Raw genomic sequence first — 115,343 nt, forward strand, 5'->3', positions numbered from 1 at the left:
GCTGAGGTGATTGATAACACCACTTCAAGAGGTAGAACAATTCGTTTTTTATATGATGGAGATCATGATGCATTAATGAATGCCATTCATGAATTGGGTGAAACTCCACTTCCAGACGAAATTCGATTCAAAAGAAAAGCTACAGAAGAAGATAGAGATCGTTTTCAAACGATTTATGCGGAACATGTTGGTGCAGTTGCTGCTCCTACGGCAGGTTTACACTTCTCTAAAATCATTATGAAACGTTTAGAGTTAAATGGAGCACAATTTACTCCTATCACTCTTCACGTTGGCTTAGGTACATTTAGACAAGTGGATGTAGAGGATTTGACAAAGCATAAAACTGATTCAGAGCATTTCATCATTGATAATTCAACTTGCGATTATGTCAATCAAGCCATTGACAATAAAAAACATGTTTTAGCCATTGGTACTACGGTAATGAAAGCCTTGGAATCATCAGTTTCAGCGAGTGGTCATTTAAAACCAATCAATAGTTGGACCGACAAATTCATTTTCCCTCCTTACGAATTTAAAATCCCAACGGCTCTATTAACCAATTTCCATTTACCAGAGTCGATTTTGTTAATGATGACTTCTGCTTTTGGAGGACATGAATTAATTCAAGAGGCGTATAAGCAAGCAATCAAAGAAAAATATCGTTTCTTTAGTTATGGAGACGTAATGTTGATCATCTAAATTTAATAAAAGGTTTGTTTTGAAGAAATATGCGATAATTGTAGCGGGTGGTACCGGTCAAAGAATGAATAGCACCATTCCCAAGCAATTTTTGACGCTTCAAGGCAAACCTATTTTATTTTATACCTTACAAAAATTCATCAAAGCGATTCCTGATATTCAATTGATTTTGGTTTTACCCAAAGATCAAATTGAAACATGGAAAACCATTTGTTCTAATCACTCAAATTTTGATGGACAAATACCGCATACCATTGTAGAAGGCGGTACAACTAGATTTCATTCTAGTAAAAATGGAATTGATTCTATATTTGAAAATGATGAAAGTATTGTCGGAATACATGATGGAGTGAGGCCATTTGTTTCGGAAAAAGCGATACAAAATGCTTACCAAAAGTCAGAAATTGATTCTAATGCAGTTCTTGCTGTATCTTCCAAAGATTCGATTCGAAAATGGAACTCAACAAGTAATTCATTTGAAGCAGTAGATCGAAATGAGATCAAAATCATACAAACACCGCAAGTATTTCGTTTGAGTAGTTTGAAAAAAGCATTTAATCAAGAATTTTCGGACTTGTTTACTGATGATGCTAGTGTGGTAGAAAAGACGGGAGAAAAGATCAATTTAATTGAAGGAAATTACGAAAATATCAAAATCACAACGCCTGAGGATTTACTTTTCGCAGAAAGTCTTTTGAGAAATTAACATGAATTATGAATAATTTTTGGAATTGGATTAGCCAAAGTATTTTAAAATATAAAGTCGCTATTTTGATAATTGTTTTAACAATTTCAATTGGCTTAGGATTTATTGCAAGCAAAATTCAGTTGAGTTATGAATTAGCCAAAATTTTACCAAAAACAGACGAACGTTTTCAATTATACGAATCGTTCAAAAAGAAATACGGTGAGGATGGCAGTATCATGGTTATCGGTTTAGACAATCCTCAGTTATTCAGTCCAAAAGAATTTGATGCTTGGAGAAATTTAAGCGAAGCGATCAAAGCCAAAGAAGGAATAAAAAATACCATTTCTGTCAATAATATCCCCGATATTTATCTCGATACATTAGAGAAAAAGTTTAAATCAAGACCTCTCTTTCAAAAAGAAAAAAAATCCACACAAGAAAACCTTGATTCTTTAAAAATCAAATTAGGTCGATTACCTGTGTATTCAGGACTATTGTACACGTCTGATTTAAAGGTACATTTGATGCTAATTTCCTTGGATCAAAAAACCATTAACAATAAAAATAGAATCAAGTTAGTTCGTGAAATAAAGCAGTTGGGAGATCAATATGCCCTAAAAACAGGCCATGAAGTTCATTATTCAGGAATGCCTTTTATTCGAACTGAACTGACAGCGCAAGTAACCAATGAATTATTTATTTTCCTTGGATTAGCCATTTTAGTCACATCATTGATTCTACTTTACTTCTTCAGATCTTTCAAGGTGGTTTTTTTCGCATTAATCATCATTATTATTGGGATTATTGCCTCATTGGCAACAATCGTATTATTTGGCTTCAAAATCACCTTGTTATCTGGATTAATTCCTCCTCTGATTGTTGTCATAGGAGTTCCCAATGTCATCTTTCTTTTGAACAAATACCATGAAACTTATATAGCTTCAGGAGATAAGGAATTTTCATTAAGAGAAAGTGCATCCAAAGTAGGTAGAACTCTGTTTTTGGCTAATTTAACGACATCCATCGGCTTTGGCGTATTCGCTTTTACTGGATCTGCTTTATTGGTTGAATTTGGGGTTGTTGCATCTTTGAATGTAATGCTCACATTTTTGGTTTCACTTCTTCTGATTCCTATCTTTTTTAGTTATTTAAATCCTCCGCAACAAAAGGATTTAGCACATTTTGAATCAAAGCGTGTCAACAAAATTTTGACCAAAATTGAAATTTGGGTATTTGCTCATCGAAAAGCTATCTACTCATTCGTGTTATTGCTTTTGGTCATTTCCATTTACGGTATAAGCCGAATTAAAGCCATTGGATTTATTGTAGATGATTTACCTCAGGAAAATGCCATTTATAAAGATCTAAAATTTATAGAAAAACACTTTCATGGAGTAATGCCCTTTGAAATTTCAGTTGATGCCTATCAGAAAGGAAAAGCATTAAGTCCTGAAATTTTATCAAAAATCAAACGAACTGAAAAACTAATTGAGAATTACCCAGAGTTTACCACAGGGCTTTCCTTGTTAACGGCAACAAAGTATTTGTATCAAGTTTATCGTGGTGGTGATCCCAAATATTTCAAGCTTCCTGGAATAGATGAATTAGGTAAACTAAAGGATTTTCAAAGTAGTTTAAACGGGAAAAATAATTTATTTGCTGGATTTATAGATGCAGATAAAAGATTTACTAGAATTAGTTTTCAGATGCAAGATGCTGGAACAGTTCGAACGAGACAACTATTTGATGAAATTCAACCTAAAATTGATTCCATTTTCAGAACAGATCCTGAAACGGGTGAGGTTTTGAAAGCTGGTGCACCAGGGACATATAAAGCAGAAGTGACAGGCAATTCTGTTATTTATGCCTTTCAAACGGAGTATTTACAAACCAATTTAATTGAAAGCACCATTACCGCCATCGGACTAATTTGTATTTTAATGGCTCTATTATTTAGAAGTTGGAAAATGGTTTTAATTTCAACACTTCCGAGTTTAATTCCCTTAATCATTACAGCAGGATTAATGGGCTATTTCAACATTGCCTTAAAACCGAGTACCATTTTAATTTTTTCAATCGCCTTTGGTATTTCCAGTGATGGTACCATTTATTTCCTTACTAGGTACAAAGAAGAATGGTTAAAAAATGATTTTAACATTCAAAAAGCTGTTCAAATTACCATTCAAAAAACAGGGGTATCCATGTTTTACACAGCATTAATCTTATTTTTTGGATTCTTTATTTTCACCGCCTCGACTTTTAAAGGGACACAAGCATTGGGCGTATTAGTATCCGTAACTTTGTTAATGGCCATGATTTGTAATTTAATTTTATTACCTGCTTTTTTAATGGCATTGAATAAAAAGGAAGCAAAACAAATCTTAGAAGACTAATGAATATGGATGATGAAAAATCGGAATCAATATATACCATATCATTTTGGTTATTGTGTTTAAGCAATTTCTTATTCTCAGCTAGCTTCTCCATGATTATTCCTGAGCTACCAGATTATTTGGCTAGTTTAGGTGGTAAAGAATACATCGGATACACGATTGCTTTGTTTACTCTGACGGCAGGATTAAGTAGACCATTTTCAGGCAAATTAACAGATCACATTGGTCGAGTGCCCATTATGGCATTTGGTTCGATCGTTTGTTTCATTATTGGAGGCTTATATCCATTGATTCACACAGTTCAAGGTTTTTTATTTCTGAGATTAATTCATGGTATGTCTACAGGTACAAAACCTACAGCCACTGCAGCTTATGTAGCAGATATCATACCAGAAAATAGAAGAGGCGAAGCTCAAGGAAGTTTAGGAATCTTTACTGCTACGGGTATGTCGATTGGGCCAGCTATAGGTAGTTTTTTAGCGGCAAAGTTTGGATTGGATATGATGTTTTGGATATCCTCACTTTTTGCATTAGCCTCTATTGCAATTTTAATGAGATTAAAGGAAACGCTTCCCAAATCGATGAAGAGCAAATTTTCACTTAAGCTCTTTAAAATTGGTTGGTCTGATGTATTTGAACCCAAAGTGCTACCTGTTTTTTGGATCATGTTATTAATTTCTTTTGCTTCAGGAGTGGTAGTAACACTTTTACCAGATACCTCTAAAAATATTGGTTGGACCAACAAAGGCCTATATTTCACTATTTACACTATTGCTTCCATCGGAGTTAGATTTTTCTTTTCCAAATTATCTGATAACATTGGTAGAATTCCAGTAATTCAATATTCCAGCTTATTGCTTGCTATTTCCATGTTTATTTTGGTTTTACAACCGAATACATATACGCTTGTCATATCTGCTATTCTATTTGGTATAGCTTGGGGATTCAACACTCCTACCCTTGCAGCGTGGACCAATGATTTAGGACACTCAAACCACATGGGAAGAGCAATGGCTACAATGTACATCGCTTTAGAAATGGGAATTGGCTTAGGTGCTTATATTGCGGGATTTATTTATCAAGGTAAATCAAGCAATATTCCTGTACCTTTTTTCATTTCAGGAATGTTAGCTTTATTTGCATTTATTCTATTAGCAAGTAGAAGAAATAATTGGACACAAAATGGAATTTAAAGAATACTTAACAAGTAAAAAAATTGATGCCTTGTCTTTTGAACAAAACGATGAACAGCTGTTTCTTGTTTGGAAAAAAGAGTTTGAATTAATGCATGCATCAAGTTTTACTGATCAGAAAAAATTTCAAATTAATCGAATCCGAAGAAAATATCAGCTGATTAATCCGCTTTAATTGTTATTTCAAAGGCCAAATACTTGACTATATTTAATATTTCATATAAATATTTAAATATTACATTCAATTGATTCTGAGAAATATACAAATTAGAGAAATTTGCAATTCCAAAATTTAATCAGATGCAATCAAGTGAATTAGAAAAATTGTTTCCCAATGCCAATGATATTCCAAAGGAATATGATTTAATAAAACCGATCGAGCAAAAGGAATATTTAGTCAATGGAGAATTACGTCAATGGTCAGGAAAGACTCAAGATGTTTGGTCTCCCATTTATGTAAGAACAGAAAAAGGCTTGGAGCAAAAGCGAATTGGTTCCTACCCTATTACTGACGCAACCGATGCCATGGAAGTGTTGTACGCAGGTGTAAAAGCTTATTCCAACGGTAGAGGTGAATGGCCTTCTATGAGTGTTTCTCAACGCATTGAATGTGTAGAGAAATTTACTCAAAAGATGATTCAAAAAAGAGATGAAGTCGTAAAATTATTAATGTGGGAAATTGGTAAATCATTGACCGACTCGCAAAAAGAATTTGACCGTACAGTTCAATACATTTATGATACGATTGGTGCTTTAAAAGATATCGATCGTACATCTTCTACTTTTGTGATAGAGGAAGGTATTATTGGTCAAATTAGAAGATCTCCATTGGGAGTAGTACTGTGTATGGGACCATTCAATTATCCATTGAATGAAACTTTTACCACTCTAATTCCAGCATTGATCATGGGTAATACGGTATTATTCAAACCACCGAAACACGGTACCTTATTACATTACCCTTTATTAGAAGCATTCCGCGATTCATTCCCAGCTGGTGTCATCAATACATTGTATGGACGAGGAAATAACATTATTCCACAATTGATGGAATCGGGAAAAATAGACGTTTTGACTTTAATTGGTTCTTCCAAAGTGGCAGATAAATTAAAGAAAATGCACCCTAAAGTAAATAGACTAAGAGCTATTTTGGGATTGGACGCTAAAAATGCAGCAATCATTACTGAAAGTGCGCAATTAGATGTGGCTATCAATGAATGTTTATTAGGTTCATTATCTTTCAATGGGCAAAGATGTACGGCAATTAAAATCATATTTGTACATAAAAGTTTAGCCGATGCGTTCAACAAAGGATTAGCTGAAAAAATTGAAGCGCTTAAATTAGGAATGGTATGGGAATCTGGTGTACAAATCACTCCATTACCAGAACCAAACAAACCTGCCTATTTAAAAGAGTTGATTGAAGATGCCAAATTACACGGTGCTTCGGTAATCAATAAACATGGCGGAGAGAACTTTAAATCTATTTTCTTCCCTGCTTTATTATACCCTGTAAATAATAAAATGAAAGTTTGGTCGGAAGAACAATTTGGACCTGTAGTCCCAGTGGTACCTTTTGAAGATATTTCAACTCCAATTGATTATATCCATGAATCATCCCATGGACAACAAGTGGCCATTTTCGGAACCGATGTGAATCAAATTTCTGAATTAATAGACGAAACGGTGAACCAAGTTTCTAGGGTAAATATTAATGCTCAATGTCAAAGAGGCCCAGACTCCTTCCCTTTCACTGGAAGAAAAGATTCTGCCGAAGGAACTTTGAGTGTTACGGCAGCCTTGAGATCTTTCTCCATTCGTACGGTAGTAGCAACAAAAGCCAATCAATTAAATAAGGATATTGTAAATCAAATTGTTGAAAATCAACAATCTAATTTCTTATCTACGCGATTTATATTGTAAAGGTTTATTTTAGGAATGTAGAATTAAGAATGTAGAATTAAGAATGTGATTTAATTTTACATTCTTAATTCTACATTTTACATTTCGAATGCCAGCCAAAAAGCCTATTTTTGTAGCTTAATAAAACCATTCGAAATATATCATGAAATCCATCATCAGATCCATCATTCTATTAAGTATTGTCAGTGCCTGTACCACTTTGAATCCATTTACTGGACAAAAAACTTTAGGAGTAAGTAATCAAGAATTATTTCCCATGACTTTCCAAGAGTATGATAAATTCTTGACGGAAGCGAAAGTGATAAAGAATACCAAAGAAGCTAAATCAATTGATAAAGTAAGAGAAAAATTAGTGGTAGCAGCTCAATTGTGGTTAAGCAAACATGGTTATCCAGATTATTTAAAAGATTATAAATGGGAAAGTAAATTGGTTGAAGATAAAGCCGCCAATGCTTGGTGTATGCCAGGAGGAAAAATTGTGTTTTACACAGGTATTTTACCGATTTGTCAAACCGAAGCTGGAATTGCTACTGTAATGGGGCATGAAATTGCGCACGCATTAGCCAATCATGGAGGCCAAAGAATGAAAGCGAGTACTTTCCAACAATATGGAGCAATGGCCCTTGGATTAGCAACTGCCAATAAAGACACAACGACTCAAAAAACTTGGCAACAATACTATGGCATAGGAACCAATATTGGAATCATGTTGCCTTTCAGCAGAAGCCACGAATCTGAAGCAGATAAAATCGGATTAACCCTCATGTCAGTTGCTGGATACCAACCCGAAGAAGCCATATCTTTTTGGGAAAGAATGGATAAATTAAGCGATGGCAGTCAAGCACCACCAGAATTTTTAAGCACCCACCCTTCTCATGAAACAAGAATCAGTGCCATTAAAGCTTTAATTCCTCAGGCAAAAGAGGAAGCAAAGAAATTGGGAGTTGGTTTGAAGTAAGAGAGGTAAGAGGTAAGAGGTAAGAGGTAAAAGCCTCTTTTCTCTTTTCTCTTTTCTCTTTTCTCTTTTCTCTTTTCTCTTTTCCTATTTATTTCAAAGCTAATCGCTGACTTTTTACCGTTGAATCTGTAATGTATTCATCGTAAGTCATTAATTTATCTAAGTTAGATTTAGCGCCTAATTCAATAACTCTGTTCGCTACGGTATTGGTTAATTGATGATCATGGCAGGTAAATAACATGGTGCCATTAAATTCAATCATACCATTATTTAAAGCAGTAATAGATTCCAAATCCAAGTGATTGGTAGGTTCGTCAAATAATAAGACATTGGCTCCTGAAAGCATCATTCTTGAAAACATACAACGTTGTTTTTCTCCTCCTGAAATCACAGTACATTTTTTCAACGCTTCGTCACCTGAGAATAACATTCTACCTAAAAATCCACGGATGAAACTTTCGTCCTTTTCCGTAGAATATTGTCTCAACCAATCCACTAAATTCAATGAATCATCTTTGAAATAACTAGCATTGTCATTAGGTAAATAAGTTTGAGTAGTCGTAACTCCCCATTTATATTCACCAGAATTAGCTTGTCTTTCACCCATTAAAATATCAAATAATGCTGTTATCGCTAAAGAGTCTTTGGCAAGAAAAGCTACTTTGTCACCTTTATTGATGGTAAAAGATAAATTTGAAAATAGAACAACCCCTTCTTCAGTGGTAGTAGATAAATTTTCAACACTTAATAATTGATCACCTGCTTCTCTTTCTGGCTTAAAATTAATGAATGGATATTTTCTTGAAGAAGGTTTGATATCATCCACCTGTAATTTATCCAACATTTTTTGACGAGAAGTCGCTTGCTTCGACTTCGCAACGTTGGCAGAGAAACGGCGGATAAATTCTTCTAATTCTTTTCGTTTTTCATCCGTCTTTTTGCTTTGGTCTGCTCTTTGTCTAGCAGCTAATTGAGATGACTCATACCAAAAAGTATAGGTACCACCATACAATTGAATTTTACCAAAATCTAAATCTGCAATGTGCGTACACACATTATCCAAGAAATGTCTATCGTGAGAAACAACAATTACGGTATTTTTAAAATTCTGTAAATATCCTTCTAACCAAAGAATAGAATCGATATCCAAGTTATTGGTTGGCTCATCCAATAATAATATATCTGGATTTCCGAATAAGGCTTGTGCCAAAAGCACTTTTACTTTTTCGGAACCATTTAAATCCTTCAATAAGGTATAATGACTTTCTTCTTTTATTCCTAAACCACTTAATAAGGTGGCTGCTTCTGATTCTGCTTCCCAACCATTTAATTCAGCAAACTCTGCCTCCAAATCAGCTGCTTTGTTACCATCCTCTTCTGTAAAATCTTCCTTCATATAGATGGCATCCTTTTCCAACATCAAATCATATAGGCGTTTATTACCCATAATAACCGTTTGCAAGACAGGAAACTCTTCAAATTCAAAGTGATTTTGCTTCAGGATAGACATCCTTTCACCTGGATTCATAGAAACAGATCCCGTTTGAGATTCAATTTCCCCAGATAATATCTTTAAAAAAGTGGACTTCCCTGCACCGTTTGCACCAATTAAACCGTAGCAATTACCTTCAGTAAATTTGATATTTACTTCTTCGAATAAAACCCTTTTCCCAAAGCGTAAGGAAACATTTGAAACCTGCAACATATTTGTCTATGATAAATGAAGGTGCAAAATTACTCATTTTGAAGCTAGAAAAAAATCATAAATTATATTCCATTCCCATATTTTTTTTGCAATTTCATACTTTGTTGAAAATATAATTTCATTTTGCAAGAAAATTTATCCTCATTTGAACAGTCAAAAAAGCATCATTTGTTCTTTAAAGCAACAAATGAAGGGATTTGTTATTCTAAAAAAAGTACAAAATGGCAAGATGAGGTTTTAGAAAATCAAGCTTTGTTAAATTGGGATAAAATTGATCAATTCGACCAATTTTTAGCAGAAAATGAAATAAACAAACAATTTGTTTTTGATATCACGATTGAAATAATCAATTCTTCCTTTCTATTATTACCAAATGAATTCAATTCGCCGCTTTATCAATTGAGTTTTTTAGAAAAAGCATTGGGTTCAAAAGAAACAATTGGTAAGGAATTGCATGAGCAAATCTGCAGTAAAGAAGAATCAATTTTGCTTTTTTTAGTAAAAAGTGATTGGAAAGACATTTTTTCATTTAAATTCCCTTTAGCAAAAATCCACTATGAGCATATTTTTGCTAATCTAATAAATTCACACAATCGGTTTTTGCGAAGTCAATTGAATATTTATTTAATGAATCAGTGGGCATTTATCATTTGTCGAAAAAATGGCAAATTACAAATCGCTAATGCATTTGAATACCATTCAAGCATTGAATTGGCATTTTATATACATTCTATTAGAGAATCTTTTGAACTTGTTTGGAATAACGATTTAATTCAAATTGCAGGCCCTGAAGCAAATAATATCTCTCTCGTTGAGTCTTTACAAGCCTTAAAGATTCCAATTTCCATAAAATGAAAACAAAAAAAACGGCCTTTTTCCCAGGTTCCTTTGATCCTTTCACGAAAGGACATGAAGATATTGTTTTAAGAGCTTTGGCTCTATTTGATGAAATTATCATTGGTATTGGTCAAAACTCTAGCAAAGCAAGGTATTTCCCTTTAGACAAAATGGAAAAGTACATCGCAAAAACGTTTGAAGGAAAGCCTGTAAAAGTAGTAACCTATCAAAATTTAACAGCAACTGTAGCAAAAGAGGTAGGTGCAAAATTTATTATCAGAGGATTAAGAAATACCACAGATTTTGAATATGAAAACTCTATTTCACAAGTAAATAGACATATCAATGGTGAATTAGAAACTGTTTTTTTGATTACATCGCCCCATTTAGCGCCAATCAGCTCTACTATTATCCGCGACTTACATCGTTATGGAACGAGTATTGATGAATATTTACCTTATCAATTAGAAGACTAAAGCAATTCAAAATTTTGAATGACATGACGAATAGAACTGTAAGTATTCGTTAAGCATTTGTTCATTTCCTTTTTTGACAACCATTCCACTTTTTCAATACCTTCCTCTTTTTGTGGAATTAATCGTTCTGTGGAATTTGTAGACATCAAATACCATTTGGTTTTCTTAAGAATTCTTTGGTCCTTTTGAGAATAAGTATGATAAGTGGTACAAAGTTTATGTTTTAATTCTGCTCTAACATTACATTCTTCTTCCACTTCTCTAACCGCGGCCTTTTTAAATTTTTCAAATTTCTCCAATTTGCCTTTGGGCAAGTCCCATTTGCCAAAACGGTAAATCCAAAGTAATTTATTTTCGTTGTTAAGAACTACTCCACCAGCCGCTTCAATGACTGTGTAGAGTGAACATATTTTATTTTTAAATTCTTTGATGTCCTTTACTAAAATATATAGAGAATTAAAATTGAGCGATTTTTTGGAATGTAAATGATTAAACAATTTCTCTAATTGATCTAAACTTAAATTAATCAAACAAGTGTGTCCTTTAAAATTCTCTAGTTTAAGTGTCTCCAAACGAGCATCCACAATTAAATCAAAATCCTCATCATGTACTAAAGGTTTTTTCTTAGAAACACTAATAATTCGAATCGGGCGATCGTCAATAAATAATACCATTCGGGATTTTTTCAATAAATTAGGCAAAAATAGAATTAATTACTGAAAGATAATTCGAATAGACTATTTTTGTAAGGATTATTCAACAAATACATCAAAATGGAAAACATTACAATCTCACAAGAAGTAGCCAATCATTTATTAAACATCAAAGCCATCCAATTAAGACCTGATGAACCTTTCAAATGGGCTTCTGGATGGAACTCCCCTATTTATTGCGACAATCGCATCTCATTGTCCTTTCCAGAAGTTAGAACTTACATCAAAAATTGTTTATCTGCCGCTGTCAAAGCTTATTATCCGCAAGTAGATTGTATTGCAGGCGTTGCAACAGCGGGAATTGCGCAAGGCGCGTTAGTAGCCGATTATCTAGACTTACCTTTTTGCTATGTACGACCTGAACCAAAAAAACATGGTATGGGAAATCAAATTGAAGGTAAAGTTACCAAAGGCCAAAAAGTAGTTTTAATTGAGGATTTAATCAGTACTGGAGGTAGTAGTTTAAAAGCCGCAGAAGCGCTTATTAATGAAGGAATTGAAGTTTTAGGTATGGTTGCCATCTTTTCTTATGGATTTGAAATTGCAGATCAAAATTTTAAAAATGCCGGTATTCCATTTTATACCTTATCGAATTATGATTCTTTGATTGAAGAGGCTGTCAAATTAAATTATGTGACAGAATCTCAATTAGTTACCTTACAGGATTGGAGAGTAAATCCATCTGAATGGAGAAAATAAATTAATTCAGTTTATATCGGTGACCTGGAATAGCTTTTATTACACCTTGAAATTCCAAATTCAACATGATAAAAGCTATTTCAGACACAGATTTTTGAACTTTCCATGCCAATTCATCCAAAGGGAGTTCGCCATTTTGACGCAATTGAGATAAAATTGTCGATTCTAATTCCGTAAAACGATCATAATTAAATTCCATTAATTTAGTTTGATTCGCAGAAGTAGTTTGACTCCAATTTAAATGTTGAGCTAAACTTTCCCAATTGGTATAAATATTTGCTTGATGTTTGGCAATAAGTTGATTACAGCCCTCTGAAAATGTTTTATCTAAATTTCCTGGGACAGCAAAAACTTCTCTGTGATAATTATTGGCATATTCGGCAGTGATAAGCGCTCCGCCTTTTTTAGCTGCCTCTACCACAATAGTAGCATCAGTCATTCCTGCAATAATTCGATTCCGAAGCGGAAAATACCTTGAATCCGGTTTTTCATGAATGGGATGCTCGGAAATCAATGCACCCAAATCCATAATTTTATCAATGTATTTCTTGTGTTCATAAGGATAAATAAAATCAAAGCCACCTGCCAAAACAGCAATATTGGGAATATTATTTTCGATACAATATTGATGCATACTAATATCAATTCCATAAGCTAAACCACTGACAAAGACCACATTTTGAACTTTTGATTGCAGAACTAATTCCTTGGTAACTTTTTTTCCATATTCTGTAGCTTTACGTGTACCAACCACAGCTAGCATTTTAGCATGATTTAATTCATTGACTCCTTTGGAATATAATAACAATGGAGAATCATATAAATACTTTAAACGACTAGGATAAGAATCATCTAAATAGAAATTCACATCAACTCCATTTTTCTGACAATTTAGATAAATCTCTTCGGCAAGAATTCGATAAGATTTATGATGAATTTCTTGACTGATTGTTCTAGAAATATTCGGTATTTTCTCTAAATATTTTGCATTGGATTGAAAAATTGCTTCTGCAGAACCAACATAGGAGATTAATCTACGAGCACGAATATCACCCAATTGAGGAATTAAAGTAAGTGCTATTTGTAAAATTTTGTTTTGATCAGTGGGAGGCATTATATTGAATTTATTGCCCCAAGGTATTAAATTATTCCCCTAAATCATTGCGAATAACTTGTAAAAAATCACGAATTTCAGTTAGTTGATAAATTAAGCTATTATTTTCATTTTTAGGTACACCTTTGTTGTTAATTGCTAATTTTGCACCTTCAATGGTTAATCCTTTTTTATCGATTAAATCCACTAACACCTGTATTTTCTCAATATCAGAAGGAGTATATTTTCGAATACCACTGGATCTTCTTTTAGGCACTAAATGAGGGAATTGCGTTTCCCAATACCTGATTTTAGAAGTTTTGATTCCAAATAAATTGGCAACTTCAGAAATTAAATAATATTGCTTGTCGAATTCCATACCAAAGAATTAAAATAATGAAAGCTCCAAAATCAAGAATTCAGATAAAATACACTAATTTTGTACTCCATTTGCTTAAAAACAAATAGGAATAATCAAATTTACCCATTTTTTTCAAACTTTACCCAATGACCTCACCGGAGATCCGCCAGAAGTTTTTAGATTTTTTTAAATCAAAAGGACACCTTATCGTACCTTCAGCACCATTAGTGGCTAAGAATGACCCTACCCTATTATTTAATAATTCAGGTATGGCTCAATTTAAAGACTTTTTCTTAGGAAATGGGACTCCACCTTCTAATAGAATAGCAGATACTCAAAAGTGCTTAAGGGTTTCTGGAAAACACAATGATCTTGAAGATGTAGGATTTGACACCTATCATCATACAATGTTCGAAATGTTAGGTAACTGGTCATTTGGGGATTATTTCAAAAAAGAGGCATTAACCTGGTCTTGGGAGTTATTAACCGAAGTTTTTCAATTACCCAAGGATCGAATTTATGTGTCTGTTTTTGAAGGTAATGAACAAGATGGTGTACCATTTGATCAAGAAGCCTTTGACATTTGGAAAAATATAGTTGGTGAAGACCGAATTATTTTTGGAAATAAAAAGGATAATTTCTGGGAAATGGGTGAAACTGGGCCTTGTGGGCCTTGTTCAGAAATACATATTGATTTAAGAAATCAGGATGAAGTTGATAAAATTCCTGGAAAATCATTGGTAAATGCCGACCACCCTCAAGTGGTAGAAATTTGGAACAATGTGTTTATGCAGTTTGAAAGAATGGCGGATGGCTCTTTGGTTCCATTGCCTTCCAAACACGTAGATACGGGAATGGGCTTTGAGCGTCTTTGCATGGCGATTCAAGGCAAACAATCGAATTATGATACCGATGTTTTTCAAGGAACTATTCAATTCATCGCTGAAAAATGTGGTAAAAAATACGGAGAAGAAAAATGGGCTGATATTTCTTTGCGAGTAATTGCGGATCATATCCGTGCTATTGCTTTTTGCATTGCAGATAGTCAATTACCTTCAAATGCCAAAGCTGGATACGTTATTCGTAGAATTTTACGCCGTGCTGTTAGGTACGGATATACCTATTTAGGCTTCAAAGAGCCCTTTTTACATAGCATTGTACCACTTTTAGCACAACAATTCAAAGGTGTTTTTGATGAATTAATTTCACAAGAAGCTTTTGTAGCAAAGGTTATTTATGAAGAAGAGATTTCCTTTTTAAGAACGCTTTCTACTGGTCTAATTCGTTTGGACAAATTAATGGAAGCGAGTAAAGCAAAAAACCAAAGCATTCTTTCTGGAGATGATGTGTTCGAATTAAACGATACGTATGGGTTCCCTGTTGATTTAACTGCTCTAATTGCTCGAGAAAATGGAATGGATATTGATGAGCCTGGATTTAACAAAGCTTTATTGGAGCAAAAAACACGTTCCAGAAAAGACGCAGGTGCAAGTGCGGAAGATTGGGTAATTGTACGTGAAAGCGATGAAGTGAAGTTTGTAGGTTATGATGAAAATCAAACGATTACTCAAATTACCAAATATCAAAAAGTTCAAAACAAGGCTGGAATTCAATACAAAGTTATTTTAGAAACTACTCCTTTTTATGCTGAATCTGGTGGACAAGTGGGTGATACAGGTACATTGTACTTCAAAAAATCAGGAATAAGTATTCAAATTTTGGATACCAAAAAAGAAAATGATTTAATCGTTCATTGGGTTTCTGATTCGAAAATTGAGCAAGTAGCCAATGAAGATGAAATTATTGCTCAAATAGACTCATTGAGGAGAAGAGCCATTACTCATAATCACAGCTCTACTCACTTAATGCAAGCTGCTTTACAAGAGGTATTAGGTTCTCATGTGGCGCAAAAAGGTAGTTTAGTAAATGAAGAAATATTACGTTTCGATTTCTCGCACTTCCAAAAAGTAAGTAATGAAGAAATCAAGCAAATTGAAGAAATTGTTAACCGAAAAATTGCAGCCAATATTCCATTGTTAGAGGAAAGAAATGTACCTATCGCTCAAGCAAAGGAAAAAGGGGCTATGGCCTTATTCGGCGAAAAATATGGCGATTTTGTTCGAGTAATTACCTTTGATAAAGAATTTTCTGTGGAATTATGTGGAGGAACGCACGTGCCTTCTACGGGTGAAATTGGCTTGTTTAAAATCATCTCAGAAAGCTCTGTTGCAACAGGTGTTCGAAGAATTGAGGCAATTACATCTCAAAAAGCCTATCAATTGTTGAGCGAGCAAGAAGCGCTTTTGGATCAAATCAATGAATTATTGAAATCACCAAAAGATATCATTAAAGCTCTATCTAGCATAATTGAAAACAATTCAACTTTACAAAAAAACATTCAGCAGTATCAATTAAAAGAAATTGGCCTATTAAAAACGGATTTATTAACTAAAATCGGTTCTCAAAATGGAGTCAACTTTTTAATTGAAAATGTTACAGTTCCAACGGCGGATGCTTTGAAAAATTTGGCATTTGAAATACAATCCTCTCAAGAAGATATTTTCTGTTTATTAACTTCGGAAATCGAAGGAAAAGCAAGTTTGGCTTTGGCAATTTCGAAATCTTTGGTTGACAATAAAGGATTCAATGCTGGACAAATCATTCGTGATTTAGCGAAAGAAGTACAAGGTGGCGGAGGTGGACAAGCATTTTTGGCAACCGCAGGTGGTCAAAATCCAGCAGGTATACCCAAAGTATTAGAGTTGGCTAAAAACTATTTATAAATGAAGCCTGAAATTCCTTTCATTAGCTTTGAACAGCTATATCCGCAATTGGATGAATGGGGAATTTCAGGTCAAGCATTTGTTTGCTTGATTGATTTTAAAGGCGAAAATGCTTGGGCAGGAAATTTAGTTGTTGCTGAACATTTGGGAATTAAATTTGCATTTGATCATTCACTACCAAAAAAGAAATCCGCAAATTATTCCTTTGATAAACATCCCATTGATTTTGAAAGTTACCAAAACAAATTTTTACAGGTTCAAAAGGAACTAAAAAGAGGCAATTCATTTTTGGTCAATTTAACTGCGGAAACTCCTATTTCTTGCAATTTGACCTTAGAACAAATATTTGAACACGCGGACGCCAATTACAAACTGCATATTCCTGAAACTTTAGTCGTTTTTTCTCCTGAATGTTTCATCAAAATAGATGAAAATCATCAAATTAGTTCATTTCCGATGAAAGGAACTAAAACGGTGACAGATACATCTAAAGAAGAACTCATAGCAGATGAGAAAGAACAAGCAGAACATGCCACAATCGTAGATTTGATTCGAAATGATTTAAGCAAAGTTGCCTTTCCCGTTAAAGTTGAAAAATACAAATACATTGATTCGATAAAAACCCACGAAGGAAATTTGCATCAAATGTCTTCTGCTATTCAAGGTGAAGTTTTACCCGAATTGAAAGGGAAAATTGGAAGTATTTTGAAGCAATTATTGCCAGCTGGTTCCATCAGCGGTGCACCTAAAGATCAAACTTTAAAAATCATTGAAGAAATAGAGAATTATGACCGTGGTTTTTACACTGGCATTTTAGGGTATTTTGATGGGAAAAAATTTGATTCAGGAGTACTAATCCGATTTATCGAAAAAAAAGGAGAGCAATTAATCTTTAAAAGTGGCGGTGGTATAACTGTATTTTCGGAGGCTGAAAAAGAATACAAAGAATTAATTCAAAAAGTTTATTTACCTTTTTAATATGTTTTCATTTCTAGAAACAGTCTTTATTGAAAATGGCCAAGCGCAACATTTGGATTATCACCAAATGAGGATGAATGAGGTATTTCAGGATTTTTATACGAATGAACCTATTTTGCAAATTGAAGAATACCTTAAAAGTATGAGTTTACCTGCAATTGGCAAATTTAGAGCAAGAATTGTTTATGAATCTCATTGGATAAAATCGGAAATTATTCCTTATCATGAAAAAAACATACTACGTTTAAAAACGATCGAATTAGGCGAATATGACTATACCTATAAATGGGAAGATCGAAGTTATTTTACAGAAGTTTTGATCCAAAATAAGGAAGTTGATGAGCTTGTTTTCACACAAAACGGCTTAGTCAAAGATTGCACCATCGCTAATTTGGCATTTTTAAAGGATTCCATTTGGTACACTCCCAAACATCCGATGTTAAATGGAACTACACGAAGACGCTTGATTGATGAAAATAAAATCCAAGAAATTGATATTTTCGAAGAAGATATAGCCTCTTATTCGCATATTTGCTTGATTAACGTATTTAGACCTTTGAGTAAAGAAAAATCGCTATTAGTTTCAGAGGCATTTTTGTAAATTTGAGTCTTACAAAAATGAATCCAAGCAAGAGTCCCTCCTTTTTATTGCATCAAAAATTCCCTTTTGAACCCACTCCTTCTCAGGTGGAGTTATTCAAAAAGTTAAATGATTTTATCATTAACACAAATGAATTTGATCCTTTGACTTTTATCATCAAAGGATATGCAGGAACTGGTAAAACAACCGTCATTTCGACCTTGATAAAAATACTTCCTAGCTTTGGATATAAAACACAATTATTAGCTCCCACTGGTAGAGCTGCCAAAGTGATGGCGAATTATGCCAAAAAGAAAGCATTTACGATTCACAAAAAAATTTATCGGCAAGTAAATAATCCCCATACGGGAAATTTGGCCTTTCAGCGAATGAATAATTATGCAACAAACACCATTTTTATTGTGGATGAAGCATCAATGATTACAGATGAAGCCGATTTTGGACAAAATAGTTTGCTGACAGATTTGATTGAATATGTATTCACAAACCCTGAAAATGGTCATACGGGAAATAAAATTATTTTTGTGGGTGATACAGCTCAATTACCACCTGTGGGTAAAACATTGTCGCCAGCCCTTTCTAAAGATTATATCAGCTCCGAATTTCATATCGAAGTTAAAGACCATGAATTAACGGATGTCATGCGTCAAGATCTTAATTCAGGAATTTTATATAATGCCACTTTAATTAGAAATTTACTTCTGGCACATTCGACAGAAATCAAATTTAATACCAAATCTTTCAAAGACTTTTTCAAAATGACAGGAGAAAAAGTGGAGGATGGAATGCAATATGCGTATAGAAAATTTGGTAAAGAAGATACTATACTATTAACGAGATCAAATAAAAGTACCGTAATTTTCAATGAATTTGTACGTAGAAATATTCTATACCAAGAAGATGAAATTTCGTCGGGAGATTTATTAATGATTGTCCGAAATAATTATCATTGGCTAGAGGAAGATTCTCCAGCTGGATTTTTAGCAAATGGAGACTTTGTGGAGGTAATGAAAATCAAAAAAGAGGAAGAAATCCATGGACACCGATTTATGCAAGTTACATTGCGTCTTTGCGACTACGAGGATCATCCTCCGATTGAAGCTAAGATATTGCTTGAGACTTTACATTCAGGAGAATCTGCTTTGAACAAGGAATCCAATAAAAAACTTTATGATTCAGTTTGTGAGGACTACCAACATATCCCTAAGAAAAAAGATCGAATGGAGGCCATTAAAAAAGACCCCTATTTGAATGCTTTGCAAGTTAAATTTGCTTATGCTTTAACTTGTCATAAATCGCAAGGAGGGCAGTGGAAAGCTGTTTTTGTAGATCAAGGATATTTAAAAGAAGAACAAATTGACCAAGAATATCTCAGATGGTTATATACTGCCATAACTCGTGCTACGCATGAATTATTTTTAGTCAATTTTCACGAACGATTTTTCTAATTATAATTTGGTACTACCAATGGTGTCGTTGAGTTTACCCCATCTTTGTTCAAGGTTATCCACCAAATCCACGAGCAAATGTTTTAAATTATCTAGTCGCTCCTCACCTAAAATTGTACTTACCTCTTGATCTAAATTTAGCCTTGATTGGTTTAAAACCTCCAAAAACTTAATTCCCTCCTCGGTTTTAGACACTAAAATAGCTCTTGAATCAGACGGATGCTTGCTGGTATTGATGAAATCTTTGGCGACCAATTCTTTGATAAGTACACTAACAGCTTGTTTGGACATTTCAATACATTTCACAACTTCAGAAACGGAGACAGGTTCTTCTTTTAAGTTCATCATCACCATAACATGGCCTATTTTGATATTTTCATAACCTTTCGATTTCAAAAACTCTGAATTTAGGTGTTTGATGAAACGATATGATCGAACTAAGAGTCGCGCAAGAATATATTTGGGATCAGTGCTTTTCAAAAAAATCTAAGTTTTGTGCAAAATTAAACAAAAAATAATAATTTTAGTCAACTTACTTGACAATATTTAAAAAGCTTTGTTACTTTGCACAACAAAAATTGAATCTATGTCGAAGCAGAAAAAACACTTACCCAAAATCATTTTAGGATTGATACTTATTATTGGTATCATTTATGGATTTAAAAAATATCAATATGTAAGCACTCACGAGGATACGGATAATGCTCAAATTGAAGCATACTTTGTGCCTGTTTTACCTAGAATTTCAGGGTATGTAAAAAGTGTTAATGTGAACGACTACGATGTAGTAAAAAAAGGCCAAGTACTTGTTGAAATAGATGTTGAAGAAGGAAAGTTAGCTTTAGAAGAATTAGAAGCGGATTTAGAACAAGCGAAAACAGAAGTAGAAAATGCAAAAGCGAACCTTTCCAGTTTTGAAAAAGGCATTCAAGCCCAAAAATCACAGGTAAATATCGCAAAGCAGCAAAAAGAAAAAACGCAGCGAGATCTAATTCATTATTCAGAACTAGAAAAAGAAAAAGCCATTACTCATCAGCAATATTTTGAGAATAAGGACTTAGCTGAATTGGCAGAAATAAAATTACAAGGTGCTATTGCTGAATTAAACAGCAGTCAATCTAAACAAGCTATTCTTTTGGCTGGATTACATCGAGCAGAAGCTTTAATTCAGATTAAAAAGGTAAAAATTGCACAACAAAAATTGAAATTAAGTTATGCCAATATTGTCGCTCCACAGAATGGAAAAATAGGCAAAAAAGCCGTTGAACCTGGACAATTCATCCAAGTTTCACAACCTTTGATGACTTTAGTAGATGATTCAAAATATTGGGTAGTTGCTAATTTTAAAGAAACTCAAGTTGGTAATTTAAAAATGGGAGGATACGTTGAACTTAAAATAGATGCATATCCAACAGAAAAATTAGAAGGAAAAATAGTTTCCATTTCTGAATCAACAGGTGCCAAGACCTCTTTACTACCTCCTGATAATTCTTCTGGGAACTTTGTCAAAGTTTCTCAAAGAGTTCCTGTCAAAATAGAAATTCAGAATTACGATAAAGTCAAACATTTATTGAAAGCAGGATTATCTCTTGAAGTTTCAGCATCCATAAAATAATACAAATGGCTCGTCCACAAGGATTTGCAAAATTTATTATCGTAATAACAACCATTACAGCCGCTGTCATGGAGTTGTTAGACACTACGATTGTCAATGTTGCATTGAATCAAATTTCTGGGGCACTGGGTGCAACCATTGAGGATATCGCTTGGGTGATTACAAGTTATGCCATTGCTAACGTAATAATTATTCCAATGACAGGCTTCCTGGGTGAATACTTTGGAAGAAAAAATTACTATTTAGGTTCCATGATTTTATTTGGCATTGCCTCTTATTTCTGCGGAACAAGTGAATCATTATGGGAATTGGTCTTTTGGCGATTCATTCAAGGAATCGGTGGTGGAGCATTATTATCCACTTCACAAGCCATACTATTCGATGCTTTCGAACCAGAGGAACGTCCAATGGCATCAGGTTTCTTTGGTATGGGAATTATTCTTGGACCTTCTTTAGGACCCGTATTGGGAGGTTATTTAATTGATAATTTTAAATGGTCTGATATTTTCTATGTCAATATTCCAATTTGTATTATTGCAAGTATTCTGACGATTGTTTACATAGAAAAAAAACCTGGTGAAGGAAGTAGCAGAAAGTCCATTAAAATAGATTATCCAGGAATATTACTACTCACCTTGGCGGTTGGAACATTACAATATGTTTTGGAAAAAGGTGAAGGTGAAGGTTGGTTTGATTCAAGAACAATTACTCTAAGTGCCATTGGATTTGTCATTGGAACAGCATTGTTTATTTGGAGGGAATTAACCACAGAACATCCCGTAGTAAATCTGAAAATATTTGGGAATCAAACCTTTACGATGAGTTCCATCTTCACTCTCGTTGGAGGTTTCGGATTATTTACTTCTGTATTTGTTTATCCCATTATGGTACAACGAATAAATGGTCTTACCCCTACTGAAACGGGTTTATCTTTGATGTATCCCACATTTTTAGGTGTATTGCTGTTTCCCTTGATTGGAAAATATCTTTCCAAAGGAGGAAAACCTTTACCATTTATGGCATCAGGCATAGTGATTTATATCATTTTTGGCTTTGTGGGTGGACAATCGACTTCCGATATGGGGAGATGGGATTTCTTTCCGATGCAGATGCTGCGAGTGATTGGGGTTGCATTTTTACAGATGCCCTTGATTAACCAAGCTGTAGCAGGTTTAAAACCTAATGAATTTGCTTCAGGAATTTCATTAACCAACATGATTAGACAATTGGGAGGCGCCTTTGGCATTGCCGTAGCCAATAATTATGCTACCCAAAGAGCAGCACAGCATAGAAATGATTTATTAGCAAATATCCAAACTGAAAACCCTTTGTTTCAAATGCGATGGAATGGAATAAGTCAAACCATTTTACAAAAAACTGGCGATGCATACCAAGCAAGCGCTGCAGCATTCAAAACCATTGATTTAGCTGTAACCAAGCAAGCTTATTATTTAGCTTATTTGGATACGTTCCGATTGGTTTCCATCATATTCATCTTAATATTTCCGTTTTTATTTTTAATCAAAACACCGAAAAAGAGTCAAGCAGAAATAGACAAAATAAATAAAGCGGCCGAAGAGGCACATTAATTATGACAAAATTTAAATTATTCATTTTATTAGCATTTGTATCTATTCAAGCAAATGCTCAGGAAAACAAAGAGTTATCATCTTTGATTCAAGGAATTTTACAATACTCTCCCAATTTGAAAAGTCAAAAAAACTTGTTGAAAATTGGCGAATACAAAACACAAATTCAAGAATCCTATGGAAAACCAAGTCTAGGAGCAGAAATTGGAGTGACCCGAGTGGATCCGGTTTCCAAAGCCAGTTTTGCATCACCAACTGGAACATCTGTTTTACAATTTCAACCCAATATGAATTATAATTCTCAATTTGTGGCAAGTCATACCTTGTATGATTGGGGAAAGAATGCTTTGGCAATTGAAAAAACAAGATTAGAAAGTAATCTAACCAAAGCTCAAATTGAACAACAAGAATTTAATTTAGGCTATCAAATTGCCAATCTATACTACCAAATTCAATACCTAAATAAAGTGTTGGAAGTTCAAAAATCGCAACATAGCCGCTTGGAAAATCAATATAATATCATTGTTAATCAAGTAAAATTAGGCGCGGCTTTGGAATATGATCAAATTAGCCAACAAGTTAGAGTTCAAAATCAACAGATAAAAATCATTGAGATTGAAAGTCAAATTAAACAATTAACCGATTATTTAAGTACACTTTTAGGACAAAATGCCTCGCAATACCTAAAAACAAGCACTTCTTTTAATCAATCAAATTTGGATGCCAAGCAAATGCAAATCAGTTCTAATTTAGAAATGGAACAATTGAGTGCTCAAGAAGCGATTGCAAAGAAAGAAATTGAATTGGCCCAAAGTGCTAATTTACCCTCTGTTTCTGGAATTGCGACTTTAGGAATCAGAAATGGTTATGTACCAAGAATCAATGGAGAAACCCCAAATTTTTCAGATGATTTCAAAGTCAACTCGATGGTTGGTTTGAAGTTAAATATCCCAATTTATTCTGGAAAAAGAGGTGCAACGCAAACAAATATCGCTAAAATTCAGCAAGAAAGAATACAATTGCAATTACAGGATACACAAGAAAAATTAAACAATGCATTTGAGCAAGCAAAGAGTAATCTTCAAACCAATGTTCAAAAATACGAGAGTCAAAAAAAGGTCGTAGAGCAATCAAAATATGCCTTAAAATTAGCTGAAAAGAAATACAAAGAGGGTTTTATCCGTAAAATTGAATTAGATCAAGTTCAAAATACGTTGGAGGAATCTGAATTAATATTTACTCAATATGGCTATTTGATAAAACTGAATCAATTAGAGTTATCAAAAATTCAAGGTTTGAAAATTTGGTAATTATCAAAGAAAAAGGCAATTGAAAAAATCAATTGCCTTTTATTAAAACAGGAAAACATTAATAAATTATAAATTAAACTCTAAGGCTAATTTGGGGTCTAACAATTGACCATTTTCGATGGTCAAACCACTTTTCAAAGCACTATTATTTTCACAAGCCGATTTCCAACCTTCATTGGCAATCAATTTAACATAGGGAAGAGTGGCTTGAGTTAATGCAGCAGTAGAAGTTTCTGGAACAGCACCAGGCATATTTGCCACACAATAGTGTAAGATATTATCTACAAAAAATACAGGATCTTGGTGAGTCGTTGGACGACAAGTTTCAATGCATCCTCCTTGGTCTACCGCCACATCTACAAGCACAGTACCTGGCGACATCTTTTTCAAATCTTCTTTTTTAATTAAATGTGGAGCTTTTGCACCATGTAACAATACTGCACCTATGATTAAATCCGTATGAGGAAAATGTTCTTGTATGGCAAACTGGGTAGAAAATTGTGTTGTTACATTGGCAGGCAATGTGTCGTTTAGGTATCTTAATCTTGTCAAATTTGTATCTAATATTGTTACATTTGCACCCAAACCCGCTGCCATTTTAGCGGCTTGTGTACCTACGACTCCCCCACCTAAAATTAAAACATTGGCAGGACGAACACCTGGTACACCTCCTAACATTTTCCCTTTACCACCTTGCGGCTTTGCTAAATAGAAAGCACCTACCTGAATTGCCATTCTACCAGCCACTTCAGACATAGGTGTAAGTAATGGCAAAGAATGATCAGGCAATTCAACTGTCTCATAAGCAATACATACAGCTTTAGATTGAATCATTGCTTGAGTTAATTCTTTTGAGGCGGCAAAATGAAAATAGGTAAATAAAATTTGACCAGGGCGTATCAAAGGAAATTCGGAGGCTAAAGGCTCTTTCACTTTGACAATCATATCAGCAATCTGATACACTTCTTTTGGATTGGGTAAAATAGTCGCACCAACAGATTGATAAATAGCATCTGGAAAGCCCGAACCTAAACCTGCATTTTGTTCAACAAATACTTGATGACCCTGTTTAATCAAAGAATCAACTCCCGCGGGAGTCATACCTACCCGAAATTCTAGGTTTTTAATTTCTTTTGGAATTCCAATTTTCATGATATTAGAAGTTTGATTGATGAGTGTAAAAAAAGAACGACCACCGAAAAAATTCGCTGGCCGTTACCTTTGATGAAGTATAATACTTTGCAAATATACCATATTGCAATAAAATATAGTGCAATTTGGTTAAAAATAAGAAATAAACACAAACATAATTATAATCGACAGTAATATTTTCTGTAAATTGGCATTTAAATACTGATTTACAGAAAATATTTTTGACATGAAATTGAATTTAGACACGTTAGATTATAAGATTTTAAAGATTATACAATCGAATAGTCAGATCACATTAAAGGAAATTGCATCAAAGGTTAATCTTTCATTAAGTCCAACGCACGACAGAATACGCAATATGGAGAATGAAGGCTACATATTAGGGCAAGTTGCTTTATTGAATAGGAAAAAATTGAATTTAGGACTTTTGGTACATTGCCAAGTTACTTTGGAGAAACAAAACCGAAAGAATTTCAAAGAATTTGAGGAGGCGATTAGAGATTTTCCTGAAGTGATTTCTTGTCATTTGGTTTCAGGGAACTTTGATTATTATTTAAATGTTGTTAGTGCTGATGTAGAAAGTTATAATAAGTTTTATCAAGAAAAATTAGCGGTATTACCATCTGTAGCACACATTAATAGTTTATTTGTGATGGATGAAATTAAACAGACTACGGAATTACCGATATAAAGTATGAATTATAAGTTATGAGTTATGAATAATGGATTTTGAAATGTAATTTTGAGAATGATTTTGAAATATAAGTTGAAAAAAAATCTTCATTCATAATTCATACATCATAATTAATTTGGGGTCGACCGGTTTTGACAGCTTAAGTAGATCGGTTGTAAGCACGTCGGGAGTTGTAGGCATTTCCTGTTTAAAAAACCTTCGAAACACAACTGGCAATACTTCGTATGCCATGGCTGCTTAGTCTGATAGACTAACCAAGTGCCATCGTTCAGCCTCTTCCAAACTCTGCCGAGGAGGGCATCTGAGCGTCGACATGCAGAGTCGACAAGTAGAATTTCTCTAACTACTTGTTAGTATCCAGAGGATAAGTTAAAAATGTGGTTGGTTGCTGACCTGTTTTTGATCGAAAATTAAGAGCAAATAAACGTGTAGAAAGCTGCTGGTTTCTAGGTTTGGACGAGGGTTCGAATCCCTCCGACTCCACAAAACCCCAAGATTTACTTCTTGGGGTTTTTCATTTTTAAATGAAATACGGAATCATCATAGCATAATTCAATGTTTTATTTATCTTTGAAGATTATCAAAACAATTAATTATGAAAAACACTTACGTTAAGAGCTCTCCATTTATTAAAGGAGCATCCTTGTTATTAGTAACAATTTTGTTAGCTAATTATTCATCCAATGCCCAGCAAAAATATGGCCCAAAACCAGTTGAAGGTCGTTGGGATATCACCATCAATGCAGGTACAAAAAAATCACCTTCTTGGTTAGAAATTAGTCATTCAGGTTTAAAAACTTTCGTTGGACACTTTGTTGGCGATGGTGGAAGTGCTAGACCCATCTCTAAAATCAACGTAACAGATAATAAAATCTCCTTCTCTATTCCTCCACAATGGGAGGCTTCTGAAACTGATTTACAAGTTGAAGGTACTCTTTCAGGGGATCAAATCACTGGAACCATGACGACTCCAAGAGGTCAAACTTATACTTGGGTCGGTGTGCGTGCTCCTAAATTAATTTCATTGAATGAACCTACTTGGGGAAAAGCCATCAAAATATTTAATGGAAAAGATTTAACGGGTTGGGAAGCTATGGGATCTACCAATCAGTGGATTGTCAAGGACGGTGTTTTGACTAGCCCAAAGTCTGGTTCAAACATTCGTACTACAGATACCTTCAAGGACTTTAAATTACACATAGAATTCCGTTATCCAGAAGATAGCAACAGTGGTGTGTATTTACGTGGCCGTTATGAGGTGCAAGTTTCAGATAGTTACGGAATGGAGCCTTTGAAAGATCAGTTAGGCGCTTTGTATGGATTTATTAAACCAATAGTTAATCCAGCTAAAAAAGCAGGTGAATGGCAAAGTTATGATATTACCTTGGTAGGTCGTTTGGTAACTGTAGTTTGTAATGGTATTACCATCATCAACAAACAAGAAATTCCAGGCATTACAGGTGGAGCTATCGACAGTAATGAAGGAGAAGCAGGTCCTATCATGATTCAAGGTGATCATGGTCCTGTTGAATATAGAAATATTGTGTTAACTCCAGGGAAATAGTTTTTTTTAGGTAATAGTTAAAAGGTAATAGGTAAAAGAGTAGAAGGCGCGTTTACCTTTTACCTTTTACCTATTACCTATTACCTTTTATCTATTACCTACTTCGTTCATCCTAACCGTCTCCACTCCTGCCAATAAAAAACAACCTAATCCAAAATCTTCAAAATCAGGTACTGAATCGTAAGTAACGGGTTGTGAATCTTTAGGTTCTTTTCCTGTACCTTGTACATAGCCTAAAAATCCATTTTGATGTACGGTTGGTAATAGAGCTGCCCAAGTAGTGTTGATTAAATTCTTATACTTTTTGGCAGGTAAAAGGCCATGATTAACGCCCCAGGCTAAACCATATACAAAAAGTGCTGTACCTGTAACTTCTGGACCACCAAAATTCGACTCATCTTTTAAACTAACATTCCAAAAACCATCTGCTCTCTGTAAAGGTAAAATGGCTTTAGTCATAGCTAAATAATCTTCTACATACTCTTGCCTGTGAGGAGCATTTTTTGGCATGGTTTCTAAAGTTCTAACCAATGCAGCATACACCCAGCCATTTCCACGTGCCCAATAACAATTTTGTCCATTAGGTTCTTTATAGGGTGGCACAAAGGCTTTATCTCTCCACCATAAGGCTTCTGCCCTATTGTATAATCCATTTTGCCCATGTTTATTTTTGGTATATGCATATAAATCATACATTTTTTCATAGTACTTCGGTTCATTAAACATCGTACCCAAGCGCGAAAACACAGGCATTCCCATTTGCAAACAATCTACCCAAGACCAATCATCTGCTTTTTCCGTCAAAAGCATATTGTCTATATTTTCTTTGATAGGCTTAATTCTTGCGGAATCTTTATTCATCAAAAACAAATCTATATAAACTTGACCACAAGCTTGATTGTCAGCATTTCGAGTTTTTATCGCTCCATCTCTCAATCCCCAATGATGATATTCACCCCAATCGACCATGTATTTTAAATCTTCCGCTTTCGGGTCTATTTTATATAATTCCATCAAACCTTCATAAAATACCGCACGTGTCCAAATATTGGAAGGTCTGATACGATCAGGTCTTGGTATCATTTTACCCACTTCTGGCCATTTTTGTTGAAAATAAGATTTTGCTAAATGCATTTTTTGCAAAGCAGCATTTTTGTCAAATTGGGCGAATAACATGTTTGGAAATAACATAACCAAAACACATTTTATCAATACATTTTTCATAGTTAAGCTAAATAAAACATAGGATCTAAATCGACAGAAACAGGGGAATTATCTGGATTACCTAACATAATATCTTTCATATAGGCCCACCAATTTTTCATTACTTCCTTTTCAGGTAAGCTATCCAAAAGTGATAAATCTTCCGATTCTAAATAAGCAAACAAAATAGAAGTTTCTCGATCGAGAAAAATGGAATAATTACAAATGCCAACCTCTTTTAATAGTTGAGAAAGTTCAGGCCAAATATCATCGTGCCTGCGAAGATATTCGACTTCATTTCCCGGAATCAAAAACATTTTAAACGCTTTCCTTTGCATAAGTTTAAATTTATTACAAAAGAAAGTTTGGGCTATATTCTACTATTATACTGATTGAATTTGTTTTTCAAATGCTTCTAATTGCTGGTCATCAAAATTTAGATGTGTCACAAAACGAATAAATCCAATACCAAATGGAGCGCATTTAATTCCTTGTTGAGCTAATTTTTGTACTTGCTCTGATGCATTGATTCCCTCTTTTAACTGAACAATGACAATATTGGTTGATACTGGTAAAATATCCGAGACCCAATTTAATTTGGAACAGATTGAAGCTATATTCTTAGCGCGTTGATGATCATCTTTTAATCTCAAAACATGATTATCCAAGGCATAAATGCCCGCAGCAGCTAAAAGTCCAGCCTGACGCCAACCACCACCTAAACGCTTACGTATTCTTTTGGCCTTTTTAATAAATGACTCAGAACCTAAAAGCACAGAACCAATGGGTGCACCTAATCCTTTGGATAAACAAACAGAAATACTATCAAACCATTGGCCAAATTGCAAAGGTGTTTGACCACTTTCTGTCATAGCATTAAAAATTCGAGCGCCATCCAAATGTAGTGGTATGGATTTTGATCGACAATATTGAGAAATTTCCGTCAATGATTCGCTGGAATAAAAACTTCCTCCTCCTTTATTAACCGTATTTTCCAAACTAACTAAAGCACTTTCACAGGCATGAATATCATCTGGAGAAATAGCCAATTCAATTTGAGCCTTACTTAATCTGCCTAAATCACCTTTAAGCAATTTAACAGAAGCCCCAGCATTCGCCATAATACCGCCACCTTCATATAAATAGATATGTGATAATTCATCACATATCACTTCTTGCCCTTTAGAAACATGTGCGCTTATGGCTATTTGATTCGTCATTGTACCTGAGGCACAAAAAAGAGCTGCCGGCATTCCAAACAATTGTGCGACTTTCTTTTCCAATGCTAAAACGCTTGGATCTTCTCCAAACACATCATCACCCAAAGGAGCAGTTAACATAGCCTCTTTCATTCCTTGAGTTGGCATAGTAAATGTATCGCTGCGAAGTTCTATATTCATCTTATTCTTATCCATACTACTTTCTTATACTTAAAAAATACAATCGAATCATGATGGGTGCTCCAATCAAAAACAATCCCCAGAAATAGAAGCTAGCCAAAACGAAGCCAAGTGATGAAATAATAAATACTATTTTTAGATATTTCTTCCAAAGAGTTGAAGCAGAATTTTTAGCAAACCAAAAAACGGCAGGAAAATTCAGTGGAAATAGCATCAATGTTGAGGCATTCCAAGCCATTACTTCATGATCTGTACAAGTTGCTAAAAAGAAAATTAACCAAGAAAACACACCATAGATAGAAAATAAGAAATAATCCAATTGGGCTAAGTATTTCCACTTTTTCAACGAAAGCAGCAATAATAAACAAGCAAGTCCTCCTAAAATAAAAATGGGGCCAGTAAAATCAATCGAATTTTTGACAGATAATGGAGCTTCATACAATGGAATATTGGAACTAACCAATGGTGTGTCACCATTTTTGGCAAAATTTAATGCATAAAATAAATTATCTGGAAGATAACAAGACTGATTGGCATCTGCTTTAACTTCGGACCTGGCACCTAAGGCCAAATTCATTCCAAATGTAACCCAATTATTGAATGGTAAATATTTATTCATCCATTGCCTGTAAGACAAATTTTGTAAGGAATCTAATTTACCCCATGGGACAGAAATAGCTTTCTCTTTTACAAAAATATCCCTGATTCGGGACGAACAATTGTCATAAAAGAATTTGTATTGATATTCTTTATTTTGAGGCAACAAATTAGTCTCCAATCGATTATAAATCGAATTTCTTTGCGTCAAATCAAGATTCAACTTTTGAGCATATAAACTTCGATGTTCGTAATTGGCATAATAATCTGCCACTTGATCAAAAGGATTATAAGAAATCGTATAAGGCAAAGTTCCTTTCAAAAATTTCCAATAAAAATTTTCAGTTCCAAAATCGAATGTACCATAACTGTAAGCCTTATCAATTCCCATGATTGGGTCTTGAATGACAATCATACTGTGACCAAATTTGCTATATAACTCTGTACCAGGTGCAACAGTGACCAACGAAATACTCGACTGTTCACTTAATTGTGCTTGCAGATATAACGAATGAACTAAGAGTAAAATTAATAGATATACTTTTTTCATTATTTTCCTTCAATTACAACAACCATTTCACCTCTTACTTTATCTGGATTTGTTTGAAATTGCAATAAGACTTCTGATGCTGAGCCTCTATGCATTTGCTCATGTAGTTTTGTGATTTCTCTAGCGACCAACACCTTTCTTTCAGCGCCAATAAATTCAATTATTTGTTCCAAAGTCTTTATTATTCTGTGCGGCGACTCATATAAAACAATGGAACGCTCCTCTTCAGCAAGATTTTTAAAACGAGTTTGACGGCCCTTTTTGTGAGGTAAAAATCCTTCAAACACAAATCGATCTGTTGGAAAACCTGAATTCACGAGCGCTGGTACAAAAGCTGTGGCACCCGGTAAACTTTCAATTTCAATTCCTTTTTCTAAACAAGCTTTAACCAATAAATAGCCTGGATCTGAAATTCCAGGAGTTCCAGCATCGGAAACCAAAGCCAATTTTTTACCCGCTTCCAACATTTTAATAACACCTTGCACTCCTGCATGTTCATTGTGGGAATGATGAGCATACAATGGCTTAGAAATCTCTAAATGCTTCAACAATTTACCCGTATTTCGAGTATCCTCTGCTAAAACAGCATCCACTTCACTTAAAATACGAATTGCGCGTAATGTGATATCTTCTAAATTACCGATTGGGGTTGGAACAAGGAAAAGCTTCATGAACAAAAATAATTATTAATTATTATTTATCAGCTATTATTTAGGTAAAAGGATGAGGTTTGATGTATGATGTATGATGTAAGAGGTAAGACCCGATGGCTGAGCGGAGTCGAAGCCAGAGGGTGTAAGAGGATCATGTCCGAAATCTGTGTGATAAATATTTTAAGCAATTAAGATTGAGGTAAGATTTTTTTAAACATTAAGGCATTAAGAATCATTAAGACTATTTTTCTCAATTTTCTTATCAACTCATATACTTCTTACCTCTTACTGAATTAGGCCCTAAAACTTTTGGGATAGACATTTTGTCCATACAACTAAGTCGATCTAAATAAGAAAAAATGACATCCTTAACACCTTATTATTGGGCCCTAAAAGCTTTTTTCGTATTGAAAGAGAAGAAAAATCGCAAGAGAAAAAAGAAATAAGGAAGATAATCTTAATGATTCTTAATGCCTTAATGTTAAAAAAAATCCTAATTATAACTTGTATGCTCAATATATATATCCCATAAGTTAAGGACATACTCCAAAAAGAGGTCGATTGGCGGAGGTATTAGAAGGCAATAAACAAAAAAAGCGCATCGATGGATGCGCTTGTGTAGAGAGTGAGGGATTCGAACCCCCGGACCTGTAACAGTCAACAGTTTTCAAGACTGCCGCAATCGACCACTCTGCCAACTCTCTGTCTCGTAATGAGATTGCAAAAGTAAGGTGATTTTTCATTTTATGCAACCTTTTAAGCAAAATTCCTTAAAAATTTATTTTTGAAATTAGCCAATCTAATCGCTCTTGAAGAGATAATTCAAACGGAACCCACTGAATATCAATTCCCGAACGTTCCATTTTTCTAAAAAAAGTCATTTGTCTTTTAGCAAATTGTTGAATAGAAATTTCTAAACCTTTTTGAAATCCATCAAAAGTCAAGGTGCCTTCTAAATAATTGACAATCCATTTATATTCCAATCCTAACCATTTTAAATCTTCAGCGCTTACTCCCTTTTCCAATAAACTTTCCACTTCCTCAATTAAGCCTTCATCAATTCTTTGTTTTAATCGAGTGGAACACTTTTCTCGCCGTATTTCAAGGGGAGGATTTAATCCAAAAACATGAAATTCACGATTTAAATATTGATTTTGTTCTAAAAAATCGGGAATATGAGAAAACTCATAATCAGAAAGTAAAGCATCAATATATAATCCTGTTCCCCCACAGAGAATCGGCATTTTACCTTTTTCAACAACTTTATTAATTGCTTTTATTGCATCTGACTTAAAATGTGCCACGGAATAAGTTTCTCCAACATCCATTATGTCAATCAAATGATAGTCGATTGCACGGTCACCCAACACAAATTCATGCAAATCCTTTCCTGTACCAATATCTAATCCTCGATAAATCTGCCTAGAATCAGCAGAAATAATTTCACCGTCTAAACGATTAGCCAATTGGACTGCCAAATTCGTTTTACCGCTGGCAGTAGGTCCTAAAATAACAATCAAAGGAATTTGCTTCATTTCAATACGTACCTTAATTTCAAATTACCTGCATTACAAACATTTGCTTCGTCCCAATTGTCTACCAAACTCCTGTTAAAGAAATAATCTAACTTAAATAAGAGCGGATTCGTCATTGATTCGAAGTGAAATCCCATACCCAAAAAACCCTTGCCGTCATTCCATTCTAAATCAATGTAGGTCATCACATTATCAATTAAAAAGGAATGCTTGTAATATTCCAATGCTTTTGTAAGTCCTCCAACAATTCTCGTTCCTGGTAATGAAGCAAATCGAACCAATTCAGCCGACTTTTGACCTAAATATTTCTCATCTTTCATAACCAAGGTTTTCCCCATAACAACTACACCAACCAATGGATTATTGTCAAATTGAAATGGACTTTTTATTCCTCTAAAATGTCGATGAGGTGGAACAAAGATACCCAAATAGCTTTTACCTTTAGAAAATCCTAAAATATGAGAAGTAGATAAAAATTCATTTGCAAGATTTTCAGGTATAAAGTCTAGCTTTAAATCCCTAGCAAAGATTGATTTATATCCATGGATTAAATGAAAAATATGTTTACGGATAAAATCAGATTGTTGATACCAAGTATCCTCCCAAACGCAAAAAAAATATTTAAATTTACTCCGATTAAGTATAATTCTTTTTTGCCAAATTTTAGGTGAAATATGGCATTTTATTTTTTCAAAATACACTAAAGAAATTGCTTCGATATAGATTTGTTTATCTGGCTGGAACCAAATAGGGAATAATTCATTTTCATTAGAGTAAAGACCAAAGCCTAAAACTTCTAATTCTTTTCCAAAATGATCATAAAAAGTCGAATCTTCCAATTGCATATTTCACCTCAAAGATAAATTTTAATGAGTAGAATAACGGCAATTGGAGCTTTAAAAATAAAAATTATATTAATATGAATTATAGATTTGAGGCGAGTAGTAGAGAAGTTTCCACTTTCACTAACCAACAAATAAGAGAGCAATTTTTAATTGAGAATATCTTTCATGCAGATAGCATAGAATTAACCTATACAATTTACGATAGAATGATTATAGGCGGCGCCAAACCTGTTAATTTGGCGCTTGAATTACCCAATCCTGATAAATTAAAAGCTGATTATTTCTTAGAAAGACGTGAAATTGGCATTATTAATGTGGGTGGTAAAGGAAAAATAAGCACTGAAAATGAAGAATTTATAGTTGACAAATTAGATGCAGTTTACATCGGAAAAGGTACAAAAAAAGTCATTTTTGAATCAATTTCAAAAGACCAACCTGCATTATTTTACCTACTTTCCTCCCCTGCTCATGCTACCTATCCTAATACGCATTTGGCTAAAAAGGACGTCATAACTGTTACTTTAGGTAGTTTAGAAACATCTAATCATCGCACAATTTACAAATACATTCATAATGAAGGGATTCAATCCTGCCAATTGGTGATGGGTTTAACGATATTGGAACCAGGTTCTGTTTGGAATACCATGCCAGCACACGTTCATGATAGACGAATGGAGGCTTATTTATATTTTGATGTAGATCCTGCTCATTCTGTGATGCATTTAATGGGACAACCTCAAGAAACCAAACATATTTGGATGCAAAATCATCAAGCTGTCATATCTCCACCTTGGTCAGTACATAGTGGATGTGGAACCAAAAACTACTCCTTTATTTGGGGAATGGCTGGGGAAAACAAAGATTATACAGACATGGAATTTTCGGAAATAACTGAATTAAGATAATATGAAAAAATACATCTTGTTAGTGCACCTATTATGCATTTCAGCCATATCAATGGCTCAAAATTCTGTTTTAATGGCTGAATCTATGATGAAAATTCATGCAGATTCTATTCAAGTTAAAACAGGCAAGCCAGCAAATTGGGATTACGAACAAGGTTTATTTTTGAAAGCCTTAGAACAAGTTTATATTCGAACAGGGGATGCGAAATATTTTGAATATATCAAGAAAAATATTCAATCTTTTGTAGATGAAAAAGGAAATATTAGAACCTATAAGGCATCTGAATTCAATTCGGATAATATTACAACAGGAAGGGCATTACTTTTTCTCTACCAAGAAATTGCAGATGAAAAATACAAATTAGCTGCACAAAAATTAAGAGATCAAATAAGAAATCAACCTAGAACGCAAGAAGGTGGATTTTGGCATAAAGACAGATATCCTAACCAAATGTGGTTAGATGGATTATATATGTTGGAGCCATTTTACGCTGAATATGGAAGTATTTTCAATGAAAATAATTGGGATGATATCGTCAAGCAATTTGAATTAATGTGGAAAGGTGGAATTGATCCTAAAACGGGTTTATTATTTCATGCTTTTGATTATGCCAAAGTTCAACCTTGGGCCAATAAGGAAAATGGTCATTCACCCAATTTCTGGGGTAGATCTATGGGATGGTATGAAATGGCCTTGGTAGATGTTTTAGATTATATGCCCAAAAATCATCCAAAAAGAAATATTCTCATCAATCAATTGAATAAATTAAGCAATGCTTTATTAAAAATTCAGGATGTTAAAACCGGACTATGGTACCAAGTCCCTAATTTCCCAGGTAGAAAAGGAAATTATTTTGAGGCATCCTGTGCCAACATGTTTGTCTATGCTTTTGCAAAAGGTGTCAAAAATGGCTATTTACCAGCAAAGTTCTTGATTGCAGCTAAAAAAGCCTATTCTGGAATAAATAAAGAGTTTGTATCAAAAGATGCAGAAGGAAATTTACATTTAGAAAAAACTGTCAGTGTCGGAGGATTGGGTGGAACTCCTTACCGTGATGGAAGTTATGACTATTACTTAAGTGAACCTTTGAAAAAAGATGATTTGAAGGGTGTTGGGCCATTTATTTTAGCATCATTAGAAATGGAAATTGCAGATGAATTATCCATTGGTCAAGGGAAAAAAGTAGTATTAGACTATTATTTCAATCACGAATACAGAAAAACAAAAGAAGGAAAATCAGAAAGATTTCACTATACTTGGGAAGACAGAAAAGATTCAGGATTTTGGCTTTGGGGACAACAATGGCAACAATTAGGAGCTAAAATAGACAGTTTAGGAACTTCTCCTACCCAACAAACGCTCAAAGATGCCTCTGTTTATATCATCGTTGATCCAGATTCGTACAAAGAAACAGCTCATCCCAATTATATGACTGCCAAAGCAGCAGATGAAATAGAAGCTTGGGTGAAAAATGGAGGGCATTTAATTTTATTAGCTAACGACACCACGAATTGTGAAATTCCACAATTCAATATTTTAGCAAAACGATTTGGGATAGAATTCGTAGCACCCAATTTAAATTTCGTACAAGGTAAAAATTGGGAACAAGGAGCTGTTATGATCCCAATAGGTAATGAAGTCTTTGACCCTATTAAAAAAGTATATATCAAAGAAATTACTACGTTAAAATTAACTGGTTCTGCTAAATCGCTGGTGAATCACCAGGGGCATTCAGTTATGGCGGTTGCCAAGGTAGGTAAAGGAAAAGTATTTGCTTTGGGTGACCCATGGTTATACAACGAATATACCAATAACCGAAGAACTCCTTTGGAATATGAAAACTTCCTTGCGGCTAAAAAATTAGCGATTTATATGCTGAAGAGGTAAGAGGTAAGAGGTAAAAGGTAATAGGTTTCCGAGGCCATGGTTTTAAAAAGTAATTCATGATATTTCAATACATATTATTTGTATTTCTTCAACTACTACCCACTGGACTAAAAAATATCACGGGGGCGAGTACCGCATCTACCTCCAATTATCTAGTCGTTAAAAAAGGTTATGTCATGTCCTACAATGGAAATGACGCCCGAGCAAATTGGGTGGCTTGGACACTTTCTTATACCGACTTAGGCCCTGCTGAAAGAAGCAATCGATTTAGAGAAGATGATACCATACCAAATAATTTCAAAAAAGCTGATTCTGATGATTATCGACAATCAGGATACGACAGAGGTCATTTATGCAATTCAGAAGATAGAAGTTCAAACGATTATTTGAATGAAGAGACATTTTTAATGTCCAATATGTTACCACAGACGCCTCAATTGAATAGAGGACCGTGGAAACGACTAGAAGAATATTGTCGCAAATTGGCCAAAAGAGGGCAAAAGTTAACAATTTATGCAGGAGGAATTGGCAGAATTGGGAGAATCGGAGAAGTAGTTATCCCCTCACATTGTTGGAAAGTGGTATTCACACCGGATAAAACATGGTGTATTTTAATCCCAAATGAACATTATTTGAACCCAAATTGGCAAACATATTCTGTTCCAATTAATGAATTAGAAAAGCTTATTGGAGCGAAATTTTAAATGCCGATTGTTATTTGAAATTGAAATGACGCTTGACCTACAAGTTCAAATGATTATACAAACTTGAGTTTACCAATGAACTACAAGTTCAAATGATAGTACGCACTCGGCACAGCCGAGCGCGTGTGTGGGGCACAGCCAATCGCGTGTGTGATGTAATTTTTTCAACGGATTAAAATCCATTTCTACAAAAATTATCATCCCTACGGGATGGAATCACCTTTTACCTATTACCTTTTACCTTTTACCTCTTACCTTTCACCTCTTACCTATTACCTCTTACCTCTTCCTTATTTTCTATGACTAAAAAACCAAGCTAAAAATTCAGGTTCAGCGAAAGCATTATCCCATGAATTATGGTTAACTCCTGGATATTCTGAATATTTAACATCTGCATTTAACTCTTTTAATGCTGCTACCAATTTTCGGGAATTATCTACCGGTACTACAGCATCAGCATCTCCATGAAACACCCAAAAAGGCAACTTTTTAGCATATTTCTTGACTAAAGATAAATCTGCACCACCGCAAATGGGCGCTGCAGCTGCAAACATTTTTGGATAACGTGAAACGACCTCCATAGTCCCCATACCTCCCATGGATAGTCCCATAATATACAAGCGTTTTTTATCTGCTTTTTTCTCTTTCACCAGACCTTTGACCAAATCGACAGCTGCTTGTGTTGGCCAATTTAATTTTTCATTGTAGGTAAAATCAAATGAATAGGAAGCCTTTGCGCGGTCAATTTTGATGCTTGACCAAAAACTTTCTTTCGGACATTGTGGAAAAATGACAATTGCCGGGTACTTCTCCCTATTTTTTGGATCTAAAAACAACTTCGATCCATGCGTTAATTGAGCCGCATTGTCGTTTCCACGCTCCCCTGCTCCATGTAGAAATAAAATAACAGGGTATTTTACCTTAGGATCGTAATTTTCTGGATACAAAATTTGGTATAAAAGGACATTGCCATCCTTGGTTGCAAACTCTTTCTTTTCAAATTGAGCCAACAAAGAGCCCATTGAACAAAGTAAAACTGTCAATAATAAAAATATCTTTTTCATTTTATCTAAAAAATGCCCCTCTTTCAAGGGGCTAATGATTACTTACTTCTTTTGATCATATCTGCCCGAGAAATCGAAATAAATCGACCCACTTGCTTTCCATTTTTAATGGAGATAATACGAATTTGCTCTGCATCTTTTGGTACTGATACCTTACCAACGGCAGCTGGGTAAAACTTATCAGGGTAAGAATTATCAAAACTATAATGAAATGAAACATTGGATATTTCAGGAGTTAATTCAACTGAAATTTGTTCATTGGCATTTTGGCTAAATGAAATTTTAGGTTCATACATACTAGGTGCATATTTTTTATCTGCTGCATCAAAACGCTCAAAATGTGATTCCACTCGATTGATAAATCCATTCCAATCGGATCTTTCTCTAGGCGACCATAAACGCTCAGCAACTGCAAAAGAACGAGGATACACCATGTATTGTAAATGTCGGTAATTGAACAATTGCTCAGACCATAAATTAGCTTGTCCTCCTTTTACATTTTTAACATTAATACCATCAGGAGTTGGATTAAAATCGTATGAATCTTTTAATCTTACAGCATTATAGACTTGCGGTTCTACCGCAACATCTCCTTGCATTAAATCAATGTAAACATGATTATTAGGAGTCATAACTACTTCATGACCATCTTTAGCAGCTTGAATTCCTCCAGCCTCACCTCTCCAAGACATCACGGAAGTACTTTGAGGTAAACCTCCCCCCTCTAAAATTTCATCCCAACCCATCATCTTTTTACCTTTGGAAGCTACAATTTTAGATAAACGTCTCGTAAAAAATGCTTGTACCTCTTGAGGCGTTTTCAAACCTTCTTGCTTCATCATTGCTAAGATTTGTGGATTTTTTTCCCAAAAGTTTTTCGGACACTCATCTCCCCCAATGTGCATATATTCGAAAGGGAAAATAGCCGCTAATTCACCGAAAACCTTATCTAAGAAGGTATATACCTTCTCATTGGCAGGACAAAGTGTATTATCTTGCAAAGCAACTGCATGTCCATGCGACCAATCTATAAAAGGTTCCCCAGAAATAACTTGATAGTTCACAGCCTCAGGTGTACATGAAAGCTCTGGATAGGATGCCACTGCAGCCATTGAATGACCCGGAACATCTACTTCTGGCATGATTTCTATGAAACGACCTTTCGCATATTGAATCAATTCCTTTAAATCTTCTTGTGTGTAAAAACCACCAAAATCTCTTGGTTCATTCGGTTCAGGCTTTGAAAATTCTGTAAAACGACCAATTTTCTTCACGTTGAAAGCCCCTTTCTTGGTTAAATTTGGGTAAGCCTTAATTTCAACTCTCCAACCTTCGTCATCTGTCAAGTGAAAATGTAAAATATTGTATTTATACTCCGCCATTTCATCTATAAATTGTTTTACTTCAGCTTTTGTAAAAAAATGTCGAGCCACATCAAACATCAAGCCTCTCCATGCAAATTTTGGGTAGTCGGTAATTTTAGCATAAGGAACTTTGATTGCCAAATGAGCTTGTTCCGATTTACTTCCTAATTCTTTGGGTAGTAATTGTGTTAAAGTTTGAATTCCATAAAATAAGCCTGCCGACTCATTCGCAACAATTTTAACACCTTTCGCATCGACCGTCAGTTGGTAACCTTCTTTACCTAATTGTTGATTTTTATGATTGGTCAAAAGCTCTAAACGTATATTGGCCAGATCAGCTTGTGAGCCTGTCGCCCATAACCATTGAATTTTTCTTTTACCAATAACACCTAATTTTTGATTCAATAAATCATAAGCAACATCCAATGAAGCTTCTTTGGGTGCTGAAATAATAATTTGTTGACTTAAAGTATAAGTTCCTTTGGAATATTCTGCAGATACTGGAATGGGAATTAATGAGGGTTCTTGGGCAAAAATAGAAGATGACACAAGCAAAAATGCTAGGCCAAATAGTTTTTTTAGTTTCATGACGCTGTTAAATAGTTTAAATATTAATTAAAGTTCATCTAAAATGTGAAAAAATCCAAATGCTTAATTAATTTTACGCTCGAAAGCATTTTATATACTAAGAAACAAAATCATGAACGAGTCATTGAGCCTTGCTAATCAGCAAGCTGAATTAACCCATGCAATCGATACAGTCTGGGTAGCCCTTTGTGCCGCATTAATTTTTCAAATGGAAGGTGGATTTGCCCTATTAGAAGCTGGATTTGTCCGCTCTAAAAATGCAGTCAGTATCATCGCCAAAGTAATGATTGACATCATGTTTGGAGGAATAGCCTTTTATCTTTTAGGATTTGGGATTGCTTATGGCCATTCTAACGGATGGTTTGCTTTTGATACAGGAATCATGTCTGGTGACTTAGGCTTAGGATTAACCATTTCCAATTCTATGTTTTGGTTCATTCAAATGGGCTTTGCGATTGCCGCTATATCCATTGTTTCTGGCGGAGTAGCTGAAAGAATGAAAATGTGGTCTTACGCTGTTTTTGTAGTTATATTTTGTGCGTTTATGTATCCATTGGCTGCCAATTGGGTATGGAATCCAAACGGATGGTTAGCCCAAAGAGGTTTTAATGATTTTGCAGGTTCCGCTGCAGTTCATGCTATGGGTGGATTTGCGGCCTTAGCAGGCGCCATCGTTTTAGGGCCTAGAATTGGAAAATACAATGAAGATGGAAGCATCAATGCTATTCCAGGACATAATTTAACACTCTCTGCAGTAGGAGCTTTTATTCTTTGGTTTGGTTGGTTTGGATTTAACCCAGGTTCCACTTTAGCGGCAGTTGGCAAATGGGATTTGATCGGCCAAGTAGCTACAAATACCTTTTTAGCTTCTGCGATGGGAGGAATATCTACCATTTGTTATACATTTTTACGTTATAAAAAAGTGGATATTACAATGGTCATCAATGGTGTTTTGGCAGGTTTGGTAGCAGTTACGGCAGGTTGTAATGTAGTTAGTCCAAACAGCGCATTATTGATCGGATTAGTCGCGGGAACAATAGTTGATATGGCAGTAGTAATAGTAGATAAAATGAAAATTGATGATCCAGTAGGTGCTATTGCGGTACATGGAGTCAATGGATTTTTTGGTACGATTGCGGTTGGGTTATTTTCAGAGAAAAACGGTTTATTTACTACAGGACAATCGGATCAATTCATCACTCAATTATTGGGAGTAAGTGTCATAAGTATTTTTTCATTTACGTTAACTTTTGGAATCTTTCATCTTTTGAAACGTACGATAGGGATTAGAATTAGCCATAAAGCTGAATCTGCAGGTATTGATGCGGTAGAATTTGGAGTAGAAGCCTACACGACTTTTGAATAATTTTTAGACAAGGAAATCATGAAAAAAATAGAAGCAATTGTAAAACCATCCAAATTAAAAGCTATTCAAAAAGGCTTAATTGATGCGAATATTCCTTGTATGACGGTTGTTCCTGTTCGTGGGGCAGGATTACAACAAGGTTATTCAGAAATTTATCGAGGTACTGAAAAATCCATGATTTTACTTCCAAAAGTGATGATCATTTGTGTAGTAAGCGATGAGAACGTCGAAAAATGCTTGGATGTTATTTTGGATAATGCCTCGGAAGGCAACACAGGAGATGGTAAAATCTTCATATATGATGTCATAGATGCCATCCGAATTAGAAATAAAGTACGAGGCGGAGAGGCGATAAAGTAATTTAGAATGTAGAATTAAGAATGTAGAATTTTTGATGTATGAGGTACTGGAACGATTAGGGAGCTTGTAGAAGCACGTTTGATCAATAAAAATACCATTTTACAAATTTCAATTTTACATACTACATTCTTAATTCTACATTCTACATTCTTAATTCTTAATTCCGCTTACATCAAACATCTTCAAGACCGCCATCCTCACAAACATCTCCTCCTTGTACCAATTATATTGCCGAGTTTTTTTGATCATGGGGGCATGTTGCCGACTTCTGTAGGCAAATTGGTCTAATTCCTTTTGGGAATTCCAAAGACTGAAGGTAGCTTGTTCAACCAAAGGCAACTCTCCTACTCCTTTGGCAAATAATAATCCATCTTGTAATTCAATATTTTTGGAAGAAGCGGGAACATTCATCCAAAATCTCCAAGCTTGTGACCAACGGATACTTGCACGAGTAATCACTGCAATTTGTCCTTCAAAATCTTTTGGTATATCAAATAAAGTAAAAGGCTGTTGTTGATTCCATGTTCCATGTGCTTTAATGGCAAAACCATCCCAACCTGAAATCTTCTCTGCTTTTGATTGTATTTCCAACCACCGATAATCTGTCGTAAAAAATTGCTTAGACAATTCCTCTGACTCAAAAACACCTAAAAATGCATACGTTGAAAAATCAGGTAAAATAGAAAATCCATTTCCTTTTCCTACTCCCAAATGTTTAGCAAATACTAAACCCTCTGCATTCCATGGATTAAACCTAGTTTTTCCCATTTCAGCCAATGCAAATCGCTGATTCGAAAAGCCTTTGAACGTCAAAAATCGGATAGATGTAATTTGCATAATTTCAAAGATAGAGTCTTTTGTTTAGGTAAAAAAATATCAACAAATTGATAATTTTACTAATCCAAATACGTAATTTTACTTTGTAATTAAAAATCAATTATCTTTGATATGAAAACGCACGAAAAATCCTACCAACTAATGCAACAATTACCCATGCCCTTGACCGAACTATTTATCATAAACCAAATGAATAATGGTTCAATTGACAACACCTACCTACAAGCAATCAAAGATATATCCAATTTACCAGATGCAATTTTAGCTTCTATTTTGGATGTAACTCCTAAAACCTACAAAACCTATATTTCCGGAAAAAGTAGGTTTAAAGAAACGATACAGGAACAAATTATTTTGCTGTTAGATTTATACAAACATGGTTTCCATGTATTTTCCAGCGAGGTGAATTTTCAACAATGGCTAGAACGTCCAAATTTTTATTTGGATCAAAAAAAACCCATAGAGTTTTTAGTTAGTAAATCTGGAATTAGTTTCATCGATGATCAATTAACAGCAATCCAATACGGTGAAAATGCCTAATTCTTTAATTGTTTACCGAATTGTTGAAAGTGAATTCGCTCATTTGCATGCCTCAGGGAAAACAAATCGTTGGAATTTCAGAAAAAACTACGTTATATATTTGGCTCAAAGCAAGTCCTTAGCAACACTCGAAAATTTATGCAGATTATCAGGTTTCCCAATCAAGGACTATGTTTGCATGGAAATTGAAATAAACCTTCAATGGGCTTCTATGCAAACCGTTGATAAAGAAACACTTCCCATTAGTTGGCAATCAATGAATGGAATGTATGCATGTCAACAATTAGGGCAAACTTGGTACTTAGAAAAGAAAGATTTAATCCTAAAAGTCCCTTCAGTAGTTGTACCTGATGAATACAATTATTTACTAAATACAGAACATCCTCAGTTTGACACCTCCGTTAAAATTCTAAAAACAGAACCTTACCTTTGGGACAATAGATTATTTTAGAGAAATTGAAACAAATTTTTCAAATTTGTTGTTAGTCTATCTATGCATCAATCCAACAAAAAAGGCTTTTATTTTAAGGAATACGAGGAAACAAGCGCCTCTCCTTTTGATAAATTGTTTGGCATTTTTAAAGAACTCATCACCCATACCTCTGGCGATTTTGATGAGGCCATCGATTGGTTGAGAGAATTGGATAAAGAATATGAGCTGACTGATTCAACTTACACGATTGATGATTTCATAGAAGACTTAAAAGCAAAAGGGTACATCCGAGAAGAAATTGACGAGGGAGGAAATTCTGGCAATGTGATTACGGCCAAAACGGAACGTGCAATTCGCCAACAAGCCTTGGAAAATATCTTTGGTAACTTACAAAAAAGCGGTTCGGGTAGTCACAAAACCAAATCTACAGGAAATGGAGATGAACAAACGGGTGAATTTAGGGAATACCAATTTGGTGATGGTTTGGATCGCATCTCTTTGACGGAAAGTTTAAAAAATGCACAATTGAATCACGGAATTGGCTCATTTGAGTTAAATGAAGATGATTTAGTCGTAGAAGACACCTACCATAAATCGCAAATGAGTACGGTGCTGATGATTGATATCTCTCATTCCATGATCTTATATGGTGAGGACCGCATCACCCCGGCCAAAAAAGTAGCTATGGCTTTAGCAGAACTCATTACAACTCGTTATCCTAAAGACACTTTGGATATTTTGGTATTTGGCAATGATGCTTGGTCAATTTCCATCAAAGATATTCCCTATTTAAAAGTAGGACCTTTTCATACGAATACCGTGGCAGGATTACAATTGGCTATGGACATCTTGCGCAGGAAACGTAATACCAATAAGCAAATTTTCATGATTACCGATGGCAAACCGAGCTGTGTGCGAGAAAAAGATGGCAGCTATTACATGAATAGCAATGGTTTAGACCCCTATGTCACCGAAAAATGCTATACACAAGCGGCACAAGCCCGTAAACTGCATATTCCAATCACTACATTTATGATAGCCAGAGATTCATATTTGCAACAATTTGTGGACAAATTCACAGAAGCGAATCAAGGCAAAGCATTTTATACAGGATTAAGAGGATTGGGAGAAATGATTTTTCAAGATTATGAAAACAACAGAAAGAAACGACTTAAATAACATGATATCAACCTTAGGCGAATTAAAAAAAGCAGCTTACCAAAGTAAATCCATCAAAGATGAATTAAGAGATAATTTAATTCAACATTTAAAAGATGGTAAAAATGTATTTGAAGGCGTACACGGATTTGAAAATTCGGTCATTCCAGAACTGGAAAGAGCGATTTTATCTCGACACAACATCAATTTATTGGGATTGAGAGGACAAGCCAAAACCCGATTAGCTCGATTGATGGTCTTATTGTTGGATGAATATATTCCTTACGTGGCAGGTTCCGAAATCAACGATGATCCCTTCCATCCTATTTCAAGATATGCCAAAGAATTAATCGCTGAAAAAGGAGACAATACGCCGATAGCATGGTTACACCGAGAAGATCGATTTGCAGAGAAATTAGCAACACCGGATGTAACAGTCGCTGACTTAATTGGAGACATTGATCCCATCAAAGCTTCTAATTTAAAATTATCTTATGCAGATGACCGAGTGATTCATTATGGCATGATTCCAAGAGCCAATCGATGTATTTTTGTTATCAATGAAATTCCAGATTTACAAGCACGCATTCAAGTAGCCTTATTCAATATTTTACAAGAAGGTGATATTCAAATTAGAGGATTTAAATTGCGTTTGCCATTGGATATTCAGTTTATTTTCACGGCTAATCCAGAAGATTACACCAATAGAGGAAGCATTGTCACTCCATTGAAAGACCGAATTGGATCCCAAATTTTGACTCACTATCCAGAAAGCATTGCCATTGCAAGAAAAATTTCTAGTCAAGAAGCCAAAATAAATACCCAACAAAGTGAGGTAGTCTATGTACCTGAATTGGCCTTGGATTTATTGGAGCAAATTGTCTTTGAAGCCAGAGAGAGCGATTACATAGACAGTAAAAGTGGTGTCAGTGCGCGAATGAGCATCAGTATGTTGGAAAGTTTGGTCAGCACCGCGGAACGCAGAGCCTTGATTGCAGGTGAAAGCAAAACGACCGTGCGATTGTCGGATTTCTTGGGCATCATTACAGCCATAACCGGAAAAGTAGAATTGGTTTATGAAGGAGAACAAGAAGGTGCGGCCTTTGTGGCAACGGAATTAATCCATTCTGCTATTAAAACATTTTTACCAGGACTCTTCCCTAAAATAGAAAAGCTAAGTAAGAAAATAGAAAACACCCCCTATACAGAGCTGATTGAAGCCATTTATGCAGAAGGAGGTTTGGTATTGTATGATGAAAGTACCGAAAAAGAATACCAAAGCACCTTGGATTCGATACCCGCATTGAATGCATTGATTAAGAAATACCAAAGTCAAGTAACACCGAAAGACAGCTATTTCTTAAAAGAATTTGTCTTATGGGCCCTTGTTGAGCACCAAAAACTAGGTAAAGAACGTTTGACAGATGGATTTCAGTTTAAAGATTTATTGAATGTGTTGTAAATCAAGGTAAGAAATGTTAAATAGTAAAAAATTTCGAAAAAATGAAAACAAACAAAATCATTTATTGGACATCCACTACTATCATTGCTTTATTTGAAGGAGTGATGCCAGCATTAACATCGCAAACGGAATTGGCTAAAGAAGGCATTAAGCATTTGGGTTATCCAGAATATTTTGGAAATGCCTTGGTTATTTTCAAAGTTTTGGGTGTATTAGCTCTGGTGATTCCTGCCATTCCTAAAAGATGGAAAGAATGGGCTTATGCAGGTTTTGTGTTCAACTTCCTATTTGCTAGTATTAGTCATGGTGCTGTAGATGGCATCAATGTGCAAACTTTCTTTCCTTTGCTTATTTTAGGAATATTGATGGTTTCGTATTTTTATTATCATAAAATAGATAATTAAGGTAAGAGGTAAAAGGTAAAAGGTAAGAGGTAAAAGGTAAGAGGTAAAAGGTAAGAGGTAAAAGGTAAAAGGTAAAAGGTAAAAGGTAAAAGGTAAAAGGTAAAAGGACAGAATTACTTCCCGATACAAAACTTCCCAAAAATATTCTTCAATAAATCATCGTTGGAAATCTGCCCAGTGATCTCCCCTAAGTGATAAAGGGCATGTCTAAGATCTTGAGCAACGAGGTCTCCAGAAAGACCTGTATTTAGTGCCTTGAGGACTGTTTCAAGAGTTTCTTTGGTTTCTAGTAGCTTTTGGTAATGACGAATGTTCGTTACTAAAGTGCCTTGGTGGTTCAAGTTATGTATGCCAACAGCATCAAGAAGCATTTGCTCAAGTGCCGGTAAATTAATCTTTTCTTTGGCGGAAATCATGACTTGATTTTCATGGAGTCCTTTCCATTGACTTTCAGCGCCTTTGGCTAGATCCATTTTGTTGATGATCAAAATCAAGGGAACTTCTAAATCTTTGTAAGCTTCCAATGCTAATTGGATGGTTTCAGGAGTTTCAACACTGGCATCTGCCATGTACAAAACCAACTGGGCTTTCTTTACCCATGCCTGCGTGCGCTCCACTCCTATGGCTTCAATGACATCGCTGGTTTGTCGCAAACCTGCTGTATCTACCAAACGGAAACGAACACCACCTAAAATCCACTCATCTTCTAAGCTGTCGCGCGTGGTACCTGCAATGTCGGAAACGATGGCTTTTTCTTCGTTTAATAAAGCGTTTAATAAGGTAGACTTACCAGCATTGGGTTTTCCAATGATGACCGTCGCAACTCCATTTTTGATGGCATTACCTGCTTTGAAACTACTAATTAATGGATGTAATTTGTCAATCAATTGTTTAACTAACAATTTTAAATCATCTCTATCTGCAAATTCCACATCTTCTTCGCCAAAATCGAGTTCCAATTCAATTAAGGAAGCAAAATGAATCAATTGCTCGCGCAATTGTGCTAATTCTTTGGAAAAACCGCCTCTTAATTGGTGCATAGCGGCTTGCTGCGCTGCTTTTGAATCGGAGGCAATTAAATCGGCCACGGCTTCGGCTTGTGCCAAATCAAATGCGCCGTTTAAAAAGGCGCGTTGGGTGAATTCCCCCGCACGAGCTAAACGAGCCCCTTTTTCAATTAATAATTGTAATATATTCTCTTGAATATAGGGAGAACCGTGACAAGAAATTTCAATTACTTCTTCCTTTGTGTAGGATTTGGGAGCTCTGAAAAGAGAAACCAACACTTCGTCCAATATCTCCTCTCCTCTTACAATACGTCCAAAATGAATGGTGTTACCTTCTTGTTCGTTCAGGTTTTTACCTTTGAATACCGAGTTGACCAATGCAATCGCCTGCGGACCCGATAATCGAATCACGCCAATCGCACCCACACCCTGAGGGGTGGCAAGGGCAACAATGGTATCCTGAAAATCCATTATAACAAGTTTTGTAATTTCATGGCTACTGTCATATCTCCTGAAATTTTCAATTTTCCAGTCATTACGGCCATCATTGGATTTAAATCTCCTGATAAAATTGCAGAGAAATTTTCTTCAGTTGTAGCAATAGTACAATCAGCATCAATATTTTCATTGACTACTTCTCCATCTGATTTTACCACAATGATACCTGTTGGAAAGGCAAATTTGAAAGATACACCCAATCCACCTCTTTGTGCAGCTTGAGTTTTGATTCGTTCGTTGATTTCTTCGAAAGTCATTTGATATTTGTTTTGTGCAAAAATAGTTATTAGTTATGAATTATGACTTATGAATTATGAATTGTAATAATCTATCGATAATTTTTTCTAATTTTTACGCTTTAGAATTTTAACTAAAATCATAAGTCATAATTCATAATTCATAAGTCATAATTCATAATTCATAAGTCATAAGTCATAATTCATAACTAATCAAACCTCCCTCCCACATATCACTTTAAAATCGCAATATTGGCAATTTTCTATTTGCTGGGTACGTTCAAAGTTTTCAGATTCATCTAATAATCGATTCACCCAATGATGTATCACCTCTTCAGAATGCTGAATAAATTGATCGATGTTCTCACCTGGTTCAAAATCCAATTGGGCAGAAAGAACCTTTTCTTTAAAATTTCTGAAAGAAATAATTCCAGGTTTAAATTCTAAGTTGGTCAAATCTAATTGCTGATTAAATTCTTTTCGATCAGAAATAGGCAATTTCAATTCTTTGATAATCAAATATTTATATAACCACAATTGAAATAACTTCGCTTTTAAATCACTGTTTGTCAATTCTTCTATTAAAGAATTTTCCACTTTCAAATCTTTGGATTCCACTTTTCCCGTCTTGTAATCGATAATTCTTAGCACGTTGTCACCCAACACGTCGATCCTATCTACCCGTCCTTGTAATTTAACTACAACATCTTCCCCTTTTATTTTAATAGTTAAAGAACTATTTAATGATTCTTCTAGAGCAATAATTTTAACCACTTCTTTTTCCCAAGTTTGAGATTGCTTAAAATAGTTTTCCAATAAGGTTTTAGCTACCGACTTCAAGATAAAATTAAAGCCTTTTTCAACTTCAAAAATACCTTCGGAGGCTTGAATAATATCCATAGCCTCATCCAACTTTTGGTCAATATTGGCGATTCGTGCTTCTAAATCATCATTTTGGTATAAACCCGATTTATTTCTCAAGATATCTTCATCCGCCAATTCCAAGACTTTGTGCACCCAAGTTCCAAAAACATCAGCTCCCATTTCATCATCTCTGTTCTTTTCAGCGCGCAAACCCAGTACTTGAGCATAATAATATTTGATACTACATGTAGCAAAAGTACTAATGGCAGAAGGAGAAAGCCCTCTATCTTTTAATTTGGAAAGTATTTTAGTTTGAATTTCAGGACTTTTAACAATCGTATGATGTTCAGCTATAGTCTGGCTAAAAAGCCTTTTAGGGAACTCAACCATCGGTTCAGAAACTGTTAAATTCGGATTTGCTTTGACCCAATCGTATTTAATTTGTTTGATAAATCGACTCATTTCTTTGACACTCGATTTTTCTGAAGGCAAAACATACGTAAAAACAATTTCCTTTGGACGTTGTAATAAGCGGTAAAAGTGGTAAGAAGTAACTGCATCTGCTTGCGTAAAGGTAGGCAAAGCAAAAGCAGACATACTAGCTATGTCTAAAGGGATTAAACTATCTCTTTTTCGTGTACCTGGCAAACTCCCTTCATTCAAAGACATGACAATCACACGATCAAAATCAAGCGTCCTAGTTTCCAATAGACCCATGACATTCAAGGTTCGAACATCTGCTCCCTCAAAACTAATTTTCTTTTGTTGCAACAGCTGATTAAAAAGGGATTTACCACTTTTTACGGAAATATCTTGACGGTCATGTAGCAAATCATGGATGGTTTCAGTTAAATCATGTGTTATCATCAATGCTTCTGCTTGTTCATTCCATTCATTTTCAGGAATAGACATCATCAATGTTTTGGTCAACAATTTTATTTTAAGAACAATTTGTTGAAAAGAAACATCGTGTTGAAAAAACAGAAAATCCAAAATAGGAATTTGAACATTTAGAGCTAAAATATCATCTAATTTAACCCTCATTGCACTTTTTGAACCTAAATCTGATAACAATTTACTCGCGTCGATTTTTGATTTATTTTTCAAATGTTTGAAATAACCCAACATCAAAGGATGACGAAAGAGTTGTTCCATCCATTGAGTAGAAAATCGACCATCAGATGAATATTTCAATAATTCCCAAAAGATTTCTAACAAAGAAAATATTTGTGTTTTCTTCATAGAATAACCCATTGTGAAATTCAAGCGACTTTTGTACTTACCGATGTATTGCACTACTTGATCCAACAAATATTCATCGCCCAATACCAAAGCAATTTGCTCCTGATCTCCATAGTCATTTTGCCATTTTTCTATGGTATCTAAGGCTGCATAAATTTGAGCGCTTGGGTTCGCTAATCCTATAATTTCAAGTCGCTTAGGCTCTGTCGTCAAATCATTACTCATCCATTTAAATGGACCTTTTGAAAGATAATTTTTAGCACTTGGATTAGAATAATCTCTTAACCAATTACCCGCTCTGTGGTATTTATTTTTGATATAAAAATCATCTACATCCCAAAGCGTTTGCGTTTTACCTTGCTGAATGAACAAACGAATCATTTCTTCCTCTGCTTTTGAGAGGGCATTAAAACCGACAAAATACAATTGATCGAATTGAATAGGTAAAGGTTTCTCACTTCCTAAGTTTTCGATCAATTTCCGATAAACCATTCCTCGATAGGCCAAATTCTGATCATGTAATCGAGTTTGAAGTCTAGCATAAACTTCCAATAAGTGATCATACAAGGAAAAATAGGCCTTGGTATTGTTTGTGATAAGTGTAGAAGTATCTTCAATGCCATATTCTTTTCCCCAGCGTTCAATGGCCTTTGCTTCGGATAAAAACGAAAACAAATGCCTTGGATCCACCAAATACATATCTATGGTGTCAAAATCTTTCAGCATCATAGCACCCCAAGTGATAAATCGATCAAAATCCACTTTAGGATCTACTTCTTTGAAAACATCGAAAGCTTGTAACAATAATTGAGTGGGATCTACCAATTCCATTTGAGTCATTTCCAAAGAAAACTCCTCAATGGTATAAATTTGTGGTGACAAAAATGGCTTGTCTCCCATTTTCGCCAATTCTTTTTTAAGGTATAAAACGCCTCTTTGAGATGGTAAAACGATACAAACTTTATGTAAATCGTTTAGAGCATGTTGCTCCAATAAATACTCAGCGGTTTTTCTTAAAAAAGACTTCATAAATGTGTGAGAATTTTAATCAAACAACAACCACCTAACACCATATCCAAAAGATCTACCCATGGCAGGATGTAAATATGCTGTGTAATAATTATCGGTCAAAAGTCCCTGATTTACATTGGCAAATTTAAAGAACAAGCGGACACGATTGATGCGCATGGTTAGGTACACATCTGCTTGTACAAATCCGGGTAATTTAAATTGATCTTGCAAATGATATTGTTGCAAAGCAGGTTGATAGGCATCTGCATAAGAAGCAGATTGATGATGAAGATCAATCCCAAACTGCATGTATAACAACTTTTTGTATTGAACATCCAAAGCTAAATTAACATCTGCCAAAAAATTCGGCATTCGGATCAAATCAGGTCCAGTTTGAGTGTTGGCATAAACCTTGGTAAACCAAGAAAATTTTCCAAATTTTCCACCTACATCCACACCTGTCCGAAAAATACCGATAGCCTCTGAAGTTTGTTTTGAATTAGAAAGAGTATCAAAATAGGCATAATTGCTAATTCGTTGTATAGTCACGAATGGGTTCAAATACACATTTTTATAATTCAAATGTAAACTTCCATTCAATTGATCAAACAAAATATTATTAAAATCATTGTTCCAACGGAAAGACGTATTGTACACCCAATTATTAGCAATACTCGGACTCGTGGAGGTTCTTTGAAAAGAGGCTTGAAACCAAGGCGATTCGAAACTTGCTCTCAAGCGATAATCCGACCCCAATAAATATTCCCCATCTGAAGTAAAATCAATGTTATTGGAAAAATTTTGATGTAACCACAGTCCTAAATAATTCTCAAAACGATTTTTAGTAACATCTGTCAGGGGATTATTCACCGACCAATATCTTTGTCGCAAATAAGTTCGATAGGTAAATTGCCTATACACCCCTTTTATCCCAGTTTGATGGCTATATTCCGTCCAATTATTTTCATTGTAAATGGAATCTTTATCTGGAGCTTTGATGTAATTTATGTACGTTTTAGGATAAAATTTCATCGCTAAAGTATTGATAAAATCTACATCGCGGTATTTGATGGTTCTTGAAGCGAGATCTATTTTTTGAAAAAACTGCAATCCCTTGAAGCCAATAAATTCATGGTAAAAATGAAATTTAATGAATTTATCGTTCGACTCGGAACCGGAATTACTCAACAAGGCAGCATTATCAATGTATTTCAAAGCTTCCAATTCAGACTGACCATTGACTAATTTCAGGCCGCCTTGATCTTTGGTGCCTTGATCAAAATAATTGATGTGTGAGAGCAAACGATATTTATTGTTTTTGGTGCGGTAATTCGTATGAAAAACTAATCCCCATTGACCCAACAAACTTTGGTCGCCCTGTTTGTAAGCGGCATCTGTCAAAACCTTGTCTGCTACTATTCTCTGCAACTCAAAACCAAAATTCCACAAAGAATCTACATTTCGTGCAAAAGAAAAATTCAAACTGGTTTGACCACCCGCGCCTAAATTATAATCGACCTCTGAATAAGGAGATTTCGTATTAAAATATCGAATATTTTCAGCGGAGAAAGCAAAAGGCATAAAGGCATTATAACCTAAATTAGTCCCCAATGTAGAATTAGCTTGAACAAAGACATTTCGCACTGCAGTTCCTTGATTTCCTAAATTTTGCGTCAAAAAACCTGATTTATCCGTGTACAAATAGCGTTGAAACAAATGCAAAGTGGTATCCACCCTTCTCTTTTCCTCTTTGGAATTGAGCATATCCGATTCGAAAAAATAATACATGGTATTCGGACCATATTTTTGGCGAGTTGAATCGTCAATAGCAGCTCTTCCCGTTTTAGTACCTTTTCCACTCACAGGCTTTTTGGCCGTGGTTGGATCTGGAAAACCGGTATTATTTGTTGGAGAATTTGAATCAGTTGGAAACTGTGCAAATACCGCAGAAGAAGAAAACAAAAAGAAAACAAAAACAAGTATATTTTTCACCTTGCAAAGGTAATTATTTAAGTCGATTATCTGCCTAATTTTGTCCCCATCCAAGCCCAAAATCCTTTATCTCCATCTAAGAAATACATTTCCATCGGTAGATAACTCAATTTCGCTTTTAAATGCGGATATTTATCCAAATGATCCTTAAATCGAACAAAATCTTTATGAGTGGTCAAAATCCCTTCCTCGTTCGACATACTTTCTGCTTTGTTTTCCCATTCCTTCAATTCCTCTTTCTTAAAAATATGATGATCTTCATAAGTAGAATGTGTCAAAATCATTCCTAATTGTTTTGCTTGCTCAAAAAATAAAGTGGGGTCAGCAATTCCTGCGATTAAATGCCATTTGGTTATATTCGATTTATTTAATCCAACATGTTCTCCATAATGAATTCCTGCAAAAAACACAGGAAGATCTTTTTTAGCGTAGCTTCTTACCGACTGAATGAATTTTTTCCTTTGCTGGATCGATAAATCAGCTGGACAGCGAGTAACAATTAAGGCTTTTGCCCGCTTAATTCCACTTCTTGATTCTCTTAATCGACCCAAAGGCATGATGTGGTCTTCAAAAAATGGTTGCTGAAAAGTAGTACAAACAATGGGTAAAGAGGATCTTAAATTTCGGTGTTGAAAAGCATCGTCCAAAATAACATAAGATAATGAAGCTCTTTCCTTTTTCATTTTTTGAATAGCAGCTACTCGGTCTTCCCCAACAGCCACAGGAATCGTTGGAAATTGCAAATGATAAGCCAATGGCTCATCGCCGATTTCATTGGCTGTTGAATTTTCAACTGCCCAGCGAAAACCTTTTGTTTTACGCCCATAGCCTCTACTCAATACTGCAATTTCGTCTGCCCATAACCAATTTTTCAATAAAAAAGAGACCAAAGGACTCTTTCCTGTACCGCCTACTGCCAAATTTCCAACAACAATGGTTTTAGGATGATGAAATGATTGAGATTTGAACAAGGCCACATCGTATAGATAATTCCTAACCATCGTAATTAAATAATAAATTACGGCGGGAATAAACAAAAAGATGCTTTTGAGATATGACATTTATACCAAATTACGAATTCAAAATGGATAAATCAAAGAGGCATTGAATTTCATCTATGTTTTACCTTAACTTTGGGTTGAAATTATTGAACATGGCAAAATTCGACTTTGAAGTAATTAAATATTGTTTGGACTTTCATTTTGAAGCAGGTACTTCAAGAGGAATTTTAACGCATAAAAATTCTTACTTTCTAAAGATTAGTGATCCAAAAAATCCCAACATTGTAGGAATCGGAGAAGCGGGGCCATTAAGGGGTTTAAGTCCTGAATTTGAAGAAGATTGCACAAAAGCATTTCAAGAAGTTATCACTAAAATTTCAAACGTAGAATTACCCACTCAATTAGCAGATATTCCTGTCTGGCTACAAGAAAACGAAATTAAACAAGCTTCCTTTCGAATGGCAATGGAAATGGCTATTCGAGATTTCATCATCCAAAAGAATGGAATTTACTTTGACAATACATTTAGCAGAAGTGCTTCTTCCCTTCCCATCAATGGCTTAATATGGATGGGTGCTCCAGAATTTATGGAAAGTCAAATAGAAGACAAATTAAAGCAAGGCTATAACTGTTTAAAATTAAAAATTGGCGCTATTGATTTTGAAACGGAATTATCCATATTAAAAAAGCTTCGCTCGAGATTTTCGAAAGAAGAACTAACCATTCGCGTGGATGCCAATGGGGCTTTTGAACCCAAAGATGCTGCGTTCAAATTGGAAAAATTACAAGCTTTCGATTTACATTCCATAGAGCAACCAATTAAAGCTGGACATTGGGATGAAATGGCTGAATTAATTGCAAAAAAAATACTTCCCATCGCATTAGATGAAGAATTAATTGGCATTCATAATCCCCAAGAACAAGAAAAACTATTAGCTTGTATTCAACCAGAATATATTATTATAAAACCTAGTTTGTTGGGTGGATTTGCAGCAAGTGAAGATTGGATTCAATTAGCTAAAAAACAGAACATAGATTGGTGGATTACTTCCGCTTTAGAATCGAACTTTGGCTTACAAGCTATTGCACAATTTACCGCTGAATTTGATATTCAAATGCCGCAAGGTTTGGGCACTGGCCAATTATATACCAATAATTTTGATAGTGGATTGAGCCTACATAAAGGTCAAATATATTTTGATTCAAAATTTAAGAGAAAGATTCCATTTGCTGAATAAATTCAGCTTTTACATTATATTTGCATCACATTTAGGGACTAAGAAAAACAAAATGAACACGATTGATTCGGCAATGATTGCCATTTTAGAAAAAAGATTAGAATTAAGTAAACTAAGTTATTCAGATGATTCTTATGATGATGTGGAAGAACTTCTGCACGATTTAGAAGATGATTTCAATGAAAAATATGGTGATAAATTGGAGGACATCTTAGAAAAAGTTCATTTACAACATTGTCCAGAATCAGATGTACTATTACCAACTGCCTATTTAGCGAAAAAATTTGTTGAAACAGAGGACGGTGAAATTGAAATTGGCAAAAAAGAAGGCGTTGAAGTTGAGTGGATTGAAAATCCAGCTGTAGGCGCTAGATTAGTATTATTACCTTCACCCACTAGAATTTTATTAATGACTCCAAAGGGGGTTAAAGTTGTTTGGGAGGAAGGAAATTAGAGGTAAGAGGTAAGAGGTAAGAGGTAAGAGGTAAGAGGTAAGAGGTAAGAGGTAAGAGGTAAGAGGTAAGAGGTAAGAGGTAAAAGTTAAGAGGTCTTTTTTTTTTAATATTTAAATCGTCGTGCTTTGTGTTAACACTAAGTTCAAAAAGTTTTTAAACATTAAGGAATTAAGAATCATTAAGAATTTGCCTCAATTCCTTTTACCTTTTACCTTTTACCTCTTACCTTTTACCTCTTACCTTATCCAAACCACCCCTTTTTTCAATAAATCCAAGGTCTTTTTACCTTCTGGATAGGAGTTTTCGTCATACATATATTCCCATGAAGCTAAAGGAGGAAGACTCATTAAAATAGATTCTGTGCGGCCATTGGTTTCTAAGCCAAATTTAGTACCACGATCGTGCACTAAATTAAACTCCACATACCTACCTCTTCTTAGTAATTGGAAATCTTTTTCTGCTTTCCCAAATGGCTTAATGGCATTTTCGCGCATTAAATGACTGTAAATTGGGACAAAAGATTCTCCAACAGATTTGACAAAATCAAAATTAATCACCTTTTCATCTACCGATTTACTTTTGATATAATCAAAGAAAATACCTCCAATTCCACGCGTTTCTTCGCGATGAGGGCTATAAAAATAATCATCAGCCCAAGTTTTAAATTTAGGATAATAGGTTTTATCAGCTTTGTCACAAACCGCTTTCAACTGTTGATGAAACCACTTAGCTTGTTCAGGAATGATTATATGCGGTGTTAAATCAATACCACCACCAAACCAATGTTCTCCATTACTTAATTCAAAATAACGAACATTCATGTGAATAATGGGCACCCAAGGATTCATAGGATGCATGACAATTGAAACACCCGTTGCAAAAAAATCAACCTCTTCTTTGATGTTCAAACTTGTAACCATTTTGGGATGCAATGGTCCATGCACCGCCGAAAAATTCACACCTGCTTTTTCTAAAATATTACCATTTGAAATAAGTCGAGAACGACCACCACCGCCTTCTTTCCTTTTCCAATTATCTTCTTTGAAAAGTGCACCACCATCCACTTCTTCAATTCCTTCACAAATTTGATCTTGCAAACTCTTAAAATAATCAGCAATAAATTCTTTTCTCATATTTCTACTATGGATTTTGAGTCGAATCTAAACCACCCTCTGCTGGATTACCCAATAAGGCATTCATGGAATCTAACTCGGCATCTGAAACTTGCAAAGAATCAGGTAGTGTACTGTATGCACTTTGGCAATTAAAATCCTTTTTAACTACTCGTTTATCTAATTTATCAAAAGGAACAGGTTTGTACATAGCCAAAGCAGGATCATTGACCACTTTGATCATAAAACGCTTATAAATAGGCAATGCAGTTTTTGAACCCTCCCCTAATGCACCTGTCCTAAAGTGAATGGATCGATCATCACCTCCAACCCAAACTCCAGAAATTAAATTATGCGACATTCCAATAAACCAACCATCGGAATGATTGGAAGTGGTACCTGTTTTTGCAGCAAAAGCTGGCGCATATCGATTATTGGCGGGCAATAAAACTTCGCCTTCATTCCAAAGTAACGAACTTCCTGTTCCTCCTTCATATACCACTCCTTCTAACATAGAACGAACTAATTGGGCTGATTCTTTCCGAATCACTCGATAAGAAACAGGTTCAAATGTTTGCAATGTTTTACCATTTTGATCCACAATTTCAGTCACCAACATTGGTTCAACGTGAATTCCTTCATTGACAAAAGCAGAATAGGCGCCGATCATTTCATACAAAGAAACATCAAAAGAACCCAAACCGATGGAGGCTACGGGTTTCAAGGGACTTTTGATACCCATTTTTTGGGCATAATACATGACAGTATCTGGCCCCACTTCATTGGTCAATTTGGCAGTAATGGAATTGATACTTTTAGCCAAAGCCCTTCTGATAGGCATCATTGAATAAGAGAAAGTCCCATCTGCATTACCTGGTCTCCACATTTTTTTCTCGCCATCATCTTCTATTTCTAATTCAAAAGGTTCATCTTTCATCATGTAACAAGGTGATAAATCCTTCGGACCATCTATAGCAGCTGTGTACACAAATGGCTTAAAAGTAGAGCCTGGCTGACGTTTTCCTTGTTTTACGTGATCGTACTTGAAATATTTAAAATCCAATCCTCCGACCCAAGCTTTAATATGCCCCGTGTAAGGATCTAAGGTCATCATACCTGATTGTAAAAATTTCTTATAATATTGTATTGAATCATAAGCACTCATTGTTTGCTCTTCTTCTCCAAGTGGATTACGAGAATAAACCCACATTTTACGTTTCACATTTTTCATGTAATGATTCACAGAGTCGGGATTATTGGGGAATCTTTTCATCAAAGATTTATAATATTCCGTTCTTTTAGCGACGGTATCAATGAAACCAGGAATTTCCACGCCGTGTTCATCTACCCAAGGGTTTTGATTCGCCCAATGGTTATCAAATGATTTTTGAATAGAACGCATACCTGCTTCAACTGACTCTTCTGCATGAATTTGCATGCGAGAGTCGATGGTAGTATGTATTTTTAAACCATCTCTATATAAATCAATTTCTAAATCATTGGCTTTTGCCCACTCATTGATGTATTTAGCAACTGCTACTTTGAAATAATTTCCCGTTCCATCATAAGGTGATTCTTCATTGGAATGCAACACAATGGGCAAAGGAGCCAAAGAATCATATTCCGATTTCTTTAAATAACCCGCCTTCACCATTTGATTCAAAACCACATTTCTTCTCTTCCAAGCTTTATTTTGTTCCAAAGGTTTTCCATCGTAACGCTTTGGATTATACGTAGTTGTAGCTTTTTGCAAACCTACCAAAATGGCAGCTTCTTGAATATTCAAGCTGTCTGGAGAAGTATTGAAATAAGTTTTGGCAGCTACTTTGATTCCATAAGCATTGTTACCGTAATCAACTGTGTTTAAATACCACAGAATGATTTCATCTTTGGTATAAAAACGCTCTAATTTAATCGCAGTTACCCATTCTTTGGACTTATAAATCAACTTATTTACAAAAGGTAAATAACCCAAAAAGCCTGTTTTACCAAAACTCTTTTTTGTTCTTGTTTTGAACAAATTCTTTGCTAATTGTTGTGAAATGGTACTTCCTCCCCCACGATCTCCGCCTTTAACAATTCCAGCAGCAACACCCAACCAAGCTTGAAAATCGATACCAGTATGCTCATAAAAACGTGAGTCTTCCGTAGCAACCAATGCTTTTACCAAATAGGGCGAAAGCTTGTTGAAATCGCGAATAGGTGTTCTATTTTCTGCAAAAAATTTCCCTAATAGTACTCCATCAGCGGAATAGATTTCAGAAGCTTGAGATAATTTAGGATTTTGCAATTCATCTACTCCTGGCATTTCCCCGGTCAACCAAAGAAAATTGGTTTCAATAACAAATAAGTATACTAGAATAAACAAGGCCGTTTTTCCTGTAATCTTCCAAATACGTAAAATAGGCTTATAATAAGGGGAATCTTTATCGACATGCGCATCATAAAAAAGCTCAACTTTTCTGAATTGAGTTTTTATGTAAAAGTCGCCAATGGCCAAAAAACCCAATAACCGAGTATAATTTCTCTCGCCGATTATTTTTTGTAAAAGCTTTAGGAGGAAATTTCCTACAATAACTACTACCTTAAAAACAAAGGCCTTAGCATTGGAATACGATCTTTTTATCAAAGCAAGCATATATCACTTTTGGGTTGTTAGAATTAATCTATTTCTAATTTTTCTAAGATAGTCATTAAATCTGTAAAATCTCTAAATCCAGGTCTATCTTCCTTACCAGCGGTTAAACCAATCCCTTTGATGGATGTTTGTGAAACCCATTCTTCCAAATCCTCCTCTGGAAAATCTAAACCTAAAATCATAGAATATTGAGCAGCCCAAATTTCAACTTGAGATTCAGCACCAATCAAGGAATCTTTGTCGTCTCCAACTAATAAAAAGTGACTAACAAAAGGAGCTGCAGCAGCAAATAAAGCAGGAAGATTATCTGTATCTAGATTCACACGCAAGATAATTGGTAAATCCAGTTTTTTTAATTCAACTAAATTAGCTTTGGAATCAACTTCTATTCTGTCGGGTTTGAACTGCTTAATTAAATCAATGTATTCTTGAGAAGTTGCACCACTCAATTCACCAACAATCTCTACTCCTGTTATCCAATTACGTATTTCTTGAAATTTTTCAAATGGAACTTGAGTCAAAGGAAATCCTAAAAATTCCACCCCCATACCGGCACAATATCTTGCATCAGAAAGATTTTCAATCCCAGATACTTTTACTAGCGTTTTAAGCATATTATAGATTCTAAATAGAAATAGTAAAAATACCATTTAACGCCCGAATTACCAAGATTAGACAACAATTAGAGAAATAAATCCTAACTTGCATAAAATTTTTAGTCAGGCTTTGAACCTGAACCAAAACATGGAAAAAAAAGGAAGAGTATTGGTCGCTATGAGCGGCGGAATCGACAGCTCGGTCGCAGCTGTTTTATTGCACGAACAAGGATATGAAGTAATTGGCATGACCATGAAAACATGGGACTATGCTAGTTCAGGTGGTACAAAAAAAGAAACAGGCTGCTGTTCGTTGGACTCAATCAATGATGCCCGAAACATCGCTGTTACCCTGGGTTTCCCACATTATATCTTAGATATTAGAGAAGAATTTGGCGATTCAGTGATCGATTATTTCACGAATGAATATGTAGAAGGCAGAACTCCCAACCCATGTGTTATGTGCAACACGCATATTAAATGGGATGCTTTATTGAGAAGAGCCGACCAATTAGGTTGTGAATTCATCGCAACGGGTCATTATGCACAAATAAGAGAAGAAAATGGTCGTCATATTATTTCCAAAGGTGTAGATACCTTAAAAGACCAAAGTTATGTGCTTTGGGGAGTTTCTCAAGAAAGTTTAGCAAGAACTATTTTGCCTTTAGGACACTTAACAAAACAAACTATCCGTGAAATGGCAACAGAAAGAGGTTTTGTGGAATTAGTCAATAAAGCTGAAAGCTATGAAATCTGTTTTGTACCAGATAATGACTACCGTGGATTTTTAAAACGCCGTTTACCTGAATTGGAAGAAGAAGTAAAAGGTGGAAATTTTGTGGACCAAGAAGGAAAAATCATTGGTAAACACGAAGGTTACCCATTTTATACCGTAGGGCAGCGGAAGGGTCTTGGAAAAGCATTTGGTTTTCCAGCCTATGTAACAGAGATCAGAAAAGAAACCAATGAAGTGGTGATTGGTCAAATGGAAGATTTAGATAGAACAGGAATGTGGGTCGGGCAACTGAATCTTCAAAAATATGCTTCTATTCCAGAAGGTGGCTTAGAATCTTTGACTAAAGTACGATACAAAGATGCTGGCACGATGTCGCATATTGAACAAATAGACCAAAAAATCCGTGTGGAATTCCATGCCAAAGTTTCTGGCATTGCTCCTGGTCAAGCTGCTGTATTTTATGAGGAAAATGACGTCATCGGTGGCGGATGGATTTTGAAATCGTTTCAAAAGGGTAGTTTTTTTGATCAATAGAAAAAATAAGGTAATAGGTAATAGGTAATAGGTAATAGGTCGTTGCCAAATTTATGAGGAAAAACTGATTTTTTCTCTTTTACCTTTTACATATTACCTCTTACCTATTCTTAACCCTCTCCATATTAATCACTTCCATATCAAAAACCCTTTCTCCGTCAATTTTAAACTGAAGTGCCGTTTGAATGGGATGAAAACCATGTTGGCCGGCTGCGCCTGGATTTAAAAAAAGCATATTTTGACGTTTGGCATCCCGCTTTACTTGCAAAATATGTGAATGTCCACAGATAAATATTTTAGGTAATCCTAAAGACATAGCTTCTAAGCCGTCTGGTTTATAGGAAGATGGCGCGCCACCAATGTGCGTCATCGCAACGGTAACCTCTTCACATCGAAAACGCAAAATTTTAGGATACATCCGGCGGATAATTCCATCATCAATATTTCCATAAACCCCACGAATAGGCTTATTAAATGCAATGAGTTGATCAACCAATTGAATAGACCCCCAATCACCAGCATGCCAAATTTGATCACAATTTTGAATGGGGTCTAACAATCGTTCATCCAAATAACTATGCGTATCCGAAAGCAATAAAATCTTTTGCATGAATTTAGTCGCTCGATTTAGATTGCAAAGAAATCAATTTATGATTTGAAATTAATTGATTGGTTTTCCAAGCTTCTTTTTCTGAATGATAATTCGACAAAATAGCATTTACACCTTCCTCTTTTTTTACCCAATTGGGTGACCCAGCATCTTTCCAAGCAGAATACCAAAAAGAGGCTACTCGATTGCTTGTCAATAACATTCGTTGTTGAATAGATGGAGCTAATTTTTTACCATAAGCTTGAATAAAAGCTTTAGTATAATACTTCATTTTTTTACCGTATTTTTCAACTATTTCATGTTTATTATCGACTCCAATCTCTTTGGTTACATCCTTTTCTGCCTGAAATAATTCAGGTAACATTGCATGCGACTCTAATAAAATTTGAAAAATAAAATCTTGTGAATTTTTAATGTATTCGACTTTGGTTGGAATATATAATTGATAAGTCTTCAATTCCTCTTCAGGAACTAAGCTTTCCCACAAAACGTGTAATCCCTTTTGACCAGTTAATTGTCCATCATGATTTTCCGTGGTGTGCAATGGAACATGAGAATCCGCAATATAATGACCTAAATCGGCGGCATAAAATAACACAGAATCTTTCATTTGGTTTTTAAAAGCATGTACTAATCGACCATACACTCGATTTACTTCCCATGGCACCAATCCTTGTTTTTTCAAACTATCTAAGGTGTATTTTTTTACAGCTGCTTGGAAATCATGGGGAATAGCTGTCCGATAATTAGGCCCAAAAATAGCTGCATCCATATCAAGATAATGTTTACAATCTTCCGTTTTATCGTCTTTTCTTCTAACATCTGGGCGAATGGATTGTTGAACGATATAATCTTGATTTGCATAAAAAAACGTGGCTAAATCATCAGGTAACTGATAAATGGCCACTTGTTGCAAAGTCTTATGGGCAAGGAAACCCCAAGAGGAACACAGTATAGTTATTAATAAAAAAAGGACACCGACTTTTCGTTTATTTTTCATTGTTTGTTGATATTAGATTGAAACTCTTTGGGGGATTTACCATATTGTTTTTTAAAAGCCCTTGTAAAATATGCGGGATCATTGAAACCTACTTGGTAAGCAATTTCTGAAATGTTAAAATCTGAACTTTCTAACTTTGATTTCGCCTCACGCAATCGAATGGAACGAATAAATTCATTGCCTGCAAATGAGGTTAAATTTTTCAATTTTCGATACAATTGCATTTTGCTCATGTCTAAACTCTTTTCTAAATCCTCTACATCAAATTCAGGATTAGACATATTTTCAATGACAATTTGAGTAGCTTTTTGCAACAAAGAATCCTCAAAAACCAAGGCTGAACTTGATGAAAGCTCCTTTTGCACTAATTGTTTTTGCAAGTTTTTCCTTAACCTTTCCTTCGTTTCTAATAACTTCTTAACACGTATCTCTAAAATATCTGCATTAAAAGGTTTACTTACAAAATCATCTGCCCCAGCTTGCATTCCTTCAATTTGACTTTCTTGCGTACTTTTCGAAGTCAAAATTAAAATAGGAATATGATTGGTCTTTGAATTTTGTCTCAAAGCGCGACATAAATTAACTCCACTCATTCCTGGCATCATCCAATCGGTAATCACCACATCAGGTAAATAGGTCATCGCCATTTCCAAAGCTTCCTCTCCTCTTTCCGCTTGTAAAATTTGAAATTTATCTGTAAAAATATCAGCAATAAACTGCCTCATTTCCTCGTGATCGTCAACAATTAGAACAATTTGCTTTTCGATATTTACCTCGCTTGATTTACTTGTTGCTTTAATGACAGGATTTTTTGAAAAAGATGAATCTAGGCTAACAGCTTCCTGAATCCAATCTAATGAAAAATCAGTCGATTGAACAGGAAATGAAATAGTAAAACTACTTCCCTCTCCTAACTTACTTTTTACTTCAATATTACCTTTATGCAACTCAATCAACTCCTTACATAAAGCTAACCCTACTCCCGTACCAACCACTCTAGCGGAATCTGGTATTTGATAGAATCGATCAAAAATATGCGGCAAATGAGCTTCTGCAATTCCTTTTCCAGTATCTATTACAGATATATGTAGTCGACTTATCATTTCCTTTCCTTGGCTATATTCTTTATCCAAAGTGATATTCACCCCAATTTTCCCGTCCTCTGGAGTATGCTTAAAGGCATTGGATAAGAGGTTCGTAACACATTTTTCAACGATGTCGGAATCATAAAACACCAATAAAGAGTTTACTGGAGGCGACCATTTAATTTTTATTTGCTTCTGAAGAGCATAGTTTTCAAAACTTGCAATGATTGAATTCAATTGCACAATGATATCATGTTTAGCAATAGAAGGATTTTGTTTTCCAGATTCAATTTTTGATAAATCTAATAATTGATTAATTAGATGTAACAATTTTTGAGCATTTTGATAAACCGACTGAAGCTTAGATTTTTGTTCTTTATTGATACTTGAGTTGGATAAAAAATATTTCTCTATGGGACTTATAATCAAGGTCAATGGAGTACGAAGTTCATGGGAGATATTGGTAAAAAAATGAGTTTTAACTTGTTCCAACTCCCTAATTCTTTCTTTTTCAATTTCCTTCAAACGCAAATCGGTTTTGAATTTTTCACGAATTTGAATTTCACGAATAAATGCAATAACGATTAAAATGGAGGAAATTAAATACAAACCATAGGCCCACCAAGTTTTATACCAAGGTGGTAACACGGTTATAATCAATTCAAAGGGTTTTTCAGACCATACTCCATCTGAATTGGTCGCTTTAACTTTAAAAACATAATCGCCAGGACTTAAATTGGTATAAGAAGCAGTCCTTTGAGTACCTACATAATTCCAATCTTTTTCTAGTCCCTCCAAATAATAAGCATATCGATTATTTTTAGGTCTTTGGTATTCTAAAGCCACAAAATCGATGGAAAAAACGGAATATTCAGGTTGTAAATAAAGGTGTTTGGTATAGATGATGTCCTCAATCAAAGGGGAATTATTTTCTCCCGCTTTTACCGGATTGTTGAATATTTTCAAGGAGGTAAGAATGACTGGCGGAACTTCTAACTTCATTCTAAGACTATCGGCCTTAATAAAATTCAATCCATTAACCCCTCCAAAAAACAACCAATCTTGATTATTGGAGCAAATTGCATTGGATAAAAACTCTTTTCCTTGTAAACCATCTGATTCATCAAAATTGATAAATTTAAATGTTTTGGGATCCATTTTGGAAATACCTCCATTCGTACTAATCCATAAAAAACCTCTGCTATCTTCTTTGATGGCTCGCATAGTATTACTAGGAAGCCCATCTGCCACCGTAAATACCCGAAATCCTTTACCTTCACCTAAATACAAATGCAAACCTCCTCCATTAGTTAACACCCAAATTCGATGTTTTTTATCTTGGTAAATAGAAGTAACATGACTGTAACGAAGACTATTTGTGGAATTATTTTTTATCAAATGTTGAATTTTCCCCGTTGGAATGTCATAAATGTAGATTCCTGCTACTTGAGTTGCTACCCAAATTTGCTGTTCTTTGGTAATCGTAATGTTGTCAATTCCAATATTATGAAATAATTGAGGGCCTAAACCTGGGTAGGGCAAAAAATATTTTTTGGTAGATAAATCGAATCCGATAACCCCCATACCAGAGGTTCCCAATAAAAAGCGATTATCTTGTTTTACGAGTGCTGTTAAATTCGCAGCATAGGAATCCAGTTTATAAGGATAGGTTTTCAATTGACGATTAGGAGTTAATTCAATTAATCCTTTTTGCCAAATCGCGGCCCAAAGTCCTCCATCTTTGGTTGGATAAATTAGTTTAACATCAAAATCGCTGATAGAATTTAATTTATTAACACTTGCATTATTGATTACATGCTCAATTTTGCCCGTTTTAAATTTAAAATAGGATAAACCCACATTACTCCCAACCCAGACACCATCATTATCTGCTGTTCCTAATGTGGTAACTTTATTGGCTAATAATCCTTGAACGGTATTTGGCTTATATCGTAACAATGAAAAACGAGGTTTTTGACTATACTGAATATTTAGTCCAGCTTCCCAGGTTCCAATCCAGACATTTGAATTTGAATCTAAAAACAAACTAGTTACTGCATAAGCACTGATGCCTAAATCTGGATCAGGATTAGAAGGAATGTATTTATATTTTGAAAAATTTTCACCTTCTAATATATAAAGTCCATTATCAGTGCCAATCCAAAGATTTTTGGAGGCATCTTTGATGATACTTGTTACATTGTTTTCTCTGGAACTAGCCTTTTGGGAATTATAAAAAACACTTTTAAAGGACTGATTTTGAACATCGAATCGAAATAAACCTCGGCCTTCGGTTCCTACCAAAATATCTCCATTGGAAGTTTCATAAATGACCCTTACACGAAAGTTCAAAGCGGAATTTTTTTGTCCAAAATGGAAAGGCATGTAAGAGCGATTACCTGTTTTTAATATCAACTTACCGTCCATTGTTCCCATCCAAACTGAACCTTTGGAATGTTTAAACAAACGAACGACCTCCTTCATGGCTGGAGTTTTTGTATCAGATTCTTCTTTGATCATCGAATTTGTCCGAATATCAAAAACCAAAACACCATAACCTTGAGCAGCCACACAAACGCGATGATTCCCAAGATTTAAAATAGAAGGAATGGAAATATTGGATAGATCTTCATTGTTCGGTCCTTTGCTTATTCGAATTACTCTTCCAGTTTTGATTTCAATTTTATTCAAACCTGAAGATCTTGTTCCGACCCATAAATCACCCACTTCATCCTCCGTTACGCTAAAAATACCACTATCGCTCAGGGATGTTTTATCACTAGGATTATTTCGATATACTTCAAAAGTATAACCATCATAACGATTCAAACCATCTGCCGTGGCAAACCATAGAAAGCCATTTTTATCTTGAATGATTTTGTGAATGGTATTTTGGGATAAGCCAGATGCAGTTGTCAAACGCTCAAATCTCATGCCAGCATTTTGTGCAAACACAGAATTTGAACTTAGAAAAAATAAAAAGACAAGAAGCTTTTTAAAGACAAATTTCAAAATACAATTAGGCTAAAAAATGAGAAAGTAAATTTAGTTATTAGTTGTTAGTTATTGTTTGTTAGGCGAAAGGTTTTTTTTGAAGAGACGCACGGCCGTGCGTCTACATTTTTAATTCACGCAAAATTAAAACACAAAGGCACAACGTATTTCACCATTATACGCAATTATACGCACGGCCGTGCGTATCTACATTAATTCTATTACCTCTTACCTTTTACCTCACACCTCTTCCTTTTCTTTGCACATTTCTTTCAAATCCAGCTTTTGCAACAAATATCCTAACAAATGAAAGATTTATCCAAGAGTAGCAAAGTGTAGCAGAGTAAATTTGTGTCAATGAATTATTGTACGGTTCTATTTTAAATAAGTAGCTAAACTCTGAAAAATATAAAAGTATTATCAAAATGATAAAATCTTTCAATTCCATTTCAGTTAAAGTAACAGACAACAAGTTGCCCAAATATCAGCAATTAATTAAATCTCTATTGCAGGATATTGAAATGGGTGAATTAAAACCTGGTGAACGTTTACCTTCCATCAATGAGGCTTCTGAAGAATGTTATTTATCCAGAGATACTGTTGAGCGGGCTTATACAGAATTACATCGCATGGGGGTCATTACCTCTATATTTAGAAAAGGTTATTTCATTTCAGATTCAAAAGCCAACATTAAATCAAAGGTTCTTTTTTTAGTAGGTAAAATCACAGAATCAAATACTCAAATTTTCAATGCTTTACTAGAATCATTGGGAAAAAATACAGTCGTTGACATTTTTTGTTATCAATATAAATCAAAAAATTTCCAAGAAATCATTAATCAACAATTAGGCAATTACCATCATTACGTAATTATGCCACATTTAATTGATGAAGATGAAGAAACCATTAAGGTTTTAAAGAAAATAGCTGGAGATAGATTAATACTACTAGATTCGAATTTCAAATGCTTACAAAACAATCATTCAAGCATTGTTTATAAAGACAAGACACACATACAAAAGATTTTATTGCCCCACCTAAACCTGTTTAATAAGTACAGTGGTTTTAATTTAGTTTTAACGGAAGAAGATTATTTCGATGCTAATTTAATCACTGGTTGCAGAGAATTCTGCGAGTCCATAGCTATGGAATTCCAAGTATTAGATGGTTTGGATGAAGATGATATCAAGTCAGGTGAAATTTATTTCACATTGAATGATCAAGATCTCGTTCAAGCCATCAAATATGCGGACAAAAAACAATTTATCATTGGTCAACAAGTTGGATTACTGTCATTTAATGACTCCCCTCTGAAAGAAATTTTAAGTGGTGGAATTAGTGTCATTTCTGACAAATCCTCACATATAGGTGCTTTTACTGCTCAAATAATAAAAGAAAATTCAAAATCTACTCAAGAAATTGAGCTAGAATTGATTTTAAGACAATCACTTTAGGGTTTAATTTGCTTAAACGAGCCGTGAATTTTCATGGCTCGTTTTTTTTATGAACGAAAATTCGCCTTGTCAGACAATACTTTACTGATATTTCTTCTTATACCCGCCAATTTTGTTCTTTTGATCGCCGAATATTCAAACAAATTTTTAAATAATTCCTCTGATAAGTCTTGCCAATCATGGTAAGTCAAATCGAGTAACTTTTGATTGGGTAAAAACCTTGCTTCTTGATGTGCTTTGGAAAAACGATTCCATGGACAAACATCTTGACAAATATCACAACCGAAAATCCAATCTTTGAAATCCGCTTGAATATCAATGGGCATATTTTCCTTTAATTCAATGGTAAAATAACTTATGCATTTTGAACCATCTACTTGATAAGGCGTAATTGCCTCTGTGGGACAAGCATCTATACAGCGCGTACAAGTACCACAAAAATCTTTAATTGGCCCATCAGGCTCAGCTTTTAAGTCAATTAATAATTCCGAAATAAAATAAAAACTCCCGTTTTTAGGAATGATCAAATTAGCATTTTTTCCAATCCATCCCAAACCCGACTTTTCAGCCCAAGCTTTTTCAAGAACTGGAGCGGAATCGACAAACATTCTACCTGAAAAATCTCCTAAATCAATTAATAGAACATCCCAAAGTTCTTTCATTTTATCTTTTATTACCCGATGATAATCTTCTCCCAAAGCATATTTGGAAACGTTAAATCCATCTTTCAATGGCAAATATGAAGAATCTGGGTAATAATTATAAACCAAGGAAACAACCGATTGGCAACCTTCGACTAACAACCTTGGGTCTAAACGCTTGTCAAAATGATTCGCCATATAAGCCATTTCACCATGTTGATGATGATTCAACCAATGCTCTAATCTCGGCGCTTCTTTTTCCAAAAAACCAGCTTCAGAGATACCACAAAACGCGAATCCAAATTCTTGGGCTCTCTGTTTTATGACCTGTGAAATTTGCTTTGGAGTCATTGAAAATGCAATTCTGACAAAATTGTAAAACGCAAAAATAACATATTTAATGCGAATTAAGGGTTAAAAACTAAAATTCCGGATCCTTTTCAAAAATTGTGGCTAAATCAAATTTAATTATCTTTTTTCTAGCCAACAATGCAATTTTCTGGCTAATTCTTTTTCTACGGTATTTCTTTTTTTGAAAAAAAAGAAACAAAAAAACTTTTTTATTACAAGTTAATCCAAGACGAATCAGCCTGTCGGCTGACCGATTTTAGCTTCGCTCTCGGCTATTTTCTTTGACCCTGACGCACATCACACATGCGCATTGTCAAAGCTCCGCCTACCGCTACGTTCAAATCTTTCGTTGGGATTAACCAAAAGTTCATTGATGAGTTTGAAAAAAGAAGAAATAGTGTTGGCTGAGCGGAGCCGAAGCCAAAAGCGGTAATTAGAGAAATGAAAATCAGATATTTTGACTCTTAATTCGCATTATTATGTCAAACTGTCAGAAAATTGTTTTTGGCGCTGAATTTGTGTTACGGATAAGCCTTATTAATTTTGCCTTATGAAAAAGAAAGAAAATACGAGCGTAAAGGACGAAGAAATTAAAAATGATTCTCAAAACCCTGAAGAATCAACAGAAAACACTTCATCAGAAAACAATGCAAATGAAACTCCAGTGGATGAGTTAGCAGATATGAAAGAAAAATATCTTCGATTGTATTCTGACTTTGAAAATTTCAGAAAAAGAACAGCTAAAGAAAAAATTGAATTGATTCAAACAGCTTCTGAAGGTGTTATCAAAGAACTTTTACCTGCATTAGACAATTATGAAAGAGCCTTGGCCAATGCGCCAGAAGGTGAAATTTCGGAAGGCATACAATTGATTTTCTCACAAATTACATCTGCATTGCAAGCAAAAGGCTTAAAAGAATTAGAAGCTAAAGGTGAAATATTTGATGCCGATTTACATGACTGCATCACTCAATTCCAAGCTCCAACGGAAGCAGACAAAGGAAAAGTGATTGAAGTAATCGAGAAAGGATATAAACTAAATGAAAAAGTAATCCGCTATGCAAAAGTGGTGGTAGGAAATTAATATAAAAATGGCTCAAAAAAGGGATTATTACGAAGTATTAGGAGTATCAAAATCAGCTTCAGAAGAGGAAATAAAGAAGGCCTATCGAAAGTTGGCCATCAAATACCATCCGGATAAAAATCCAGATAACAAAGAAGCCGAGGATAAATTCAAAGAAGCTGCAGAGGCCTATGAGGTATTGAGTAATGCTCAAAAGAAAGCTCAATATGACCGTTTCGGACATGCGGGAATGGGTGGTGCTGCTGGCGGAGGTGGTTTCAGTGGTCAAGGTATGAACATGGAAGATATCTTCTCTAACTTTGGAGATATTTTCGGTGACGAAAGTCCATTTGGCAATATGTTTGGAGGTGGAGGTCGTTCAGGTGGTGGAAGAAGGCAAAGAAAAGGAACAGATTTAAGAATTAAACTTAAATTAAACCTGGAAGAAATAGCCAATGGTGTTGAAAAGAAAATCAAAGTAAAACGCCATGTAGCTTGTAAAACATGTTCTGGAAATGGTTCCAAAAACGGAACAGATCTGAAAACCTGTGGCACTTGTCAAGGTTCTGGACAGGTTCGAAGAGTACAGCAAACCATGCTTGGACAAATGGTTACTTCATCGACATGTCCAACATGTAACGGAGAAGGAAAGAGTGTAGGTGCCAAATGTGATGCTTGTTTTGGAGAAGGTAGAGTATTAGAAGAAGAAATCATCCCAATCAAAATTCCAGCAGGTGTATCCAATGATATGCAATTATCCATGTCTGGTAAAGGAAATGTTCCTCCAAGAGGTGGAATTGCAGGAGACCTTTTAATTGTTATTGAAGAAGAAGAACATGAAGTTTTGCACAGAGATGGCAACAATGTCATTTTTGATTTATACATCAGTTTTGTCGATGCAGCACTTGGGACATCTGTAGAAGTTCCAACCATTGGTGGAAAAGCAAAAATAACCATAGAAGCAGGAACACAAAGTGGTAAAATCCTAAGATTAAAGGGTAAAGGAATCAAAGAATTGAATGGTTATCATACGGGGGATCAATTGGTACACGTTAATATTTGGACACCAAAGACTGTATCAAAAGAAGAAACTGAAATTCTAGAAAAATTAAGAGATTCACCAAATTTTGCTCCGCAACCAGGAAAATCTGAAAAAGGATTTTTCCATAAAGTAAGAGATATGTTTAGTTAGGATATCTAAACAAAAATTTCACAGCGTTTTTCAATCAATGATTGGGAAACGCTGTTTTATTTAAAATAAAATACATTCCAAAGTCAAAACTCCTAATAATCCCGTAATGGAAACTAAGGTATCCATTGTGGTCCATGAGCGCAAAGTATCCTTCAAATTCAATTGAAAATACTCTCTAAAAAGCCAGAAACCCGTATCATTAACATGGGAAAACATCATACTTCCCGCTCCCAAGGCCAAGACCAACAAATTAGGATCAGCATGGGATTGTACCAATAACACTTTCATAAACCCTGCAGCTGTAATTCCCGCTACTGTAGAAGAACCTACACATACGCGGATAATCGCCGCCATACTCCATCCTAAAAAATAAATATTGAAAGATGATTGCCCGAGCGCAGTAGCAATATATTGACTTACACCCCCTACAACCAAAATTTGTTTCAATGCTCCTGCACCAGCGAAAATCAACATAATGCCTGCAACATCTTTAATTGCATCAGCAGCGTATTGAGTTAATATCGACTTATCAAATCCTTTAAGCAATAAAATCAACCATGTCGTAAGTAAAGCAATTAATAAGGAAAAAACGGGATTACTTAAATATTCAGATAATAATGGAAATATCGTTTGGCAAAAAGTCCCAAAACTTAATAATAAAATGGGTAATAAAATCAGGAAATAACTTAATGAAACCGAAACTGAAAAATCTGAATGGTGTTTTGTTGAATCCTCATAAATGAAAGATTGATTCGGTTCCGTAAGAATGTTTTTAGTAGTGCGACCAAAGAGTAAACCAGAAATTAAAATGGCAGGAATAGCGATAATGATTCCATAGAACAAAGTTTTCCCAAAATCAGCACCAAATTCTTGCATGATAGCTAAAGGAGCAGGATGAGGAGGTAAATAGCCTTGAGTAACCGTCAAAGATGCTAACATGGGTAATGCTAAAAAGGTAGCAGGCTGTTTTAATTTAGCGGAAGCTGTAATGACCAAGGGCGCCAATAACATAAAAGCAACCGAGTAAAACAATGGTAAACCCACTAGAAAACCAGCAATCATAAAGGCGACACGGGCAAAATTAGGTCCTGAAAACTTCAACAATGAAGAAGTAACGTTCTGAGCTGCACCACTCAATCCGATCCATTTCCCTAAGATAGAACCAAAAGCGAGAATAGCAGCGATACTGCCCATTGTACTAGATATACCATACTGTACCGCTTTAAACAAATTGGATGCAGTCAATCCAAAAGCTAAACCAGCTAAAATACTAACAGCCAAAAATGCTGCAAATGGGGGAATTTTCAAATAGGTTAAGGCCACAACTAGACCCACGATGGCAATTAAAGTGACTAGAATAAGCATAATAAGATTAAATAGGTTTAATTATTAATCAAAAATATGTTTTGCCACGGTCAAATCCACCCCTAAAACAGACTTTGATATGTCATTTAATTGATTGAAATCACCTTGAAAATGATAAGTTCTCTGTGTATGTGCAAGACTTTCTCCTATCTTTAATTCCTTAGCAGGAGAAGAACTTTCTAATTCATAAAATTGTCCCATTTGAGTACCTAAATCATTTTTACCATCGTTATAGGCATTTAAAACATCCCCTTTAAAAGGTTCTTTTTGTATTTCCCACATAGAATTTACATATTCCTGATGGTCTTGGTAGTCAAATTGAATAAGAGTAAAAATTCCATTTTTAGCATCAAAAGACCCAGCCAATGGAATCAAAGCTTCAGGTGCAATCCCTAACTTCCCACGAGAATTTGCATCCGCTTTGAAATACAAAATTCCATCCTTTTTCTTTAAACGATTCGTATCAATTTTGCCAAAATAAGCATCATTGATAAATGCTTCTTGACCCATTTTATAAGGAATTAAAATGGTATTTTGATCAGAAGCTTTCAGCATTCCCAATAACCAAATAGATAATAGGCCATTTTCTTTTTTCCAATCTTGTTCACCAATATTGGTTAAATAATTTTCGGTTTGATAAGCAACCCAATGGATGTTTGATAAAGAGATATCCAACTTTTTTTCAACTTGATCACTGCCTAACAATGAAATTTTCCTAACAATTTTAGCTTTAAAATTGGTATTCGAAAAATTACTAATTGAAAAATCTTTTTCGAAAGTAATACTATTAATCTCTTTATTTACGACAGGATAATTTTCCGAATCAATGATACTTGGCGTTTGCCAATTAGCAAACTCAAATGAATCTCCTGATTTAAAATAAATACTGTATTGTCCACCTTCTGGCCCCATCCAAAAACGTTCTTCTCCTCCATAGGCATTCATGTGGGGTGTTTTTTCACCGGATTGAATTAAATCATGGTTTATCCAGCCATAACTGAATCCATTCATTCCTTGTGAAGAACTTGTCATCACACGACCTTGATAATCACCACAAACGAGAACAATCCTAGGACCATCTTGTAATAAAATGGTACTAGGATTGTTTTTTAATAATTCAAAATCGTCGATAAACATCATTCAATTATGTCTAATTCGTTTTACTCATTTGCTTTTCAAACAAAGCTTCCAATTCTTGATATTTCGTTGGAGCCACTTTGGATTCTTTCAAAGTAGAAACGATCACATTCATTTCATATAATGCAATTTGAATATCTCTTTCATGGCTACGAATTCCCTCAGAAAAATAATAATCGCAAGCTTTTGAATCGCGTTTCACCATGATATTAGCAATATCCAAGGCTTTTTTCTCATCATTTAATTCCAAATATAAACCTACCATACTAGCAGTAAATTGGTCATAAGGGATTACTTTATTAGGCATTACTTTATCTAAATGATCCAAGACCTTTTTTGCCAAAGGTTTATTTCCTTCACGGATTAATTGATCAGCCAAACGATACGTATTTAAACGAGCAGTTACACTTGGAATTCCTAAATAAAAATCGCCGTGATAATATATTTTTTCGTTGTCCAAACCTCTCCAATACATTTTATTCAACATATTGTCGGCCATAATTTTAGAATTCACAAAACCATCCTTGGCACCGTTGATTTTAAATGGCATCAATCTAAAGGCATAACCTTCCAATTGCATACTCTCTTTCAAACCTAAATATTGATCATTTGGTAAGGTCGACGCAAAATAAATAGGACGCTTCCAACCATCTAAAGCATTATTAGAGATAATTTCTAATTGAATCAATTCACCTTTAAAAATATTTTTTGCAGGCAATTTCCATCCCAAGCGATCTGATAAAAAAGGAACAAATTCTTTAGGAAACCATTTGCTCGTAGCAATTTCCGCTGCATTAATTGGTAAAACCAAAGAATCAGACGGGAATGTATTGATACTTTCTCCTGATTGCGTTTGAGCTTGAATACGGGAATCATTATTACGAACCAATTCCAAATAATCAGGTAAAGACATCGCTTTAATCGCATCATTTCCATTGAACATAATTTGATCGTTGATACCTTCTAAGAATAAATCTTTGTTCAACTTAATAGGCAATGGATCGGAAAGATACGTTTTACGCTTCATTTGATCGATGTACCAATCTGTACCTAAAAGCGACAAATTACATACGCGAACATCCGTTCTGAATCCTTCCACCTCTTGCAAATACCACAAAGGGAATGTATCATTATCTCCTCCCGTAAATAATATGGCATTAGGTGCACAACTATTCAATAAGTTCTTTGCAAAGTCAATTTGGTGATATCTTCCACTTCGGTCATGATCATCCCAGTTTTGCTGAGCTAAGATCGCTGGAGCAGAAAAACCTAAAACAATTAATAAAGCCCATTTAACAGATCCATTTTTAACAATTTTACTCAACCAATCTGCCAATTGGAATACACCCAATCCAGCCCAAATAGCCATAAAATAAAAAGATCCCACATAAATATAATCTCTTTCTCTAGGTTCAACTGGTGGCGAATTCAGATATACCACCAAAGCTAAACCTGTGAGTAAAAACATCAAAATGGTAACTAAAAAATCTTTTTCATTTTTGGAATAAAGTAAATAGAATCCCAATAATACTAGCAAAATAGGAAGGAAATAATAATTATTTCTTGCCTTATTATTAGCAATGGCATCTGGCAAAGTAGATTTATCTTCAAAGGTATTAATTGCCCAAGCATCTTGAAAATCGCTTTCTCGCCCTACAAAATTCCATAATAAATAACGCATATACATGTGACCCATTTGATGCGTAAACATGAATCGTAAATTATCACTAAAACTAGGTTTTTGTCCTGGTGGAATTCCTAGCATTTCCTGATACAAGGCTACGTGCTGAGGTGAATTGCTATATACACGCGGGAACAACATTTGTTGATCCTTTTGGTACACATACTCTGGCTTATACGTATACACTTCGTATTTACCATCTTTCATTTTGTAAACAGGCTCACCTTGTTTAAATTCTTCTATTTGAGCCGTATATACAGGACCGTATACCAATGAACGCTCTCCATATTGTTCTCTTTTTAAATACTTCAAGAAGTTCAAAATATTACTTGGATCATTCTCATTGATGGGTGGATTATAACCAGAACGTACCAAAGCAACTGTATAAGTTGAATATCCAATCAATAAAAAGACCAAAGAATACATGGCCACGTTCAATATTTCATTGCCCTTTTTAACCGAATAACGAATGCCAAATATGATACCTCCTACCAATAAAAGTAAGAAAAATATCGCTCCACTTCCGTAGCTAAATCCTAGGGAATTAACAAAAAACAATTCTAATTTGAACGCCAAAGAAGGAAAACCGGGAATGATTCCTGAGTTAACAATTCCTAATATGACCAAACCAATAAACATGGCGAAGAATCCACCTTTGTAGGTTGGTTTATTTTCTCTTTTAAAATAATACAATAAAGCCAAGGCTGGTAATGTAACCAAATTCAATAAATGGACTCCAATCGACAATCCAATCAAATAAGCGATAAACAAAATCCAACGATTAGCTTCTGCCCTATTTTCGACCAATTCCCAACGGAACGCTGCCCAAACTACAATAGCTGTAAAAAAGGATGACATTGCATAAACTTCTGCTTCTACAGCAGAGAACCAGAATGTATCTGAAAATGCATAAACCAAAGCACCTACTGCACCTGATAAAAGTAAAATGATACTTTGATCTTTGGATAACTCATTAAATGGCTTATTGATAACTTTTCTACCAATCATTACGATAGTCCAATGCAAAAACAAAATAGTAAATGCACTTGTCACCACCGAAAGCATATTAACCCAATATGCAACTTTGGTAACATCTCCTAAAGCCAATAATGAAAATACTCTTCCTAACAATAAGAATAAAGGAGCCCCTGGAGGATGTGGAACTTGTAATTTATAAGAACAAGCAATAAACTCACTACAATCCCAAAATGAGGCAGTAGGTTCAACGGTTAAGGTATAAGTGATTAAGGATACTAAAAAAACAATCCAACCGACCAGGTTGTTTACTTGTTTGAAATTCTGCATATTGTTCAATTTTAAAAAATCTAAATTAGCTGATGAAAAGAAATTATCCTTTCTAATTTTGTTAATAATCGTTAATTGAATTGTCTTAAAAATCGAACATCATTTTCAGTAAACAAACGAAGATCTTTAATTTGGTACTTTAACATTGTAATACGTTCAATTCCCATACCAAAGGCAAATCCTGTATATTCTTTAGAATCGATTCCCACATTTTCCAATACATTCGGATCAACCATTCCAGAACCTGCAATTTCCACCCAACCTGTATGCTTACATACATTACATCCGTCTCCTTTGCAAATTAAACAAGTAATATCCATCTCTGCGCTTGGTTCAGTAAAAGGAAAATAAGATGGTCTGAAACGAACTTTTGTATCTTTCCCAAACATTTCTTTGGAGAAATGATACAATGAATCTTTCAAATCCTTAAAACTTACTTTTTTATCCACATATAAGCCTTCCACTTGATGAAATAAACAATGTGCACGAGCTGAGATGGCCTCATTTCGATAAACTCTACCTGGCATAATCGAGCGAATCGGAGGCTTAGAATGCTGCATCAAACGAATTTGAACATTGGAAGTATGTGTTCTTAATAAAACATCATCTTGAATTTCGCCTTGTCCCTTTTCAATAAAAAAAGTATCCTGCATTTCTCTAGCAGGGTGATTAGCTGGAAAATTCAAAGCGGTGAAATTGTAAAAATCGGTTTCTATTTCAGGTCCATCTGAAACAGAAAAACCCATTCGATTAAAAATTTCTAAAATTCTAGCACGAACAATAGTCAAAGGATGTAAAGATCCTTGTGAAATAGGTCCAGATAGAGTCAAATCCGATGGAATTTGGTAATTAACTTGACTCGCTGCAAATTGCTCTTGAAAAGTGGTAAACTTCGTTTCAGCTAAATTTTTCAGCTGATTCAATGCTTGTCCAACTTCTCTACGATCTTCAGCAGCTACATTTTTTAATTCGTCAAATAAACTGGCTAAACGACCTTTTCTACCGACAAATTGAATTCTAAACGACTCTAATTCTGATTCATTGGAAATAGAAAACAACTCTACTTCTGCTTGAATCGATGCTATTTGTTCTTTCATTCTAATCAGGGTTCCCCCTCTTTTTATAAAATTTTTATTCCTACTGTTACTTGTACCAAACTAGGTTTTTGTGATAATGTCACACCTGCAGGCACTTTAATATCTTTTGCAATGTCTGTTAAACTTCCTTCATATTTAACATCCAAAGTAATTCCTAATAAATCTATTCCTGCTCCTACTTGATAAGCCAATTGAGATTTGGACAAACCATTGGCAATGGACCCACCTAAATAATTGTTAAAAGCGGCATCAACCGACTCATTCGCAGATAGTTGATAAGAGGCAACAGGTCCGCCTAATAAATGTAAATGCCCCAATTTGATACCTAATAACAAGGGGACATCAATATTGGTATAATTAATGTCAACCAATTTTTTATCGCCAGTAACTGCATTGGTCGCATTAAATGTCCCGCCTTTGGCAGAAAACAACAATTCAGGCTCTAAAAAAATATTTTTACCTAAACGAGCATAAACCCCTGCCACATAACCCGTCTGATTTTTAGCATTTTCAACATAAAATTGATTAAATCCACTACTTAATAAAGAAGTGTTAAGTGTCGATAAATTGACACCGCCTTTAATGCCTAGCCTGAAAAAGCTATCCGTTGCGGCTTTTACGCCTTTGAACTGCGCTTGCATATTTTGACTCATCCCAAGACAAAAAACAAGCAAAAAGAGTATATTTATTTTATTTTTCATGCTTCTATAACGATCAAAAATCAATTAGCTTGTAAAATTATCCTTTTTCGAGCGAAAAAAAAGAAAAAACCAAATCAAAGCGTAATTTTGAAGTCTAAATTTTAAAAATGGCTAAAGCTAAAACTTCTTTTTTTTGTCAATCTTGCGGACATTCTGCTCCTAAATGGTTAGGAAAATGTCCATCATGTGGTGAATGGAATACTTTTGTGGAGGAATTGATTGAAGTAAGCACCCATCCTGCTGAAATTTGGAAGACAAAGACTGGAGTAAAACCAAGTTCCAAGCCAAAATTATTGGATGAAATAAATTTCGAAAATCATCCCAAATTAATTTGCCAAGACAGTGAATTTAATCGTGTGCTTGGAGGCGGAATTGTACCGGGTAGCTTAGTTTTAATTGGTGGCGAACCTGGAATAGGTAAATCGACACTATTATTGCAAGTCGCATTGGCTTTAAAAGGCCCTAAAACACTTTATGTAACTGGAGAAGAATCGGATCAACAAATCAAATTAAGAGCCGATCGTTTAGGCACAAAATCCGAAAGTCTTTATTTATTAACAGAAACAAATACCCAACAAATATTCAAGCATTTAGTTGAATTAGAACCTGATTTGGTCATAATTGATTCTATTCAAACCCTATTTTCGGACAAAATTGAATCGGGCCCGGGCAGTGTTTCCCAAGTTCGAGAATGTGCCGTAGAATTAATGCGATTCGCGAAAGAAAGTGGTACACCTATTTTTTTAGTCGGTCATATTACCAAGGAAGGCTCCATTGCGGGTCCAAAAGTATTAGAACATTTGGTGGATACTGTGCTACAATTTGAAGGAGATCGACATTTGATTTATCGAATTTTAAGAACTACTAAAAACCGATTTGGAAGTACATCTGAATTAGGTATTTATGAAATGTTAGGATCTGGTTTAAGACCAGTGACAAATCCATCAGAAATTTTACTTTCACAAAGAGATGAAGCTTCTTCTGGAATTGCCATTGGGACACTTTTAGAAGGAAATAGGCCTTTATTAGTTGAAATACAATCATTGGTTACTAATTCAACGTATGGAACCTCTCAAAGAACGGCAACAGGTTATGATGCCAAGAGATTAAATATGCTATTGGCCGTTTTAGAAAAACGAGGAGGTTATAAATTAGGTACTCAAGATGTATTTGTCAATATCACCGGCGGCATTCGTGTAGATGATCCAGCATTAGATTTAGCCACTTGCCTTTCGATTGTATCTTCTTATGAAGATAAAATTATTGATAGTTCCATTTGCTTTGCGGCAGAAGTTGGCTTAGGTGGAGAATTAAGATCAGTAACAAGGATTGATCAACGAATTGCGGAAGCTGAAAAATTAGGTTTCAAAGAAATCTGGATCAGCAAGTATAACTTGAAAGGCGTTAATTATAAACCTAAGGCCATAAAAGTCAATTCAGCTGCCACCTTGCTAGATGTAATTATGAACATTTGGAGGAAAAAGTAGCTTCAGGAAATTCTACTTTCATGAGATGTAATCCTTGAGCTGGCACTGCCCTACCAGCCATTTGTCGATTTTTGGAATGTAAAATTTCTTGTAAATCGGATTTTGTCCATTTTCCTAAACCAATTTCCAATAAAGTTCCTACAATGGCTCTAACCATGCCTCGCAAAAATCTATTTCCTTGAATGGTAAAAATCAACTCATCTCCTCTTTTTTCCCATTTGGCATAAAAAATGGTGCATTCAAATGTATACACCTCCGTTTTAACCTTTGAAAAACATTGATAATCAGTATGATTCAGCAATATTTCAGCTGCTTCATTCATAGCATCTATGTCTAAATCCACTTCAAACCAATACGCCGATTTAAATAAAAATGGATTTTTCTTTTGGTAAATACGATATTCATAGGTTCTAGATAAAGCAGCAAAGCGAGCATAAAAATCATCTGAAACCTGATAAACAGCTTGAACAGCCAAAGTAGCAGGGAGCATCCTATTCAATCGATAAACCAAATCAGATTTAATTTCTCCATCAAAATCGAAATGCGCATATTGTTCGTGCGCATGAACTCCTGCGTCAGTACGGGAACTACCCACTATATCAATGGGATGTCTTAACAATTTAGAGAGGTACAATTCCAATTCAGATTGAACGGTAATTGCATTCGGTTGGATTTGAAATCCATGATATGAGCCGCCATCGTACGAAAATTGTAAAAGATAACGGCTCATAAGGAAATTATACTATAGCTTTTTCTAAAGCTGTAAAATACGAATTAGAAGCATCGGATAAACTGGAAACTACCTTTCCATCTGCGATAAAATCAGATCCTTTAACCACTCCTAAACTTGAAAATGCCACATTTTGTGCTTTCAAAGCTTCTTCAAACTCAGCTTTTTTCGCTGCTTGAACAGAAACTAAAACTCTACTTTGCGCTTCACCAAACCAGAACGCATCTTTACGGAAATTAGAGTCGGAATTAACTTCAAATCCTAATTTCTTTGGAAACGCAGATTCAATCAATGCAACCATTAAACCTCCATCTGATAAATCGTGGGCAGATTGAATTAATTTATTTTCGATTAAACTAGCAATTCCCTTTTGAACTTTTTGTTCAGTCGCTAAATCAAAATGAGGAGCTGGAGAAGCTTTTACTTTTCTGTATGAATATAAAAATTCAGAAGAAGCGATATCTTGAACACTTTCACCTACTAAATAAATCAAATCACCTTCATTTTTAAAATCAAGGGTCATTTTGTTTTCTGCTTTTTCAAGAATTCCTAACATACCAATGGTTGGTGTTGGAAAAACAGGACCTTCATCAGAAGATTGATTGTAAAAACTAACATTACCACCTGTAACTGGAGTTTCAAACGCTTCACAAGCTTTTTTCATTCCTTTGATAGCCCCAACAAACTGCCAATAAACTTCTGGAACATAAGGGTTACCAAAATTTAAGCAATTCGTGATTGCCACTGGAACTCCACCAGAACAAACAATATTTCTAGCAGCCTCTGCAACTGCCATTGCACATCCTTCTTCTGGATCCGCATTAACATATCTTGAATTACAGTCGACAGTAATTACAATCGATTTATTAGAACCATGTACTTTCACTACCGCAGCATCTGAAGGCGCATTAGTGTTACGATTCGCACGACCGATCGAAGAATCGTATTGTTCTGCTACCCACTTTTTAGAAGCTATATTTGGATGATTCATTAAGAAATCAACCACTTTAGGCAATTCCGAATCAGTCAAATCAGGTACTGCATTGATATCAAATTTCTTAAACTCTTGGAAATAAGCTGGCTCTTTGTATTCACGATGATACACTGGAGCACCACCGCCTAAGACTAAATCATCTGCTGGAACATCAGCAACTAATTTTCCATCTTGAAAAAATTCCAAACGCTTGGTATCAGTTACTGTACCAATTTGCTCACAATTTAAATCCCATTTATCAAAAATGGCTTTAGCTATCGACTCTTTTCCTTTTTCAACAACGATTAACATACGCTCTTGAGATTCAGACAATAAGATCTCAAAAGGTTTCATGTTTGCTTGACGAGTAGGCACTTTGGAAAGATCAATGATCATTCCATGTTCCCCTTTGGCAGACATTTCAGAAGTAGAACAGATAATTCCTGCTGCCCCCATATCTTGGATACCAACTACACAACCTGTTTCTATAATTTCCAAAGTAGCTTCCAACAATAATTTTTCTTGGAAAGGATCTCCCACTTGTACCGCTGGTAATTTTTCAGAAGATTTTTCTGTGATATCTTCAGAAGCAAAACTTGCACCACCAATACCATCTTTACCTGTTGCAGAACCTACTATAAATACAGGATTACCCACTCCATAAGAAATAGCGGAAGCTTGTGTTCCAACCTTTAATATACCCGCAGAAAATGCATTTACTAAAGGATTTGTAGAATAGCAATCATCAAAAAACACTTCACCACCCACTGTTGGAATACCAAATGCATTACCATAATCGCCAATTCCTTTCACTACTCCTTTGACCAACCACTTTGTTTTGGCTAATTCAATATTTCCAAAACGCAAGGAATTCAATTGTGCAATTGGACGGGCTCCCATGGTAAAAATATCACGATTGATACCTCCAACACCCGTTGCAGCTCCTTGATAAGGCTCTAATGCAGAAGGGTGATTGTGCGATTCAATTTTAAAGGCACAACCCAAACCGTCTCCCAAATCAACCAAACCAGCATTTTCTTCACCCGCTTTTGCTAACATACGCGGTGAGTCCTTGGGTAATGTTTTTAACCAAACGATTGAATTTTTATAACTACAATGTTCGGACCACATGACAGAAAAAATAGACAATTCAGTAAAATTAGGCTTACGACCTAATATTTCTTGAATTTTATCATATTCCTCTGGCAATAATCCTAACTTTCTGGCTGTTTCAAGGGTGGGTAAACTTTCGATTGATTCCACAAAAAAATATTTATTTGAATAAAAATAAATGCATAAATGCACGAAAGGACAAAGGTAATAAAAGAAAAGAGAAGAGAGAAAAGAGAAGAGATAAAATAAAATAAAAGAAAAGAGAAGAGAGAAAAGAGAAAAGAAACATATCCAGTGGCTGAGGTTCTCGAAGCCACCTATTACCTCTTACCTCTTACCTATTACCTCTTACATCACTCCCCGTACCTCGGATCTACCTTCCAAGCTAATTTGCGAAGCATAGTGACGCGCAAGGAACGATGACCGTGCTCTTCCATGACGATTCCATACATCCAATATACTCCTGAGCCTTGAAAAGAATACTTCTTTAAATCACTCGGAAAATGAACCGTATCAAAAAACTCTCCTTTTTGATCTAAAAAATAACCAAAATACATCCGATCTCCATTTTTAGTCCGAGTCGGTTTCAAGGTCACTAAATAACCTAAAATACTACCATTTTCCCCATAGAAACCTGCTGTTAATGTGCTTTCAGGGAGTTCATTGAGCAATAAAAAAGGATCACACAAAGGAAAACCCAATAATTCCCATTGATCAAAAGCATCCTCAAGGGGATCGTGCAACAACTCAGGTAAAATGCCGATATCTGCCACATCATCTGCAAACATATCCATCGAAACCAATTGAGGCACTTTACCATGAAAACGCGCATGAGCCTCCCACAACAAAGGCTTTTTGGAAACTCCCAAATTCCGAAATGCACCAATCCGGATCAAAAGAATGGCCTGCTCCAGTCCCACCGAAACCCTTCGAGCAAAATCATCCCAAGAACGAAAAGGCCCTCCCTGCTCTCTATGCATTAACAAATCGGAAATAACTCGCTTTTCCAATCCTTTTACATGCACCCAACCCAAATAAACAATTTCACCCTCTATGCGAGTAAGAAAATCACTTTCATTGATTTCCGGAGCTTCCACCCAAGCACCTGATCGCCTCGCTTCATGCACGTAAAATTCCGTTCGATAAAACCCTCCGAAATTATTGATTACTGCTACCATAAACTCGCGCGGAAAATACGTCTTCAAATACAAACTTTGGTAACTCTCCACAGCATAACTCGCCGAATGCGCCTTACTAAACGAATAACCACTAAAGCTTTCCATCTGTCGCCAAACTTCTTTGGCCACAGCCAAGTCATAGCCTTTTTCGGCGCAATTAATAAAAAATGCTTCCCGAATACGAGCAAATTCATTTTTAGACCGACTTTTACCCGACATCCCTCGGCGTAATACATCGGCTTCAGCCAAGCTCAAACCCGCAAAATAATGCGCTACTTTAATCACATCTTCCTGATAAACCATAACCCCATAGGTTTCCGACATTAATTCGCCCATCAAAGGATGCACTGGCACATAACTATCTGGCGCGTGATGCCGATCAATATAGGCTTTCATCATGCCAGAACTAGCCACGCCTGGACGAATGATGGAACTTGCCGCCACTAGCGTTAGATAATTGTTGCAATTGAGTTTCTTAATCAATTGTCGCATGGCGGGCGATTCAATGTAAAAACAGCCCATGGTTTCATGTATTTCCAATTGCAAACGAATATTTTCATCGCGCATAAAATCCTGAACCCGGTGTATATCCAAATCCACTCCCCTATTTTTTCGAATAATATCCACCGCTTCTTTGATATGCCCCAAGCCTCTTTGAGACAAAATATCAAATTTGGCAAAACCAATTTCCTCCGCCACATGCATATCAAATTGGCAAATGGGAAAGCCTTTTGGCATTGGCTCCAATACCGTATAATGACTCAATGGTGCATCTGAAATCAAAATTCCACCCGCATGAATGCTCAAATAATTAGGAAAATCAAGCAATAAATGACCATATTTAACAATGAGCCGATGCAGCTGATCGCCTCCCTCTTTACGAATCAAAGAATCTGGCTCCAACCAAGCATCCACTTCCGCCTTGGGTAAACCAAAAACCTTGGCCAATTCCCGGTAAATCGACTTATCCCGAAAAGTAACATAGGTGGCCAATAAACAAACGTGTTTAGCACCGTAGCGTTTAAAAATATAATCAATGATCTCATTCCGCTCATCCCAAGAAAAATCAATATCAAAATCGGGTGGACTACTTCGATGTACATTGATGAATCGCTCAAAATACAAATCCAATTCAATGGGATCCACGTCGGTAATTCCCAAACAATAAGCAACAATGGAATTTGCCCCACTTCCTCTCCCCACATGAAAATAGCCCCTCGAACGGGCATAACGTATAATGTCCCACGTTATTAAAAAATAGGCATCAAACTCCAGCTGATGAATCACTTTCAACTCTTTTGCTAGTCGCTCTTGCGCTTGCTTATTCCTACGTGAATAACGATACGAAAGCCCCTCTGTCGCTAATTTGCGCAACAAATTTTGGTCATCTTCCTGACTTGACCCAAAGAGTTTTCTATTTTTCGACAAATGAAATTCAAAGCTAAATGAACACGTTTCCAAAATCCGTTCAGCTTCTTCTAATAGTTCAGGGAAATCAGAACAAAATGCGTTTAATTCATCTGGCTTATACCATCGTTCATATTCCTTGGCTTGAGCACTTGCAGGTAATTTGCTCAACAAAACATTTTTGTCAATCGCACGCAACAAACGATGCATGGAAAAACCTTTTTTATCGATAAAAGTGGCGGCTTGACACCAAACCAATTGTTCTTTTTGCTTGATTTTCCAGAGAAAATGACGATCCCCCGCATTCACCCCAAAACGCTCTTGTTGCCCTAAATGACCTATCTCCGCACGTCGTTTCAAAGGAAAAATCGTCCAAACATCTTCCCATTGTGGTGGCCGATTCGGCCAAGGCTCTTTGGATAATAAATAAGTAGTCGCAAAAGCATTGATCTTTTCTAATCCACCCGGATTTTTAGCCAAACAAATAAAATGTAAGTCATCTTCCTGCCGAAATTCCATTCCCAACACGGGCCTAATCCCCTGCAAATGACAAGCCTGTAAAAAATCATAAATTCCCGACACCCGATGAATATCCGTCAAAACAAGCACCTTATAGCCATACGCCACCGCCACCTCCACCATCTGCTCTGGTGAAAGCGTTCCATAACGTAAACTGTAATAAGAATGATTATTTAGCATCGGATTTTAGTTATTAGTTATTAGTTATTAGTTATTAGTTATTAGTTATTAGGGATTAGGGATTAGTTATTACTGTTTAGGTTCAGTGTTTAGTTATTAGGATTTATTAGTCTTATAAAGATTTTCCAATAACTAATCCCTAATAACTAATAACTAATCCCTAATAACTAGTTCCCGCTTGCTCTCGCTAAAGAAAAAAGCCCATACCGAGTCCTAATTTTATCCATTGCATCGTACAAAGGAGCGAGTTTAGCGCCTTCATCAAATAAATTCAATTGCTCTTGACCTTGCAATAGTTTAGAGAATCGAATACCAATCAAGCGAATCAATAATCGTCGATCATATAACTTTTCGAACAATTCCAATACAACAGGTATCAAACGATGATCACTGGCTGTGGCGGGCAAAGCCATTTGCCGCGTATGTGTATCAAAATTGGAATACCTCAGCTTAATTGTCACACAAGAAGTACAATTGCCCAATTTTCGTAAATCAAAAGATAATTGCTCTGTCATTTGAATTAATAAACGTTGTAAAAAATCAATATCTGTGGTGTCTTGCTGAAAGGTCATTTCTTTCGACAAAGATTTTTGCTCATAATAAGGCACCACTGGTCTTAAATCAATGCCATTGGCCCTTTCCCAAAGCATCACGCCCGATTTACCAAAAGTCTTCTCCAACACTTTCAAAGGCATTTGACTCAGTGTACCCACCTGAGAAATACCCATATTTCGCAAGGTTTGCGCAGTCACAGCACCAATCATCGGAATTTTAGTAACCGACATAGGAGCCAAAAAAGCCTTTTCCTCCCCAGCAGGAACCATGAATTGCCCAGCAGGCTTTACATGATTCGTGGCCACTTTGGAAACCGTTTTATTCACCGACAAACCGAAAGAAATTTGCAAGCCGATTTGTTTTTGAATCCTTTGACGTAAATCGGCCGTAAACTGAAAAGCCCCCAAAAAGCGTTCCATCCCCGTCATATCCAAATAAAATTCATCAATAGATGCCTTTTCAACCAAAGGTGCACGCTCCGTAATCAATTGCGTCACCATATCGGAATGTTGCGAATAAGCCTCGAAATCGCCACGCAAAACAATGGCATCTGGGCACAGTTTCAGCGCAACCCGCATTGGCATGGCCGATCGAACGCCAAAGGTCCGAGTCTCATAACTACAAGCCGCCACCACCCCACGATCTGACATCCCACCCACAATCACAGGCTTACCCATGAGTCGATTATCCCGTAAACGCTCCACCGAAACAAAAAAACTGTCTAAGTCCATGTGGACAATCGCACGATTTTGCATAACTTTTTTAGATATTTGGCTATTTTGAATACATTTTGTAACTTCGATTAGTCAAATAGAAATTATTGAATAACAATTTTATTCAAAATAATAACATAATCAAAAAATATGAGCACATTTTTTAGTCAAAATTTACGTTTTTTACGCAGCAAGATGTCGGAGAAAACTTCCCAAGAAAAAATGGCTGAATTGTTACAAATCAAAAAACCAACCTTAGGCTCTTATGAGTCAGGTAGAGCTGAACCTAAATATGCCGATTTGATAGCAATTACCCAGTTTTTCAATGTAGAAATTGATGAAATGCTCACACAAGATTTATCTACTAAAGTTCCCGGAAGCAAAGCTAATAAGCTACGTATTTTAGCTACAACGGTTTCTCCAGACAATGAAGAAAACATTGAATTTGTACCTATTAAAGCTGTTGCAGGCTATGCGAATGCCTATGATGACATTGATTTCATCAAAGAGCTTCCTACTTTCCAAGTTCCTTTTCTATCCAGAGATAGAAAATACCGTGTTTTCCCTATCAAAGGAGATTCCATGCTACCTCTTCGACCTGGATCATTGGTATTTGCGGAATACGTGGAAGATTGGACACAAATAAAAGATGGAACCATTTGCATCGTAGTAACCAAAGAAGATGGTGTTGTTTTGAAAAAAGTGATGAACCACTTAGCCGAAAAAAATGTCCTCATCCTTAAATCAACCAATAAAATTTTTGATCCATACCCTATTTTAGGTACAGAAATACAAGAAATCTGGAAATTCGCTGGGTATTTTTACAATGAATTCCCAGAAGAATTATGAGTTATGAATTATGAATTATGAATTATAAGTTATGAGTTAGCTGTCCTTCTTCTTTAACTCATAACTCATAATTCATAACTCATAATTACTTCATAACTCATAATTCATAATTCATAACTCATAATTACCCATGCTCCTCCCCTATAAAAAATTCGCTGATAGCCTACAAATAACTGAAAACCAAGTTCGAAAAACCATCGCTCTTTTGGAAGAGGGAGCGACTATTCCTTTTATTTCCCGATACAGAAAAGAAATGACAGGTAGTTTAGATGAAGTTCAAATCGCACAAATACGCGATTTAATGGAGGCATTTATAGAACTAGAAAAACGCCGCGAAGCCATCCTGAAATCTTTGAAAGAAATGGACAAACTAAGTCCAGAACTTGAAAAACAAATTTTAGGCGCAGAAACACTCGCTAAACTCGAAGATTTATACCTACCCTATAAACCCAAAAGAAAAACCAAAGCGACCATCGCCCGAGAAAAAGGCTTGCAAGAATTAGCCGACCTGATTTTTCAACAAAGAATGGTCGACATCCATGAAATAGCAAAACCTTTTATCCAATTAGACAAAGGTGTAAACAATATAGAAGAAGCTTTAGCGGGGGCACGCGACATCATTGCGGAACAAATGATGGAACAAGCGCCTGCCCGAGAGGATGCAAGGGAATTATTCGCCAAACATACCCAAGTAAAATCCAGCGTCCAAAAAGATAAAAAAGAAAGTGGAATCAAGTACAAAGATTATTTCGATTGGTCTGAATCCCTGTCCAACGCTCCCTCACACCGGATTCTTGCCCTGTTAAGAGGTGAAAACGAAGGTGTATTGAATTTGAACTTAATTGGCCCAGACGATGAAGTTTTGGCAAGATTAGAAAATAGGTACATCACTGGCCGAAATGCAAGTTGCGCGCAAGTAGAATTAGCAATTAAAGATGGCTACAAACGACTTTTGCAACCTGCCATGGAGACAGAAATGAGAGCAGCTGCCAAGAAAAAAGCCGATGAAGAAGCGATTCGAGTTTTTGCAGAAAACATCAGACAACTACTCTTGGCTGCACCTTTGGGACAAAAAAGAGTCATCGCACTTGATCCAGGTTTCAGAACAGGTTGTAAATTAGTCTACCTCAACGAACAAGGAAATCTCATCGAAAACACCACCATTTACCCACATACTGGCACTGGACAAGCTCAAGAAGCTGCTCAAACCTTAAAACATTGGGCAAAAACGTATCAAGTAGAAGCCATAGCTATCGGAAATGGCACCGCGGGTAGAGAAACAGAAAGCTTCGTCAAGTCGCTAAATCTACCCAACGTACAAATCATTATGGTCAACGAAAGCGGAGCTTCCATTTATTCTGCTTCCTCTGTGGCTAGAGAAGAGTTTCCTGATAAAGATGTAACCGTTAGAGGCGCAGTTTCCATTGGAAGAAGACTCATGGACCCATTGGCGGAATTAGTCAAAATCGACCCGAAATCGATTGGTGTGGGACAATACCAACATGATGTGGATCAGAAAAAACTACAAGCATCATTAGATGATACGGTTATCTCTTGTGTCAATTCTGTGGGTGTTGAAATCAATACAGCCTCCAAGCAAATCCTTTCCTATATTTCAGGACTAGGACCTCAATTAGCGCAAAATATTGTTGATTATCGGAGTAAAAATGGGCCATTCAAAAAAAGGTCTGAATTGAAAAAAATTCCAAGACTCGGCGACAAAGCCTTTGAACAAGCCGCAGCATTTTTACGAATTCGAAATGCATCCAATCCTTTGGATGCTAGCGCAGTTCATCCAGAAAGATACGATTTAGTGGAAAAAATGGCGAAAGATGTCGGCTGTAAAGTGAGTGATCTACTTACTTCTGATACTTATCGAAAACAAATAAAATTGAGTCAATATGTGAGTCAAGAAGTTGGTTTACCAACCTTAAATGACATCATGAATGAATTGGCTAAGCCAGGACGTGATCCTAGAGAACAATTCGAAGCCTTTTCGTTTACAGAGGGGGTTAATGAAATCAAAGATTTACGAATTGGCATGAAACTTCCAGGTATCGTTACCAACATAACCAATTTTGGTGCATTTGTTGACATTGGTGTTCACCAAGATGGACTTGTACATGTAAGTCAATTAGCCAATAAATTCGTCAAAGACCCCAACGAGGTCGTAAAAGTCCAACAAAAAGTAATGGTAACTGTCACAGAAATCGACGAGGCTAGAAAAAGAATTGCGCTTTCGATGAAAATGTGATTTTTGAGGTAATAGGTAAGAGGTAAGAGGTAAGAGGTAAGAGGTAATAGGTAATAGGTAATAGTTCCTTTTCTCTTTTCTCTTTTCTCTTTTCTCTTTTCTCTTTTCTCTTTTCTCTTTTCTATTACCTATTACCTGTTACCTTTTACCTAAAAAAAATCACTTCTTCTTACAACAATCAGACAATTTATCATAACCCGCTTTATCGGCTGGGACATCATCTGCATCGTAACCTACCTCGGCAATAGCTTTACGAATTGCCAAGGCATTTGTTTTATCAGAATTAAATTCGACAGTAACAACTTTATCGTCTAAATTCAAATTCGCACTCTTAACACCTTTGGTTAAAGCTAAATTCTTCTCAATTTTAGCCTTACACATCTCGCAAATTGCAGAAGTCTTAATCTTTAAAACTTCCTTTGGACCTGCCAACAACAAGGTTGGGATAGATAACAAGGTCAATAAAATGATCTTTTTCATCTTTTGTATCTTTTAAATTATTTCTTAGCTACCACTAATTTTAAATCCATGGTACATGCAGGACATTTCCCTTTTTTTGCATAAGTTTTATCTCCTTCGCATTTCATTGGACACTGGTAAACTTCTTTTTTATCTGTTTTACCTGCTTTTTTCTCTTGCTTCACTTGAGCATGATCGTGTTGTGAATTCGCTCCGAAAGCACCTAAAATAATAGCTGAAATTAAAATGAACTTTTTCATAAGAATCTATTTTTAAATTGTTTATTGAATTTTATAACGCATTCCAACATAAATCATTCGGCCAACAATGGGTCCCCAAACCATTGATGCATCAAAATTACTTGAAAAAGGATTTTGTGCATGGTGAATTGGATTTGCCTGCGTAAAATTAAAAAGATTTTCAGCTCCAACATACATTTCCCATTTTTTAAATTGCTTGGTTACCTGCGCATAAACCGTCGAAAAAGGAGGCGCATACTCTTGAATCCTGGAGGAAGTATTTGTATGTACATGTCCAGGACTTGCATCAGGAATCCTTCTATCGCCATTCCACTGCCAAGTCAAATCAAATTTCCATATTTCAAATGGCGTTGCATAAGCCAAATTAACCAAAACCCGATCTCTATTGACAAATGGCTTGCTCAATCTACTCAATTGCCCTTCAACTGTTTTGTAGTCAGCTTGAACATCTTGGTAACGATAAGCGGCTTTTAACTCAAATCGCTTTATGGGGCTGTAATTAAATTCTGCTTGCCAGCTTGTAGCAAAAGATTTACTGGGACTCGAATACATCAATATGCTGGAAGCATTTTCCATATCTACAATCCATTGGTTCTCAAAATTGGTTTGAAATACATCCACCACCCAATTGGCATTTCGACCCAACAAGGTAAAGTTATGAGTTAAAGTAGCACCAAAATTCTCCGCTTTTTCCAACGGATTTGCGTTAGGATCAATTTGCAAATTCCTTTGATTAACTAAAAAACCCATGTTTTCAGCCAAGTAATTAACTCTCCTCCAACCTTTTCCATAAGAAGCTCGACCAATCCAATTTGAAGCAATATCCCATTTGGCATGAATTCGAGGCACATATTGTAAGCCATATAAATTATGCCAATCTAAACGACTCCCCAAAACCATCGTTAATCGATTAGGGATAGTCCAAGTATATTCTCCGAAAACTCCTGGTACCATTTCTGTTCGGGCAAAGCCTTTTTCTAAATAAGATTCTTGGTAGGAATCATATAAAAAACTAGCCCCTCCCTTCCACGTATGATTGGTATTGTCGATAATAGATTGATAAATCAAGTTTCCATATAAACTTTGCTCACGACCTTGATAAGCTCGATAAGCAAAATAAGAATCATTGACATGCTGGGCGCTAGATAATATCAAACCCAAACCTTTGTAAGGCTTTTCAGGAAACAATCGAGCAATTTTAGAGAATAATTCCAACCTATAGGTTGCACTTCCAAAGCCATAAACAGCATATCTTGCACTAGATGAGGGTTCAAAATTTGTTTGACCTCCTACCCGATTTTCGTACAAATAATTCCCTCCCAATTGAACCATCCAATGTTCTGATGCATACTTCCAACGATTCAAAACATTAACCAATTGAAATAAGGGCAAATCCAAAAATCCATCTCCATTGCCATCTATTTTGCTCGCTTGTTGTGAATAATGCGTAAAAATTCCAGTGGACAATTTCGAATTAAATTTGTGAGCTCCTTGTTGATTTATTTCAAATCGACCTTGCGAATTTGCATAGGTATTTAAAAAATAGGTTTCCGATGTATCAGGCTTTGCCAATTCCACATTGATCGCACCTGTCATCGATTCGTATCCATTGACAACCGAACTTTGCCCCTTCGCCAAATCGATGGATTTAACCCAGGTTCCAGGTAAATAATTCAAGCCATAGGTCGATTTTAATCCACGAACCGAAGGCATATTTTCTACGTTTGTTTGAACGTAAGTCCCAGCTAAGCCCAGCAATTGAATTTGTTTGGCGCCTGTTACCGCATCAGAAAAATTAACAGATACAGAGGCATTGGTTTCAAAACTTTCCGACAAATTACAACAAGCTGCTTTCGCTAAGGTTTTCATGGTTAATATTTCCGTATGAATGGTGGAAAATTCATCATGCCCTCCAGGTTTGGCAAAAACCTTAACATCTTGCAATTGTTGATTGCTAGCTCTTAAATGTATATGCAAAAACTTGTTGGAGTCGACGAAAACAGAATCTGTTTGAAATCCTTGATTACTGACCAACAACCAACCTATTTTTCCTTGTGTATTTAATTGAAATGCACCTTTTCCATCCGTTAAAACACCTAATTTCAAAGGTCTAAAATAAACAGATGCCCCGATGAGGTCTTCCATGTTTCCAGCGTCATCTAAACTCATGACGCGGCCAGAAATAGTTTGTCCCGATGCTCCAAAAACAAGAAACATACAAGCCAATAATGTATAATGAATGATTGATTTCATATTTATTTTTTTTAAAGTGAACAATAAATTCTCTTTAAAATCAAATTAAATACGACTGTAAAATGGCTAAACGAACAGAATGACTAGGCGGGTGGAAAAAATGTCCCCAAAAAATCTTGGCTGTTTCTTGAAAGTCCTTTTTCCATAAAAACGAAAATTGAATGTTCGAAAACCCTGTTGAAATGAAGTTCAAAGCAAAGGATTTCAGCTTTTCAACCGAAAAATTAAACTTAATTACGTATTGATTGTACGCACAGCAAGACGACTTAGAAAGGGTAAACGATTTATTTGATTTAAATGCAACATCTCTTTTGCAGCAAGAGGCATTATTGTTGATATTCCATTTTTTGCTTCCTGTAATCAAACATTTTTTCGATTGAAATGCGAATCCCACTTGACCGATCAACAGCCAAAAGGCAAACACTATCAAAAAAACGCGTTGAAATGCTTTCATTCGTACAAAGAATACCTACAAAAATACGCAATAATTGTATTGCTTGTCAATCTTAATTAATTTACAACCTAAATATTTTATTTGTGTTAAAAAGAGTCTTTCTTATTTTTCTTTTTTCGGGTATCAGTCTGTTTTCAAATGCTCAAATTGGCACTTACAGATACCTTATTCAATTCAAAGACAAAAGTAATTCTCCTTTTTCTATTCAAAACCCTTCTGCTTTTGTCACGCAAAAATCGATTGACAGAAGAAAAAAAAATAATGTCAGCTTTATAGAACAAGATTTGCCTGTCAATAATTCCTATATAAAGGAAATTTCTGCTTTGGGGGTTAAAATCATCTATCCATTGAAATGGATTAATTCGGTACTAATTCAAACAAGTCCAGATAAAATCAAAACCATTTTGGGCAATAAAAATGTAAAAGGCATGTATTTTCCTTATGCCTTGGATTCCTTAACTGCTAAATCGGGAAATAAGACGACTGGTCCCAAAAATCCTATATTGAATAGTTCTTTGGCAGATATTTCCTATGGAAATTCTTTGACTCAAAATACGCAATTGGGCACTGATAAAATGCATGCGAGCGGAATTACCGGTAAAAATACGCTCATTACCTTATTGGATGAAGGGTTTTTAAATGCGAATGTTGTTACCTACCTACAAAATGTCAGGGATCAAAACCGAATTATTGCTACACTTTGTACCAGTCCAAATAGAACCAGCGTTTATAATGAAGGTAGTCATGGAACCAATGTAATGAGCACGATTGCGGCTTATGTGCCCGATAAACTCATTGGAACTGCTTTCAATGCCAACTTTGCTCTGGCACAAACTGAAGAAGGATTGACGGAATTTCCAGTAGAAGAAGTTAATTGGCTAAGAGGTGCAGAATGGGCTGATAGCCTTGGAACAGATATAATCAGTTCATCTTTGGGTTATTCTACCTTTGATAATAGTTTTTATAGCCATACCTACAATAACCTAGATGGTAAAACGGTACTCAGTACCTTAGCTGCCAATTGGGCAACTGAAAGAGGAATTATTTGTGTGATAAGTGCTGGAAACGAAGGAGCAAAAGTATGGAAATACATTTCTTCTCCTGCAGATGCGCTCGATATTTTAGCAGTTGGTGCAGTAGATAGCAAAGGGGCAAAAGCTAGCTTCAGTTCATTTGGACCTAGTTTTGACCAAAGAATTAAACCTGATGTTTCAGCAATGGGGCAAGCCACAGTTTTGGGATCTATTTCAAGTAGTATAACAACAGGAAATGGTACATCTTTTTCGGCACCCCTCATCGCAGGATTAACGGCAGGTTTAATCGAAAAGTTTCCAAACAAAACGGCTAAGCAAATCATGACAGGCATTCGAAAGTCTGGCACTCTGAGTAGCAATCCAGATAACAATTTAGGCTATGGAATTCCCAATTATGAAAGAGCTTTATCTATCATAGATCCAATTTTAAGTATAGAGCCGAAAAGTTTGGGTGGCATTGTCATCTACCCAAATCCCATTTCCATTGGTCAAAAATTACATTTACAAAGAGATGAATCAACCAAAGTGGATGTTAAGTTATTGAATTCATTGGGACAGGAAATACTCCAATTTGATTGGGAGAGTGATTTTAAAGAAATTTACTTAGGTCCTATTCAAACTGGCAAATATTATTTTAGATTTACATCTGATTTGTACCAAAAAGTACTACCCATTTATTTCACCAATTAAACCTATCATGAAAACTAGATTTTTATCCCTTGACATTCTACGCGGCATTACATTGGCAGCTATGATTTTAGTCAATACTTCAGGAAATGGAGAATTTACTTACGCCCCGCTGAAACATGCATCTTGGCATGGTTTCACGCCTACCGACTTAGTATTCCCTTCTTTTTTATTCATGGTAGGCGTAGCGATGCGATTTTCTTTCAAATCCTTCAATTACACTTTGACCCCTATTTTAAGGAATAAAATCATCAAAAGAACTTTGATGTTGTTTTTAATCAATTACATCATTTTTTACTTTCCATTTTTGGACTTTGATATTAGCAAATTACGATTTCTGAATGTCCTACCCAGAATTGCTTTATCCTATTGTGCCATTTCTTTTCTCGTTTTAAAGGTTTCTGAAAAGTGGCTCACTCGAGTGAATATAGCCATTTTATTAGCTTATTGGGCTATAATGGGCTTCTTTGGTGAACCAGGGGCAGCCTATGAATTGGCTACAAATGCCGTTCGAAAATTGGATTTATTGTTGTTTGGAGCCGACCATTTATATCATGGGAATGGATTAGCATTTGACCCTGAGGGTCTTTTGAGTACCTTACCAGCTTTTTCTACTTGTTTATTTGGCTACCAAACTAGTTTGTATCTAGAAAAACAAAGAGCAAAAAACGCACCCATCGTTCCTACGCTTATTGCCTTTGGCATTGGCCTAATTACCTTGGCATTACTTTGGGATATAGCATTTCCAATCAATAAAAAATTATGGACAAGTTCATTTGTATTATTATGCGCAGGAATTGATTTTATCTTAATTAGTTTAACCTATTGGTGGATTGAAGTAAAAGAGAAGCACTTTGCAAATACTTTTTTCTTGGTTTTTGGCACAAATTCCATTTTAGCTTATGCCATTTCAGAGGTACTAGCTATACAATTAGACAAATTTAAAATTGCCGAAGGTGATGGATTTACCTCAGCTAATACATGGATTTATTGGCATATTTTTGAACCTATTTTCGGCAAATACAATGGTTCATTAGCCTATGCAATTGCCTTTGCATTGGTTTGCTGGAGTATCTGTTATGTATTTTATAAGAAGAAAATCTTTTTGAAAGTTTAGTTAGAGGTAAGAGGTAAGAGGTAAGAGGTAAAAGGTAAAAGGTAAAAGGTAAAAGGTAAGAGGTAAGAGGTAAAAGGTAAAAGGTAAAAGGTAAAAGGTAAAAAGTAAAAGGTTAAAAGTTAAAGGTTAAAGCTAAAAGGTAATAGCCCGATGGCTGTACGGAGTCGAAGCCACCTCTTACCTCTTACCTCTTACCTCCAAATAGTCCTCCATCGTATCCACATCCTGATAATCTTCGTCAAACTCGACAAATTCACACAATTGAGGATTTGATTTCCAAAATTGACCTAATCCTTTCTCGCCTTTCCAATCATTCAACTGAGACACTAAGTTAGATGGAATTAAAATGGGCGGTGCGAGTAAGCCTCTAAATGAACTAACAACGGCCTTTTCAGGAAATAATTTATTTTGATCAATTAAACGATTAAAATGAATTTCATTCACAAAAGGTAAATCGACCAAATGAACAATAACCGCACAATCTGGATTTAATGAACGGAAACCTTCCGACAAGGTACTGCCCATCCCCTCTTTAAAAGTTTCACAAACCAAATATTCAATGGAAGGATAAACCTGTTTTAAACGTTCTAAAATAGTCACAGATTGATTAATTTCTGCTCCCAATAAAACCTTTACATAGGGTGTGACTTTCAATAAATGCAATACACTTAATTCTAGCAAACTTTTTCCATTCAATTCTAACAATTGTTTAGGTTGTCCTAATCGAGAAGAAGTTCCTGCCGCCAAAAGTAAGCCTTGAATCATTTTTATACCTGATCTATATCAAAAGGCAATTTCCTAATTCTTTTTCCAGTCGCCAAAAATACTGCATTACAAAGCGCAGGGGCAACTGGCGGTAAACCTGGTTCGCCTACTCCTCCCGGTAAATCTTCGTTTTTCATCACAAAAACTTCCATGGCTGGAATTTCACCTTGCCTTAAAACGGCATAATCATGAAAATTACTTTGCTGAGTTTCTCCTTTTACAACAGTTATTTCATTTTTGATGGCAGCCGTTAAACCCATGATAATATTACTTTGGGTTTGTGCAATGATATTTTTTTCATTCAAAGCGATGCCGCAATCGATAACAGAAAATACTTTTTTGATTTTCACTCCAGTGCCCGATTTCTCTACTAAAATGGCATGAGCAACGGTACTTGCAAAAGATCTTGAAATCGCTATACCAATCGATTCACCCTTTTTTCGTCGATTACGATAGTCTGAAATCTCTGCTAACTTATTTAAAATGGCCGTAAACTTCGGATGATCTTTTAATAAATTCAAACGGACATCTAAAGGATCTTTTTTAGTAAAATGTGCAATTTCATCGATGAAACTTTCTTGTCCAAAAAGGTTCGTTGAAGCATAAACCGAACGCCACCAAAGAATAGGAATGTTTGTGGTTACTAAATTAAATGAATTTCGACGGTGCGGAAATTGATATGGACTATCTTCCAAACTAATACCTTCACCCGCCCATGGATCAGGTCCATCGCCTAAAGGCGCTTTAAATACTTGGTTTAAAATAGACGCGCCATTTAATTTATGCTCAAATGCTAAAATATTTCCTTGTTCATCTATTCCAGCTTTCATGGCAGATAACATACCAGGACGGAATGGACCTTGTTGCATATCATCTTCTCGGGTCCAAATAACTTTTACAGGCGCATTCACCTGCTTCGATAAATGTGCCGCTTCTAATACATAATCATAATAGGCTTTTCTACCGAACGCACCTCCTAAAAATGTCACATTGATTTTAACATTCTCTGGTTTAATTTGCAAATATTGAGCCAATTCAGTTACTAAAGAATCTGGACCTTGAATAGGTGCCCAAACTTCTACTTGATCTCCTTGTACAAAAACAGTCGCATTTTCTGGCTCCATAGGTGCATGAGCTAAAAATGGTGTTTGATAATTGGCCTCTAATGTTTTATCAGAAATTAATATGGCTTTTTCAAAATCTCCAACTTTGGCATCTTTGTATGCATTGCCTTTCTCTTTGGCAGCTATTTCTAATTTTTTAAAATAATCACTTGTATTCATTCCAGGAGCTTCCTCAGAAGTCCACTCAATCGATAAAAGTCGCTTTGCTTTTAATGCTGCAAAATAATTATCTGCCAAAACGGCAATTGCTTCAGTTCTCGCATGCGGCATTTTTCTTTCCGTTTTCACCACAAATTTAACTCCTGCTTGCGCAATGGCCTTTTCTCCATTGTATGATTTTACTTTTGCATGAATCATGGGCGCATGTGCAATGGATGCATATAACATTCCTGGTAATTTTACATCCATACCAAAAATGGCCGTTCCATTCACTTTCGAAGGAATATCTGTTCTTGGCAATGATTTTCCTATTTGAGTAAATTCACTTACGGGTTTTAAAACAGGATTAGCTGGAACAGGCAAATGTGAGGCTTCTTCTACCAAATCACCGTAAGAAAAAGATTGATTTCCTTTTTTAGAAAACACTCTTCCCTCTTTGGCATAACAATCAGAAATTCCAATATTCCACTTTTTAGCTGCAGTTTGAATCAACATTTCTTTCGCGGCTGCACCAGCAGTACGCATTGGAATATATCTTGTTCTTACAGAAGAAGAACCGCCCGACAATTGCGAACCAAATTTCGCAGAACCATCCGACATCACGATATTGACAGAAGACAAGGGTACTTCTAATTCTTCAGCGATTAATAAAGGTAGCGATTGAAAAGTACCTTGACCCATATCAGGTCGAGCATTGAAAATAGTAACATGTCCCAATTCATCAATCAAAATATATGGATTCATTTCAATTGCCAAATTGGCCACCTTTTTCAATTTATCAGTCGTTTTCGAATTTGCTTCGCTCGAAAAACCTAAGGCTAAAAAAGCAATAGATGCTGCGCTTTTTTTAATAAAATCTCTTCTTGAATTTGATAATTCCTTTTTCATCATTGATCTTATTTATGGTTTTTCTGATTTTGATTCAAAACTTTTGCGGCAGAATGAATGGCTTTTCGCATATCATCGTAAGTGCCACACCGACAAATATTTCCTGACATTGCTTGATCAATGTCATCATCACTAGGTTGTGTATTTTTGGCTAAGAGTGCGGTAGCTGCTAAAATTTGACCACTTTGACAATAGCCGCATTGAGGTACTTGTTCTTTGATCCATGCCAATTGAACCGCATGTTGACTCGTATTTGACAAACCTTCAATGGTCGTAATTTTATCTGCGGACTTTAGGCTAGATACGGGCGTTGAACAAGAGCGGATAGGTTCACCATTTAACAAAACAGTACAAGCTCCACACAAACCCATTCCACAACCAAATTTTGTACCACTTAAACCTACAAAATCGCGAATAACCCAAAGCAATGGGGTTTCAGGATCTGCATCTACTCGATGCTTTTTGGAGTTTATTGTCAAAGAAAATATCGCCATATCATTTAATTTAAGTTTTAAATTTACAATAAAATCTAATCCAAATGTTGAATTTCAAATAAATTGTCGAATTTGATTGAATTGAATTATTTTTGCTCTATGCTAACAGAACAGGAAATTTTATTTATTCAAGAAAATCTAAGCAAAGATCCTTTCCAAATTTCTTTAGCGGCCAAAAAAAACGCCGATTTTTCTATTCCAAAATTAGCTTTTCAAATTCAAGCTCGACAAAAATTAAAAGATAAAATCCCAAGCTGGGCAAATAATTCTGCGATTTTTTTTCCCCCAAGTATATCTTTAGAGCAATCTTCATCTGAATTAACAAGTCATTTTAAAGCAGGATTGATTAAAGGAAAAATCATTGATATTACAGGGGGTATGGGTGTAGATTCTTGGGCATTTGCTTTAGCAGGAAATCAAGTAGAATATGTAGAAATCCAACCCAAACTTTGTGAAATAACGCAATACAACCACCAGGTTTTGATAAATAAAAATAAGCAAATCAAGCACCACAACACAGATGGAATTCAATATTTAAAAGAGCATTATCAAAAATTTGATTTTGTTTATCTAGATCCTGCCAGGAGAAATGAAAAAGGCGAAAAAGTCATTTTGTTTAAAGATTGTCAACCGAACGTCATTGAAATATTACCGATAATCGATCAAGGCCTACAATTATTGCTTAAAACTAGTCCCATTTTAGATATTGACCGAGCAGTAAAAGAACTTGGAGGTGTAGATGCTGTTTATGTGGTTTCTATAAAAAATGAAGTAAAAGAATTACTTTTTTTTAAAACTAAAGTCGCCACCTTATTCCCTATTATTCATATCATCGAATTAAATAACTCAAATCCGTATATATTTAGTTCGAGTAAAGTACAAGAAAAAGAAAGTGTCATAGAATACGCTTCAGCTTTAAACTATTTATACGAGGCACACGCTGGAATTATGAAAGCTGGTTTTTTTAAAAATCTCGCAAAAACTGGGGTCTATAAAATCTCACAGCACACACATTTATATACTTCGGATCATTTAATCACTGATTTCCCTGGTAAAATTTTCAAAATAGATCAGGTAGGAACAGCTGAAACAAAATGGATTCAACAACATTTAGTTGATAAAAAGGCAAACATTGTTTGTAAAAATTTTCCTCAATCAACAGCTGAATTAAGGAAAAAATGGAAACTACAAGATGGTGGAAATAAGACAATATATGCTTATGAAAACAAAGACGGGAAAAATGAAGTAGCTATTTGTTCAAAAGTCTAGCCTAAAAAATTTCTAAAATTCAACAAATCATATACCTTTGCTCATTAAAATCCGTTTAGGATAAAAAAATATTATGAAAAGCTTATTCATTGTTCTTTTACTAACAGTTTCATCAATCGCTTCATTTGCGCAAACATTTTCGGGTATCTCAGAAATTGAAAGTGCCAAAAAAGAAGGTTTTTACACTTATATCAATGCCGCTGAAGAAGATGTCATAGAGAGCTGGAAAAGGTATTTATCCGAATATGGCAATGTAGAAAAAGGCAGAAATGGCGCTATCATCTCAAACCAAACAAAAGTCAAATCGATCACTGACGCAGAATTCACTGTTTTATCCAAAATTTCGGAAGAAAAAAACAGAGTACGACTTTTCGTTGCAATACCTTTAGGACCAGACAATTACATCAAATCTGGACATCCAAGTTACAGAGAGGCAAGCATTTGGCTAGATAATTTTGTTCAAATAGTTAATTTGGAAGAAGCTGCAAGAGTGGAAGAAAAAAAATTAAATGAATTAATTAAGTCTAAAACAAAGCACCAACGATATTCTGAGCGTTTAGTTAGAGAATTAGATGCAAACAAACGTCAAACTGATTTGCTTTTACAAAGATTAGAAGAAGCAAAATTAGCCAAAGAAAAAATATTGGCTAATCAAGTACAAAATACAATTGACTTAAAATCGAGTGAAGATTCGGTCGTTATTCAAGGTCAAAAATTAGAAACCGCTAAACAAAAATTAAAAAAATAAATCCAATGAAACGCCTTTCTATTTACTTCATCTTTATCAGCTTATTTATCTTTACAAGCAGTTTTGGACTTCTTGAATACAATTCGTTAACAACCAAAGCTAAAACGATTCAACTGGATTCTACCCAAAAAGCTCAATCCTTACATTCGCATAAAAGCAATTACCCTAACGAAATTACAGAGGAGAAAAAGCAACAAAAGGAAACTGAAGAATCCAATTTTATTGTACAAAATCTAGCTAAATACGTACTTGTTGGAATCAAAACCGTATTTACAGCTTTGATAAAATTTGCCCTATCATTTTAAACTATGCTCAAATTTAGCCTTCAAACAAAAATCAATTCAACTATCGACCTTGTTTGGAAGCAATTTGACAAAGATTTATTGGAAAAATTATCACCTCCTTTTCCATTGATTCGAATAAGCACTTTCGATGGATGCAATGTCAATGACAATGTAGTAATTGAAATGAATTTCCTATTGTATAAAACCTCATGGAGTTCATTAATCATTGAAAATCAGACATCTGAATCAGAAAAATACTTTATTGACCAAGGCATAAAAATGCCATTTGGATTAAAATATTGGAAACATAAGCATGGATTAAAAATGATCAATGATCATCAAACCGCAATCATAGATTCAATTGAATTCCAAACAAATTATCGAATTTTAGATTATATGTTATTTCCCTTATTTTACGGGATGATACTTTACCGTATACCTCTTTACAAAAAACTTTTATCAACAAAACAATGAAATTAACATTAACCAATAAAATCATCATTGGATTCGTTTTAGGCTTAATTTTAGGAGAATTCTTTTTTTTAAATTTTAGTCCTGAACTAAGCCACGAATGGGCCAATAAAATCCAAATCATTTCGAAGATCTTCCTTCGACTCATTAAAATGATCGTTGGACCTTTGGTATTTTGTACTTTGGTGGTTGGTATTGCTAAATTAGGTGATTTCAAAGCTGTAGGTAGAATTGGCTTAAAAACGATCGGTTATTTTTATTTTGCCACCATCCTTTCATTAATTACCGGATTAGTTGTTGTCAACATAACTAAACCTGGAAGTTTACAAAGTTGGCCAAAACCTGCTGCTGGAACGAATACAGGCATTGATTCATCCAAAGTAAAAACCTTGGAAGATTTCATTTTGCATATTTTTCCGGATAGTTTTTTTAGAGCTTTGGCTGAAAATGAAATCCTTCAAATCGTCATTTTTTCTTTATTTTTTGGAGTTGCTTTGGGTTCCATTGGCGAAACTGGAAAAAAGTTGATTCACGTATTTGAAAATTTGGCAGAAGTCGTTTTCAAAATGGTTAACTATGTCATGGAATTAGCTCCTTATGCTGTTTTCGCTGCAATGACAACCGTAGTAGCCAATAAAGGATTGAGCATTTTAATTAGCTATGGTTATTTAATGATTTGTTTTATGGGTGGTTTGCTGTTTTTTACCACCGTTATTTTATGGTTAATCTGCCTAGCAAATAAAATCCCTTATTGGAAACTACTAAAAGAATTGAAAGAAGCTTTATTGATTTCATTTTCTACAGCTAGTTCAGAAGCCTCTTTTCCACAAACTATTGCTGCCTTAGAAAGATTTGGTTGCAGTCGACGTATTGTTGGCTTTGTATTACCCTTGGGATATAGCTTCAACTTAGATGGTTCAATGTTGTATATGACCTTTGCGACTGGATTCATTGCACAAGCTTATGGAGTTCAATTAAGCTTAGAACAACAAATTACCATGCTTTTAACATTAATGATTACTTCCAAAGGAATCGCAGGAGTACCAAGAGCCTCTTTGGTAATCATAGCAGGCACTTTAACCATGTTTAATTTACCAGCCGAAGGGATTGCTTTATTATTAGGTGTTGACCCATTTTTAGATATGGGAAGAACAGTCACTTCTGTGGCAGGAAATGGAGTTGCGACTTGTGTGGTTTCTAAATGGGAAGGAGAATTCAACCCTCCTATTACTTCTTAAAAGTAGAATTAAAAGTAATTTGGACTGCTTTGTATGCAGGGAAAATAGATGCTAAAAAGGTAATTATGATGACTACCAAAGCAGTCCAAATAAAATCAAACAATTCCATTTTAATCGGATAAGCATCAATCAAGGCATTTGGGATACCCAATGAAATAATCCCAAAGGTTTCTTGAGCCCAAGCAAAACTGAATCCTAGTATCATACCAATAATTGCTCCTGAAAAACTAATCAAAACACCTACCCACAAAAATGTACGGAACAATTGTTTTTTACTGATTCCCATGGCCAGCATGGTTGCTAAATCTTTTTTCTTTTCAATGACTAACAAAGACAAAGCATAAAATAAAGTAAATGAGGCGATTCCCATCACAAAAGCCATAATTAGAAAAACAAAGAGCTTTTCAATTTTGATAGCTTTTAATAGAATGGCGTGTTGTTCATCTCGAGTTTGAATATCAAATGACTCACCTAAAACTCGCTTAATATCATTTTTTACGTTTTCAGCCTGATTTTCATCCTTCAACATTAATTCCAAAGCGCTCAATTCTTTTTCAGTCCCAACCAATTGGCGCATCCATTCTAAAGGAACGAGCACCATTTGATTGTCAAAATTTTGCTCTACCTCCAAAACGCCACCAGGAAAAAAAAGATTACTTCTTGCAGCTTCAGAGTTGATTGAAAAGTTTTTCAAGGAACTATGATTCGGATACCAAGCTTCTATGGGAGTAAAAACATCCTCAAAACTCATTCCCATGCTTAAAAAAACACCTAAGCCAACCAAACCAAAGGACCGATCATAATCCTTCAATAAATAATCTCCTTCAGTTACTTGAGCTTTTAGTCGTTTAGCCTGAAGAAATTCATCATCAACACCCTTTAAACGGACCACTAATTGCTTACCACCATATCGAATCAAAGCTTGGTCCTCTAAAACGGGATTGATAAATTTAATTCCATCGATTTGTCTTAGCTGTTGGATTTTATTTGGATCAATGGAAAATCGAGCACCTTCTTTAGAAACAAGCTTTAAATCGGGATCATAGGTTCGAAATAACCCTTTTTGAAAATCCTCTAAACCATTAAAAACAGATAAAATTAAAATCAATGCCATTACTTCCACCCCAACTCCAATCATGGAAATGCGTGAAATAAAGGTGATGAAACTCGCCTTACTTCTTGTAAAAAAATATCTTTTAGCAATAAATAAAGGTAAATTCACTTTCCAAAAATTTAATTATTCATCATCTGTAGCAGGAGGAATCACTAATCCTTCGAACAAAGCATCAATTTTAGCAGCATATTCTGCAGTATCGTCTAAGAAAAACGACAAATGGGGTATAATTCTTACTTGATGTCGAATTTTATTCGCTAAGACATTGCGTATCGCTTTGTTGTTGTCTTCCAAAGCCTGAACCACTTGTTTGGGATTATCTACAAGTAGGAAACTTAAATATACTCGGGCTAAAGAAAGATCTGGGCTAACTTTAACATCTGTGATGGTTACCATCCCTTTGCCCAATATTTCTTTAAAATCCTTTTGAAATATGTCACTTAAATCCTTTTGAATTTGTCTTCCAAATTTTTGTTGACGCTTACTTTCCATAATTTCTCCTAATCTATTCTTCTCAAAAATTTCACAAATTTCACAATAATAATTGGAATCACCGTAATTTAGCAAGTTGAAAATCGAAATATGTTTGAAATTTTAAGATCGAATTATCGCTTGGCCCTTGGTTTAACCCTCATAATGTGGGCTACCGGCTTGTATTTCTTGTTTTCCACTCAACTTGAACCTTTTACTTGGGAGTTCAGATATCACTTATTGGGAGTAAAACTAAACGAAGGTTTTCAATTATATGGTGATATTAAAGATAATACGAGTCCGATTTCTGCTTTATTTTATCGATTTTTATCCTTTTTAAATTTTCCATTGGAATGGAAAATTTTTCTAGCTTCAGGTATTATCATTTTACAGGCTTTTCTTTTTCAGCAAACCATTCAAAAACATCAGATTTTACCTAAAATTGGCATCATTCCCTTCATCTTATATTTAGTAAGTTTTCATTTATCATATGAGTTCTTCGTACCTGCTCCTGCACTGCTTGGCTTAACATTTTTACTTTTAGCATGGAGGGAGATTACAGCTCAACAAACACGTCTTCAAACCAATGACAGGGTTTTTATCGTTGGAATTTTTGTCGGGATTGCAAGTTTATTTTTTTGGAGTTATACCATATTCATCATTTGGGCCGTACTGAGTCTGATATTCTATACAGGCATTACAATCCGACAAGTTGTTTTGACGATCGTTGGGTATTTATTCGTTTTTCTAATTACAGCAGCTCTTTTTTTATATAATGGTACATTAAACTTGATGATTCAATTATTAAAAAAATCAGCTTTAGAATTCCAAACACCCCTCATTCGAGATTGGCAACAAATTTTCATTGTATTTTTCCCTGCCATTTTATTTGGAATCATTGGACTTTGGAGCGTCAGTAGAAGTAAAAAAATAAGGGCACATGCCCAAAAGGTATTTCAAAGTAATTTGCTATTCATCATTATATCAATTTTAGCATTATTTACCCTGCCTGGCTTATCAAGGGCCAATTTGATTTTTTTCTTACCAGCCTTGGTTTTGTTTGGTTTAAATGCCTTCTATCTATTCAAAAAATTTTGGCAGAAAGAATTGATCTTTTGGATTTTGATTTTAGGAACTTTCAGTAGCTTAAGTATACAATCGAAATCAAATTCCATCGATCGATTAAAAAATAATCAGCTGAATATTCGAAATGAAAAACTAATGGTTTTAGGCCCGCAAATTGAAGAATATCAACAAAATAAAATGGTGGGGCCATTTCTCAATTGGGAACTTTCAAAATATTTGTTTGATGGAATAAATGAATATAAAAATATCATCATTCTTTCTGACTTTCTAAAAAAAGACCCTCCGAATTACATTTATGATCCAGAGGGTAAATTTCAAATCTTAAGTACTTTTTTACCAAAATTAAAAAGTCAATATCAATTAATTGACCTCCATCTTTATAAAAAAGTTCATTAACAGCAAGTAATTTTATCTACTCTACCTTGATGTCTACCACCTTCAAACGGTGTATCGATAAACACTTGCAAGCAAGCCTTAGCCTCGTCTAAAGAGATAAAACGTACGGGTAAACAGATAATATTAGCGTCATTATGTTGACGAATTAATGAAGCAACTTCCGTATTCCAAGCTAATCCCGCTCTGATACCTTGGTGTTTATTGGCTGTAATAGCAACACCATTAGCGCTTCCGCATAATAACAAACCAAATGTAGTTTCCCCTTTTTCTACTGCTTCGGCTACAGGATGTGCAAAATCAGGATAATCCACTGAATCTAAAGAATAAGCACCGAAGTCCTTCACTTCAATTCCTTTTTCTTGTAAATAATTGATTAAATCATTTTTGTAGGCGAAACCGGCATGATCTCCACCGACAGCAAAAGTTATTTTAGAATTCATAAAAAGCTTTCAAATTTTCACAAAGGTACAAGGATAAATCTTACATTTGCGAGTAAAATGAGAATAAAAATATGACTGATCAAAGCTGGGAAAACGAAGAAGAGAAAATTAAAAAAGCTTTTGGTGACCGTACTTGGGCACAGATAAAATCAGAAGAATCTTGGAGAATTTTCAAAATAATGAGCGAGTTTGTAGAAGGTATTGATAAACTTTCTAAAATTGGTCCTTGTGTTTCTATATTTGGGTCTGCTCGAACTCAATCTGACAATAAATATTATCAAATTGCGGAAGAAATTGCTGCCAAATTGGTTCGACATGGCTATGGCGTTATTACAGGCGGTGGTCCTGGAATTATGGAAGCCGGAAATAAAGGTGCTAAAAGTGAAAATGGTAGATCAGTAGGTCTAAACATTGAACTACCTTTCGAACAATTCGCTAATCCCTATATTGATCACGATAAAAATATCAATTTTGATTTTTTCTTTGTTCGAAAAGTGATGTTTGTTAAATATTCTCAAGGATTTGTCATTATGCCAGGCGGATTCGGTACACTAGACGAAATGTTTGAATCTTTAACATTGATTCAAACACATAAAATTGGAAAGTTCCCCGTTGTGTTAGTGGGTAGAGAATATTGGCAGGGTTTAATTGATTGGATGAAAAACACGATGGTATCTCAAGGAAATATCAATGAGGAAGATTTGGAATTATTTGCTTTGGTAGATACCCCCACAGAAGCTGTCCGTGTCATTGATGAATTTTATGCTAAGTATTTACTAAAACCAAATTTCTAAAAGAAATAATATACCTAAGCTCAAAATTCACAAGCAGATAGATTACTTTTTATAGGCAAGCATTTCATTTGCTGATAAGGCATTAAAGGTAAATTGCTTGACTAATCCGCCTTTTTGAGCCAATTTAACCCCCCATTCCATATCTTTTAAACCATCTATTTGATGGGCATCAGGATTAATAGAAATATAAACTCCTTTTTCCATAGCTTCATAAATATAACGCCAATCGAGATCCAATCGGTAGGGACTCGCATTTAATTCGATCGCCACTTTGTTAGCAGCACAAGCGTCGATAATTTTGGACATATTCAAAGGATAACCTGGCCTAGTCAATAACAAACGACCAGTGGGATGACCTAATATAGTAGTATATGGATTTTCAATGGCCTTGATCAAACGCTCCATCGCTTTTTCTAAATCCATCGTTAGTCCAGCATGAACAGAAGCAACTACATAATCGAAACTAGATAAAATTTCTAAGTCGTAATCCAGAGATCCATCTGGTAAAATATCAGCTTCAATTCCTTTTAGAATGCAAAAATCAGTCCAATTTTTATTTAATAGATCAATTTCTTCATGTTGTTCAATGATACGATCAGGCTTTAAACCACCTGCATAAGCAGCGTATTGTGAATGGTCGGCAATCCCAAAATAAGCTAAACCCAAATTTCTACAAGCTTCTGCCATTTCTAACAACGTATTTTTACCATCCGAAAAGGTAGAATGATTATGTACACATCCCTGCAAATCAGCAACTTGAATCAACTGATCATTGGAATATTTCAAGGACCAATCAAATTCGGAACGTCCCTCGCGCATAGCTGGGATAATATAAGGCAAATTTTGACTTACATAAATCTCATGATCAGATTGAATGGTTTTATTTTGAAATAAAGTGTAATAATTCACTTTAGCCAAATGTTCAGGGTGGGCAGACAATTGAAAACTGAGGTTGACAAACTGATTTTCATCCGTAATATGAACAGAAACAGGTATGATATGACCTTCAATAGCCCCTCTCCAAGTGAAAGGAGAAGACTCTTGCATATTTTCTTTCCAATGACTCATCGAATTTATCATCATTTGAGCACCGAAAAGATCATCTGTTTGAACGACAAAAACTAATTCATTTATTACTTCAAGGTTTCTCTTTAAATCACCCGCAATTTCCACCCTACCAAAATGTTCAGATAATTCGTTGAAAAGAGATTGAGAAAGATGGGTAGCTTTATCGATACGTAGTTTTTGATTATTTTGTTTTAGAAATAAAATATAAGTCAATACATTTTCTTGAACAGATTTACCAAAACCCTTCAACGTTTCTAACCGATTTTCTTGACAAGCAAGAAGCAAATCATCTATTTCCGTGATCCCTAGTTCTTGCCAAATAGCACGCACTTTTTTAGGCCCTAATCCTTTTATTTTAAGGAGTTGAAATAAACCAGGTGGAGTTTGTTCCACGATCTGTTCCAATTCAACAGAACTTCCTTTTTGGGCTAAATCGATAATGATTTTAACGACTGATTTGCCTACACCAGGAATTTGAAGCAATTCATCTTCACTCGCAGAGGCTATAGAATTTGGAAATTTATCAATTCCTCTAATCGCAAAAGATAAATTTTTACTTTTAAACTCATTTATTGCATGTACATCCCAAAGTTTAACTAAAAGCTCAAGGGCATCAACTAAATCATCATTTTCCATGTTCAAAGATACTGAAAGATGTAAGATGTATGATGTAAGATGTATGAGGAATGTAGAATTAAAAATTAAGAATGTAGAATTAAGAATGTAGAATGAGACTTTTTTCCAGCGTTAAATTTAAGTCAGTTAAAATGATTCAACATTTTTCATTCTAAATTCTACATTCTTAATTCTTCATTCTTAATTCTTCATTCTTAATTCTACATTCTTAATTCTACATTCTTAATTTCTAATACGCTCCATAAAATAGCACCTTTTCAATATAAAAAAGTCTAATTCCATTCTAAATAAAAATATTTTAGACGGATTGAAATTTTAATAAAAATAAAATTCTAAATTAATTGGTAATCAAGCAATTTTAAAATTTATATCCATGGCAAATTTCAGTTTTAACAATTACGATACGGAGGGATATTTCGATGAAATGTTTACTCCAGAAGGTCAAATAAGAGAAGGATATGCACACTTTAAGGACCGTGTAGAACAATTAAGTGTTGAAGAATTTACAAGAAGACAACAATCTGCCGAAAGAGCATTAATGGCCATGGGAATTACCTTCAATGTATATGCCGAAAATGAAGGTACAGAAAGGATTATGCCCGTGGATATTATTCCTCGCATTTTAAATTCAAAAGAATGGGAAAAACTGGAAAGAGGTTTAAAGCAAAGAATTACCGCTTTAAATTTATTTTTGGCAGATATTTATTCAGATCAAAAAATCATCAAGGATGGAATTATTCCCAAAGAAGTCATTTATTCATCTAAAAACTTTTTAGCTCCTTGTATGGGGATTAAACCACCCAAAAATATTTGGATACATATCACTGGTACGGATTTGATAAGGGGAAAAGATGGAGAATACATGGTTTTGGAGGATAATTTACGTTGTCCATCTGGGGTATCCTATATGTTGGAGAACAGGGAATTATTGAAACAAACTTTTCCTGAAGTCGTAGCCAAAACGCAAATTAGACCTATTTCAGATTATCCACATAAATTATTGCAAATGCTGCAATATATCAGTGATAGACCTGATCCCAATATTGTTGTTTTAACACCTGGAATTTATAATTCTGCTTATTTTGAGCATTCTTATTTAGCGCAACAAATGGGTGTTGAATTGGTAGATGCTCGTGATCTAGTTGTACATGATGGATATGTAAAAATGCGGACTACTAAAGGATTTGAAATAGTTGATGTCATTTATCGAAGAATTGATGATACTTATTTGGATGCCACAACATTTAACCCTGACTCTTTGATTGGCATACCGGGTATTTTTGATGTATATAAAAATGGTAAAGTTGCATTGGCAAATGCCCCTGGAACGGGAGTGGCAGATGATAAAGTAATTTATGCCTATGCACCGAGAATCATCAAATATTATTTAGGTGAAGACCCAATTATTCCAAACGTTGAAACCTATATCTGTGGAGAAGAAAAAGATCGAAACTATGTTTTGGAAAATATCGAAAAACTGGTTGTAAAAGAAGCCAATGAAGCAGGCGGCTATGGTATGTTGATTGGTCCAAACTCGACAAAAGAAGAGCAAGAAAAATTCAAGAAATATATCCTTGAAAATCCAAGAAACTATATCGCCCAACCAACCATATCTTTATCTCGGGTTCCTTGCCTGATTGATGACCATACAGAAGGACGGCATGTCGACTTGCGTCCATATATTTTATATGGAGATGATGTTCAAGTAATTCCAGGCGGACTAACGAGAGTTGCCCTAAGAAAAGGCTCCTTGGTCGTTAATTCTTCTCAAGGAGGCGGATCAAAAGATACTTGGGTGCTTTATTAAATCTGATTTCTTAAAATATCTTCGATGGTTTCTCTTTTACGAATCAAAATAGCTTTACCCCCGTCAATTAAGACTTCTGCTGGTAAAAACCGAGAATTGTAATGAGAAGCCATCGTAAAACCATAGGCTCCTGCATTTGCGAATGCAATAATATCTCCTTCTTGAGCTATATTCAATAATCGCTCATTTTGTTTCCCATCAAAACCAAAAGAGAATGTATCTGTCTCACAAATATTTCCAACAACCCTGTAATCTACTTTTTGAGACTCATCTGCATTACTCGCATTAAAAATATAGTGGAATGATCCGTACATCATAGGTCGAATCAAATGATTTAGTCCTGTATTAAGTCCTAAAAAAGTTTTAATGGGGTCATTTTTTACAACTGTTGCAGAAGCTAAAAATGTTCCCGCTTCACTAACAAGAAACTTTCCTGGTTCTACCCATAATTTCAACTTTTTACCATATTTTTCACAAAATTCAAGAAAAGCATTCCCCATTCCTTGACCTACTTCTTGCATATTAACTCCTGGGTCTTGTGGTGAATATGGGACTTTAAAACCTCCTCCTAAATCAATTAATTCAAGATCTTTAAAATCAATTGCAAATTCAAAAATTGCCTTAGCAGCCTCTTGAAAAGTATAACTATCCTTGATGTCTGAACCTGTATGTTGATGTAAACCAATTACTCGAATGCCATATTGCGCCACTAAAGCTAATATTTCATTTTTTTGATGAATGGAAATGCCAAATTTCGACTCAGGATGAGCCGTCATAATTTTTTCATTTCCTCCCCCAAAAACATGTGGCTTAATTCGGATTAAACATGGCTTCGAGGAACCATATTTTTTTCCAAATTTTTCGAGGACAGAAAGATTATCTAAATTAACTATGGCCCCTTTTTCAACGGCATATTCAATCTCTGAAAAATCTACTCCGCTGGGAGTAAAAGTAATTTCTGAGCCTGAAAATCCAGCCAATAAACCTAATTCTAACTCTTGAGGTGAAACAACATCTAATTCAACTCCCTCCTGCTTCATCAATCTCAAAATAGACAAGTTGGTATTCGCTTTACAAGCGTACTTGATATGTAAAGGAATTTGAGAAAAACTGTCTCTTAAAACTGAGATTTTTTCTCTAATTTTGTCAGCGTCATATACGTAAAGAGGTGTACCAAATTCTTGTGCTAAATTAACTAAAGGAATTCCTTGAATTGAGTAATATGCCATTTGCTTAAAATTAAGCCACAAAGATAATCTAAACTTTTGATCAATGAATTCAAATTATATGATAAAACCACATTTAAACTAATTTACCTTGTTCATAAAGGAGTTCCCAACAAATTTTGGGACTTAGTAATGAATAAATTTTTGCAAATAAAAATATTAAATTAACTATTAACATTGTACCCTCCACAAAGGGAAAATATATTTTAAAAGGAATAATAGCATAAGAAAGATAAAACATGGAAGTAGTACTAAATAGAATAGATCAAGATTTTCATTTTCAAGCCTTGGGAAGCTCTCCCATTCCAGTGCATATAGACGCTGCTGAGGGTATCGGTGGGCACAATGCTGGAGCAAGGCCCATGGAACTACTATTGATGGGATTAGGGGGATGTACTGCGATTGATGTGATAATCATTTTGAAAAAACAAAGGCAAATCGTAGAAGATTTCCAAATTCGTGTGTCTGGAACTAGAGAG

Annotated in this window: 98 protein-coding genes, 1 tRNA gene and 1 other RNA gene (2 of these 100 only partly in view); 50 read left to right on the forward strand and 50 right to left on the reverse strand. The window is 35.2% G+C overall.

Going from position 1 to position 115,343, the window contains the following annotated elements; genetic code table 11:
- The 7 genes from queA to V7S79_RS03045 all read left to right on the forward strand — a co-directional run.
- Positions 1-699, forward strand: partial view of a tRNA preQ1(34) S-adenosylmethionine ribosyltransferase-isomerase QueA gene (gene queA / locus V7S79_RS03015; RefSeq protein WP_459489072.1) — the 3' portion only. The gene continues 354 nt to the left of window position 1, outside the view; only the last 699 of its 1,053 coding nucleotides appear in the window; its start codon lies off the left edge, out of view; its stop codon occupies positions 697-699.
- A 19-nt stretch (positions 700-718) separates the two neighbouring features.
- Entirely contained in the window at positions 719-1,405 is a 687-nt protein-coding gene (locus tag V7S79_RS03020) for a 2-C-methyl-D-erythritol 4-phosphate cytidylyltransferase (protein WP_459489073.1), read from the forward strand.
- Positions 1,406-1,413: 8 nt separating this feature from the next.
- Positions 1,414-3,780 carry an efflux RND transporter permease subunit gene (locus V7S79_RS03025; RefSeq protein WP_459489074.1) on the forward strand — a complete coding sequence of 789 codons (2,367 nt, stop codon included), beginning with the start codon at positions 1,414-1,416 and terminating at the stop codon, positions 3,778-3,780.
- Positions 3,780-4,973: an MFS transporter gene (locus tag V7S79_RS03030; RefSeq protein ID WP_459489075.1), complete on the forward strand. Its 1,194-nt coding sequence runs from the start codon at positions 3,780-3,782 to the stop codon at positions 4,971-4,973. The genes V7S79_RS03025 and V7S79_RS03030 overlap by 1 nt, the downstream gene beginning before the upstream one ends.
- On the forward strand, positions 4,963-5,148 hold the full coding sequence (locus V7S79_RS03035; protein WP_459489076.1) for a hypothetical protein: 186 nt from the start codon (positions 4,963-4,965) through the stop codon (positions 5,146-5,148). The genes V7S79_RS03030 and V7S79_RS03035 overlap by 11 nt, the downstream gene beginning before the upstream one ends.
- A gap of 125 nt (positions 5,149-5,273) precedes the next feature.
- Positions 5,274-6,896: an NADP-dependent glyceraldehyde-3-phosphate dehydrogenase gene (locus V7S79_RS03040; RefSeq protein WP_459489077.1), complete on the forward strand. Its 1,623-nt coding sequence runs from the start codon at positions 5,274-5,276 to the stop codon at positions 6,894-6,896.
- Positions 6,897-7,038: 142 nt separating this feature from the next.
- The gene (locus V7S79_RS03045) at positions 7,039-7,854 is read left to right on the forward strand and encodes a M48 family metallopeptidase (protein WP_459489078.1); all 816 of its coding nucleotides are present in this window, start codon (positions 7,039-7,041) and stop codon (positions 7,852-7,854) included.
- An 88-nt stretch (positions 7,855-7,942) separates the two neighbouring features.
- Here V7S79_RS03045 and V7S79_RS03050 read toward each other — a convergent pair whose 3' ends face one another.
- The gene (locus tag V7S79_RS03050) at positions 7,943-9,559 is read right to left on the reverse strand and encodes an ABC-F family ATP-binding cassette domain-containing protein (RefSeq protein ID WP_459489079.1); all 1,617 of its coding nucleotides are present in this window, start codon (positions 9,557-9,559) and stop codon (positions 7,943-7,945) included.
- 123 nt (positions 9,560-9,682) lie between these two features.
- On the opposite strand from V7S79_RS03050, the gene V7S79_RS03055 reads away from it, so the two are divergent.
- Positions 9,683-10,414, forward strand: coding sequence for a DUF3822 family protein (locus V7S79_RS03055; RefSeq protein ID WP_459489080.1), 732 nt, complete (start codon positions 9,683-9,685; stop codon positions 10,412-10,414).
- Positions 10,411-10,872, forward strand: a complete 462-nt coding sequence (gene coaD, locus V7S79_RS03060; protein ID WP_459489081.1) for a pantetheine-phosphate adenylyltransferase — start codon at positions 10,411-10,413, stop codon at positions 10,870-10,872. The genes V7S79_RS03055 and coaD overlap by 4 nt, the downstream gene beginning before the upstream one ends.
- Here the strand turns inward: coaD and V7S79_RS03065 are convergent.
- Positions 10,869-11,546 (reverse strand): NUDIX hydrolase, encoded by a 678-nt coding sequence (locus V7S79_RS03065; RefSeq protein WP_459489082.1) that lies wholly within the window; start codon positions 11,544-11,546, stop codon positions 10,869-10,871. The genes coaD and V7S79_RS03065 overlap by 4 nt on opposite strands.
- A gap of 99 nt (positions 11,547-11,645) precedes the next feature.
- On the opposite strand from V7S79_RS03065, the gene pyrE reads away from it, so the two are divergent.
- Entirely contained in the window at positions 11,646-12,284 is a 639-nt protein-coding gene (gene pyrE, locus V7S79_RS03070) for an orotate phosphoribosyltransferase (protein WP_459489083.1), read from the forward strand.
- Between the two features lies 1 nt (position 12,285).
- Here the strand turns inward: pyrE and dprA are convergent, their stop codons facing one another.
- The gene (dprA, locus tag V7S79_RS03075; RefSeq protein WP_459489084.1) at positions 12,286-13,398 is read right to left on the reverse strand and encodes a DNA-processing protein DprA; all 1,113 of its coding nucleotides are present in this window, start codon (positions 13,396-13,398) and stop codon (positions 12,286-12,288) included.
- A 31-nt stretch (positions 13,399-13,429) separates the two neighbouring features.
- Positions 13,430-13,756: a MerR family transcriptional regulator gene (locus tag V7S79_RS03080; RefSeq protein WP_459489085.1), complete on the reverse strand. Its 327-nt coding sequence runs from the start codon at positions 13,754-13,756 to the stop codon at positions 13,430-13,432.
- Between the two features lie 128 nt (positions 13,757-13,884).
- On the opposite strand from V7S79_RS03080, the gene alaS reads away from it, so the two are divergent.
- The 4 genes from alaS to V7S79_RS03100 are packed head-to-tail and all read left to right on the forward strand — an operon-like array spanning position 13,885 to position 19,548.
- Entirely contained in the window at positions 13,885-16,521 is a 2,637-nt protein-coding gene (alaS, locus tag V7S79_RS03085; protein WP_459489086.1) for an alanine--tRNA ligase, read from the forward strand.
- Positions 16,522-17,499 (forward strand): aminodeoxychorismate synthase component I, encoded by a 978-nt coding sequence (locus tag V7S79_RS03090; protein WP_459489087.1) that lies wholly within the window; start codon positions 16,522-16,524, stop codon positions 17,497-17,499. It begins immediately after the preceding gene.
- 1 nt (position 17,500) lies between these two features.
- Positions 17,501-18,100 (forward strand): aminotransferase class IV, encoded by a 600-nt coding sequence (locus V7S79_RS03095; protein WP_459489088.1) that lies wholly within the window; start codon positions 17,501-17,503, stop codon positions 18,098-18,100.
- A gap of 17 nt (positions 18,101-18,117) precedes the next feature.
- Positions 18,118-19,548 carry an ATP-dependent DNA helicase gene (locus V7S79_RS03100; RefSeq protein ID WP_459489089.1) on the forward strand — a complete coding sequence of 477 codons (1,431 nt, stop codon included), beginning with the start codon at positions 18,118-18,120 and terminating at the stop codon, positions 19,546-19,548.
- Here the strand turns inward: V7S79_RS03100 and V7S79_RS03105 are convergent, their stop codons facing one another.
- Positions 19,549-20,028, reverse strand: coding sequence for a MarR family winged helix-turn-helix transcriptional regulator (locus V7S79_RS03105; protein WP_459489090.1), 480 nt, complete (start codon positions 20,026-20,028; stop codon positions 19,549-19,551).
- 106 nt (positions 20,029-20,134) lie between these two features.
- Here V7S79_RS03105 and V7S79_RS03110 point away from each other — a divergent pair, with 106 nt between their 5' ends.
- From V7S79_RS03110 to V7S79_RS03120, 3 genes are read left to right on the forward strand one after another with little or no spacing between them, the layout of a single operon-like run.
- Complete coding sequence (locus V7S79_RS03110; protein ID WP_459489091.1) at positions 20,135-21,163, forward strand: HlyD family secretion protein; 1,029 nt, start codon at positions 20,135-20,137, stop codon at positions 21,161-21,163.
- 5 nt (positions 21,164-21,168) lie between these two features.
- Positions 21,169-22,752, forward strand: a complete 1,584-nt coding sequence (locus V7S79_RS03115; protein ID WP_459489092.1) for a DHA2 family efflux MFS transporter permease subunit — start codon at positions 21,169-21,171, stop codon at positions 22,750-22,752.
- Positions 22,753-22,754: 2 nt separating this feature from the next.
- Positions 22,755-24,062 carry a TolC family protein gene (locus V7S79_RS03120; RefSeq protein ID WP_459489093.1) on the forward strand — a complete coding sequence of 436 codons (1,308 nt, stop codon included), beginning with the start codon at positions 22,755-22,757 and terminating at the stop codon, positions 24,060-24,062.
- Between the two features lie 66 nt (positions 24,063-24,128).
- Here the strand turns inward: V7S79_RS03120 and ald are convergent, their stop codons facing one another.
- Positions 24,129-25,214, reverse strand: a complete 1,086-nt coding sequence (gene ald, locus V7S79_RS03125; RefSeq protein WP_459489094.1) for an alanine dehydrogenase — start codon at positions 25,212-25,214, stop codon at positions 24,129-24,131.
- Between the two features lie 226 nt (positions 25,215-25,440).
- Here ald and V7S79_RS03130 point away from each other — a divergent pair, with 226 nt between their 5' ends.
- The 3 genes from V7S79_RS03130 (at position 25,441) to V7S79_RS03140 (ending at position 27,472) form a co-directional block, all read left to right on the forward strand.
- Entirely contained in the window at positions 25,441-25,905 is a 465-nt protein-coding gene (locus V7S79_RS03130) for an Lrp/AsnC family transcriptional regulator (RefSeq protein ID WP_459489095.1), read from the forward strand.
- A 120-nt stretch (positions 25,906-26,025) separates the two neighbouring features.
- Positions 26,026-26,394, forward strand: a transfer-messenger RNA (tmRNA) gene (gene ssrA, locus V7S79_RS03135).
- 109 nt (positions 26,395-26,503) lie between these two features.
- Positions 26,504-27,472, forward strand: coding sequence for a 3-keto-disaccharide hydrolase (locus tag V7S79_RS03140; protein ID WP_459489096.1), 969 nt, complete (start codon positions 26,504-26,506; stop codon positions 27,470-27,472).
- An 87-nt stretch (positions 27,473-27,559) separates the two neighbouring features.
- Here V7S79_RS03140 and V7S79_RS03145 read toward each other — a convergent pair whose 3' ends face one another.
- The 8 genes from V7S79_RS03145 to V7S79_RS03180 all read right to left on the reverse strand — a co-directional run bounded on the left by V7S79_RS03145 (position 27,560) and on the right by V7S79_RS03180 (position 34,255).
- The gene (locus tag V7S79_RS03145) at positions 27,560-28,663 is read right to left on the reverse strand and encodes a glycoside hydrolase family 88/105 protein (protein WP_459489097.1); all 1,104 of its coding nucleotides are present in this window, start codon (positions 28,661-28,663) and stop codon (positions 27,560-27,562) included.
- A 35-nt stretch (positions 28,664-28,698) separates the two neighbouring features.
- Positions 28,699-29,013: an L-rhamnose mutarotase gene (rhaM, locus tag V7S79_RS03150; RefSeq protein WP_459489098.1), complete on the reverse strand. Its 315-nt coding sequence runs from the start codon at positions 29,011-29,013 to the stop codon at positions 28,699-28,701.
- 45 nt (positions 29,014-29,058) lie between these two features.
- A complete protein-coding gene (locus V7S79_RS03155; protein WP_459489099.1) occupies positions 29,059-30,090 on the reverse strand; it encodes a threonine aldolase family protein in 1,032 nt (343 codons plus the stop codon).
- Between the two features lies 1 nt (position 30,091).
- The gene (locus V7S79_RS03160) at positions 30,092-31,222 is read right to left on the reverse strand and encodes a lipoprotein N-acyltransferase Lnb domain-containing protein (RefSeq protein ID WP_459489100.1); all 1,131 of its coding nucleotides are present in this window, start codon (positions 31,220-31,222) and stop codon (positions 30,092-30,094) included.
- Positions 31,222-31,893 carry a 16S rRNA (cytidine(1402)-2'-O)-methyltransferase gene (rsmI, locus tag V7S79_RS03165; RefSeq protein ID WP_459489101.1) on the reverse strand — a complete coding sequence of 224 codons (672 nt, stop codon included), beginning with the start codon at positions 31,891-31,893 and terminating at the stop codon, positions 31,222-31,224. Before rsmI ends, V7S79_RS03160 begins: the two co-directional genes overlap by 1 nt.
- Before the next feature lie 601 nt (positions 31,894-32,494).
- Positions 32,495-32,579 (reverse strand) — tRNA-Ser (locus V7S79_RS03170).
- A gap of 66 nt (positions 32,580-32,645) precedes the next feature.
- Complete coding sequence (locus V7S79_RS03175) at positions 32,646-33,410, reverse strand: tRNA (adenosine(37)-N6)-dimethylallyltransferase (RefSeq protein ID WP_459489102.1); 765 nt, start codon at positions 33,408-33,410, stop codon at positions 32,646-32,648.
- The gene (locus V7S79_RS03180) at positions 33,407-34,255 is read right to left on the reverse strand and encodes a hypothetical protein (protein WP_459489103.1); all 849 of its coding nucleotides are present in this window, start codon (positions 34,253-34,255) and stop codon (positions 33,407-33,409) included. The genes V7S79_RS03175 and V7S79_RS03180 overlap by 4 nt, the downstream gene beginning before the upstream one ends.
- A 74-nt stretch (positions 34,256-34,329) precedes the next feature.
- On the opposite strand from V7S79_RS03180, the gene kduI reads away from it, so the two are divergent.
- Genes kduI through V7S79_RS03195 form a run of 3 tightly spaced genes read left to right on the forward strand, consistent with a single transcriptional unit; the run spans position 34,330 to position 37,752 of the window.
- Positions 34,330-35,160 (forward strand): 5-dehydro-4-deoxy-D-glucuronate isomerase, encoded by an 831-nt coding sequence (gene kduI, locus V7S79_RS03185; protein WP_459489104.1) that lies wholly within the window; start codon positions 34,330-34,332, stop codon positions 35,158-35,160.
- Between the two features lies 1 nt (position 35,161).
- Entirely contained in the window at positions 35,162-37,048 is a 1,887-nt protein-coding gene (locus tag V7S79_RS03190) for a glycoside hydrolase family 88 protein (protein ID WP_459489105.1), read from the forward strand.
- A 56-nt stretch (positions 37,049-37,104) separates the two neighbouring features.
- Positions 37,105-37,752, forward strand: coding sequence for a DNA/RNA non-specific endonuclease (locus tag V7S79_RS03195; RefSeq protein WP_459489106.1), 648 nt, complete (start codon positions 37,105-37,107; stop codon positions 37,750-37,752).
- A gap of 290 nt (positions 37,753-38,042) precedes the next feature.
- On the opposite strand, the gene V7S79_RS03200 is transcribed toward V7S79_RS03195, so the two are convergent.
- Positions 38,043-38,816 (reverse strand): carboxylesterase family protein, encoded by a 774-nt coding sequence (locus tag V7S79_RS03200; protein ID WP_459489107.1) that lies wholly within the window; start codon positions 38,814-38,816, stop codon positions 38,043-38,045.
- A gap of 38 nt (positions 38,817-38,854) precedes the next feature.
- Entirely contained in the window at positions 38,855-40,768 is a 1,914-nt protein-coding gene (locus V7S79_RS03205) for a beta-N-acetylhexosaminidase (RefSeq protein ID WP_459489108.1), read from the reverse strand.
- A 112-nt stretch (positions 40,769-40,880) separates the two neighbouring features.
- Here V7S79_RS03205 and V7S79_RS03210 point away from each other — a divergent pair, with 112 nt between their 5' ends.
- Together V7S79_RS03210 and V7S79_RS03215 are read left to right on the forward strand one after the other, a co-directional pair.
- Positions 40,881-42,134 carry an ammonium transporter gene (locus V7S79_RS03210; protein ID WP_459489109.1) on the forward strand — a complete coding sequence of 418 codons (1,254 nt, stop codon included), beginning with the start codon at positions 40,881-40,883 and terminating at the stop codon, positions 42,132-42,134.
- 18 nt (positions 42,135-42,152) lie between these two features.
- Positions 42,153-42,494 (forward strand): P-II family nitrogen regulator, encoded by a 342-nt coding sequence (locus V7S79_RS03215; RefSeq protein WP_459489110.1) that lies wholly within the window; start codon positions 42,153-42,155, stop codon positions 42,492-42,494.
- A gap of 150 nt (positions 42,495-42,644) precedes the next feature.
- On the opposite strand, the gene V7S79_RS03220 is transcribed toward V7S79_RS03215, so the two are convergent.
- Positions 42,645-43,331, reverse strand: a complete 687-nt coding sequence (locus V7S79_RS03220) for a spheroidene monooxygenase (protein WP_459489111.1) — start codon at positions 43,329-43,331, stop codon at positions 42,645-42,647.
- 111 nt (positions 43,332-43,442) lie between these two features.
- Here V7S79_RS03220 and V7S79_RS03225 point away from each other — a divergent pair, with 111 nt between their 5' ends.
- The 5 genes from V7S79_RS03225 to V7S79_RS03245 are packed head-to-tail and all read left to right on the forward strand — an operon-like array spanning position 43,443 to position 47,328.
- Positions 43,443-43,871 carry an antitoxin Xre/MbcA/ParS toxin-binding domain-containing protein gene (locus V7S79_RS03225; protein ID WP_459489112.1) on the forward strand — a complete coding sequence of 143 codons (429 nt, stop codon included), beginning with the start codon at positions 43,443-43,445 and terminating at the stop codon, positions 43,869-43,871.
- Positions 43,864-44,322, forward strand: coding sequence for an RES family NAD+ phosphorylase (locus V7S79_RS03230; RefSeq protein WP_459489113.1), 459 nt, complete (start codon positions 43,864-43,866; stop codon positions 44,320-44,322). Before V7S79_RS03225 ends, V7S79_RS03230 begins: the two co-directional genes overlap by 8 nt.
- Before the next feature lie 42 nt (positions 44,323-44,364).
- Positions 44,365-45,483, forward strand: a complete 1,119-nt coding sequence (locus V7S79_RS03235; RefSeq protein ID WP_459489114.1) for a vWA domain-containing protein — start codon at positions 44,365-44,367, stop codon at positions 45,481-45,483.
- The gene (locus V7S79_RS03240; RefSeq protein ID WP_459489115.1) at positions 45,452-46,924 is read left to right on the forward strand and encodes an AAA family ATPase; all 1,473 of its coding nucleotides are present in this window, start codon (positions 45,452-45,454) and stop codon (positions 46,922-46,924) included. The genes V7S79_RS03235 and V7S79_RS03240 overlap by 32 nt, the downstream gene beginning before the upstream one ends.
- Positions 46,925-46,965: 41 nt before the next feature.
- Entirely contained in the window at positions 46,966-47,328 is a 363-nt protein-coding gene (locus V7S79_RS03245; RefSeq protein WP_459489116.1) for a DoxX family protein, read from the forward strand.
- A gap of 113 nt (positions 47,329-47,441) precedes the next feature.
- Here V7S79_RS03245 and mnmE read toward each other — a convergent pair whose 3' ends face one another.
- The 5 genes from mnmE to lpxK form a co-directional block, all read right to left on the reverse strand.
- Positions 47,442-48,806: a tRNA uridine-5-carboxymethylaminomethyl(34) synthesis GTPase MnmE gene (mnmE, locus tag V7S79_RS03250; RefSeq protein WP_459489117.1), complete on the reverse strand. Its 1,365-nt coding sequence runs from the start codon at positions 48,804-48,806 to the stop codon at positions 47,442-47,444.
- Positions 48,806-49,090, reverse strand: coding sequence for an SCP2 sterol-binding domain-containing protein (locus tag V7S79_RS03255; RefSeq protein ID WP_459489118.1), 285 nt, complete (start codon positions 49,088-49,090; stop codon positions 48,806-48,808). The genes mnmE and V7S79_RS03255 overlap by 1 nt, the downstream gene beginning before the upstream one ends.
- Before the next feature lie 192 nt (positions 49,091-49,282).
- Positions 49,283-52,204 (reverse strand): PD-(D/E)XK nuclease family protein, encoded by a 2,922-nt coding sequence (locus tag V7S79_RS03260; protein WP_459489119.1) that lies wholly within the window; start codon positions 52,202-52,204, stop codon positions 49,283-49,285.
- Positions 52,205-52,219: 15 nt separating this feature from the next.
- A complete protein-coding gene (locus V7S79_RS03265) occupies positions 52,220-54,178 on the reverse strand; it encodes a putative porin (RefSeq protein ID WP_459489120.1) in 1,959 nt (652 codons plus the stop codon).
- Positions 54,179-54,204: 26 nt separating this feature from the next.
- Positions 54,205-55,239, reverse strand: a complete 1,035-nt coding sequence (gene lpxK, locus V7S79_RS03270; protein ID WP_459489121.1) for a tetraacyldisaccharide 4'-kinase — start codon at positions 55,237-55,239, stop codon at positions 54,205-54,207.
- A 92-nt stretch (positions 55,240-55,331) separates the two neighbouring features.
- On the opposite strand from lpxK, the gene V7S79_RS03275 reads away from it, so the two are divergent.
- Together V7S79_RS03275 and V7S79_RS03280 are read left to right on the forward strand one after the other, a co-directional pair.
- On the forward strand, positions 55,332-56,417 hold the full coding sequence (locus V7S79_RS03275; RefSeq protein ID WP_459489122.1) for an o-succinylbenzoate synthase: 1,086 nt from the start codon (positions 55,332-55,334) through the stop codon (positions 56,415-56,417).
- A 52-nt stretch (positions 56,418-56,469) separates the two neighbouring features.
- Entirely contained in the window at positions 56,470-56,871 is a 402-nt protein-coding gene (locus V7S79_RS03280) for a hypothetical protein (protein ID WP_459489123.1), read from the forward strand.
- 237 nt (positions 56,872-57,108) lie between these two features.
- On the opposite strand, the gene hemF is transcribed toward V7S79_RS03280, so the two are convergent.
- Genes hemF through V7S79_RS03295 form a run of 3 tightly spaced genes read right to left on the reverse strand, consistent with a single transcriptional unit; the run spans position 57,109 to position 61,236 of the window.
- Entirely contained in the window at positions 57,109-58,005 is an 897-nt protein-coding gene (gene hemF / locus V7S79_RS03285) for an oxygen-dependent coproporphyrinogen oxidase (RefSeq protein WP_459489124.1), read from the reverse strand.
- 7 nt (positions 58,006-58,012) lie between these two features.
- Positions 58,013-60,622 carry a transglycosylase domain-containing protein gene (locus tag V7S79_RS03290; RefSeq protein ID WP_459489125.1) on the reverse strand — a complete coding sequence of 870 codons (2,610 nt, stop codon included), beginning with the start codon at positions 60,620-60,622 and terminating at the stop codon, positions 58,013-58,015.
- A 23-nt stretch (positions 60,623-60,645) separates the two neighbouring features.
- On the reverse strand, positions 60,646-61,236 hold the full coding sequence (locus V7S79_RS03295; protein WP_459489126.1) for an N-(5'-phosphoribosyl)anthranilate isomerase: 591 nt from the start codon (positions 61,234-61,236) through the stop codon (positions 60,646-60,648).
- A 130-nt stretch (positions 61,237-61,366) separates the two neighbouring features.
- Here V7S79_RS03295 and mnmA point away from each other — a divergent pair, with 130 nt between their 5' ends.
- Positions 61,367-62,488, forward strand: a complete 1,122-nt coding sequence (mnmA, locus tag V7S79_RS03300; RefSeq protein ID WP_459489127.1) for a tRNA 2-thiouridine(34) synthase MnmA — start codon at positions 61,367-61,369, stop codon at positions 62,486-62,488.
- Positions 62,489-62,588: 100 nt separating this feature from the next.
- Here the strand turns inward: mnmA and V7S79_RS03305 are convergent, their stop codons facing one another.
- Genes V7S79_RS03305 through V7S79_RS03315 form a run of 3 tightly spaced genes read right to left on the reverse strand, consistent with a single transcriptional unit; the run spans position 62,589 to position 68,117 of the window.
- On the reverse strand, positions 62,589-63,098 hold the full coding sequence (locus V7S79_RS03305; RefSeq protein ID WP_459489128.1) for a metallophosphoesterase family protein: 510 nt from the start codon (positions 63,096-63,098) through the stop codon (positions 62,589-62,591).
- Positions 63,099-63,102: 4 nt separating this feature from the next.
- Entirely contained in the window at positions 63,103-64,098 is a 996-nt protein-coding gene (locus tag V7S79_RS03310) for a zinc dependent phospholipase C family protein (RefSeq protein WP_459489129.1), read from the reverse strand.
- The gene (locus V7S79_RS03315; protein ID WP_459489130.1) at positions 64,095-68,117 is read right to left on the reverse strand and encodes a two-component regulator propeller domain-containing protein; all 4,023 of its coding nucleotides are present in this window, start codon (positions 68,115-68,117) and stop codon (positions 64,095-64,097) included. The genes V7S79_RS03310 and V7S79_RS03315 overlap by 4 nt, the downstream gene beginning before the upstream one ends.
- Before the next feature lie 485 nt (positions 68,118-68,602).
- Here V7S79_RS03315 and V7S79_RS03320 point away from each other — a divergent pair, with 485 nt between their 5' ends.
- The gene (locus V7S79_RS03320) at positions 68,603-69,631 is read left to right on the forward strand and encodes a GntR family transcriptional regulator (RefSeq protein ID WP_459489131.1); all 1,029 of its coding nucleotides are present in this window, start codon (positions 68,603-68,605) and stop codon (positions 69,629-69,631) included.
- 47 nt (positions 69,632-69,678) lie between these two features.
- Here V7S79_RS03320 and queG read toward each other — a convergent pair whose 3' ends face one another.
- On the reverse strand, positions 69,679-70,623 hold the full coding sequence (gene queG, locus V7S79_RS03325) for a tRNA epoxyqueuosine(34) reductase QueG (RefSeq protein ID WP_459489132.1): 945 nt from the start codon (positions 70,621-70,623) through the stop codon (positions 69,679-69,681).
- A 550-nt stretch (positions 70,624-71,173) separates the two neighbouring features.
- On the opposite strand from queG, the gene V7S79_RS03330 reads away from it, so the two are divergent.
- Both V7S79_RS03330 and dnaJ read left to right on the forward strand, forming a co-directional pair.
- Complete coding sequence (locus tag V7S79_RS03330) at positions 71,174-71,707, forward strand: nucleotide exchange factor GrpE (protein ID WP_459489133.1); 534 nt, start codon at positions 71,174-71,176, stop codon at positions 71,705-71,707.
- Between the two features lie 7 nt (positions 71,708-71,714).
- Positions 71,715-72,878: a molecular chaperone DnaJ gene (dnaJ, locus tag V7S79_RS03335; RefSeq protein ID WP_459489134.1), complete on the forward strand. Its 1,164-nt coding sequence runs from the start codon at positions 71,715-71,717 to the stop codon at positions 72,876-72,878.
- Between the two features lie 60 nt (positions 72,879-72,938).
- Here dnaJ and V7S79_RS03340 read toward each other — a convergent pair whose 3' ends face one another.
- From V7S79_RS03340 to V7S79_RS03360, 5 genes are all read right to left on the reverse strand, one after another.
- On the reverse strand, positions 72,939-74,243 hold the full coding sequence (locus V7S79_RS03340) for a GntT/GntP/DsdX family permease (RefSeq protein ID WP_459489135.1): 1,305 nt from the start codon (positions 74,241-74,243) through the stop codon (positions 72,939-72,941).
- A 24-nt stretch (positions 74,244-74,267) separates the two neighbouring features.
- Positions 74,268-75,383: a DUF6786 family protein gene (locus tag V7S79_RS03345; protein ID WP_459489136.1), complete on the reverse strand. Its 1,116-nt coding sequence runs from the start codon at positions 75,381-75,383 to the stop codon at positions 74,268-74,270.
- A gap of 10 nt (positions 75,384-75,393) precedes the next feature.
- Positions 75,394-78,366 carry a glycosyltransferase family 117 protein gene (locus tag V7S79_RS03350; RefSeq protein ID WP_459489137.1) on the reverse strand — a complete coding sequence of 991 codons (2,973 nt, stop codon included), beginning with the start codon at positions 78,364-78,366 and terminating at the stop codon, positions 75,394-75,396.
- Positions 78,367-78,437: 71 nt separating this feature from the next.
- Entirely contained in the window at positions 78,438-79,463 is a 1,026-nt protein-coding gene (gene pheS / locus V7S79_RS03355) for a phenylalanine--tRNA ligase subunit alpha (RefSeq protein WP_459489138.1), read from the reverse strand.
- 23 nt (positions 79,464-79,486) lie between these two features.
- Positions 79,487-80,164, reverse strand: a complete 678-nt coding sequence (locus V7S79_RS03360; RefSeq protein ID WP_459489139.1) for a porin family protein — start codon at positions 80,162-80,164, stop codon at positions 79,487-79,489.
- A gap of 107 nt (positions 80,165-80,271) precedes the next feature.
- On the opposite strand from V7S79_RS03360, the gene radA reads away from it, so the two are divergent.
- Positions 80,272-81,651, forward strand: coding sequence for a DNA repair protein RadA (gene radA, locus V7S79_RS03365; protein ID WP_459489140.1), 1,380 nt, complete (start codon positions 80,272-80,274; stop codon positions 81,649-81,651).
- On the opposite strand, the gene truA is transcribed toward radA, so the two are convergent.
- The 4 genes from truA to dinB all read right to left on the reverse strand — a co-directional run bounded on the left by truA (position 81,626) and on the right by dinB (position 89,061).
- Positions 81,626-82,381 (reverse strand): tRNA pseudouridine(38-40) synthase TruA, encoded by a 756-nt coding sequence (gene truA / locus V7S79_RS03370; RefSeq protein ID WP_459489141.1) that lies wholly within the window; start codon positions 82,379-82,381, stop codon positions 81,626-81,628. The two genes, radA and truA, sit on opposite strands and share 26 nt — an antisense overlap.
- 7 nt (positions 82,382-82,388) lie before the next feature.
- On the reverse strand, positions 82,389-84,617 hold the full coding sequence (purL, locus tag V7S79_RS03375) for a phosphoribosylformylglycinamidine synthase subunit PurL (protein ID WP_459489142.1): 2,229 nt from the start codon (positions 84,615-84,617) through the stop codon (positions 82,389-82,391).
- A 203-nt stretch (positions 84,618-84,820) separates the two neighbouring features.
- A complete protein-coding gene (locus V7S79_RS03380) occupies positions 84,821-87,751 on the reverse strand; it encodes a DNA polymerase III subunit alpha (protein ID WP_459489143.1) in 2,931 nt (976 codons plus the stop codon).
- A 167-nt stretch (positions 87,752-87,918) separates the two neighbouring features.
- Entirely contained in the window at positions 87,919-89,061 is a 1,143-nt protein-coding gene (dinB, locus tag V7S79_RS03385) for a DNA polymerase IV (protein ID WP_459489144.1), read from the reverse strand.
- A gap of 108 nt (positions 89,062-89,169) precedes the next feature.
- Here dinB and V7S79_RS03390 point away from each other — a divergent pair, with 108 nt between their 5' ends.
- Positions 89,170-89,868, forward strand: coding sequence for an XRE family transcriptional regulator (locus V7S79_RS03390; RefSeq protein ID WP_459489145.1), 699 nt, complete (start codon positions 89,170-89,172; stop codon positions 89,866-89,868).
- A gap of 130 nt (positions 89,869-89,998) precedes the next feature.
- Positions 89,999-92,122, forward strand: a complete 2,124-nt coding sequence (locus tag V7S79_RS03395) for a Tex family protein (RefSeq protein ID WP_459489146.1) — start codon at positions 89,999-90,001, stop codon at positions 92,120-92,122.
- Positions 92,123-92,281: 159 nt separating this feature from the next.
- Here V7S79_RS03395 and V7S79_RS03400 read toward each other — a convergent pair whose 3' ends face one another.
- Genes V7S79_RS03400 through V7S79_RS03415 form a run of 4 tightly spaced genes read right to left on the reverse strand, consistent with a single transcriptional unit; the run spans position 92,282 to position 95,548 of the window.
- A complete protein-coding gene (locus V7S79_RS03400) occupies positions 92,282-92,602 on the reverse strand; it encodes a heavy-metal-associated domain-containing protein (protein WP_459489147.1) in 321 nt (106 codons plus the stop codon).
- Between the two features lie 17 nt (positions 92,603-92,619).
- On the reverse strand, positions 92,620-92,841 hold the full coding sequence (locus V7S79_RS03405; RefSeq protein WP_459489148.1) for a heavy metal-binding domain-containing protein: 222 nt from the start codon (positions 92,839-92,841) through the stop codon (positions 92,620-92,622).
- Between the two features lie 21 nt (positions 92,842-92,862).
- On the reverse strand, positions 92,863-95,094 hold the full coding sequence (locus V7S79_RS03410; RefSeq protein WP_459489149.1) for a TonB-dependent receptor: 2,232 nt from the start codon (positions 95,092-95,094) through the stop codon (positions 92,863-92,865).
- 40 nt (positions 95,095-95,134) lie between these two features.
- Positions 95,135-95,548 (reverse strand): hypothetical protein, encoded by a 414-nt coding sequence (locus V7S79_RS03415; protein WP_459489150.1) that lies wholly within the window; start codon positions 95,546-95,548, stop codon positions 95,135-95,137.
- An 83-nt stretch (positions 95,549-95,631) separates the two neighbouring features.
- Here V7S79_RS03415 and V7S79_RS03420 point away from each other — a divergent pair, with 83 nt between their 5' ends.
- Both V7S79_RS03420 and V7S79_RS03425 read left to right on the forward strand, forming a co-directional pair.
- Positions 95,632-97,272: a S8 family serine peptidase gene (locus V7S79_RS03420; RefSeq protein ID WP_459489151.1), complete on the forward strand. Its 1,641-nt coding sequence runs from the start codon at positions 95,632-95,634 to the stop codon at positions 97,270-97,272.
- 7 nt (positions 97,273-97,279) lie between these two features.
- Complete coding sequence (locus tag V7S79_RS03425; protein ID WP_459489152.1) at positions 97,280-98,386, forward strand: acyltransferase family protein; 1,107 nt, start codon at positions 97,280-97,282, stop codon at positions 98,384-98,386.
- 177 nt (positions 98,387-98,563) lie between these two features.
- On the opposite strand, the gene V7S79_RS03430 is transcribed toward V7S79_RS03425, so the two are convergent.
- Genes V7S79_RS03430 through V7S79_RS03440 form a run of 3 tightly spaced genes read right to left on the reverse strand, consistent with a single transcriptional unit; the run spans position 98,564 to position 101,816 of the window.
- Positions 98,564-99,151 carry a nucleotidyltransferase family protein gene (locus V7S79_RS03430; protein ID WP_459489153.1) on the reverse strand — a complete coding sequence of 196 codons (588 nt, stop codon included), beginning with the start codon at positions 99,149-99,151 and terminating at the stop codon, positions 98,564-98,566.
- 2 nt (positions 99,152-99,153) lie between these two features.
- Positions 99,154-101,325, reverse strand: coding sequence for a xanthine dehydrogenase family protein molybdopterin-binding subunit (locus V7S79_RS03435; RefSeq protein WP_459489154.1), 2,172 nt, complete (start codon positions 101,323-101,325; stop codon positions 99,154-99,156).
- Positions 101,326-101,330: 5 nt separating this feature from the next.
- On the reverse strand, positions 101,331-101,816 hold the full coding sequence (locus tag V7S79_RS03440) for a (2Fe-2S)-binding protein (RefSeq protein ID WP_459489155.1): 486 nt from the start codon (positions 101,814-101,816) through the stop codon (positions 101,331-101,333).
- Between the two features lie 99 nt (positions 101,817-101,915).
- Here V7S79_RS03440 and V7S79_RS03445 point away from each other — a divergent pair, with 99 nt between their 5' ends.
- From V7S79_RS03445 to V7S79_RS03465, 5 genes are all read left to right on the forward strand, one after another.
- Positions 101,916-103,085, forward strand: a complete 1,170-nt coding sequence (locus V7S79_RS03445; RefSeq protein ID WP_459489156.1) for a class I SAM-dependent methyltransferase — start codon at positions 101,916-101,918, stop codon at positions 103,083-103,085.
- Between the two features lie 73 nt (positions 103,086-103,158).
- Positions 103,159-103,833 (forward strand): hypothetical protein, encoded by a 675-nt coding sequence (locus tag V7S79_RS03450; protein WP_459489157.1) that lies wholly within the window; start codon positions 103,159-103,161, stop codon positions 103,831-103,833.
- Between the two features lie 5 nt (positions 103,834-103,838).
- Entirely contained in the window at positions 103,839-104,138 is a 300-nt protein-coding gene (locus V7S79_RS03455) for a hypothetical protein (RefSeq protein WP_459489158.1), read from the forward strand.
- Positions 104,139-104,141: 3 nt separating this feature from the next.
- Positions 104,142-104,591 (forward strand): SRPBCC family protein, encoded by a 450-nt coding sequence (locus V7S79_RS03460; protein WP_459489159.1) that lies wholly within the window; start codon positions 104,142-104,144, stop codon positions 104,589-104,591.
- Entirely contained in the window at positions 104,588-105,826 is a 1,239-nt protein-coding gene (locus tag V7S79_RS03465; RefSeq protein ID WP_459489160.1) for a dicarboxylate/amino acid:cation symporter, read from the forward strand. The genes V7S79_RS03460 and V7S79_RS03465 overlap by 4 nt, the downstream gene beginning before the upstream one ends.
- Here the strand turns inward: V7S79_RS03465 and V7S79_RS03470 are convergent.
- Together V7S79_RS03470 and rbfA are read right to left on the reverse strand one after the other, a co-directional pair.
- The gene (locus tag V7S79_RS03470; protein WP_459489161.1) at positions 105,816-107,048 is read right to left on the reverse strand and encodes an ABC transporter permease; all 1,233 of its coding nucleotides are present in this window, start codon (positions 107,046-107,048) and stop codon (positions 105,816-105,818) included. The two genes, V7S79_RS03465 and V7S79_RS03470, sit on opposite strands and share 11 nt — an antisense overlap.
- A gap of 15 nt (positions 107,049-107,063) precedes the next feature.
- Positions 107,064-107,432: a 30S ribosome-binding factor RbfA gene (gene rbfA / locus V7S79_RS03475; RefSeq protein ID WP_459489162.1), complete on the reverse strand. Its 369-nt coding sequence runs from the start codon at positions 107,430-107,432 to the stop codon at positions 107,064-107,066.
- 90 nt (positions 107,433-107,522) lie between these two features.
- Between rbfA and V7S79_RS03480 the strand changes: the two genes are divergently transcribed.
- On the forward strand, positions 107,523-108,893 hold the full coding sequence (locus V7S79_RS03480; protein WP_459489163.1) for a DUF6427 family protein: 1,371 nt from the start codon (positions 107,523-107,525) through the stop codon (positions 108,891-108,893).
- On the opposite strand, the gene rpiB is transcribed toward V7S79_RS03480, so the two are convergent.
- Positions 108,890-109,333, reverse strand: a complete 444-nt coding sequence (rpiB, locus tag V7S79_RS03485; RefSeq protein ID WP_459489164.1) for a ribose 5-phosphate isomerase B — start codon at positions 109,331-109,333, stop codon at positions 108,890-108,892. The genes V7S79_RS03480 and rpiB overlap by 4 nt on opposite strands.
- Before the next feature lie 71 nt (positions 109,334-109,404).
- On the opposite strand from rpiB, the gene V7S79_RS03490 reads away from it, so the two are divergent.
- On the forward strand, positions 109,405-110,127 hold the full coding sequence (locus V7S79_RS03490) for an LOG family protein (RefSeq protein ID WP_459489165.1): 723 nt from the start codon (positions 109,405-109,407) through the stop codon (positions 110,125-110,127).
- 42 nt (positions 110,128-110,169) lie between these two features.
- Here V7S79_RS03490 and V7S79_RS03495 read toward each other — a convergent pair whose 3' ends face one another.
- Positions 110,170-111,831, reverse strand: a complete 1,662-nt coding sequence (locus V7S79_RS03495; RefSeq protein WP_459489166.1) for a helix-hairpin-helix domain-containing protein — start codon at positions 111,829-111,831, stop codon at positions 110,170-110,172.
- A 373-nt stretch (positions 111,832-112,204) separates the two neighbouring features.
- On the opposite strand from V7S79_RS03495, the gene V7S79_RS03500 reads away from it, so the two are divergent.
- Complete coding sequence (locus V7S79_RS03500) at positions 112,205-113,638, forward strand: circularly permuted type 2 ATP-grasp protein (protein WP_459489167.1); 1,434 nt, start codon at positions 112,205-112,207, stop codon at positions 113,636-113,638.
- Here V7S79_RS03500 and lysA read toward each other — a convergent pair.
- Positions 113,635-114,867, reverse strand: coding sequence for a diaminopimelate decarboxylase (gene lysA, locus V7S79_RS03505; protein ID WP_459489168.1), 1,233 nt, complete (start codon positions 114,865-114,867; stop codon positions 113,635-113,637). The genes V7S79_RS03500 and lysA overlap by 4 nt on opposite strands.
- Positions 114,868-115,103: 236 nt before the next feature.
- Here lysA and V7S79_RS03510 point away from each other — a divergent pair, with 236 nt between their 5' ends.
- A protein-coding gene (locus V7S79_RS03510) for an OsmC family protein (protein WP_459489169.1) crosses the window boundary here: on the forward strand, positions 115,104-115,343 show its 5' portion. It continues 198 nt past the right edge of the window; only the first 240 of its 438 coding nucleotides appear in the window; its start codon is at positions 115,104-115,106; its stop codon lies beyond the right edge, outside the window.

The organism is Aquirufa sp. ROCK-SH2, assembly GCF_054558315.1.

What these genes read in the sequence shown, in the direction of transcription:
- V7S79_RS03305 (WP_459489128.1), bottom strand. Translation starts at nt 63,098, where the DNA reads ATGCAAAAGATTTTATTGCTTTCGGATACGCATAGTTATTTGGATGAA.
- V7S79_RS03465 (WP_459489160.1), top strand. Translation starts at nt 104,588, where the DNA reads ATGAAATTAACATTAACCAATAAAATCATCATTGGATTCGTTTTAGGC.
- V7S79_RS03255 (WP_459489118.1), bottom strand. Translation starts at nt 49,090, where the DNA reads ATGACTTTCGAAGAAATCAACGAACGAATCAAAACTCAAGCTGCACAA.
- V7S79_RS03460 (WP_459489159.1), top strand. Translation starts at nt 104,142, where the DNA reads ATGCTCAAATTTAGCCTTCAAACAAAAATCAATTCAACTATCGACCTT.
- V7S79_RS03455 (WP_459489158.1), top strand. Translation starts at nt 103,839, where the DNA reads ATGAAACGCCTTTCTATTTACTTCATCTTTATCAGCTTATTTATCTTT.
- V7S79_RS03080 (WP_459489085.1), bottom strand. Translation starts at nt 13,756, where the DNA reads ATGGAATTCGACAAGCAATATTATTTAATTTCTGAAGTTGCCAATTTA.
- V7S79_RS03290 (WP_459489125.1), bottom strand. Translation starts at nt 60,622, where the DNA reads ATGCTTGCTTTGATAAAAAGATCGTATTCCAATGCTAAGGCCTTTGTT.
- V7S79_RS03120 (WP_459489093.1), top strand. Translation starts at nt 22,755, where the DNA reads ATGACAAAATTTAAATTATTCATTTTATTAGCATTTGTATCTATTCAA.
- V7S79_RS03345 (WP_459489136.1), bottom strand. Translation starts at nt 75,383, where the DNA reads ATGATGTTTATCGACGATTTTGAATTATTAAAAAACAATCCTAGTACC.
- pheS (WP_459489138.1), bottom strand. Translation starts at nt 79,463, where the DNA reads ATGAAAGAACAAATAGCATCGATTCAAGCAGAAGTAGAGTTGTTTTCT.
- V7S79_RS03025 (WP_459489074.1), top strand. Translation starts at nt 1,414, where the DNA reads ATGAATAATTTTTGGAATTGGATTAGCCAAAGTATTTTAAAATATAAA.
- V7S79_RS03065 (WP_459489082.1), bottom strand. Translation starts at nt 11,546, where the DNA reads ATGGTATTATTTATTGACGATCGCCCGATTCGAATTATTAGTGTTTCT.
- lysA (WP_459489168.1), bottom strand. Translation starts at nt 114,867, where the DNA reads ATGGCATATTACTCAATTCAAGGAATTCCTTTAGTTAATTTAGCACAA.
- V7S79_RS03490 (WP_459489165.1), top strand. Translation starts at nt 109,405, where the DNA reads ATGACTGATCAAAGCTGGGAAAACGAAGAAGAGAAAATTAAAAAAGCT.
- V7S79_RS03260 (WP_459489119.1), bottom strand. Translation starts at nt 52,204, where the DNA reads ATGAAGTCTTTTTTAAGAAAAACCGCTGAGTATTTATTGGAGCAACAT.
- V7S79_RS03190 (WP_459489105.1), top strand. Translation starts at nt 35,162, where the DNA reads ATGAAAAAATACATCTTGTTAGTGCACCTATTATGCATTTCAGCCATA.
- V7S79_RS03310 (WP_459489129.1), bottom strand. Translation starts at nt 64,098, where the DNA reads ATGAAAAATAAACGAAAAGTCGGTGTCCTTTTTTTATTAATAACTATA.
- kduI (WP_459489104.1), top strand. Translation starts at nt 34,330, where the DNA reads ATGAATTATAGATTTGAGGCGAGTAGTAGAGAAGTTTCCACTTTCACT.
- V7S79_RS03110 (WP_459489091.1), top strand. Translation starts at nt 20,135, where the DNA reads ATGTCGAAGCAGAAAAAACACTTACCCAAAATCATTTTAGGATTGATA.
- V7S79_RS03210 (WP_459489109.1), top strand. Translation starts at nt 40,881, where the DNA reads ATGAACGAGTCATTGAGCCTTGCTAATCAGCAAGCTGAATTAACCCAT.
- V7S79_RS03320 (WP_459489131.1), top strand. Translation starts at nt 68,603, where the DNA reads ATGATAAAATCTTTCAATTCCATTTCAGTTAAAGTAACAGACAACAAG.
- V7S79_RS03145 (WP_459489097.1), bottom strand. Translation starts at nt 28,663, where the DNA reads ATGTTATTTCCAAACATGTTATTCGCCCAATTTGACAAAAATGCTGCT.
- V7S79_RS03495 (WP_459489166.1), bottom strand. Translation starts at nt 111,831, where the DNA reads ATGGAAAATGATGATTTAGTTGATGCCCTTGAGCTTTTAGTTAAACTT.
- V7S79_RS03430 (WP_459489153.1), bottom strand. Translation starts at nt 99,151, where the DNA reads ATGATTCAAGGCTTACTTTTGGCGGCAGGAACTTCTTCTCGATTAGGA.
- rsmI (WP_459489101.1), bottom strand. Translation starts at nt 31,893, where the DNA reads ATGAAGCTTTTCCTTGTTCCAACCCCAATCGGTAATTTAGAAGATATC.
- V7S79_RS03220 (WP_459489111.1), bottom strand. Translation starts at nt 43,331, where the DNA reads ATGCAAATTACATCTATCCGATTTTTGACGTTCAAAGGCTTTTCGAAT.
- V7S79_RS03350 (WP_459489137.1), bottom strand. Translation starts at nt 78,366, where the DNA reads ATGCAGAATTTCAAACAAGTAAACAACCTGGTCGGTTGGATTGTTTTT.
- V7S79_RS03215 (WP_459489110.1), top strand. Translation starts at nt 42,153, where the DNA reads ATGAAAAAAATAGAAGCAATTGTAAAACCATCCAAATTAAAAGCTATT.
- mnmE (WP_459489117.1), bottom strand. Translation starts at nt 48,806, where the DNA reads ATGGATTTTCAGGATACCATTGTTGCCCTTGCCACCCCTCAGGGTGTG.
- V7S79_RS03245 (WP_459489116.1), top strand. Translation starts at nt 46,966, where the DNA reads ATGAAAACAAACAAAATCATTTATTGGACATCCACTACTATCATTGCT.
- V7S79_RS03090 (WP_459489087.1), top strand. Translation starts at nt 16,522, where the DNA reads ATGAAGCCTGAAATTCCTTTCATTAGCTTTGAACAGCTATATCCGCAA.
- V7S79_RS03390 (WP_459489145.1), top strand. Translation starts at nt 89,170, where the DNA reads ATGAGCACATTTTTTAGTCAAAATTTACGTTTTTTACGCAGCAAGATG.
- pyrE (WP_459489083.1), top strand. Translation starts at nt 11,646, where the DNA reads ATGGAAAACATTACAATCTCACAAGAAGTAGCCAATCATTTATTAAAC.
- V7S79_RS03295 (WP_459489126.1), bottom strand. Translation starts at nt 61,236, where the DNA reads ATGCTTAAAACGCTAGTAAAAGTATCTGGGATTGAAAATCTTTCTGAT.
- lpxK (WP_459489121.1), bottom strand. Translation starts at nt 55,239, where the DNA reads ATGTCATATCTCAAAAGCATCTTTTTGTTTATTCCCGCCGTAATTTAT.
- V7S79_RS03360 (WP_459489139.1), bottom strand. Translation starts at nt 80,164, where the DNA reads ATGAAAAATAAAATAAATATACTCTTTTTGCTTGTTTTTTGTCTTGGG.
- V7S79_RS03235 (WP_459489114.1), top strand. Translation starts at nt 44,365, where the DNA reads ATGCATCAATCCAACAAAAAAGGCTTTTATTTTAAGGAATACGAGGAA.
- V7S79_RS03395 (WP_459489146.1), top strand. Translation starts at nt 89,999, where the DNA reads ATGCTCCTCCCCTATAAAAAATTCGCTGATAGCCTACAAATAACTGAA.
- dprA (WP_459489084.1), bottom strand. Translation starts at nt 13,398, where the DNA reads ATGCCTCCCACTGATCAAAACAAAATTTTACAAATAGCACTTACTTTA.
- V7S79_RS03030 (WP_459489075.1), top strand. Translation starts at nt 3,780, where the DNA reads ATGAATATGGATGATGAAAAATCGGAATCAATATATACCATATCATTT.
- V7S79_RS03205 (WP_459489108.1), bottom strand. Translation starts at nt 40,768, where the DNA reads ATGAAACTAAAAAAACTATTTGGCCTAGCATTTTTGCTTGTGTCATCT.
- V7S79_RS03140 (WP_459489096.1), top strand. Translation starts at nt 26,504, where the DNA reads ATGAAAAACACTTACGTTAAGAGCTCTCCATTTATTAAAGGAGCATCC.
- V7S79_RS03425 (WP_459489152.1), top strand. Translation starts at nt 97,280, where the DNA reads ATGAAAACTAGATTTTTATCCCTTGACATTCTACGCGGCATTACATTG.
- rbfA (WP_459489162.1), bottom strand. Translation starts at nt 107,432, where the DNA reads ATGGAAAGTAAGCGTCAACAAAAATTTGGAAGACAAATTCAAAAGGAT.
- V7S79_RS03040 (WP_459489077.1), top strand. Translation starts at nt 5,274, where the DNA reads ATGCAATCAAGTGAATTAGAAAAATTGTTTCCCAATGCCAATGATATT.
- V7S79_RS03340 (WP_459489135.1), bottom strand. Translation starts at nt 74,243, where the DNA reads ATGCTTATTCTAGTCACTTTAATTGCCATCGTGGGTCTAGTTGTGGCC.
- V7S79_RS03195 (WP_459489106.1), top strand. Translation starts at nt 37,105, where the DNA reads ATGATATTTCAATACATATTATTTGTATTTCTTCAACTACTACCCACT.
- V7S79_RS03050 (WP_459489079.1), bottom strand. Translation starts at nt 9,559, where the DNA reads ATGTTGCAGGTTTCAAATGTTTCCTTACGCTTTGGGAAAAGGGTTTTA.
- V7S79_RS03450 (WP_459489157.1), top strand. Translation starts at nt 103,159, where the DNA reads ATGAAAAGCTTATTCATTGTTCTTTTACTAACAGTTTCATCAATCGCT.
- V7S79_RS03415 (WP_459489150.1), bottom strand. Translation starts at nt 95,548, where the DNA reads ATGAAAGCATTTCAACGCGTTTTTTTGATAGTGTTTGCCTTTTGGCTG.
- V7S79_RS03225 (WP_459489112.1), top strand. Translation starts at nt 43,443, where the DNA reads ATGAAAACGCACGAAAAATCCTACCAACTAATGCAACAATTACCCATG.
- V7S79_RS03500 (WP_459489167.1), top strand. Translation starts at nt 112,205, where the DNA reads ATGGCAAATTTCAGTTTTAACAATTACGATACGGAGGGATATTTCGAT.
- rpiB (WP_459489164.1), bottom strand. Translation starts at nt 109,333, where the DNA reads ATGAATTCTAAAATAACTTTTGCTGTCGGTGGAGATCATGCCGGTTTC.
- V7S79_RS03115 (WP_459489092.1), top strand. Translation starts at nt 21,169, where the DNA reads ATGGCTCGTCCACAAGGATTTGCAAAATTTATTATCGTAATAACAACC.
- V7S79_RS03175 (WP_459489102.1), bottom strand. Translation starts at nt 33,410, where the DNA reads ATGAAGCAAATTCCTTTGATTGTTATTTTAGGACCTACTGCCAGCGGT.
- V7S79_RS03200 (WP_459489107.1), bottom strand. Translation starts at nt 38,816, where the DNA reads ATGAAAAAGATATTTTTATTATTGACAGTTTTACTTTGTTCAATGGGC.
- ald (WP_459489094.1), bottom strand. Translation starts at nt 25,214, where the DNA reads ATGAAAATTGGAATTCCAAAAGAAATTAAAAACCTAGAATTTCGGGTA.
- V7S79_RS03100 (WP_459489089.1), top strand. Translation starts at nt 18,118, where the DNA reads ATGAATCCAAGCAAGAGTCCCTCCTTTTTATTGCATCAAAAATTCCCT.
- V7S79_RS03240 (WP_459489115.1), top strand. Translation starts at nt 45,452, where the DNA reads ATGAAAACAACAGAAAGAAACGACTTAAATAACATGATATCAACCTTA.
- V7S79_RS03405 (WP_459489148.1), bottom strand. Translation starts at nt 92,841, where the DNA reads ATGAAAAAGTTCATTTTAATTTCAGCTATTATTTTAGGTGCTTTCGGA.
- mnmA (WP_459489127.1), top strand. Translation starts at nt 61,367, where the DNA reads ATGGAAAAAAAAGGAAGAGTATTGGTCGCTATGAGCGGCGGAATCGAC.
- truA (WP_459489141.1), bottom strand. Translation starts at nt 82,381, where the DNA reads ATGAGCCGTTATCTTTTACAATTTTCGTACGATGGCGGCTCATATCAT.
- V7S79_RS03380 (WP_459489143.1), bottom strand. Translation starts at nt 87,751, where the DNA reads ATGCTAAATAATCATTCTTATTACAGTTTACGTTATGGAACGCTTTCA.
- V7S79_RS03160 (WP_459489100.1), bottom strand. Translation starts at nt 31,222, where the DNA reads ATGAAAAAAGTATATCTATTAATTTTACTCTTAGTTCATTCGTTATAT.
- hemF (WP_459489124.1), bottom strand. Translation starts at nt 58,005, where the DNA reads ATGAGAAAAGAATTTATTGCTGATTATTTTAAGAGTTTGCAAGATCAA.
- dinB (WP_459489144.1), bottom strand. Translation starts at nt 89,061, where the DNA reads ATGCAAAATCGTGCGATTGTCCACATGGACTTAGACAGTTTTTTTGTT.
- V7S79_RS03400 (WP_459489147.1), bottom strand. Translation starts at nt 92,602, where the DNA reads ATGAAAAAGATCATTTTATTGACCTTGTTATCTATCCCAACCTTGTTG.
- V7S79_RS03035 (WP_459489076.1), top strand. Translation starts at nt 4,963, where the DNA reads ATGGAATTTAAAGAATACTTAACAAGTAAAAAAATTGATGCCTTGTCT.
- V7S79_RS03445 (WP_459489156.1), top strand. Translation starts at nt 101,916, where the DNA reads ATGCTAACAGAACAGGAAATTTTATTTATTCAAGAAAATCTAAGCAAA.
- alaS (WP_459489086.1), top strand. Translation starts at nt 13,885, where the DNA reads ATGACCTCACCGGAGATCCGCCAGAAGTTTTTAGATTTTTTTAAATCA.
- V7S79_RS03435 (WP_459489154.1), bottom strand. Translation starts at nt 101,325, where the DNA reads ATGATGAAAAAGGAATTATCAAATTCAAGAAGAGATTTTATTAAAAAA.
- V7S79_RS03480 (WP_459489163.1), top strand. Translation starts at nt 107,523, where the DNA reads ATGTTTGAAATTTTAAGATCGAATTATCGCTTGGCCCTTGGTTTAACC.
- V7S79_RS03130 (WP_459489095.1), top strand. Translation starts at nt 25,441, where the DNA reads ATGAAATTGAATTTAGACACGTTAGATTATAAGATTTTAAAGATTATA.
- dnaJ (WP_459489134.1), top strand. Translation starts at nt 71,715, where the DNA reads ATGGCTCAAAAAAGGGATTATTACGAAGTATTAGGAGTATCAAAATCA.
- V7S79_RS03410 (WP_459489149.1), bottom strand. Translation starts at nt 95,094, where the DNA reads ATGAAATCAATCATTCATTATACATTATTGGCTTGTATGTTTCTTGTT.
- V7S79_RS03275 (WP_459489122.1), top strand. Translation starts at nt 55,332, where the DNA reads ATGGCAAAATTCGACTTTGAAGTAATTAAATATTGTTTGGACTTTCAT.
- coaD (WP_459489081.1), top strand. Translation starts at nt 10,411, where the DNA reads ATGAAAACAAAAAAAACGGCCTTTTTCCCAGGTTCCTTTGATCCTTTC.
- V7S79_RS03095 (WP_459489088.1), top strand. Translation starts at nt 17,501, where the DNA reads ATGTTTTCATTTCTAGAAACAGTCTTTATTGAAAATGGCCAAGCGCAA.
- rhaM (WP_459489098.1), bottom strand. Translation starts at nt 29,013, where the DNA reads ATGCAAAGGAAAGCGTTTAAAATGTTTTTGATTCCGGGAAATGAAGTC.
- V7S79_RS03330 (WP_459489133.1), top strand. Translation starts at nt 71,174, where the DNA reads ATGAAAAAGAAAGAAAATACGAGCGTAAAGGACGAAGAAATTAAAAAT.
- V7S79_RS03045 (WP_459489078.1), top strand. Translation starts at nt 7,039, where the DNA reads ATGAAATCCATCATCAGATCCATCATTCTATTAAGTATTGTCAGTGCC.
- V7S79_RS03155 (WP_459489099.1), bottom strand. Translation starts at nt 30,090, where the DNA reads ATGGATAAGAATAAGATGAATATAGAACTTCGCAGCGATACATTTACT.
- radA (WP_459489140.1), top strand. Translation starts at nt 80,272, where the DNA reads ATGGCTAAAGCTAAAACTTCTTTTTTTTGTCAATCTTGCGGACATTCT.
- V7S79_RS03180 (WP_459489103.1), bottom strand. Translation starts at nt 34,255, where the DNA reads ATGCAATTGGAAGATTCGACTTTTTATGATCATTTTGGAAAAGAATTA.
- V7S79_RS03280 (WP_459489123.1), top strand. Translation starts at nt 56,470, where the DNA reads ATGAACACGATTGATTCGGCAATGATTGCCATTTTAGAAAAAAGATTA.
- V7S79_RS03315 (WP_459489130.1), bottom strand. Translation starts at nt 68,117, where the DNA reads ATGAGATTTGAGCGTTTGACAACTGCATCTGGCTTATCCCAAAATACC.
- V7S79_RS03440 (WP_459489155.1), bottom strand. Translation starts at nt 101,816, where the DNA reads ATGGCGATATTTTCTTTGACAATAAACTCCAAAAAGCATCGAGTAGAT.
- queG (WP_459489132.1), bottom strand. Translation starts at nt 70,623, where the DNA reads ATGACTCCAAAGCAAATTTCACAGGTCATAAAACAGAGAGCCCAAGAA.
- V7S79_RS03230 (WP_459489113.1), top strand. Translation starts at nt 43,864, where the DNA reads ATGCCTAATTCTTTAATTGTTTACCGAATTGTTGAAAGTGAATTCGCT.